Raw genomic sequence first — 115343 nt, 5'->3', positions numbered from 1 at the left:
TAACTGGATCAGGCACTTGACCACCGTGAATTGCGAGTGTTTCTTTATTCCAATTTTCTTGTGTCATAAATAAAAACCTCCTTAAGTTATATATGCCATTATAGTCAGACAATTTTTAAAATTCAATCTAATCCGAGTAAAAAGATAAGAAAATTTTGTGAAAAGCGAGAATATAGGATTTTAAATCAAAACCGACTTTACTTATATGAATAGTTGTGATAAATTCAACTTAATATTTTGTTCGGGAGTGAATGGGTTGATTAATGTTGAAGGATTGCATCATAGGTTCGATACTAATGAGATTTTGAAAGGTATTAGTTTTGAACAAGAAACGGGGACCGTTACAACGATTATAGGGCCGAGCGGTTCAGGGAAAACCACTTTATTAAGAAGTTTGAATATGCTTGAAACACCTTATAAAGGTGTCATTGAGTTAGGAAATAGGCTGTTTAATATTGAGAATTTTAATAAACAAGATATCACGCGTTTAAGAAGTCAATCAGCAATGGTATTTCAACATTATAATCTTTTTAAAAATCGTACCATTTTAGAAAATATCACTGAAGGTTTGATATATGGGCAAGGTATGAATAAAAAAGAAGCGAATGCGAAAGCTATGAAATATTTAGAGAAAGTTTCACTGGAAGATAAAGCAGATGCTTATCCAGTACAATTGTCTGGCGGTCAGCAACAACGTGTAGGTATCGTTAGAGCATTAAGTATCGAACCGGAAGTGCTTTTATTAGATGAGCCGACTTCAGCATTAGATCCTGAATCAGTTCAAGGTGTGTTAAATATTATTCAAGAGATTGCCAGTGAAGGTAGAACGATGGTCATTGTGACACATGAAATTCAGTTTGCTAAAGAAGTATCTGACCAAGTCTTATTTATGGATAATGGAGAAATTATTGAAAGAGGCACACCTGAATCTGTAATAGATAATCCTTCATCTGAACGTACAAGAAGATTTTTAAGTCGTTTAACATCAACTGTTGGGTCGTAGGAGGTAAGAAATGAGGTATATTAAATTCTTAATTGTAAGTTTGTTAATCATTTCATTATCTGGTTGCGGACCCATTACGAAAGAAAATGATCATAAAAAAGTAATTAAAGTGGCATTGTCAGCGGAAGTTAATCCGCCATTTTTATATACAGATAGCGATAATAATCCTATTGGATACGATATGGATTATATGAAAATGCTTGAAAAGAAGTTACCACAATATGATTTTCAATATGAATTTGGTGAGGAAGAGTCTAACGTGGTAGGTATCGGTGTAGGCAAATTTGATATGGGTATCAATTGGTTCTTCAAAACACCAGAACGAGAACAGAAGTTTTTATATCAAAAAGAACCTTATGTATATTCTTTAACGACGCTTATCGTACATAACGACACTCATGATATTGAATCATTAGATGATTTACATAACAAAAGGCTGACACCAATGGCGCCGAGTGGTGGATTGTATTCAATTCTTACTGGATATAATAAGTCGCATAAACAACCGATAGATATTGATGAAATTCATAAAGTATCTAATGGTGAAAACTTTAAAATGATTGAATCAAAACGTAGAGACGCGATGTTCTTGAATTTAACAACTTATCAAGCGATTCAAAAAGAATTAAATGCGGATGTTAAAGTAGGTGGCGTTGTTTCAAAAGAGTCCATTCACGTTCTATATAACAAGAAAAATACGCGATTACAAAAAGATATTGATAAAGCAACAAAAGAATTAAAAGAAGATGGCTCGCTTGAGCAGTTATCGAAAAAATGGTTTAGCTTTAATGTGTTTGATGACAAAGATTCATTGAATGATATTAAAGATCGCTTATAAGGAGGAGAAATATGGGGACGACAACATGGCCAGATTTGTTTATGCAAATTTTAGATAAACTACCTATTACATTATTTATCACGATTATTTCCCTTCTATTAGCTTTAGTACTAGGACTTATTTTGGCGGTTATAAGAATAAAAGAAGTACCGATATTAAGTCAATTTGTGAAATTGTATGTTTCGTTTGTAAGAAGTACACCGCTTATTTTGCAATTGTTTTTAGTGTATTTTGCATTGCCTATTGTCTTGCAATGGATTTATATTGATATCAATCATTTTAGTCGTTTATTTTTCGTCATACTGACCTTTACACTGCACACTGGTTCATACTTATCTGAAGTAATGAGAGCAGGATATAATTCAGTTGATAAAGGACAAATAGAAGCGGGTAAAACAGTTGGTTTAAGTGATAGAGTCATTTTAACGCGCATTATCATTCCACAAGGATTTAGAAATAGTTTGCCAAACATTGGTAATCAAGTGATTGAATTAATTAAAGATACGTCACTCGCATTTACTATTGGACTAATAGACATGATGGGACAAGTTAATTTAATTATAGGAAATAATTACGGGTTAGGCATGTTTCCAGTATATGTGGCGATATGTATGATTTATTGGATTATTTGTATCATCGTAGAATTTACCGTTATGCTTTTAGAGAAAAAGTATAATATACCCTATCAAACTGAACAAACGAGGTGAGCAATGTGGCTATAGATTTTCCTTTTATGTATGAACACGTTGGGGATATTTTAAAAGGTGTTCCAACAACATTATTAATCGCGGTAATCAGTATGGTCTTCGGATTAGTTATAGGAACCATATTTGCTCTAATTCGAAAAAGAAAACTACCTGTTATCAATCAACTTATCGTCGTATTTGTTTCATTCTTTAGATCAACACCGCTCATTGTTCAGTTATTCGCTTTTTATTATGGGACGCCGATCATCATAGAATGGCTTAATAACGTTTTGCAGACGAATTTAGATCCTGATGGTGCTCATCCATTAATGATTGTACTCTTCGTATTTACTTTGCATTCAGCAGCGTACTTAACAGAAGTCATGCGCAGTGGATTGAAAAGTGTAGACGAATCACAAATAGAAGCGGCTGTTACCGTTGGACTAAAAAGACGACATATCTTGACGAGAATTGTGATCCCACAAGCTATAGGATACGCTATACCAAATTTAGGTAATCAATTTATAGCTTTAATAAAAGGTACAGCAATCGCATTTGTTGTACAAGTAACTGAAATATTAGCAATTAGTCAAATTATAGCAAATGATGGTTACAGATTTGTAGAAGTGTACATCATCGCTAGCGCAATTTACTGGATGATGGCTCTTGTATTCGAATGGATCTTCGGGAAAATGGAATCAAGAGTTGGGAAATACTTATATCAAACATAAAAATCGAGGTATTTATTATAATTAAGTTGAAATTATAATAAATGCCTTTTTTTATAGGTTTTTTCTCTGGATGTGTATACTAAGATTATAAATATTAATCGGGGGTGCACCATGATTGAAATTCGACCAGTCAAAATACAAGATGCAAACGAACTTTTAGATTTGGATATTAGAAATAGAACGCTATTTGAAACCTATTCAGCAGCAGATCGTAAAAATGCAGACTACCAACTATATAATTATAGAAAAAATATAGATAAACAATTACAAGATATGAAAAACGATGACGGGTACCATTACGTTATTGTTCAAATTGAAGAAAATAAAATAATCGGTACAATCGATTTGTTCGCAGTCGTAAGACATAATATCCAAAGTTGCATGATGGGGTATGCATTAGACCAAGCATATAATGGCAAAGGTATTACCACATACGCAGCAAAAGAAGTTATCAAAATTGCATTTAATGAGTTAGGATTTCATAGAGTTGAAGCAGGCGTGCAACCAACAAACATAGGGTCGGTTAAAGTATTAGAAAAAGCAGGTATGATAAGAGAAGGCTTAAACAGAGCAAATGTAAGAATCAATGGAGAATGGAAAGATCATTACTTATATGCAATTGTGAATGAAAACTTTTAAGGAGCTAGAGCGTTATGGAGATTGTGTTGTTAGGACTAATTATTTATATAGGGTTAATGATATTTTCAAAGCAACTCATTTTAAATAAGAAATTTATACTTATTCACTTTATGTTTGTATTAATTTTTATTTGTTTTAGCCAGGTACCAATTATTTATTTCGAAAAGTTACATGGATATTTGAATGTATTTGCACTGGTAATAGGTTTGTTATTTATTTTAATAATGTGCTTATCTATGTTTCTACAAGTAATTTGTGATATTTTATATGCCACACAATTATTAAATGATGAAATAGTGGATAAAATATTTAAAATTGTATCAGGTCCATTAGAAATAATGAGTAATATAATGAAATCAATTTGGTTATTGAGCTTAGGATTATTGTTCGTTCAAAATCAAAATTATATCATGGGAACAATTACTTTATTATGGGGATTATTAGTTATTTATTATATGAACATTTTAATATATTATGTAAGCAAACAAAGAAAAGGCATCAAGCCCAATGTTATATTTATTAATATAGAAACATTTGTACTCTTTGTGATTCTTTTTATAGGAATATTAGTGTTATAAAATGATCGGTCTGAAATACATAGTGTCTTCGTTTGATTTACCCAGAATTTATCAAGTCAGTGCCCACATGATAAATAGAGCCATTGAATTTATCAAGTCAGGTTCTACATGATAAATAGAGCTGTTGAATTTATCAAGTCAGGCTCCACATGATAAATAGAGCCGTTGAATTTATCAAGTCATGGCTCACATGATAAATAGAGCTGTGGAATTTATCAAGTCAGTGTCCACATGATAAATAGAGCCATTGAATTTATCAAGTCGCGGTCCACATGATAAATAGCAAAAAGATGACTGGGACATTAACATACTAGATTAACGTGAAAGAGCGTAAATCCTTAAATAAATAGGAATTTACGCTCTTTTTCTTATACTGGTAGCCATTAAAGCTAAAACAATTTATGTATTTTAGAATTTACCGGAGTCGCACGATATCTTCTGAGTCTTGGTGCGCTTTATCAGAAGAGCTCATTGAACACTGTAACCCTAATTTCGCTTGGATTATCCTCCACGATTTTGTAAAGTGCTGACGCCCGGGGGAATAGTATGAGTGAGAGACTACAGGCTCGAACCATACCCCCAGGCAAGCATGCACTTTCAAAATCGTAAGATTTTTTTGGCTATAAAGCCTGAAATACTACCTTGTATCGGGTTGATCTATTTTTCGATGATGGTCTATATACAGTCCTAATGGTGTGAGTATGAATGAAATTATAATATAAGCCCAATTGAATATATGAATTTTAGGTCCTAGTTGTAAATAGAATCCTGGTAAATAAAAGGCTAATATCGTTAGTACGAGCACTCCACATATTAAAATGTTTGTTATGAGTGTCGTCCAATTAGATTCGCTGTATATCCTTATTTGTACTACTTTGAATATCATCCATATAAAAATAAATATCATCGTAAAGCCTGTTATAAATGTTATGAGAAATGTATATAGATAGGTGTATTCTATTTGGGTAAAGAATCCTGTAAATCCTCTTATAAATGAAAATATGCCTAACAATATTAATATATGTAATCCTATAAATTTAAAGATATTTTGGAATGTGCGGTTAGGCATGTTTTTGATTAAGTTATCTGCATGTTGTTTTGGGTTATGATCAAAGAACTCCATTGCATGCATGCCATCTTTTTCTGCGCTTAGTAAATGGTTCAAAATGTTTAGTAACATTTTTTCTGAATCATATTCGTTAATACTTAAGTTGGCGCGTACGTATGTTATGTAATTTTCGTAGACTTCTCTGTCGTGACTATTCAGTCTTAAACGTTTTACATTGTTCTCAATTATAAGGTCGCGTGTTGATTTTTTCATCAGCGTTATCCTTTCTTTGTTCATTAAATTCATTTTAACAAGTATTTTATAATAAAACATTACTAATTTGAGGTTCATCCTTTTTACAGATGATTAATTTTCCGATATTATTAAATATGACAGGTGGTGAACTCTTGGAGATCATGACATTATTTATTGTATTTTTAGTAGGTATTTTTGCTGGAACGATTAACATTGTTTCGGCTGGTGGATCTTTAATTGTGCTACCATTACTCATATTTTTTGGATTACCTACTACAGTTGCGAACGCTTCGAATAGGGTTGCCATATTAGTTCAAAACGTAATAGGGTTATATGTATTTTACATAAAAGGAATGCGCAATGTGAAGTTAAGTCTTATGTTGAGTATACCTGCTATTATTGGATCTTTTATTGGTGTGCATTATGCAATTAATCTCCCAGATGCTATTTTCAACCGCATGTTAGGTATTATTATGCTTCTCGTTTTAATCGTTATGATTGTTCCAACAAGATGGAAAGATGCTAGTAAACAAACTGAAAAACTATCTACTTTTAGAATAGTTCTTCTAATAATTGTATTTCTAGCGCTAGGTATATACGGTGGTGTAGTTCAAGCTGCTGTAGGTTTTTTATTTATTATCGCTTTAAATTTAATTATACCTAAATTAAATTATGCCGAAGTTCAGTGCATGAAGACTTTGGTAATAACGATTTACTTATCTTTATCCACTTTTGTATTTATTTTTCAAGGTTATGTTAATTGGCCATTTGCAATTAGTTTGGCACTAGGTTCAGGTTTAGGTGGTTTTATTGGCGGTCGTTTGACGGTTTCGTTACCTGAAAAGAAATTAAAAATCATTATGTTTATCATTATATTTATTTTGGCAATTAAATTATTAATCGATAATAATTAGGTGGGTAGAATAATGTTTGAAACGAAATGTATAAAAGATGATGCGAATATTTATAAAGTAAGCCAAATGGCTGCTGAATCTTTTAAAGATGAAAAACAAAGTATGAAACTGGCTATAACGCTAGAATATGAGGCTATCAAGCGTTCACTTGAACATGAGAAAAGTGTATTAATTGGTGCTTTTATGCAAGGTGATTGTGTTGGTTTTATATGGGCTAAATTTGATGATAAGGATAAAGAAGTTAAAATTTATAATCTTCTTGTCATTGAAAGTAATAGAAAGAAAGGTATCGCTAAAAAATTAAAGCAAGAGATAGAAATGTGGGCACAACAAATGGGTGCATATACCATAGTTTCAACTGTCCATGCTCACAATAAAAATATGATTCATATTAATGAATCGATGGACTATGAAGTTGAAAAAATTATTATGCGTAAAAAGTTATTTTAAATAGAAGAGAGGAATTCTATGGCCATATTTGAAGGGTTCTTATGGTTCATTATGGGAATTATCCTAAGTTCAATTATCCACCATTACATTTCTAAAATTCCTTTAAGTTTTGTTCAGATTATTATCGGGTTTGTTATTTTCTTATCTCCGATACCGGTTGAATTAAACTTTGAATCTGAAGTGTTTATGGTTGGTATTATTGCACCACTATTATTTTTAGAAGGTATTTCAGTTTCACGTGTCCATTTGGCTAGGTATTTAAAGCCAGTTATGTCTATGGCGCTTGTACTTGTATTTACAACAGTTCTCGGAGTTGGATTCTTATTACATTTAGTTTGGCCTGAACTACCACTAGCGGCATGTTTTGCTATTGGTGCAATTGTTTCTCCAACTGATGCAGTAGCAGTTCAAGCGATTGCAAAAGGAAAATTATTACCAAAAGGTTCCATGACAATTCTAGGAGGAGAGTCTTTATTAAATGATGCTGCAGGTATCTTATCATTTAAGATTGCATTAGCAGCATTAGTAGGCGGATCTTTCTCATTATCTGGAGCGGTTGGTCAATTTCTTATCACTGCAGTCGGAGGCGCAATTGTTGGGCTCATATTCGGTTATGGAGTAGTTCAACTACGCGTTTATCTAACTAAAAATGGTGTTAATAATGGAAATATGTTGACGTTTATACAGGTGATCACGCCGTTCTTAGTATATATCGTCGCAGAAACTTTCCATTCATCAGGTATTATTGCTGCTGTTATCGCTGGATTAATTCATGGTGTTGAAAAGGATAGAATTGCCCAAGCAACTACAAAAGAACAAGTTACTTATAATCATACTTGGGATTTATTAAGTTACTTATTAAATGGATTTGTATTTATTTTATTAGGTTTCTTAATACCAGAAGTTATGTTTAATATATTAAAAGAACCACAACATGAAGTCGTTCACGTTATTGGCATGACGCTTTTTGTAGCCGCATTAGTTTATATATTTAGGTATATTTGGGTGCTTATTTCATACCCATATTTCTACTTACCTGAGAGTAGATTTTCAAAAATGTTAAATAGCGGTAAAGACATAGCGCCTCAATCTCAAATTGATAAACCGAATCGCTTTAAATATGCATTTATTATGACCATATGTGGCGTTCACGGTACGATTTCATTGGCTATCGCTTTAATGTTACCGTTTAAATTATCAGAGCATACAAATTTTCTTTATAGAGATCATTTGCTCTTTATTGCTACTGGTGTAATTTTAATCAGTTTAGTATTGGCTCAAATTGTATTACCGTTTGTAACGCCTAAAGCTAAGCCTAAAGATCAAAGCTTATTAACATTTAATGCAGCTAAAATATTGCTCATAGAAGGTGCATTAGAGTATTTACAAGAATTTTATAGTAAAGAAACAAGCTATATTTATGGGAAAATTACGCGTAGCTATCATATGCAACTGTCATTTTTAAGAGAAAGTGACGAAAAAGATGAAGATATTAAAGAACTAGAACGCATGCAAAGAATCGCGATCGATACAGAATTCAAAACGTTAGATAAGTTAATTAGCGACAATAAAATTTCACAAAGTACATTTGATAATTACAGACAAATTACAGAACGTTCAACAACCTTTAAGAATGCATCATTGTATACGAAAGGGAAACTTATGTTGAAGTTGTTTGTTCGACGTAGAAGAATTAAAACATTCGTCAATGCGACAAGTTCACTTACTATTGAAGCAAACTTAAAAGAAATGAGATTTATTACTAAAGAAGTGCATTTCCAAGTTGTGAAGAGATTAACTGAAGAAATGAATGATGATAATGCATTTGAAATGAGCATTGTATGTGATTCTTATTTAAATAAAGTTGAAAGATTAACACCTGACTATTTCAAAGGTAATCATACAGCTGTATATACAGAAATGGAGATTTACGCTTTAAGAATGCAAAGAGAAATGATTAATCAATTAACTGAAGAAGGTAAAATTAGCCGTTCTATGGCTTTAAAATTAAGAGAGTCTGTCAATTATGATGAAATGATTGTGCTAGGAAATAGCATCTAGTTTGTTTTCAATAGATAGCTTACATGTTGTGTGGTAAAATATTTAAGACTATATATGGGAGGCGACACCTATGAAGAAAGTACTTTTACTTATGGTGAGCTCATCAATTATTTTAGCAGCATGTGGCAATGATGATGATGAACAGCAAAATTTAAAACAAGAAATTAAATCTTTAGAACAATCATCTAAAGATTATCAACAAGATAAAAAGTCTTTAGAAAAAGAAAATGAAAAATTAAAAGACAGTATTAAAGATAAAGAAAAAGAACTTAAAAAACTTGAAGATGAAGTAAAAGAAAATCAATCTGATACTGAAACATCAAAAAGTGAAAAAGAAGAAACTAAAAATAAAAAAGAAACTTCAAGTTCTGAAAGTAACGTGCAATCAGCAAAAAAGCCTTTTCCTAATACAATTCGAACATCAACAAATGGTGATGTAGAACTTGTAAATGACATTGATAACAAACATTTTCAATTTGAAGATAGTGGTATAAAAGTTACAATCGATCATTTACAAATTTTCCAAGTGAATAATATGCCAGAAGGTCAAGTGCTGCTTTTCAATGGTGCTAAAGATGGCTATGTTGTCATGTATGAAGTGATGACTGAAAATACAACAAAAGAAAAGTTGTATTATGACAATGCTGCATCGATTCAAGAAGGAGAGCATAAACAACGTTCTGACTATGCTTCATTTATACCAGATTCACACAATGAAAAATATATGAAAAAATCTAAAGAGAATACGGATGAGTACCAACCAGGTGAAAAAACGAAAAGTTTAAAATCTATTCCGATATCTCAAAAAGCTTATAAAGCAATTAAAGATCATACCGCAACATTTAACATTCATGGTGGCGTGAGTAAGACATCTACATATGATGGCGCTACTGATAAAGTTAAATCTTTTAAATTGAATATATAGTCGCGTTTAGATTGAATTGTATTAGGGAATAAACTATAAAGGATTAATTGAAAAGAGGGATGTCATCGTGCATGAAAAAGATTTTGTTTTGATTGAAGGAAAAAAATTAACATTATTAGAACTAGGGCATGAAATCGAAACGATCACTGGTCGTACATTACAGTCAACAACAGGTGAAGTGAGAAGTTGGCCATCTGAAGCTGTTGTTTTCAATCGCAAATCAAACATCAATCAAGTAACATATCGTTTTAATGATGTTAATGATTTAATTGATGCAACGATTGAAGTTCCTAGAGGATTTAAAAACTATGATACAGATCCTGTAACAATTAAATTGCTGACATATATTAGAAGAACGTAAAATATCAATAAAACCTCTAACATGACGTGTTGTTAGAGGTTTATTTTATACATAAGGAGATTATCATGAAATCGAAACTTATCTTGATTAGTTTAATAGGACTATTAGCGTTTGTAATAGTTGGGTGCTCGAATAATGCGAGTGAAAAAGAAGGGAAAGATGGAAAAGTCGTGTTATCACCAAACAGTGATGAAATAAAAGGGAAAGTACTTTTTGATAGTAGTCATGGTCAAACGGCTGGCAGTGCAGACTGGGTCGTTAACGGTGGCTTTTCTGACTTTGCAGAAGCATTGACGAAAGAAAATTATGAAGTAACAGATTTAGGATTTCATCAATTGTTAGAATACGATACGATGAAAAAATATGACCTTGTTGTCATACCTGAATCCAATAACCCACTTAAAGCAAGTGAACAACAAGCGATTGAGAAATATGTAAAATCAGGTGGTAGTACGTTGATGATTAGTGATCATTATAATGCTGACCGCAACTTTAATCGATGGGATTCATCTGAAGTTATGAATGGTTATAGAAGAGGGGCTTATGATAATCCTACAAAAGGTATGACATCTGAAGAAAGTAATTCTGAAAAAATGCAAGATGTCGAAAGTAGAGACTTTTTAAATGATGTCTTTGGTTTAAGATTTAGATATAATGCACTTGGAAATATTAAAGTAGACGATTTAGCCAATGATAAAGATAGCTTTGGCATTACTCAAGGTGTCAATGCAGTGTCGATGCATGCAGGATCTACGATGGCAATTACAGATCCTAATAAAGCAAAAGGTATAGCATTTGTTCCAAAATTATCGAAAGATGATGAGTGGAATCATGCCGTCGACCAAGGTATATATAATGGTGGCGGAAAAAGTGAAGGTCCTTATATCGCGATTAGTAAAGTAGATGAAGGTAAAGGTGCATTTATAGGAGATTCCTCAATGGTAGAAGATAAATCTCCAAAATATAAACGAGAAGACAACGGTGAAACGAAGAAAACATATGACGGATTTAAAGAAGAAGATAACCAAAAAATGAACATGCAAATTGTTGAATGGTTGAATAAGAAAGAAAGCGATAAAGATTTTTCTTCAATGGGCATACAACTTGATGAACAGACCCCTTTATTAAATTTTGAAGAACCAAAAAACAGTAGTGAAGTTGAAAAAGAACCTTGGGGTACACCAAAGCAAGGTTATAAATGGTATGATGCTTCCACATATGCCTCAGGAAGTTATGGTGCTACTGATACTGAGACGAGCAATGAATCCGAAACGGAATCGAGCAAAGATAATGAAGGTAGTGAAGGTTCGACAGGAAGTAGTAGCAATAAACAAAGTAACCAAAGTGAATTCGATATGCCAACTTCTGTACAAAGACAACAGAAATTTGAAATAACTGTCCACGTAGACGAATCACAATTAGTAAATCAAAAATTCCAGTTATCAATTAAGAATAAAGACGGACAAGAAGTCGGCATGTTTAACGGTCAAGCACCAGGTGTGTCTGAATCCGTTAATCCAAAAATTAATAATGGCGTAACAGATTGGTATTTCAAAACTAAAATAGCCAATGAAGCCGATAATAATGTAGATGTAGAAGTATTATCAGGCGGAAATGTAATTGCTAAAACAACGATGAATGTAGAATAAATAGTGCCCGTGAATTTATCAAGTCGAGGGCCACATGATAAATAGAGCCGTTGAATTTATCAAGTGAAGGTCCACATGATAAATAGAGGCCGTGAAATTATCAAGTGAAGGTCCACATGATAAATAGAGGCCGTGAAATTATCAAGTCAGGCCCCACATGATAAATAGGACCGTTGAATTTATCAAGTCAGGCTCCACATGATAAATAGACCCGTTGATATTATCAAGTGAAGGTCCACATGATAAATAGAGGCCGTGAAATTATCAAGTGAAGGTCCACATGATAAATAGAGGCCGTGAAATTATCAAGTCAGGCCCCACATGATAAATAGGACCGTTGAATTTATCAAGTCAGGCTCCACATGATAAATAGACCCGTTGATATTATCAAGTCAGGCTTCACATGATAAATAGAGCCTATGAATTTATCAAGTCAGGCTTCACATGATAAATAGAGTCGTTGAAATTATCAAGTCAAGCTCCACATGATAAATAGCAAAAAGATGACTAGGACATTAATATCCTAGATTAATGAGAAAGAGCGTAAATTCTTAAATAAATATGAATTTACGCTCTTTTTCTTATATTGGTAGCCATTAAAGCTAAACCAATTTATGTATTTTAGATTTTACCAGAATCGCACGATATCTTCTGAGTCTTGGTGCGATTTATCCAGATTTTACCAGAATCGCACGATATCTTCTGAGTCTTGGTGCGATTTATCCAGATTTTACCAGAATCGCACGATATCTTCTGAGTCTTGGTGCGATTTATCCAGATTTTACCAGAATCGCACGATATCTTCTGAGTCTTGGTGCGATTTATCCAGATTTTACCAGAATCGCACGATATCTTCTGAGTCTTGGTGCGATTTATCCAGATTTTACCAGAATCGCACGATATCTTCTGAGTCTTGGTGCGTTTTCCCCATATTTTACCAAAATCGCACGATATCTTTTGAGTCTTCGTGCGTTTCACCCATATTTTACCAGAATCGCACGATATCTCTTAGGTCTTCGTGCGCTTTATCCATAGCGCTTATTGAACACTGTAACCCTAATATCGCTTGGACTATTCTCCACGATTTTGCAAAGTGCTGACGCCCGGGGGAATAGTATGCCGCGCGCGACTACAGGCTCGAGCCATACCCCCAGGCAAGCATGCACTTTCAAAATCGTAAGATTTTAAAATATAAAATTATTAAACTAGATGCACCAATTGTATAATATTATTTGTAACTTTTTCTGTAACTTTATATCATTATTATAAAATGCTTTTTAGTTGATGAAAGCGCTCCCCTAGATTAAAATTAATATGTAATCAATTTAAGGGAGGCGTTTTAAAATGGCTTTTGAATATCCAACTGCAACAAATGCAAAATACAAAGTAAAAGATAAGTATCAAAACTTTATTGGTGGTAAATGGGTTGATCCTAAAAATGGTGAGTATTTTGATAATGGATCACCAGTTACTGGTGAAGTTTATGCTAAAATTCCGCGTTCAACTAAAGAAGATGTAGATGAAGCGGTAAAAGCTGCGCATAAAGCACAAGTTGAGTGGGCTAAAAAATCTCCAGCTGAACATTCGCAATTACTCTTAGATATAGCAGACCGTGTAGAAGCGCATTTAGAAGAATTAGCTGTTATTGAAACATTTGATAATGGGAAACCTATTAGAGAATGTTTAGCAGCAGATTTACCATTAGTAGTAGATCACTTTAGATATTTTGCTGGTGTCGTAAGAGCTGAGGAAGGATCTATTTCACAAATTGATAATGATACAGTGGCTTATCATTTTAAAGAACCTATCGGCGTGGTAGGTCAAATTATTCCGTGGAACTTCCCATTATTAATGGCAACATGGAAATTGGCACCTGCAATCGTAACAGGTAATGCTGTTGTGCTTAAACCAGCTGAACAAACTCCAGTATCTATTCTGCATTTTATTGAATTAATTGCAGATTTATTACCAGAAGGATTAATTAACGTCGTAAATGGTTTTGGTGCAGAAGCTGGACAAGCTTTAGCTACTCATGAAGATATTAACAAAGTAGCATTTACTGGTGAAACAACGACTGGTCGTATCATCATGCAAAATGCGAGTCAAAACTTAATTCCAGTAACGTTAGAATTAGGTGGGAAATCACCAAATATCTTCTTCAAAGACATTATGGATGAAGACGATGACTTCTTAGACAAAGCTGTCGAAGGGTTAGTCATGTTCGCACTGAACCAAGGTGAAGTTTGTACATGTCCATCTAGAGCGTTAGTTCATGAAGATATTTTCGATAAATTTATTGAAAAATGTATAGAGCGTGTTAAACAAATCAAAACAGGTAACCCACTAGATCCTGAAACAATGCTTGGTGCACAAACTTCTCAAGAACAAGCTGAGAAAATTAAAAGTTATCTAGATATTGGTAAACAAGAAGGCGCTGAAGTATTAGTTGGTGGTAATGTGCGCAAAGAATCTGGAGAATTAGAAAATGGATTCTATATTGAACCAACAATCTTTAAAGGTACTCAAGATATGAGGATTTTCCAAGAAGAAATATTTGGACCTGTCTTATCATTAGCGACATTTAAAGATGATGATGAAGCTTTAGAAATGGCAAATGATACTTTATATGGATTAGGTGCAGGTATTTGGACGAGAAACCAAAATAAAGCTTATCGTTTTGGTAGAGGTATCCAAGCAGGTCGTGTATGGGTAAATAACTACCATACTTATCCAGCACACGCGGCATTCGGAGGATACAAAATGAGTGGTATTGGCCGTGAAAATCATAAAATGATGTTAGACCATTATCAACAAACTAAAAACTTACTCGTGAGTTATGACGAGAAGCCTGCAGGACTGTTCTAAATGACTGAGCAAGTCACTGCTACTGAAAAAGCCAGATCACTCATTAGAGATTTAAAAAAGACACATGGTGAAAATCTCATTTTTCATCAATCAGGTGGATGTTGTGATGGTAGCTCTCCGATGTTATTCGTTGAAGGAACATTGATTATTGGAGATGTAGATGTGAAACTAGGTGAAATTGAAGGTGTACCATTCTATATGAACAAGAAGCAATATGAATATTGGAAACATACTAATTTAGAGTTAGATGTTGTAGATGGAAAAGGCGGAATGTTTAGTATAGAAGGCCCAACTGGTAAAAGATTTCACATTAGAAGTTCAGTAAGATCATAATTTTTGAAAGGATGTGCTAAAATAATAGTACATCCTTTTTTAATATGATAAAGGTTGGGTGAAGTAAATGACTGAGTACATTGAAACAAAACGTTTAATACTAAGAAATTGGAAAGACGAGGATGTTGCTAAATTTCAAAGTATGAATGCAAATCCTGAAGTAAGAAGGTACTTTCCAGATATATTAAGTTACAGCGCAACAAAAAATATTATTGATCAAATGAAAGCAATTATTAACCAACATGAAATTGGTTTATTTGCTGTGGAGTTAAAAGAAACTAAGAGCTTTATTGGCATGGTAGGACTTAACTACATTCCTGAAGATAGTGAATTAACCTTCCCAGAGTTACCGTTTTATGAAATTGGGTGGCGTATAGATAAGGATGTTTGGGGTAATGGCTTAGCTACCGAAGCGGCAGAAGCTGTATTAACGTATGCAAAAGAAAAGGGCATCAATGAAGTTTATAGCTTTACGTCAGAAATTAATAAACCATCTAGAAGAGTTATGGAAAAATTAGAAATGGAACACATTAGAAATTTTTTGCATCCTAAAGTTATACATGACGAACATTTAGCAGCACATGTTTTATATCATAAAGTTTTATAAGGAGTCGATTATATGATTGTTATCAGTGCATGTTTAGTAGGCGAGCAAGTAAGGTATGACGGTAATCATAAATTAGATTTGTTTTATAAAAATTTAATTGATAACAAAAAAGCGATAAGCGTTTGTCCTGAGATATTAGGTGGACTTCAAGTACCGAGAGAACCAGCAGAAATTATTGGTGGAGACGGTTATGATGTTTGGAATGAACAAGCAAAAGTTGTCACAGTATCTGGTCAAGATGTTACACATCAGTTTAAAGAAGGTGCGAAAAGGGCACTTTCTATTATAAAAGATTTAGATGCGCAAACAGTGATTTTGAAAAGTGATAGCCCATCTTGTGGCTCTACAGTTATTTATGATGGAACATTTACGGGCAATAAAAAAGAAGGCGTCGGTGTAACGACAGCCCTCTTTAAATTAAATAACGTTGATGTATATGATGAAAAATCATTTCATGCTACTTTTGATAATCTCGAAGTTTAACAGGTTGAGCTTTTTTCATTGAATGGAATAATGTATCAATATCGTCTTCAATAATCGCTAAATTTTTATAATCTTTACTTACAAATTCAGTTGAAATTAAATGATCAATCATTGAACTTAAAGGATTGAAAAATTGTTTAATGTTTAAAGCGGCAATAGGTTTATGATGTAAACCTATTTGAGCCCATGTATATATTTCAAAAAACTCTTCTAATGAACCGGCTCCGCCCGGCAACATAATAAAAGCATCTGATATGTCAGATATCATTTGTTTTCTTTCATGCATCGTTTCAACAACGTGATATTCTGTTAAGCTATCATGTGCGATTTCACGATCCCCTAAAAATTTTGGCATAATACCTATGGCAATGCCGTCATGGTCTATTACACCATTCGCTAAAGCCCCCATCATTCCAGTTGAACCAGCACCATAAATTAATTCATAATGATTTTCTGCTAAATACTTACCTAAAGCATAAGCTTGCTCGGTATAGATAGGGTCGTTACCTTTGCTTGCACCACAAAATACAGCGATTCTTTTCATGTATATTACTCCTTTCGAATATGTAGTATAATAATAATGAGAGAATTCTAAATTCCATTCATAAAGATAGGAGGGGTTACCTGTGAATGTATTTCTAATGGTTGTACTTATCGTACTCATTTCAACTGCGGCTGGCCTTGTCAAAAACCATCAATCTAAAACAGTTAAAATTGAAAAAATTAAAGCACAAAGTGTTAAAGATGAGTTAGAGCTTGAAAAAATTAAACATGAAAATTATTTGCTAGAAACAGATAAAATGCGTCTAGAACTTGAACAAATGAAAGAAACTGATAAAGTCAATTTAGAAAAATCTAAAAATCAACTTATAGAATAAGACAATGTCACTTGCTGACATTGTCTTTTTTTATAAGCTGTAATAGAAATTCCGAAAAAACTTTATGGTCTTCTTGTGTCAGCTTTTTAGGACCTTTAGTTCTACCGCCTTGTTGTCTTACTTGTGCTGAGATATGCCTTTGCGTTAATAACTGTTCGATATTATTTGTTGTGTATGCATAACCTTTATGGTGTATGACATGCTGTGCTTTATTTAATAAAAGGCTCGCAAGTCCATAATCTTGTGTGACAACAATATCATCAGGTTTTGTAAGTTTAACAATTCTAAAGTCAGCGCTATCCGCACCGTGATCAACATAAATGGTTGAAACGTAATCTGGATATTCAGTTAATGAAAAATGATTAACACTTCTTATAATAAGAACGGAGATGCTTGTATGTTGAGTGATACGAATGACATCATCCGTAACTGGACAAGCATCTCCATCTATAATGATTCGATTAATCATTTATTACGACGAGATCTTTTTTCAGATGTTGTATGTTCTGTTGTATGTTCATCATATGGGAATTGATTGATATGTTGAGACATAGACGCTTTATGTTGATTATACAATTTATGTTTGGCTGGTTCTTTTTTCTCATTTCTAACGCGTTCGTTTACTAATGCTTGAATGTTCGGCTTAGCTTGTTTTGAACTTACATCTTCTAAAGATTTCGTTTGTGTTGATTGCTGCTTGTTTTCTTTTTCTTTAAACTCATTGATTTCTTTAATACGCTTTTCTTTATTTTCAGCTTCTAATTTTTGTTCTTCTTGTTCGCGTGCTTCAATATTTTCTTGAAGTTTTTTATCTAATTTAGATACATCTTTTTCATTTTCTTTTTGAAGTTTTTCACCTTTTTTAGCTTGTTTTTCTTCAAGTTTTAGATAATGATTAAGTTCTTTAAGACGATCTTTTTGATTTTCTTTGCGTGCTTTTTCTTCTTCTTTTTGTCGTTCACTTATATTTTTTTGAAGTTTTTTATCTAAATGATCAATTTCTTTTTGTAATTGTTTTGCTTCTTTTTTCTCTTCTTTAAAAGGTTGTTTCATTTGTTTGTTATAGTCGTATAAGCGTTTCTTTTGTCCGACATAAGATATGACTGGTTGAGATTTTTCGGAAACTTTTTCTTTTGTTTCTATAGATTTATCTTTAACTTTATGAGAAAAATCAACTGTCGTTTCAGTAACGTGTTTAACATCTGGGTGTTCTTTAATTTTTTTACGTTCTTTAATTAATGGTACAAGTATTAATGGTAATGTATTGACGATTAGTTTAACTTTATCATTCATGAGTTATTCCTCCATATTAATTTCTATTGATATATCTTATTTTAATACCCTTTAACATCAACTTCAAACTGTCGGTTACAAGTATTAGCCGATGTTCTGACCGATACCGAATCCGAAGTAAGCAATTGCTATAACAATGACTAAGATGATTCGATAAATAGCAAATGGTATCAATTTAACGCGATTAATAAGTTTTAAGAATAATTTGATAGAAATAAGACCAAATATAAATGATGCAATGAATCCTACAATATAAAATGGAATTTGATCTAAAGTAATGAATTGTAAATTTCCTAATAATGCTTTTGCACTGGCAGCAAACATGATAGGAACAGCCATTATAAACGTAAAGTCAGATGCTGCTTTATGGTCTAATTTAAGAAATACACCTGTTGAAATAGTTGACCCTGAACGACTAAATCCTGGCCATAGTGCTATCGCTTGTGATAAACCAATTACAAATGCTTTTGGATAGTTCATAGCATCTACTTTATGTGGATTTGTAACACGTTTTGAGTAAATATCTGCACATATCATATATACAGCACCTAGTAGTAAACCAATTAACACGGTTGGAACACTAAATAAATGTTCTTCAATAAAGTCATCAAACAATAAGCCAAGTATACCTGCTGGGACTAAACCAACGATGATGTGTGATAATTTTAATCGATTTTTTTTCTGTTCATTTTCTTTAATATGTAACATTTCTATATATCGACTTCTAAATATCCATGCCGCTGCAAGAATAGATCCTAATTGCACGACAACTTTAAATGTAAATGCAGATTCGCTTCCGAGGAAGGCTTTAGATTTCAACCACATATCATCTACTAATATTTGATGGCCAGTAGATGAAACTGGTGCAAACTCTGTCAAGCCTTCTACAATACCTAATATAATCGCTTTAATTAATTCTAATATAAACATAATTTAGCTCCTCTAATTTTAAGAAAGTCTGTGGTTATCTATAGACAATCACTGTATCATTATTGTACCAAATATTACATAATAATATATAAATAAATGATAATACATTTTAGTTTATTTTTTTATTAAAGGCGTTATAATAGAAAAAGGTGGTGAGATTGTGAAAGAATTAACAAAGTATAGTATGGAGTATAAACTGTTACAAATATTCATGTTTTTAGCCTCTTTATTACTCAGTTTAACTGTCATATTTCAAAATATATATTTAGGAAAAATTATAAATCAAATGCTCGTCGTTAAATCAGGATATGAACAGCTTTATTTATGGCTAGGTATATTATTAGCCGTGCTGTTATTAAGAGCATGCTTTAACTATCTTAACCAATTGTCCGGTCAACAGCTTTCTTTTAAAGTGAAAAGAGATGTAAGACACAATTTGATAAATAAAGATACTGAACGATCAAAAGTTACAATTTTAACCGAAGTGGTTGAAGGTATACATCCTTTTTATGAATCATATTTGCCTCAAGTCTTCAAATCAACCATTATCCCAATCGCGATTATCATTACTTTATTTTTCATTCATTGGCCAGCAGCGCTTATTATGATGATAACTGCGCCATTTATTCCATTATTTTATATTGTGTTTGGATTAAGAACACGCGATAAAGCGAAAGATCAAATGCAGTCTTTAGATCGTTTTGCGAGCGAGTTTATAGATTTAACGAAAGGTCTTGTGTCACTGAAATTGTTTAATCGTACAGATGAAACAACTGCGAAAATACACAAATCCAGTACATCATTTAGAGATTTAACGATGGAAATTTTAAAAAGTGCATTTTTATCTGGATTAATGTTGGAATTTATTTCGATGCTCGGAATCGGTATTGTGGCGTTAGAAGTAGGTTTGCGACTTATCGTATTTAACGATGTATCATTTGTTGTAGCAATCATTACATTATTGCTTGCGCCTGAATTTTATAATGCGATTAAAGATTTAGGACAAGCTTTTCATACAGGTAAGCAAAGTGAAGGTTATATTGAAATGATTGAAGAGATGAATAACGAAGAACAAGCTAAAAAGACAGCTATTCAAATCGATTCAAATATGAATCAACAGGATATGATTCAATTTAATGATGTATCTTTCGCATATCCTAATCGTCAAGATTTTTCATTTAATAAAATTAATTTAAATATAAAAGAAAAGAGTCATACCGCTATCATTGGGCCAAGTGGTGCAGGTAAATCAACATTGATTCAATTAATGTTAAATGAGCTAAGTCCCAATAATGGTGAAATTAAGTATAAAAAATCATTAAAAATTGGTTATCTATCCCAAAGACCATACATTTTTAGCGCTACTTTACTAGAAAATGTCACGATGTTCCAAAACTATGATGAAAATCATGTATTTGATGTATTAAAAGAAGTAGGACTCATGGAAAAAGTCACACAGCTATCAAAAGGTATCAATACGATGATAGGTGATGGGTATGAAATGTTATCTGGTGGAGAAATGAGAAGAGTTGAACTTGCCAGATTGTTATTGCTCAATCCTGATGTCGTTATTTTTGATGAACCGACAACAGGGTTAGATATTAAGACTGAACAGCTCATTGTTCATACGGTCAATCAATTTGCGAATGAAAAAACTGTTATCACAATTGCGCATAGAAAAGAAGTTCTGAAATATGCCACTCACTACATTGAAATTCAAAATGGTGAAGTTCGTGAAATCGATGTGCCGCATAAAGGTGGTGTCATGCAATGAAAAAATTAACGATTAAATTTGATAAAGATTTCTATCTTTCAATCATAATAGGTGTTTTTGGCATGCTGACCGCATTAGGTATGTTTGCATTGAGTGGATATATGATTTCTAAAAGTGCGCTTGGCACACCTCTTTATGCTTTAATGATTCTAATCGTCACGATTAAATTATTTGGTTTTGTTAGAGCGATCACAAGATATTTCGAAAGGTTATATTCACATCGTTCTACATTTACGATGTTAAGAGACATTCGGGTGGAATTGTTTAATCACTTAATTCCAATAGTTCCTAACGTATTTAGAAGATATCGTTCAAGCGATTTACTCACTCAAATGGTGAATAATGTCGAACGATTACAAAACATATTATTAAGAGTGTATTATCCACCAATTGTTATTATATTAACGACTTTCATAACGATTTTAGTCATGATTAATTTTAATATATATGCAGGTATCGTAATTGGTATATCGATGTTTATTTCCGTTATATTAATTCCATATTTATCTAGTAAACGTGCTAATCTTCTAGCAATGCAAGTTCAACAAAGTGAAGAAGATTATGTAGCAGAGTATTTTGATTTTGAAAACGGACGTTCAGAATTAAAGAGATTTCAGCAATTTGTACATTTTAAAGAGAAAGTTTTTAAGAAACAAAATCAATATGAACAGAAAAAATATAAAGAACAGAAATTTTTAAGTACGTATGATTTCATGTTGAACTTATCATCAATGGTCAGCATATGGTGTATGACAATCTTATGTATATGGCAAATTCAAGATGGCGTATTAAATGCTGTATTTTTTGCAAGTATCTTAATGATCACCATCACATTGTTTGAACAAGCGATACCTATGACAAACGTCGCATTTTATAAAGCAGATACAGAAAGAAGTCTTCAAAATATAGAAGAAGTTATCAATCAATCTTTTGATGAAATCAATGGAAGTTCAGTGCACAGTGATGCGTTGTATAATGCGAAAAACTTAACTTTCAAGTATGATTTTCAAGAAAGACCAACTTTGAAAAGCATCAATTTTGAAATTGAAAAAGGACAACATGTTGCAATAATTGGGCCATCAGGTTCGGGTAAAACAACATTGCTCAATTTACTCATGGGATTATACAGTGTGAACGAAGGCGTATTATCTTATAATAAAGAACTGCTCGCTCAAATAGACAAAGAAAATTATGTAGACGAAATCAACACAATGTTGCAACATAATCACTATTTTGAGGGTACTGTAAGAGAGAACTTGTTAATTGAAGCGAAAGACGAAGAAATGAAGCAAGTCCTTTCAACAGTGAACTTAAGTTATTTAGATTTAGACCAACAATTAACTAAAAACGCTGAAAATATATCCGGTGGAGAAAGACAACGTTTATCTATGGCAAGATTACTGTTAAGAAGTGCTCAAATATGGATGTTAGATGAACCAACTGCATCTTTAGATGAACAGAACGAAGAAAATATCATGCATCATTTATTAAATAAAGACGACACAATCATCATTGTTACACATAACTTGAAATATTTACAAAGCTTCGATCATATTATTGTCATGAACGAAGGAGAAATTTTAGAACAAGGTAGTTATGCTCAACTGATGAAAGATAAAGGTTACTTATCTGAAGTCATTTATTATAATGAGCAACTCGTGTGAAAATAGTAATGTATAAAAAATAAGCATCTCACTTTGATGATTAAAAAATTAAAGTGAGATGCTTATTTATTTTGAATTAAACATGATTTCTATTTCTCTTGATTAATTTTGTCGACGTTATTAATCAGTTTTTGTAATAAATTGTTAAGCTGTTGTGATTCTTCGTCGCTTAATTCTGATACATCTTGAATGAGATGAGATGCATGATGCAAATGTTCTCTCATTTGTTCACTTTTCTCAGTTAAATGAACAAATACTTCTCTTTGGTCTAATTCAGAACGTTCGCGCTTAATGAGTTCCAAATTCTCCATTCTTTTTAATAGAGGGGATACGGTACCTGTATCTAGAGCTAACTCTGTTACAAGCTTTTTAACATTGACCGGTGCGGTTTCCCATAAAACAGTAAGAACTAAATATTGTGGATAAGTAATCTGGTACTCTTTAAAAATTTTGTTTGAATAATAACGATTGACTTGTCTTTGCGCATTATACAAATTAAAACACAACTGGTTTTGGATATTTAAATTATCCGGCATGATCTTTCCCCCAAACTACAAATGCAATGGTTCATATTTTTTTTACAAACTTCTTATTCATTATATAATGAATAAATTTAGTTTGTAAATATTTTTAATAATAGCAAGGATTCATTGTAGAAATTATATGATGGGTCAATATTTAAAACGTAAGTCTTTGTAGTTTGTATGGTTATATCATATAATTGCAGAAAGGTGGTTTAAACATGGTTCAAAGTAATGAAAATAAAAATAAAATGTCTGTTACAGTTTTGACAGGATTTTTAGGAAGCGGTAAAACAACTTTGCTTCAAAGGCTGATTTTAAATGCTAAAGAAGCTGGTCAAAAAGTCGCGATTATTATGAATGAATTTGGTTCTTTTGATGTTGACAGCAAACTATTAGGTGACGATGTTTCAAGTCAAAGTTTATTAAATGGTTGTATCTGTTGTTCATTGAAAGATGACATTGAAGTCGTCTTACATAATTTATATCATAAAGAAAATCCGGATTTAGTGTTAATTGAAGCTACTGGAATTGCGCATCCAGTTGAAGTGGTAGATGCGTGTCAAAATCCAACATTAATAGATAAAGTTGAAATGCCTTCAATAATCGGTGTAATGGATGGTAAAAGATACTTAGAACGAACACGATATACAATACAGACGAAACAACTTATGGAAGAACAGATGTTGTATTCGCATCTGATCGTTATTAATAAATCTGATGAATTATCAGCAGAAGAAAAAGCATTATTAAAAGAATCTTTACAATCTATTAAGCATCAACCTCAACTTCACTTCACGAATTATTCGAATATAGATGATATCGAAATGCCAGTGAATGAAATATTAGCTATTGAAGGTAAACATAGTCATCATCACGGTATACAATCAATGAATTACACATTTAGTGGACCGGTAGACATGGAACTGCTCTTTCAATTTTTGAGACAGTTACCTGATTCAATACTAAGAATTAAAGGGTTTCTTAAATTCAAAGAAGAACCAGAACAAACTTATTTATTTCAATACGCGTTTGGGGTACCTCAATATGAACCAGAAATCATGAATATGCCCTTAACGATTGTCATAATAGGAGAAACGATAGATAAAGCTTATTTACGAAACAAGTTAGATATGTTGAATTTTTCATAGGAGATGATGGGATGGAACGTATTCGTATAAATAAAAATGTTAGTTATTCAAGGATTGTACATGGATTTTGGAGATTAAATAAATGGGGATATAGCAATCAGCAAGCGAACAATTTTTTACATGAAATTGTAGATCGTGGTATTACGACGATGGATCATGCTGATATTTATGGTGATTATACGTGTGAATCTTTATTTGGAGACGCATTAGCATTAACACCGAATTTAAGAGAAAAAATCGAAATTGTCACTAAATGTGGCATTATTTTGCCGAATGAAAATAAACCTAAAAATACAGGTCACCGATATGATCAAAGCTATGAGCACATTATAGAGTCGGTCGATCAATCATTATTAAATCTTAAAACAGACTACATCGATACGTTACTTATACATCGTCCATCTCCACTGATGGATCCAGATGAAATGACAAGAGCTGTCATGCATTTAGTGGAACAAGGAAAAATAAAAGCATTCGGTATTTCTAATTTTAAATGTAATCAATATGAGTTGTTGAACGAAAGTTTAAAAAAAGAAATGTCACATATTTCGGTCAACCAAGTGGAAGTATCACCGTATCAGTTAGAAAATATTGAAGACTGCACATTAAATAGAATGCTCCAACATGATGTTAAAGTTATGGCGTGGAGTCCATTAGCAGGCGGTAAAATATTTGATGAGAACGATAAAAAATCAAGACGCATACTTGAAGTGATTCAACCACTCGCATCCAAATATAACGTCAGCATTAGCACTGTGATATATAGTTGGTTATTAAAATTACCTTCTAAAGTAATGCCAATTGTCGGTTCAAGTAAAATTGAAAGAGTCGATGAAGCGGTTAAAGCGACTAAGCTACAATTAACAGATCAAGAATGGTTTAACATATATGTCGCTTCGCGTGGTGAAGATATATTATAGTTGCTTCAATAAAACAGAAATTCTTCTCAAAATAAAGAGTTTAGGACATAAATGTTCTAAACTAAAATGATTTTGTAAAGTGCATGCTTGCCTGGGGGTATGGCTCGAGCCTGTAGTCTCTCACACATACTATTCCCCCGGGCGTCAGCACTTTACAAAATCAGAAATATAAAATCACCCAATCCGAAAATGATGCCAACGGATTGGGTGATTTATTTTAAGTTGGGATTTATGTCCCAATCTCTTTTATATGTCAGTTTTGAAAAATAGACATTTTTTAAGCTATGTTTTTATTTTTCTAATCTTTTAAGTGTGATTTCAGCTAGTGATTTAGCTGCTACGAGCATACAATCTTCATTTACATCAAATTTAGGATGATGGTTCATATATGGCTCTGATACGCCGTTAGGTTTACTACCTACTATATAGAAAGAACCAGGAATTTTTTGTAAATAATATGCAAAGTCTTCTGACCCTGTTACTTGAGGAATCTCAACTAGTTGATGGAAATAATCTCCGACACTTTCAGATAAAATTTCAGCTACTTTATCTGTTTGTTCAGGATGATTATAAAGTACTGGATAACCATATTGGTAATCTAGATCATATTTAACATCAAATCCTACTGCAACACTATCTGCAATTTTTTTGATTTCTTGATACATTGTTTCTTCTAATGCTGGATTTAAATATCGAGCTGTACCTTTAATAGTGACACTGTCTTGAATAACATTATAACCACCCGGCGCTTCAAATGCACCGATTGTAACAACACCCATATCTAACGGATCGATACGTCTTGAAACAATTGTTTGAATAGCATTTACAAAGTTTGTTCCAGCTACTAAAGCATCGTGTGTTTTGTGTGGACTTGCGGCGTGACCACCTAATCCATTTATCGTTAATTTGAATGTAGAACTACCAGAGAATGAAGGACCTTTATTATATCCAATGAATTCTGGACCAGCTGCAGGTACGATATGAATACCATATACTTCATCTAAATCGTCTAGAACACCTGATTCTACAATTGCTTTAGCACCGCCAGGAGGTTTTTCTTCAGCATGTTGGTGGATGATTTTGACAGTACCTGGTAATTCTTCTTTCATTTCTATTAAGGCATCTGCAAGTCCCATTAAGTAAGCTGTATGTACGTCGTGTCCACAAGCGTGCATAACGCCTTCATTTTGTGATTTGAAAGGTACGTCTGTTTCTTCTGTAATCGGTAAAGCGTCGAAATCAGCTCTTAAACCAATTGTTCTACCTTCACGTCCACCTTTAATTTCAACGACAATAGCATGCTCGCCGTCAATAGGTTTGATAATATTAACATCTTTGTCTTTATAAAATGATTGGATATAGTCTGCAGTATTCACTTCTTCAAATGATAATTCAGGGTTTTGATGTAAATGCCTTCTAATATCAATCATGTTACTTTCATTATTTTCAATCAGTTTAAATAGCTTTTCTTTTGAATTATTCATGTTCTGCCTCCTAAAAATATACTAAATAAGTATAACAGTAATCTTTTTCTACATAAAACATTTAAACTTATAAAATCATAAAAAAATTTTGATTGATTTTGAATGAATGTGATTGAATGTGATTGACATTTTAATGAAAACGTTTTATTATATACAATTGAACAGGGGAGATTGTATGTTAACGACTGAAAGACATCAATTAATCATAGAAGAGATTAACCAACGGGAAACGGTATCTTTACAAGAACTCATCAACTTGACGAATTCAAGTACTTCTACAATTAGAAGAGATTTATCACAACTAGAACAAAGAGGCTTACTTAAACGCGTTCACGGTGGTGCTACTCAAATTGCGAAACGTCATGAAGAAAGAAATATGACGGATAAGGAATTACGTCACCAAGATGAGAAACAAGAAATAGCGAGACTTGCAGCTAGTCTTATTTCGGATGGAGATACCATTTATTTAGATGCTGGGACAACTACTTTAGAAATGATTCCGTTTATTACACAACAAGACATTATCGTAGTTACTAACGGTTTAACACATGTGAGACCGTTATTAGAAAAAGGTATTCCTGTTTATATGACTGGTGGAGAAGTTAAATCAACTACATTCGCAAATATAGGTGTAAATGCAGTTAAATCACTTGAAAGATATCGATTTGATAAAGCTTTTATCGGTATGAATGGAATTGATTTAAACTACGGTCTAACTACACCTGATCCTAGTGAATCAGAAATGAAAGAAACAGCTATCAACTTATCATCACAAGTGTACGTCTTGTTAGATCATTCTAAATTTAATGAAGTGTCATTTGCAGAAGTAGAATATGAGAAATCAATTGAAATTTTAACTTCTGAAAAAGCAGTTCAAACTATACGTAATTTCGATCAATTTAAAGAAAAATATAATATTAACGGAGGACTACAATGATATACACAGTTACATTTAATCCATCAATTGACTATGTGATGTTTACAAATCAATTTGAAGTTGGTGAATTAAATAGAGCGCATGAGACAAATAAATTTGCTGGTGGTAAAGGCATTAATGTATCACGAGTTCTTAAAACGTTAAACGTGAAGAGCACAGCTACCGGATTTGTTGGAGGTTTTCCAGGAGAATTTATTAAAGATGCTCTTGCTAAATCAGATATTCTAACTGATTTTGTAGAAGTTCAAGACGATACGAGAATAAACGTGAAGTTAAAATCAGGTCTAGAAACTGAAATAAACGGACCAGGACCAAATATAGAGCCCGATCATTATGAACAGTTTTTATCAAAAATGAAAAAGACAACTTCAGAAGATACGGTCATTATTGCAGGAAGTGTACCAAGTACGCTTAAAAAACCAGTTTATCAAGAAGTTGCAGAAATATTAAAAGAAACAGGCGCAAATTTAATTGTAGATGCTGAAAAGGATTTAATGAAATCGATTCTTTCTTACAAACCTAAATTTGTTAAACCGAACAAAACTGAATTAGAAGAGATATTTGATAAACAGATAGAAACTGACCAAGAAGTCATTGAATGTGCAGAATCATTATTACAAGAAGGCGCACAAGCAGTAATTGTATCACTTGGTGGAGAAGGCGCTATCTATGTGGATCAAACGACAAAACTAAAAGCTATTGTGCCTAACGGTCAAGTAGTAAATACGGTTGGATCTGGTGATAGTACTGTGGCAGGCATGGTAGCTGGATTAGAGACAGGTCAAGATATAGAATCAGCTTTCAAATTAGCTGTAAGTTGTGGGACGGCAACTGCGTTTAATGCAGACTTAGCAGAATCTCAAGACATCGAAAAAATAATTTCTGAAGTGGTTATTAAACATATTTAAAACAGGGAGGTCATTAAAATGAGAATTACTGAACTTTTAACTAAAGAAACGATCGCAATGGATTTATCAGCTACTCATAAAGATCAAGTAATAGATGAACTTGTATCTCAATTAAATCAAGCGGGGAAATTGAGTGATGAAGTTACGTTTAAAGAAGCGATTCATGCAAGAGAATCACAAAGTACAACTGGTATCGGGGAAGGCATAGCCATTCCTCATGCTAAAACAGATGCTGTACAATCAGCAGCAATTGCATTTGGTAAATCGATTGATGGTGTTGATTATCAATCGTTAGATATGCAACCAGCACATTTATTCTTTATGATTGCAGCACCTGCTGGAGGGGCTCAAACGCATTTAGATGCACTAGCAAAACTTTCTGGGATTTTAATGGATGAAAATGTAAGAGCAGAGTTACTACAAGCTAAAAGTGAAGAAGAAGTATTAAATATCATTAACAAGCATGATGATGAAGCGACAGACGAAGAAACAGAAGAATCTGTAGTTGCATCAAATGAAGCAGCGGTTTCTGAAGAAGGGCTTGTATTAGCTGTAACTGCATGTCCAACAGGAATTGCACATACTTATATGGCAGCAGATGCTTTGAAAAATCAAGCTAAAAAAATGGGCGTTCCGATTAAAGTTGAAACAAATGGTTCAGGTGGTATTAAGAACCATTTAACAGAAGAAGAAATCGAAAAGGCTTCAGGTATAATCGTAGCTGCAGATGTACATGTTGAAACAAATCGTTTCGATGGCAAAAACGTTATACAAGTGCCAGTAGCTGATGGTATTAAACGACCAGAAGAACTAATCAATATGGCACAAGATACGTCACGTAAGCCATTTGTCGCTAAAGGTGGCAAACAAAGCAGCTCTACAAGCAATGAAAAACAAAGTGTATCTAAAACTATTTATAAACACTTAATGAACGGTGTTTCTAATATGTTACCACTTGTAATCTCTGGTGGTATCTTAATGGCAATTGTATTCTTATTCGGTGAGAATTCATTCGACCCTAAGAGTGATCAATACAATGAATTCGCTGCAAACTTATGGTCAATTGGTAGCGACAGTGCTTTCCAATTAATTGTACCAATCTTAGCAGGTTTCATTGCTCGAAGCATAGCAGATAAACCAGGGTTTGCATCTGGTCTTGTCGGTGGTATGTTAGCAGTAGCAGGTGGTTCAGGATTCTTAGGTGGTATTATTGCAGGTTTCCTTGCAGGTTACTTAACTGAAGGTGTTAAATATATATTTAAAAAATTACCTCAAATGTTTGAAGGTTTAAAACCAACATTAATATACCCAGTATTATCTGTGTCACTTACTGGACTATTAATGGTATACGTTATTAACCCACCAACATCTTGGTTAAACAATTTATTATTAAGTGGATTAGATAGTTTATCAGGTTCTAACATCATGTTACTTGGATTAGTATTAGGTGCTATGATGGCAATTGATATGGGTGGTCCATTTAACAAAGCCGCTTATGTCTTTGCTACAGCCGCTTTAACAGAAGGTAATGCAGCAGCAATTACAGCTGCTATGGTTGGTGGTATGATTCCTCCAATCGCAATCGCAACAGCGATGTTAATATTCAGAAGTAAATTTACAAAAGCACAAAAAGGTTCAGTGATTCCAAACTATGTAATGGGATTATCCTTCATAACAGAAGGTGCAATTCCATTTGCAGCAGCAGATCCGTTACGTGTCATTCCATCCATGATGGTTGGTTCAGGAATCGGTGGTGCAATTGCATTAGGATTAGGTTCTAACATTCAAGCACCACACGGCGGTATATTCGTAATACTTGCAACAGACTTTGGACACGTTCTACAAACGTTATTAGCGGTTGTAATCGGTGCATTAGTAGCAGCAATCATATATGGATTAATCAAACCAAAATTAACAAAAGAACAATTAGAAATTGCTGAAGAAGCATAATAAGTAGAAAAATTTAATATTAATCGTTACAAGCTGTCGACAAAGTAGTCACTTTGTGGCAGCTTTTTTTAGTGATAAGCGAGTTGATATTGAGTTATTGATAAACGTGGATACGTAGATTATATTTTCTCAGTCAAAAGTATGACGTGGAAATCTATGTTTAAAATTGAAATATCAGGGAATTTTTTATATGATTAAACTAGAATATTCACATTATGTTGAATAAGGTAAACGTGGGGAAAGATGTAAACTATGTTATATTACAAGACAATTATAAAATCAAATGATTCTGAATGGGTTACGCTACTACATGGTGCTGGTGGGAGCTCTTCAATTTGGTTTAAACAAATGAGGTATTATAGAAAACACTTTAATATTTTATTAGTTGATTTACGAGGTCATGGTAAATCTGCAAATAAAGAATGGAAGAAAAATGATTCATTTGAACATTTGGCTAAAGAAGTCGTAGATGTATTGGATTATTTAAAAATCGACAAGACTCATATAATAGGGATGAGCTTAGGTACTATCGTTGGTCAAACGATGGCTGAATCCTATCCTGAAAGAATTTCAACTTTAGTATTAGGTGGCGCGATTATAAACGTTAATTTAAGAACGAAATTTTTACTCGCTATTGGCCGTACAATTATGAATTTTGTACCTTACATGCTGCTTTATAAACTTTTCGCATACATTATTATGCCTAGAAAAGCGCACGAAGAATCACGGTTAAGATTTGTTAATGAAGCTAAAAAAGTGTCTCAAAAACAATTTATTAAATGGGTTAAGCTGACTAAACTTGTTAATCCTTATTTAGCGCATTTACAAGTAGCTACGAAAGATATTCCGACGCTTTTTATAATGGGTGAGGAAGATTACTTGTTTATGCAGCCAGTTGAAAGATTAGTAAAAGAAAACGGGAATTTTTCTTTGGAAATCATAGAACAAGCTGGCCATGTATGTAATATCGATCAGCCTGAAGCTTTTAATCAAATAAGTTCAAAATTTATTATGAAACATGTAAAATCTGTAACGATGTAAAGAATGAGACTGGGACATAATGTAATGTCTCAGTCTCTTTTAGCATCTTGGCAGTAGCTGACTGAATTGAAAATGCGCTTGTATCAAGCTTTTTCCAACTCTAGTCAGCCTTGCCGGGGCGGGACTACGAAATCTTTTCATACAAATTAGATTTCTGTCCCGCTCCCATTCTTTCTTATATCATTTAAATAAATAGTGAAATGTGATACACTAAAAGTAATATGCTAATATTGGGGGAGGTGACGCTAAATGGGAAGGATTTAGTTTTAAATTCATATTTTATTATAAAATATATAGAAAAAAGTAATAAAAAGGTGACCATAGCGTCACCGCAAAATATTTGGAGGTGAATCCCTAGAAATAGGGAACTAATTGGAAATTTCGACCATAATAAACTTTATTGTATTCTTTGTATTAATTGCATTTACAATGGTATTTGTAGGATCTGAATTCGCGCTTGTTAAAGTACGTATGACTAGAATTGAACAATTGATATCTGAAGGTAGTAAATCAGCTAAAATTGTACATAAGATGGTTAAGGAACTAGACTATTATTTATCTGCATGTCAACTCGGTATTACAGTTACATCACTTGGATTAGGTTGGATTGGTGAACCGACATTTGAAGTATTAATTCATCCGGCATTAGATTTCTTTAATTTACCTGATGCACTCACAAAAACTTTTTCCATCGTAATCAGTTTCTTAATTGTTACATTCATACATGTTGTAGTTGGTGAATTAGCGCCAAAAACGGTAGCTATTCAACAAGCAGAGCGACTAAGTTTAATCTTCGGCAGACCGTTATATTATTTCGGTATTGTTATGAAACCACTTATTTGGTCTATGAATGGAACAGCACGTATTTTAGTAAGAGCAATAGGTATTCAACCTACGAACGAAGAACAAGCAATGTCAGAAGAAGAATTAAAGCTTATCATGACTCAAAGCTATCAAAGTGGTGAAATAAACCATACAGAATTAGCTTATATGAAAAATATTTTCTCATTCGATGAAAGATTAGCAAAAGATATCATGGTACCTAGAACACAAATGGTTACATTAACAGAACCATTTAATATTGAGGAACTGTTAGTAATCATTAATGAACATCATTATACACGTTACCCAATAACAGAAGATGGAGATAAAGATCACGTTAAAGGCTTTATTAACGTCAAAGAATTCTTAACAGAATATGCATCAGGTGCAAATATTAAAATCAATAATTATATACATGATTTACCACTTATTCACGAAGTTACGAGAATCAGTGATGCGTTAGTGAAAATGCAAAAAGATCATGTCCATATGGCATTAGTGATTGATGAGTACGGTGGCACAGCTGGTGTTATTACAATGGAAGATATTCTTGAAGAAATTGTTGGAGAAATCCGTGACGAATTTGATGATGATGAGGTAAATGACATCATTAAAACAGGTGAAGATACTTACCAAATTAATGGTCGTGTCACTTTATCAGAACTCGAAGAAAAGTTTGGAATAGACTTTGCAGATTCTGATGACATAGATACTATTGGTGGTTGGTTACAAGCACATAATCCAGAAATTGAGAAAGATGATTATGTAGACACAGATTACGACAAATGGGTTATAATTGATGTTGAGAACCATCAAATTAAAACTGTTGCATTGCACAAAGAATTTATTAAAGAACGTAGAAGTATTTTTGATGATGACAAAGAAGATGAGGAATGAAAAGTGAGCAAAACTACATTAACATCATTATTTAGATTTACAGGATATTTAGAAGGTGGATCATTACTATTATTAGTATTTATAGCAATGCCTATCAAATATATATTGAGTAATCCAAATGTAGTTGCAGTATTAGGCATGGTACACGGGGGATTATTTACAATTTATCTTATTATGATACTCGTAATGGCTATTATTGTAAGAACCCATATTAAATGGTCTGTTATTGCTTTTGTATCAGCATTTATACCATTTGGTACATTTATATTTGATCGTTTCTTTATTAATAGCAAGTCGTATCAAAATATTACACAATAATCATAAAAATAAGCATATCACGCTACTGATTTAACTCAGTAACGAGTGATATGCTTTTTTATTTTGAGTTGGGATTTATGTACCAGCCCTTTTACAATTGAATGAGGTTGGTGTGTGGAGGGAGTGGGGTCGGAGTCTCTATGTTGCTTGTTTGGTGAGTCTTGCAACTTAGAGTCGTTCTATGTTGCTTGTTTAGTAAGTCTTGCAACATACAGAGCTTCTATGTTGCTTGTTTGGTGAGTCTTGCAACATACAGAGCTTCTATGTTGCTTGTTTGGTGAGTCTTGCAACATACAGACGTTCTATGTTGCTTGTTTGATGAGTCTTGCAACATACAGGCTTTCTATGTTGCTTGTTTAGTGAGTCTTGCAACATACAGGCTTTCTATGTTGCTTGTTTGATGAGTCTTGCAACATACAGAGCTTCTATGTTGCTTGTTTAGTGAGTCTTGCAACATACAGCATGCACAAGCAAAACCGTAACTCTATATGGATATTCCAAGAAAAACAATAATACAAATGTCAGCATATTAGATTGGTTTAAAAAATAAAAAATCCCGTGAATTTATCAAGTCAAGCTTCACATGATAAATAGCAAAAATTCTTTATAATATTCCTAACGATTTTGTGAAGTGCTGACGCCCGGGGGAATGGTATGAGTGAGAGACTACAGGCTCGAGCCATACCCCTAGGCAAGCATGCACAAGCAAAATCGTAACTCTATATAAGACAACTATTGATTAGTAATGATAGTAAACGATGCGATAGAAACGTGATGGATCTTTTTTGTCTTAATGAATCGCATCATGTAAAATAGAAGTCATAGTAGATTGATTGAGAGAGGAACACATATGTATGAGAATTAATAAATTTCTAAGTGAAGCTGGAGTATGTTCAAGAAGAGGCGCAGATAAATGGATCAGCGCTAATCGAGTTAAAATAAATGATGAATTGGCAACATTAGGATCAAAAGTAGAAGATGCAGATGTTGTTAAAGTTGATAATGAAGTGATAACAATTGATAAAGGTTATGTATATATAGCTCTAAACAAACCTCGTGGTATTACTTCTACAACTGAACGTCATATTAAAGGTAATGTTGTTGACTATGTGAATCATCAAGAAAGAATATTTCATATTGGGAGACTAGATAAAGACTCTGAAGGACTTCTATTACTGACAAGTGATGGAGATATAGTGAATGAAATATTACGTGCAGAGAATAATCATGAAAAAGAATACATTGTTTCTGTAGATAAACCTATTACGAAAGATTTCGTTAAACAAATGTCTGAAGGTGTAGAAATTTTAAATCAAAAGACGCTTCCAGCCAAAATAGAACAACTCAATGATAGAACGTTTAAAATTGTTTTGACTCAAGGTTTAAATCGTCAAATTAGACGTATGTGTGAAACTTTAGGATATGATGTTAAAAAATTAAAAAGAATACGTATTATGAATATTAAACTAGAAGGTATTAAATATGGTGAGTGGAGAGATTTAACAAAAGAAGAATTTGAAGAACTGACAAATTCACTTTCATACACACCAAAAAGAGAGCGCATGATATCTAAATAAAGGGGTAATGAATATGGTTAAATTAAATAATAATGTAGATATACCAGAATTAGGTTTAGGCGTATATAAAATTAATGAAGAAGATGTTGAAAGAGTCGTAAATACTGCGATTGAAGCTGGTTATAGAGCGATTGATACTGCTTGGTTTTATAAAAATGAAAAAGCATTAGGTCACGCTTTAAATAAAATTGATATAGATCGTGAAGAACTTTTCATTACAACTAAATTATGGAATGATTTTCAAGGGTACGATGAAACAATTAAAGCATTTAATGACTCCTTAGAGTCTTTACAATTAAAGTATATAGATATGTATTTAATTCATTGGCCATGTCCAGAAGATAATCTTTTCGTGGAAACATACCAAGCTTTAGAAAAATTATATAAAGAAGGTAAAATTAAAGCGATAGGCGTATGTAATTTTAAAGAGCATCACTTAGAAAAATTATTAGCTGAAACAGAAGTTGTCCCAGCGGTTAACCAAGTAGAATTTCATCCGAAATTTAACCAAAAAGAACTGCAAACATATTGTGAAAGTAAAGGCATTAAAGTTATGGCTTGGAGTCCTTTAATGAGAGGCGGAGAATGGCTAGATAACCCGGTTTTGAAAAATATAGCTGAAAAATATAATAAAACTGTCGCGCAAGTGATTATTAAATGGCACATACAACAAGATAGACTTGTTATACCAAAATCTCAAAATGACAACAGAATTAGAGAGAACTTTGATGTGTTTAACTTTGAATTAAGCGATGAAGATATAATAGAAATTGATAATCTTCATACAAATGAGAGACAATTTAGAGATCCAGATGATGTGAAAATAGGAGATATGAAATAATGTTAAAACCTTCACATATTTGTTTGAATTAAGATGTATTTTATATATATCTTTTAGTAAAATAAATATGTGGAGGTGTTTTTTTGTTTAAATTTAAAAAACCAAATCAACATGGTGTTTGGTCGATGATCGTCGTACCTATCGCATTTGGTATCGCAGCAAGCGGTTTTACATTTTTGCATATATTATTATATATAGGTGTACTAGCAGCTTATTTCATGAGTGATCAAGTATTTTTCTATTTAAAGAAAAGGAAAAAAGACATAGGCTACATATACACAGCTAGCATATTCGCACTAATAGTCCTTATATCATTTATACCCATAGTGTTATATAGAAATGATACATTTTGGATCTTTTTATTGATGTTGCCTCTATCATTTATCAACGCATATTTCGCTAAAAAGAAAAATGAAAGGGCATTTACAAATGACTTAATAGCTGTCATTATATTTTGCTTATTTGGTATAATTAGCACATTATTAAACACAGCTATATCAAATATTCAAACATGGTTACCGGTTTTTATAATAAGCTTTATGTATTTCTTTGGAACGATATTATATGTAAAAACGATGATTAGAGAGAAAAAATCAACAAAATATAAATGGAGTTCATGGATATATCATTTATGTATTGTCATTGTAGGATTCGTGATTAGTCCTTTAGTTATGGTCATGTATATACCAAGTTTAATACGCTCAATCGTTTTATATGCGAAGAAAATTAAAATTATGCATGTTGGACTAATAGAAATAGCCAATTCTGTCTTCGTGTTAGTAGTCGGATCGATGTACTTACATTAAGATGCAAAATAATGACATACAAAAAGACTGCTAACAAGTTCACTTTAAGTGACTTTGTCGACAGTCTGAAGCAACCATTTACAGGATGGTTGCTTTTTATTTATATCTTTTATTAAAACATAAATATTATTTTTTGATCATTTTTAAGATGAATGATAGTACGAGTATCAATATAATTGAACCAATAAGTGCTGGTATAATTGCTACTCCGCCCCATACTGGACCTAAATCGCCTAGTAAAGAACCACCAATAGCTGACCCGATTAAACCGGCAATGATGTTACCAATAATGCCGCCAGGTATATCTTTACCTAATATAACGCCTGCTAGCCAACCTATAAGTCCGCCTACGATTAACATTAATATAAAGCCCATAGAGTGTACCTCCTCTTGATATTTCTGATTTACTTATATATGTACCCTGTTACTTTGTATGTGAAACATAATAAGAAGTTTTGAATAACTTTTGCCATAAAATAAACAAAATATAAAAAAGGAAGACGGGTACTAATAAAAACCAGTGGGGAGTAAGTACAATCATACATATTAGAGATACGATTGATAATATTTCTCCTACTAATCTTGGATGAATAAAGTATCTATATATACCTTTTTGGTAAATTTTTGCAAGTCTTTTACCATTTGATTCAACTGCTTGTGTAAACAATGAAAGGTAAGCGATAATCTGGCCGAATATAAATAAACTGACACCAAAGTATGGCACAGATTGGTAAATGGAAAGTTTACTATCTAAATAAACGATGTTTAATGTCATGCTAAATATAATAGTAACAATATAAAGTACAAAAAATTGGTTTTCAATATAGTTTGGAGCGTATTTAATTTGAATCCATGTATGAAAAAATGCCCATATAAGTAACATAATTGTTACAGCTATCGTGATGAAGTTGATTTCTTTGATGATTATAAAGGAAACTAAACCATTCAAAGCAATTGTGATAGAAATGACGTAATGGTTTATACGCTTTTTCTTATTCATTACTACGAAGTTATATGACATTAAGACGATACACAGAATGATATTAATTGAAACGAGAAATGCCATATCAGTCTCCTGCCTTAAACTAGTCTCATCTAAGAATTATAACAATTTCTTAACATTTAATCACTAAATATATATTTAAGAAGTAAATTTGGATAAGCGTTTGACATTTTGAATGTGTTTTACTAGTATTGTGTTAAGCTATCTTGTAATACAAAGTAGCAGTGAAAATTGGAAGAGGTTATGAATATGTCGTCCATAAAGACACAAATGAGAAAAGGTTTATTAGATGCTTGTATATTGTCTATTATACAATCTCAACCTGTATATGGTTATGAGTTATCACGTAAATTAAATGAGCATCAATTTACTGATGTGAGCGAAGGTACAATTTATCCGATTTTATTGAGGCTATTGAATAAAGAATTTATTTATAGCGAGTTCAAGCATAGTGAACAAGGACCAAAGAGAAAGTATTATTACATAACTGAGAAAGGCCGCGAAGAATTAGAAATCGTAAGTAATGAATGGCTTAAAATGAAAGAACCAATTACTAAATTGTTAAAAGGGAGCACTGACGATGGCGAGAACAACTAAACAATTGATAGATGAAAACAATGAGAAGAGAAAGCAATTAAATGAAGAAGATTTAGAAGTGTACGAAGATTTCTTGTTATATGTGAGAACGGATTTAAGAGTAAGTGAACACGAAACTGAAGTTATTTTGATGGATGTATTAGATCATTTATTAGAAGCTGTTTCACACGGTTCATCAGCTATAGAATTTTTTGGACATGATGTAAAAGGGCATGCTGATGAAATCTTAGAAGAGCTACCTAATGAATCTAACAAAGCTGTGATGAAAATGGTAATGATGGGTGTTGCTTATTTTTACAGTATTTATTTTATTGTTTCTGGTATTGTTGGAATATTTGCAGACTATAAGACGCCACTAATATCAACACTTTCATTATTAATTTTAGTACCAATAGGTGGATTCTTCATTATAAAAATGCTGTTTAATATTATTCAAAGGTATATATTTGATAAATCACAATACAAAAAATTTAAAGAAACTGTTTATGCAGGTCTAGTTGTAGGTGTCATTCCAGCAATATTAATATTAGTACCAAATATTATATTTAAAGATATGATGAGAGTTTATATTCCGTGGTGGATATTCCTTGTAATAGGTATCGCGATTTATAGTATTTATAAAATATCAAAGAAAAATGGACAAAATTAGAAAATTTAAAAATCACCCAATCCGAAAATGAATTTAACGGATTGGGTGATTTATTTCCTAGGAAATATTAAACGCCTTTTTTATTACTCCACAATAAAGTGTGTAATTGAGGTAAGACATAAATATCATTTAATGTGTCGTTCATGACTTTATCAATAAGTTGTTCATATTTTTCTAATAGTTTTTCTGTATGGTTTGAAACACTATCGTCTAAGTAAGGATTTCCAACTTGCAAGTAGAATGGAATGGAAGGGTATCTGTTGTGGATATCTTTGGCGAATTGATAATCTTTTTCATCGAATATAACGACTTTTAGTGAAAGGCTATCTTGAACACATTGTGCAATGACTTCATCCAAAATTGGTAAGTTTGGTTTCATACCAGAACTTGGAGGTTTAGGACTAATTGTTAAGTCATCGATAAGTGTCATCCAGCTTTGGAATTTTGAACCTTGCGTCTCGAGCGCAGTCTCGATGTTCCTTTCGTTCAGCGCTTCTACTAAAGGACCAATATTTTTTATGAGTGCTGGATTACCGCCGGATATTGTAACGTGTTGATATTTATTAGGTGCAATGGCATCTAATTCAGATATGATGTCTTCTGGTTCGAGTAAGCGAATATCATCTTTAGCAGAACCATCCCAAGTGAAACTTGAGTCACACCAACTACATCGGTAATCACACCCGCTTGTTCTCACAAACATCGTTTTTCGACCGATGACAGATCCTTCACCTTGAATGGTAGGACCGAAAATTTCTAATACGGGTATTTTAGGCATTATTGTCACCTTGTTTAATAGGACGATAAACAACATAACTTGTTGGTGTCTCTCTAACAAAGACTTGTATACATTTAGGTTTGTTTGCTCGTCTATCTAAAGCTTCTTGTACGATATTGTATATTGTTTGGGCAACTTGTTCAGTTGAAGGACTGTTATCTTTAAATTCATCAAAGTCATTTAACAGTTTATGGTCATATCTTTTGTGAATTAAAGATTTAAGTTCGCTAAAATTCACTAAAAATCCCATTTTATCTAATTCGTTACCTGCAATTGTTAAGTTTATAAAATAAGTATGGCCATGAATATTTTTACATTTACCTGCCTCTTCATAAGGAATGTAATGCGCACTAGAAAAGTTGAAATCTTTATTCAGTTCGAAGGCATAAGGATGTTGAACACTTGGATAAATTTGTTGTAGCATTATAAACTTCCTTTCGTTTCTAGATATTGGTCTAAGCCTTGTTTTCTCAATTTACAAGCAGGACACTCGCCACAACCATCACTCATTACACCGTTATAACATGTTAATGTTTTTTCTCTAACATAGTCCAGTGCACCTAATTGATCGCTTAAAGCCCATGTTTCTTTTTTGTTCAACCACATAAGTGGTGTATGAATCACAAAGTCTTTATCCATTGATAAGTTAAGTGATAAGTTCATAGATTTGACGAAACTATCTCTACAATCTGGATAGCCGCTAAAGTCTGTTTCACAAACACCTGTAATAATATGTTTAGCGCCAATTTGGTAAGCTAATGCACCAGCAAATGATAAAAATAATAAATTTCTAGCTGGTACAAATGTATTTGGAATTCCATTTTCATCATTTTCTATTTTCATATTATGATCAGTTAATGCGTTTGGAGAAAGTTGTGAAAGTAATGACATATCGAGAACGTGGTGTTTTAAACCTTGTTCGCTCGCAATATCTTCTGCAACTTTAATTTCTAAATCGTGCCTTTGACCATATTGAAATGTAACTAATTCTACTTCTTTAAATTGTTTCTTAGCGTAAAACAAGCATGTTGTACTATCTTGTCCACCACTGAACACGACAAGTGCTTTTTCATTTTTTAATGTTTCTGACATAAAACTTCTCCTTTATAAAGGCATAAAAAAAGCCTGCCTTCTATAAAAAGGTAGACGTAGGTGTCTAGTTTTTTATAGAGGGTATAAGCTAGTAACCTCTTAGTTTATTGAATATACAAATGATAATATAATCATATTGTAAAAGCAAGTTTGTGATATGGTATGATTGATTTGAAATTAAGGAAAGAAGAGCGTGTAAACTTATGATTATGATGATAGATAACCACGATTCATTTACATATAATATTATTGAATATATAAAAATACTAACTAAAAATAATGAAATTAAAATTTTGAAATCTGAAGATGTGACTGTAGAAATCGTTCAATCTCTTAATCCCGACGTGATCATCATTTCGCCAGGACCGGGCCATCCTGATGATTATGCAGCGTTGAAATCGTTTATTTACAATATTTATAAAGATGTACCTATATTAGGCGTATGTTTAGGTTTCCAATTATTAATTGCTACTTTCGGTGGAAGTGTGATAAAAGGTGAACGACCTGTTCATGGTCACACTGCGAGACTAGAACATGATGGAAAGGGATTGTTTGAACATTTACCTCAAGATTTCCAAGTTACGCGATACCATTCTTTAATAGCTGATAAAAAGTACATTCCTCAAGATTTTATTGTTACTGCGAGAACAAGTGATGATATCCCGATGGCCATTCGACATAAATCATTACCAATTGAAGCTGTTCAATATCATCCCGAATCAATTATCAGTGAATATGGTTTAGAGCAGTTAGCGAATTTCTTGATGAAAGCAGGTGTTGAAATTGAAGACGCATATAAAGTTTAAATATATTAATGATCAGCAAAATGAAGAAAAACTAGACTTAAAGTTTCAGAACTCAATTGCTTCTATGACTGCTCATAGCATCGATGAAGTTCAAACATTAGTTGATAAAGCAACATATTACCATCAACAAGGATATTATGTCGTCATGACATTACCTTACGAAAGTGCACCAGCATTTGACGAAACTTTAGAAGTGCACAAAGCAGACGGTCATTACGGTTCGATGCAAGTGTACGACCAACCAGTTGCTCAATTCGATTATGATGTGAAAAATGATGATACAGATGAAAATATGGATTGGCAGACAACAAATTCAGATGCTGAATTAGCGCATCATATTCATACAATACAAGATGAAATAAGGTTAGGTAATACATACCAAGTAAACTATACGACGCGATTAACAGCTCAATCCATTCAAGATGGCTATGCATATTTCCAATCGTTAACAGCAGAGTCTCATGGTGATTACGAGGCTTATATTGAGCACGATGATGAAACGATTATTTCTATATCGCCAGAGCTTTTCTTTCAATTCGGACGACATCAACATCTTGAACATACATTGTTAACTAAACCGATGAAAGGTACGATTGCAAGAGGTGGTAGCTTAACTGAAGATGAAGAAAATCTTACGACATTAAAGCATTCTAAAAAAGATAGAGCTGAGAATGTGATGATAGTCGATTTATTAAGAAATGATTTAAGCAAGATTTCTAAAGTTGGGACAGTAGAAACGATAGACTTGTTCAAAATTGAAAAATATAAAACCGTTTATCAAATGACAAGTACTGTGCGAAGCCAATTAAAAGATAGACTTTCATTATTTAATGTTCTTCAAGCGCTTTTCCCATGTGGATCTATAACTGGCGCACCTAAAGAATCCACTATGCGAATTATTAAAAATTTAGAAAAAACAGCTAGAGGCATTTATTGTGGTGCAATTGGTTTGTTATTACCAGATGGAAGAATGATTTTCAATGTGCCTATAAGAACGATACATAATAATGAAAAAAGGGCTATTTACGGTGTAGGGTCAGGTATAACAATAGATTCAAATGCTGAAGCGGAAATCGAGGAATTTAACATGAAGACTAAAATACTTGAAAAACGTAAAGTGAATTTAATTGAAACGATGCGAATTCAAGATGGTCGTGTTCAAAGACGTCGTGAGCATACAGAAAGAATTTCAAAAAGCGCTGAAGCGTTACAAATACCTATTGAACTTGAAAAATGGGATAACATACTTGATGAAACAGAAAAAAGTCATATAGACAGACCATATAAATTAAGAATAGAATTGACTCATGAAGGTGAATTCAATGTGGATACAACAGCATTAGTCGATTCGACAAAACCACTAACAGCAAAATTGAAACAGGCTCAACCAGTTTCTTCTATATATATTAAAAACAAAACAACTGAGCGTCATCATTTTAAGCACGAACATGAGACAGATGTGGTATTGTACTATAATGACAAAAATGAAATTACTGAATTTGATATTGGTAACGTTGTGATTAAAGATGGTGAATCTTTTATAACACCACCTTATAACGAACAAATTTTAAATGGTTGTATGAGGCAACAACTGCTAGCATCTGGCGTCATTAAAGAACAAGCAATTGATAAAGAAACATTGTTAAATAACACTATTAATCATAAATATGAAGTATTTATGATTAATAGTTTGAGAGAATGGACTAAAATAGATTTAAAATTTTGATGGTAATCTATAAGTACAAATAGTAAAATAGTAAACATCATATAAGGACGGGTGAAAATATATGTTCTTAACATTATTATATTTAGTAATAGTGATTGTAGTAGCATTTTGCTTAAAGCGTGTTGTTTTAAGTGAGCTAAGAAAAGAAAAAAATAAGCAAAGTTTTGCGTATTTATATATTGGATTTGCCATTGCAATCGTTTTTGTGGGCTTATTTGTTAATCAATTAACGCATGTTTTTATTGATTTGACAGATGTATTTTATCGTAAACAGTGATGCTTTATACAGCAAAATAGAATGAGGTGTCTTTAATGCGCATATATCCTAAAGGGGATTCTGCTCTAACAGTAATAAGTGATCGTGAACCTTCAAGACAGTTAACGCATGAAATAAATGAATTTAGATTAGAAATATTAAATCAAGATATGCCTTTTATTGATGAGGTTATTCCAAGTGAAAGTAGTTTAATGGTCGTTTATCATCCATATAGTATGATGATGAATCATAATATAAATGAACCATATAAATTTATGACAGAATTTGTTGAACGTATTATTTATCAGAAGAAGAAAGACTTGAATCATAGAGAAGTTATAAAAAAATCAATATTAATAGATGTTGTAATTGGCGGTAAATATGGTCCTGATTTTAATCATTTAACGAACTTATCAGAAGAAGAACAAAGACAAGTGCTTGAATCGAGAACTTATTTTGTTTCAATGATAGGACACACTCCGGGATGCCCTTATTTATCTGGATTAAGCCACCGTTTATATTCAGACAACTGCAACTATAAACAATTTATTCCTAAAGGCTCTTTATGCATAGAAAAAGATAAATTATTTATTACAACTACGGATACGAGCGGGTACTGGCCGGTAATTGGTTGGACGAATGTTGACATATTTGATAGAAAAAGTAGTGAGTGCAAACTTAAATTTGGTGATGATGTCATTTTAAATGTAGTTGATGATTTACCAAGTAAGGATGGAGGGTATAAGCCATGTCAGTAATTATAAGAGAGTCTGGACTATACACTTCAATACAAGACTTAGGTAGACAAAAATATCAACATATAGGCATTGTAAAAAATGGTTCTATCGATCAACTCAATCATAGATTAGCCAATATGCTAGTTGGAAATGATGAGGAAGAAGCATTAATAGAAATGACAATTAAGTTGCCGAGCATTCAATTTACTGAACCAACATTGATCGCTTTTACAGGTGCGAATTTTCCAGCATATAAAGATCATAAAAAAATAACGCCATACAAAATCCATTTAATGAATAAAGGTGAGGTACTCAGCTTTGGTGAAACTTCAAAAGGTACTAGAGGATACTTAGCTATTGCTGGTGGCATTGTTGCAGAAGAATGGTTAGGATCTAAGTCGACGAGTATTCGATTGGAAATGGGTGGCTTTAAAGGCCGCACACTCCAAGAAGGCGACGAAATAGAATTGTGTAGAAATTACACAGCGATTCAAAAGAAACTGTTTGAGAACTTAGAAGTCACTGAAACGACTGCTTGGGGCATTGATCAATATACGTTAGCTTTAAATTACTATACAGATATTTTTCATGTTATTTCCGGAGAAGGTATGACACATTTTAATGCAGAAGAAATAAAACATCTTGAAAACCAAGTTTATAAAGTATCAAATCGTTTTAATCGAACAGGATTAACATTAGAAGGTAAGTCGGTTATTAATCGAAAAATTGTTGATCAGTCATTTTTAAGTGTTAAAAAAGGCACTGTGTTACTAAACCAAGAGAACCAACCAGTTGTGATGCTGAATGATCATCAATCATTATCGAGTTATCCTCAAATTGGAACGATTGCTTCGTATCATATCGATAAACTAGCACAAAAAAAGCAAGGCTCTAAAATGATTTTTAAGAAGTTAACGATTCAAGAAGCGGAATTAAATATGAAAAAACATGCTCAGTTTGTTAAACAAATTAAAACAGGTATAAGATATAAATTGAATGAAGAATTAAATAAATAATTCACATGTGTAAATTGTGTCTGCATCATGCACTTTTTACACATTTTTTGCTTTTATTTATGGTTTTTAGTTGAAATTTATTGTAAAGTAGTATAAATTATAATACTGAGCATAAAATATTACGAGAATATTACAACCTTCAATAATATGTAACGATATAATAATGAAAATTGATTTGAGTTGAGATACGGAGGAAAGGTATGAAAACGAAAAATAGGAAGATAGGCGTCTTTACATTCTTCTTGCTTACTATTTTAGCAATCGCTTTAAAGACATATTTTGCCTATTATGTAGATTTGTCACTCGGGGTAAAGGGTCTCGTACAAAATTTGATTTTATTAATGAACCCATATAGCTTAATCGCTTTAATTTTAAGTGTGTTCTTATTCTTTAAAGGGAAAAAGTCATTTTGGTTTATTTTTATCATGGGATTTGTATTAACGTTCTTACTTTATGCGAACGTTGTATACTTCAGATTCTTTTCAGATTTCTTAACATTCAGTACTTTGAATCAAGTAAGTAATGTTGAATCGATGTCTGGTGCTGTATATAGTTCGTTCTCTTGGTACGATTTTATATATTTCATAGATACTATTGTATTCTTATTTGTCCTTATTTTTAAAAGTAAATGGTTTACGACAAAAGCATTTCCGAAAAAATTTGTGCCCGTTGTTATGGGTGTAGCAGTTGCATTATTTTTCTTAAACTTAGCTTTTGCAGAGTCAGATAGACCAGAATTATTAACAAGAACATTTGACCATAAATATTTAGTTAAATATTTAGGACCATATAACTTCACTGTATATGATGGTGTCAAAACGATTCAAAATAATTCACAAAAAGCTTTAGCAAGTGAAGATGATTTAACTGAAGTTAAAAACTATACGAAACAAAAATATCAAGAACCTAACAAAGAAACATTTGGTATTGCTAAAGATAAGAATGTCATTAAGATTCATTTAGAAAGTTTCCAATCCTTCTTAATCGATTTCAAAGTGAACGGTGAAGAAGTAACACCTTATTTAAACTCGTTAGCTAAAGGTAATAAAGATTATAAATATTATCCAAACTTCTTCCATCAAACTGGTCAAGGTAAAACAGCCGATTCCGAATTAACGATGGATAATAGTATTTATGGTCTGCCACAAGGTTCGGCGTTCTCACTGAAAGGTGACAACACTTATCAATCATTACCAGCTATATTAAACCAGCGAGGTGGTTATGAAACTTCTGTCATGCATGGGGATTACAAAACATTCTGGAATAGAGATCAAGTGTACAAACATTTTGGTGTAGATAAGTTCTACGATGCAACTTATTATGATATGCAACAAAAAAATCTTGAAAACTTAGGTTTAAAAGATGAAGTATTCTTTGATGAATCTATTGCGCACTTAAAAGAACAAAAACAACCTTTCTATTCTCATTTAATTACGTTAACGAATCATTACCCATTTACGGTGAGTCCGGAAGACGCAACAATCGAGAAACCAGATACGGGTAGTGCAACATTAGATGGTTATATCCAAACTGCACGTTATTTAGATGAGTCACTAGAGAAATTTATGACACAACTTAAAAAAGAAGGCTTATACGATGATTCAGTTATCATCATATATGGTGACCATTATGGTATTTCAGAGAACCATAATAAAGCGATGGCTAACTTATTAGGTGAAGATGAAATCACACCAGCTAAATTTATGGACTTAAACAGAACACCATTCTTCATGAAAGTTCCAGGTTTAGAAGGTGGCGTTGATGAAAGATATGGTGGTCAAGTTGACGTTATGCCTACTTTATTAGATGTATTAGGTATAAAATCAAATAACTATCTGATGTTCGGAACAGATTTATTATCTAAAGGACATGATGAAACAGTCGCATTTAGAAATGGTGACTTTATCACGCCGAAATATAAATCGATAGGTAGTGCAGTTTATGACAACAAGACGAACCAACCTATGAAGACGAAACCTAAAGATTTAGAGAAAAATAAAAATAATGTAGAAAAAGAACTGGAATTATCCGATCAGTTATTACACGGAGACTTATTCCGATTCTACGACAATCCAGACTTCAAGAAAATTAAGCCATCAGACTATGAGTATAAACCAGGTAATGGCTATCAAGAAGAATAAAAAAAGAAACAAGAGCGTGGGACATAAATACCTATTCTCAAATAAAGAGAGCTAATCCATAATTTTCGGATTAGCTCTCTTTCCTTTATTTATAAAATCTACGATTTTGTGCGTGCATGCTTGCCTGGGGGTATGGCTCGAGCCTGTAGTCTCTCACGCATACTATTCCCCCGGGCGTCAGCACTTTACAAAATCGTGACAAAATATCCATTCTTATACAAAAAAATAAAGCACTTTCGTATAATTTAATTAATCACAACAAAAACTAAATTAACGAGGTGCTCTATGTATAAAAATTATAACATGTCTCAATTAACTCTACCACTAGATATTGAAGTTTTAATTCCAGAAAATGATATTGCTCATTTTGTAAATCAAATCGTAGAAACCATACCTAATGAAGAATTCTACGAATTTACTCACGTTCGTGGTGCATCCTCATATCACCCTAAATTAATGTTAAAGATTATACTTTATTCATATACACAATCTGTTTTTTCTGGAAGAAGAATTGAAAGTCTTCTTAAAGACAGTGTTCGTATGATGTGGTTGTCACAGAATCAAACACCTTCTTATCGAACGATAAATCGTTTCAGAGTTAATCCTATAATTGATCGATTATTACAATCACTATTTATAAATTTTAGAACACAACTCATAGAACAAAACCTTATTGATGAGGAAAGTATTTATATAGACGGTACTAAGATTGAAGCAAATGCCAATAAATACACTTTTGTTTGGAGAAAAAACACAGAAAGATTTAATAAAAAAGTGGTTGAACAATCGAAAGAAATCTATCGTGAAGCCATTGTAAATGAAGTAATACCTGAGTTAAAAGGTGAGACCCAAGATATTACACTTGAAACACTTTATGAATTCAAAAACAGATTAGAAGAAAAAATCGAAGATTTAAACAATGATATTAGCAACTCTAAAGATGTAGCAGAACGAAAAACGATGCGTTCAGAAAGAACGGAAATAAAAAAGACTAAAAAATTGTTAAGTGAAAATATCGATAGACAAATAAAGTATAAAAAACAATTGGATATATTAGGTGAAAGAAATAGCTATTCTAAAACAGATCATGATGCAACTTTTATGAGAATGAAAGATGACCACATGATGAACGGACAATTAAAACCAGGATACAATTTACAAATCGCAACAAATTCACAATTTGTTTTATCTTATGACCTATTTCCTAATCCAACTGATACTAGAACACTTACACCATTTTTAAATAATATTAGAAATAACTATTTTAATCTACCAAACTATATTGTCGCAGATGCTGGCTACGGCAGTGAGGAAAATTATAAAACGATTCTAGATGAATTTAACAGAACACCATTGATAACTTATAGTATGTACTTAAAAGAACAAACCAAGAAATATAAAGAAAACATATATAACACACAAAATTGGAAGTATGATGAACTTAGAGATGAAATCATATGTCCAAGCAATCGCAGATTGCCATTCAAACGATACACTTATCGAATCGATAAGTATAAATATAAACGAGATTTCAAGTTATATGAAAGTGATAATTGTAATAACTGCGAACTATTTGATTTATGTAGAAAAAATGCATACCAGAGTACAAATAAAAAAATAATGAAAAACAATGTGTGGGAATACTTTAAACATATGACACAAAAGTTGCTTTCAAAACCTGAAACTGAAAAAATCTACAAACAAAGAAAGATTGATGTAGAGCCAGTTTTTGGATATTTGAAGGCTATTTTGGGTTTCACTCGAGTTTCTCTTAGAGGGAAAACAAAAGTGAAACGTGAATTAGGGATTGCCTTAATGGCAACAAACATAAGAAAAATGGTAGCTCTAAGAGCTACCAAAATTAAAAATTATAGTAAAAAGAGCGTAAATTCTTATTTTTTAAAGAATTTACGCTCTTTTAAGTTAATCTGGGATGTTAATGTCCCAGACTCTTGTTTTTGTATAGAGACTTGATTAACCTAATGCAACGTCTAGTATCATCATGATCGTAAAACCGCCCATGAGTCCTAACGTTGCTAAGTCTGTATTATTGCCAGATTGTGATTCAGGTATTAATTCTTCTACAACTACGAATATCATTGCGCCGGCTGCAAATGCGAGTGCATATGGTAATACAGGTGCAGCGATGACGACAAGTAATGCGCCTAACATCGCGAATACTGGCTCAACTAATGCTGAAGCTTGACCATAGTTGAATGACTTCCATCTTGTTAATCCTGAAGCGCGTATTGGCATTGAAAGTGCTGCACCTTCTGGAATGTTTTGAATACCAATACCTATTGCTAAGCCGAGCGCACCTAATAATGTGGCACCATTATTACCAGTTGCGACCCCACCAAAAGCTACACCTATTGCCATACCTTCTGGAATATTATGTAGTGTAATGGCTAAAAATAGTAATGTGTTCTTTCCTAATTGAGTATCAGGACCTTCTACTTTTTGACTTTTATCGACTGCGTTTTGATGTGCATGCGGTATGACGAAGTCTAATAGTCTAATGAACAATCCACCTAATAAAAAGCCGATTGCTGCTGGCAACCATGGCATGGCGGAGTTAGAACTTTGCTCTATCGAAGGTTGTAATAATGACCAAAAACTAGCTGCAATCATGACACCTGCTGCAAATCCTTGCATAGTATTGATTACTTTTGTATCTATATCTTTAAACAAATAAACGAACGATGCACCGAATGCAGTTAACAGCCATGTGATGATACCTGCAAATAATGCATGTAAATATGGTGGTAGTTCTATAAAAAAGTCTTGCATAGTTTTTGCTCCTTCATATCTTTTGTGTGAAAAAAAGTGTATAATATATTAATTGAAAACTGAGAAAATTAAAGGGTGTTAATTCATGGAAGCATATAAAATTGAAAAACTTAATAAGCAATACGGTGACAAGGTTATTTTTGATGATTTAGATTTATCCGTTTCATACAAAGAGCGCATTGGACTCGTTGGTATAAATGGAACAGGTAAGAGTACTTTGCTTAAAGTGATAGCAAATATTGATGACGATTATGATGCGAAAATATCTTATCCTAATCAATATGAAATAGCATATGCGAGCCAGAAACCCGAACTCGATGCGACTTTAACTGTAATAGATGAAGTGTTGAATAATGAAACTGAAATGACAAAAGTCATTGCCCAATACGAAAACGCTTTAAATCAATATCAACAGACTGCCGATCCTAAAGATTTAGATCTTATGATGAAATACCAATCGGATATGGATCGATTAAATGCATGGGATTACAGTGCAGACGTTAAAACTATTCTATCAAAACTAGGCATAAATGACTATCTTAAAAAAATATCGACATTAAGCGGTGGTCAACAAAAAAGAGTTGCACTAGCAAAAGAATTGATACGTAAACCAGATTTATTATTATTAGATGAACCAACAAACCATTTAGATATTGAAGGAATTGAATGGCTCGTTAATTATGTAAAACAATATCCTCATACAATCATGTTTGTTACACATGATCGTCACTTTTTAAATCAAGTTTCTACTAGAATTGTAGAACTTTCAAATGGTAAATTGACAAGCTATCCAGGTAACTATGAGTCTTATATTGAAGCAAGAGCTGAGAAAGAAGAGATAGAAGCTCAACAAAATGTTAAGAAAAAAGCACTTTATAAACAAGAATTACACTGGATGAGACAAGGCGCTAAAGCTCGTTCAACTAAACAACAAGCAAGAATCAACAGATTTAATGATTTAGAAGATGATTTGTCTAATAAAAAGACACAAGGAGAGGCAAGTTTAAATTTAGCGCACTCACGTTTAGGTAAACAAGTCTTTGAATTAGAGGATGTCTCTAAATCAATAGGTGACAGAACTTTATTTGATCCATTTACAACAATTATACAAAAGGGCGATAGAATTGGAATTGTTGGGGGAAATGGAGCAGGTAAAACAACATTGCTTAACATTATAAGTGGCTTAGATCAAACATTTGACGGTAACTTGATTACAGGTCAAACGGTTAAAATAGCATACTTTAAACAGCAAGACGAAAGTTTAACTTCTGACGAAAGAATGATTGATTACTTGAGAGAAGAAAGTGAAGTAGCGAAAGAGAAAGATGGGACAGTTGTATCAGTTACCCAGTTGCTTGAAAGATTTCTATTTCCTAGTCAAACGCATGGCACTCGAATTAATAAGCTGTCAGGTGGCGAACAGAAGAGACTATATCTACTTAAATTGTTAGTACATGAGCCTAATGTATTAATTTTAGATGAACCAACAAATGATCTAGACACTGAAACATTAACGATACTTGAAGCTTATATTAATGAATTTGGTGGAACAGTTATAACTGTAAGCCATGATAGATACTTTTTAAATAAAGTGGCTAATAAATATTGGTATATTCATGACAAACAAATCGAACCAATGTTAGGTACTTTTGAAGATTATTTAGCGTACAAAAGAACGGTTGATAAAAAATCTTCACAACAACATAAAGAAGCACAAAAAGCTGAATCGAAATCTAAACCAACTGGTAGATTATCATTTAAAGAAAAACGAGAACTTGAACAACTAGAAGAGAATATTGAATATATTGAAACAAGATTAGAAAAGATTGAACAAGAAATGGTTGAACATGCGACAAATTATGAAAAGTTAAACGAACTGACAAATGAAAAAACATCAATTGAAGCGCAATACGAAGAAGATTATAAGCGTTGGTCATCCTTATCAGACAGATTATAAGCGTATAGAGGTGTAAATATAGATGCAAAATATTTTAAAAGAGTATTTCGGATATCAGCAATTTAGAGATGGACAGAAAGAAATTATAGATAAAGTCATTAATCATCGTCCTACTTTAGGCGTTATGCCTACTGGTGGCGGTAAATCAATTTGTTATCAAGTGCCAGGTCTATATTTAGATGGACTCACAATTGTCATTAGTCCACTGATTTCTTTAATGAAAGACCAAGTTGATAGCTTAAAATCAATGGGGATTAAAGCTGAATTTTTAAATAGTACTTTAACGAGTAAGGAAAAGAAGAGAGTAGAGCATGAACTCGTTTCAGGGCAGTTAGATTTTCTATATATTGCACCAGAACGATTTAACCAACCGCAGTTTATTCAAATGATTAACAAGTGTAATGTTCAACTTATAGCGTTTGATGAGGCACATTGTATTTCTAAATGGGGACATGATTTTAGACCGAGTTACCAAGAGGTCATAAAACATGTTATGAGTTTACCTCATCACTTTAGGCTCGTGGCTTTAACTGCAACAGCGACTAAAGAAGTACAAGCAGATATCTCTCAAAAGTTGGGCATAGCTGAAAATGATGTTGTTGAAACATCTATTAAACGTGAAAACTTAACATTTAAAGTGAATAATACGTATCAAAGACTCAATTTTGTTAAAGATTATGTGAAAAGTAATATTAAACATTCAGGTATTATTTATTGTTCTACTAGAAAACAAGTAGAGCAGTTGAGTGAAACATTAGATGATTTGGATATACAGAATGTTATGTACCATGCAGGCTTGCCTAAAGACGAAAGAGAGCGTGCACAACGTAAATTTATTGAAGATGATATCAAACTAGCTATCGCTACGAATGCGTTTGGTATGGGTATTGATAAATCTAACGTCAGGTTTGTCATTCACTATAATATGCCACAAGATATTGAATCTTATTATCAAGAAGCGGGTAGAGCAGGCCGAGATCAATTAGAGAGTGAATGTATTTTACTGTTTTCAGACAGAGATATTGATCTTCAAAAATTCTTTATATCATCAAGCCCAGCTGATGATGAATATAAAGAAAAACAAGGCGAAAAACTTAGACAAATGATTCAATATACGAAGACAACTAAATGTTTAGAAGCTATGATGATTCATTACTTCAATCCAGATGAAAAATTAGAAGAATGTGGCAGATGTTCAAGCTGTATTCAATCTGAAAAGTCATATAATATGACAACGGAAGCACAAAAAATATTAAGTTGTGTCGCAAGGTTAAAACAAAAAGAAAAACGAAATATGATCATACAAGTATTGAGGGGAGAACAAACACCTCAAATTTCCTCATTAGGATACAATGAACTAAGTACGTACGGTATCTTAAAAGACTATACAACCAATGAATGTCACCATTTATTAGATGAGTTACGTTACAAAGGTTATTTAAATGAGCATAAAGAGATATTAAGTGTAGACCAAGACGCTATGGAAGTACTTAGAGGGAATGTTGAAATTATGACAACGCCATTCAAATCTAAGCCGAAAGAAATAGTTGATATTCAAACAATTGCAGATGTCGATCGTGCTTTATTTGAACGATTAATTGAAGTAAGGAAAGATTTAAGTAAAGAATTAGAAGTATCACCTTTGTCTATCTTCTCAGATCAAATTCTAGAACAGTTTGCGAAAAGGTTACCAGAATCTAAAAAAGAAATGATTTTAATAGATGGAATAGGTAGCTATAAGTTGAAACATTATTGTCCGATATTTATCGACACAATCAAAAGTTACAAGCAACCAATTTAAATGATGATAGGTATTTTATTGTGAAATTAGGGTAAATAATGAAAGAGTAAAATGCGTTACAGACAATAAATAGAAATGTGGTGTCTATGAATGATCAAATTTGAAGCTGTTTCAAAGATATACGGGGATAAAAAAGCAGTAGATAATGTGAGTTTCAACATTAACGAAGGTGAATTTTTTGTTCTAATTGGACCTTCAGGTTGCGGGAAAACGACTACACTTAAAATGATTAACAGACTTATACCATTATCGGAAGGGTATATATATTTTAACGATAAACAAATTAGCGATTATGACGTTTCAGAAATGAGATGGGATATAGGCTATGTACTTCAGCAAATCGCGCTGTTTCCGCACATGACGATTAAAGAAAATATCGCGCAAGTTCCAGAAATGAAAAAATGGAAAAAGAAAGATATCGCTAATCGAGTAGATGAATTATTAAACATGGTAGGTTTAGAACCCGATACATTTAGAGATCGATATCCTAGAGAACTATCTGGTGGACAACAGCAACGTATAGGTGTGATACGTGCGCTTGCTGCAGATCCGCCTGTTATATTAATGGATGAACCATTTAGTGCATTGGATCCGTTAAGCAGAAAGAATTTACAAGATGATTTGTTAAAGCTACAATCAAAAATTAAAAAAACAATCGTCTTTGTAACGCATGATATTGAGGAAGCAATGAAAATGGGAGACCGCATTTGTTTGTTAAATCAAGGTCATATAGAACAAATTGGAACGACAGAAGACTTTATACACCGACCTAAAAATGATTTCGTAAAATCATTTATTGGTAATGTAGATACACATGTATTGAAACAAGTTAAACTCGGTGATATTGCACAACCTATATCAGAAGTACATATAGAATCCATTGAACAGTATCCAAAAGTAGAACCATCTCACACGATTGATGACGTATATGGATTATTAGCTGAACATGAAGCAATCATCATGGATAAAGGGGACAATGTTCCTAGCCATATTGTGACAAGACAATATGTATTTAGCTATTTGGCTGAAAAGAATAGAGGTGTTTCATAATGAATGCATTATTCGAAACGCTTGCAAGCAGAAAAGGTCAATTATTAGAGACATTATTAGAACATATACAGCTGTCATTTATTGCGTTGTTGATAGCTGTTGTGATCGCAGTGCCACTCGGTATATTACTTACTAAAACTAAAAAATTAGCAGAAGTTATTATTAATATAGCCGCTGTGTTACAAACAATTCCATCACTAGCATTGCTAGGTTTAATGATTCCATTGTTTGGAATCGGACGTCTTCCTGCAATTATTGCACTTGTTATATATGCATTATTGCCAATTTTAAGGAATACATATACCGGTATTAAAGAAGTCGACCCATCACTTATTGAAGCGGCACGAGGCATTGGTATGAAAACAGGACGAAGGTTGTCTAAAGTTGAATTACCGCTTGCTATGCCTGTTATGATGGCTGGTATTAGAACTGCTATGGTACTCATCATTGGTACTGCGACTTTAGCAGCGTTAATTGGCGCTGGTGGACTCGGAGATTTAATTCTTTTAGGTATTGATAGAAATAATACCTCATTAATATTGTTAGGTGCGATTCCAGCTGCAATATTAGCAATTTTCTTTGATGTCTTTTTAAGAATATTAGAGAAAATTTCATACAAAAAATCGTTAATTATTTTAGGGACGATATTAATCATTTTCTTACTGTCTGTTACAATACCTCTATTTGCCCAAAAAAGTGACAAAATTACTTTAGCTGGCAAACTAGGGTCTGAACCAGAAGTGATTACGAATATGTACAAAATATTAATAGAAGAAGAAACTGATAATACGGTAGAAGTAAAAGCAGGGATGGGTAAAACATCATTCTTGTTTAATGCATTAAAGTCTGATGAAATAGACGGTTATTTAGAATTCACAGGAACAGTTTTAGGAGAATTGACTAAAGAAACGCCGAAATCAACGACTGAAGAAGATGTCTATAACCAAGCTAACAATAGTTTAGACAAAAAATTCGATATGCAGTTGCTTGAACCGATGAAATATAACAATACTTATGCTTTAGCTGTTAAAAAAGAGTATGCAGAAAAGCATAATATTAAAACGATTTCTGATTTGGATAAAGTTAAAGATGATATTAGACCTGGTTTCACATTAGAATTTAATGATCGTGAAGATGGATACAAAGGTGTTCAGAAAAAATACGACTTGAACTTTAAAGATGTCAAAACAATGGAACCTAAGTTAAGATATCAAGCACTTGAAAGTAACGACATTGATTTAATTGATGCATATTCAACAGATGCTGAACTTAAAGAATATGGAATGGTCGTCTTAGAAGATGATAAAAAGCTATTCCCACCATATCAAGGTGCACCTTTAATGAAGAAAGAAACTGTGAAAGAGCATCCAGATGTCGTTAAAGCTATGAATAAACTAAAAGGTAAAATTTCGGATGAAGAGATGCAAGAAATGAATTATAGAGTAACGATTAAAGATGAAGTCGCTTATCAAGTTGCAAAAGAATATTTAGAGAAGAATGACTTGATTAGCTAAATACCATTGATTTATGAAAATGATTAGGTCTATAATACTAATAAATTACAAAACGGTAAATTTCGATTTACCGTTTTTTATATTTCAATTTGGAGGTCTTAGATTATGAAGCAACAGTTAAGTGAATTACAGGCATATCAACCGGGTTTATCACCGAGACAATTAAAAGAAAAGTATGGCATAGATGGAGAAATGGTCAAGCTTGCTTCAAATGAAAATTTATATGGTCCTTCACCAAAAGTAAAAGAAGCCATTAAAAATAATTTAGACGAATTATTCTATTATCCAGAAGTGAAACAGTTTGAAGTGAAAGAAACATTAAGCACATTCCTTAATGTAAAAAAAGAACAAATCTTTTTTGGTTCAGGTTTAGACGAAGTTATTATGATTATTTCAAGAACTGTCTTAGAGCCTGGCGATGAAATATTAACAAGTGATATGACGTTTGGACAGTACAAACATCATGCCATTATTGAAAGTGCACAAGTTAAAACAACACCACTTAAAGATGGTTATTTTGATTTAGATGCTATGTATGAACAAATCACAGACAAAACTAAATTAATATGGATATGTAATCCTAATAATCCTACTGGCACATATCTTTCACATGATGCCATCGAATCTTTTATTAAAAAAGTGCCTGATGACATTATTGTGTTAATTGATGAAGCGTATATAGAGTTTGCAGTTGCTGACGATATCCCAAACAGTTTAGAACTGTTATCAAAATATAACCAAGTAGTTGTGTTAAGAACGTTATCTAAAGCGTATGGACTAGCTTCACAGCGTATAGGGTATGCGATAGCGAATGAGTCTTTATTAGATCAATTAGATATCGTGAGACTGCCTTTCAACGTAACATCTTTATCTGCAGTTGCAGCAGATGCAGCGATAAAAGACCAAACTTATTTAAAAGAAATGACACAAAAAAATCGTCAAGAAATAGAGAAGTTTTTAAATGCTTCTTTCAAAGAACATATTTATGATAGCCAAACGAATTTTATATATGTAAATACTGAAGAGCCTCAAGTATTATATGATTATTTAATCAAAGAAGGATTTATTACACGACCATTTCCAAATGGCGTTCGAATTACGATGGGTTTCAGTGAACATAATGATAAAATGTTAAAAGTATTAGAAACATTTTTTGAAACGCATAATTCATAAAAAAGGAAAGTCATTAATTTCTTTGATATACTAGTAGACATTGATAGATATAAAGGAGTAGGTATAATGACGAAGCAAACAATCGGTATTGATATGGATGAAGTTCTAGCTGACACAATTAAAAAATTATTAAGACGTTACAATGAAGAAACTGCTTCAAATGTAACAATGGAAGAACTTAAAGGTACAAAAATACGTAATATGATGCCAGAGCACCAAGGTGTTCTTACGAGTATTTTAAGAGAGGATGGCTTCTTCAGAGATTTAGAAGTATTTCCGAATGCGATTGAAGTCGTTCAAAAATTAAATGAATATTATGACGTATATATTGTCACTGCGGCAATGGACGTACCAACTTCATTTGCTGACAAATATGATTGGCTAAGAGAACATATGCCATTTTTATCACCACAACATTTTGTGTTCTGCGGTGATAAAGGCATCGTCAATACAGACTACCTAATTGATGACAACCCTAAACAATTAGAAAGCTTTAATAACCACGCTCTTATGTATGCTGCCGATCACAATGCTGAGTATGATAAATGGCCAAAAGTTCAAAACTGGCTAGAAGTAGAAGAATATTTCTTAGGTGAGTACGGCGAGTACGCTAAACATCATGAAACTGTATCAGAATCATCAAAATAAATAAAAAATACGACATCAAGCTCAATGAGCTGATGTCGTATTTTTATGTTGTACTAGTGTATACCTTGCATAAGTTTTTTGATCTTTGGTGTCATGGCTAATACAATCAATGCCACGACAATTGCAATTGCACCAATTAGTCCGAAGTAATTTTGTTGTCCTAATGGTTCTATAAGTTTAACGAGTTGACCGTTAATACCTTGTGCTGTTGCGTTTGTTAAGAACCAAAGACTTAACATTTGTGCTGAAAATGCTTTTGGTGCAAGTTTAACAGACACACTTGATCCAGTAGGTGATAAACACAGTTCTCCGATTACACATAAGAAGAAGCTAAATATTAACCATATTGGATTCATCAGTTCTGCTTGTTGCATGGACATTGCAATCATCATAGCAATAAATGAAATACCTGCAAATGTTAAACCAATTACAAATTTAAGTGGTGTAGATGGATTGTATTTTCCTAACTTTTGCCACAAGAATGAAATAACTGGCGCAAATATAACGATGAAGAAAGGATTTATAGATTGGAACCAACCTGCTGGTATAACAAAGTTAATACCATATGCATTTAAATCTAATTGAGTGTGTTCTTGAGCAAATACCCCAAGTACGTTCGAACCTTGTTCTTGAATGCTCCAGAATAATACTGAAGCTAAGAAAAGCGGTATATATGCTATCAGTCTTGATTTTTCAGTGGCATCGATATCTGGACTGCGATACATAATTGCCCAATATATAAAGGGTACAACGATACCGACTATTAATACGATTAAACTAATTGAATTAAATGTAAGTTGTCCAATTGAATATAATATACCTAAAAGGATAACAATACCTATCGCACTATATGTAAATATTTTAGAATATTTCAGCTTTTCTTTATGATTTAAAGGGTTAGAAGGGTGATTTTCAACTTCTCCAAGACTTTTTCTTTGGAATAGTACATAAGCTATTAAAGCTAATAACATACCAAATGCTGCGATAGAGAAACCTTGATGAAATCCTATACTAACACGCACTTTGTCAATAATAAGTGGTGATATTAAGGCACCCATGTTAACTGACATGTAGAATATAACGAACCCTGCATCCAGTCTATTATCGCTCTTGTGGTACAAACCTCCAACAACGTTTGAAATATTCGGTTTCATTAATCCTGAACCTACGATAATAAGAATCATAGATATTAAAAATGCACCTAAACCAAATGGTAAAGATAATACTACGTGGCCTAACATAATAAGTACGGCTCCGTACATCAATGATCGACGTGAACCAAGTAATCTATCGGCAACCCATCCACCTAATATACCAGTCATAAATATGAGTGAACCATACATTGACATAACTTGTTGCGCTGTGATTTTATCTAATCCAAGCCCACCTTGACTAACAGAAAAGTATAAATAATACAGTAAAATCGCACGCATCCCGTAATAACTAAAACGTTCCCAGAATTCTACAAAGAATAATATGCCTAATCCACGTGGATGACCAAAAAACCCATGTTGAGGAACAGTTTCTACCATTTCCTCTCGCGTCATTTTGCTCATAAAAAATCGCTTCCTTTCTAAACTCCACCCAATTAGGTAAGTTTAAAGAACATTTTAACTCTATAAATTATAAAATTCAATAAAATTTTAATAAGTTCTAAAATTTTGAATAATCAAAAAAAATTATATTAAAAAGGAAAGTAACATACAGAATCACTTTTTATAATGCGTATGTTTTCTTGTGAAACATTTTCAGTCTTCTGAGTCTTCGTGCGTTTTACCCGTGAATTTATCAGAAACGCACAATATCTTCTGAGTCTTCGTGCGTTTTACCCGTGAATTTATCAGAAACGCACAATATCTTCTGAGTCTTCGTGCGTTTTATCCAAAATTTACCAAAAACGCACAATATTGTTTGAGTCTTGGTGCGATTTATCCGTGAATTTATCAAGTCAGGATCCACATGATAAATAGCAAAAAGATGACTGGGACATTAACATCCTAGATTAACAAGAAAGAGCGTAAATTCTTGAATAAATAGGAATTTACGCTCTTTTTCTTATATTGGTAGCCATTAAAGCTAAACCAATTTATGTACTTTAGATTTTAACTAATTTCACTATAATATTCTCCACGATTTTGCAAAGTGCTGACGCCCGGGGGAATAGTATGAGTGAGAGACTACAGGCTCGAGCCATACCCCCAGGCAAGCATGCACTTTCAAAATCGTAAGATTTTAAAACATACGGGCGTTCTATGTTGCTTGTTTGGTAAGTCTTGCAACATACAGCATGCACTTTCAAAATCGTAAGATATTAAAATATAAAAAATCTCTTCACTAGGCTTACCTAATGAAGAGATTTTCTATTTTGAGAATGGATATTTATGTCCCAGTCTCTTGATAAATTCTATTTTATGCCGCCCATCAATGTTTTGATTTTTGGACTAGCTACTAGAAGTAAGATAGCTATAATAATTGCTAAAATACCTGAGTATAAGAAGTAATCATTTGAACTTATACTCGTGTAAACTTTAACCATTTGAGCATTTAACCCTTGTGCCATAGCATTTGATAAGAACCAAACACTCATCATTTGAGCTGTAAATGCTTTTGGTGCTAATTTTGTTGTTGTTGATAAAGCGATTGGTGAGATACAAAGTTCACCAAGTGTTACTAGTAAGAAACTTGCGAATAACCATACTGGGTTGATTAATGATGAATCACTTGATAAAGGTACAACCATAATGATATATGAAAGACCTGCTAAGAATACACCTATAGAGAACTTATAAACAGTAGGTGGATTGAACTTACCTAGTTTAACCCATAAGATTGAGAATATTGGTGCGAATAGAATGATGAAGAACGGGTTAAGTGACTGGAACCAAGCTGCTGGTATGTTGAAATCAATTGCACCACCAGTTAGTTTAGCCATACTTAATTGTGTTTTAGTATCTGCAAATTGTGCTAATACTGTAGAACCTTGTTCTTGAATCATCCAAAACGCTACTGCAGCTATAAATAATGGTATGTACGCATACACACGTGTACGTTCGTAATCTTCCGTCTTTTTACTTACAGTAATTTTTATAAAGTAATAAATTGGTAATAGAACACCTAGAACTGAAATGAAGTTCGCAAAGTTCGGTAATGTTAATTGACCAAATATACTTAGAATAACGCAGACAATTGCGATGACTGCAACGACAATTGCAACGATTTTTGTAATTTTTTTCTTTTCTTCTGAATTTAACGGATCCGGTACTTCTATACCAGCTAGACCTAAATATTTCTTGTTTGTTAAGAAATAAATGATTAAACCGAGAAACATACCTACTGCCGCTACTGCGAAACCAGCATGGAAACCAACGTTAACTTGTAACCAACCGATTAATAGTGGTGATAGTAATGCACCTAAGTTGATTGACATGTAGAAAATTGTAAATGCTGAGTCCAATCTTGGATCATTTTTCTCATATAATAAACCAACAGTTGATGAAATGTTAGGTTTCAATAGTCCTGTACCAATGATTAAGAATAAAAGTGCGACTAATAATAAAGTGAAATTGCTCGGTAGTGATAATAGAACATGACCGATCATGATGAGTATTCCACCATAGAATAATGCATGTCGTGTACCTGTAATTCTATCAGCAATCCATCCACCAATGACACCACTCATATAAACAAGTGCACCGTAGATAGATACAATTTGAAGTGCTAAACCTTGATCAATGCCAAATCCGCCTTTTGCTACTGAATAGTAAATGTAGTAGGCAAGAATAGCCTTCATCCCATAATAACTAAATCTTTCCCAAAATTCAGTTAGGAACAATGTTGATAAGCCTTTAGGATGGCCAAAGAAACCAGTACGCGGTGTACTCTGGATAATTTCCTCTTTAGTATAATGTTTGTTACCCATTTTTTACTTCCCCTCATAATAAACTGTATTCATTTTTTAGATGTACTTAAAATTAGCACATGTTAAATTGTAATCGTTTCGTAAAATAAACACAAGTTAAAGATTAACAATATTCATACAATAGTGATTATTTAAAATAATTAAATACAGTAGCGTCAAGGGTTACACGTAATTTTAAAAAAAATTAATTTTGTAAGCGTTTTCTTTTATAGGTGGTTAATATGTCTATATATGTGAAAAATGTAAATGTTATATAGTGAAAAAACCACATCCGCAATAAAGGGATGTGGTATATGAATTATCTGTTATCTATATTTTCAGGATATAAGTCGTGATTCATCATGCGATATTCTGCCATTTTTTCATACTTTGAATCTGGTCTACCGTAGTTCGTATATGGATCAATTGAAATGCCACCTCGTGGCGTAAATTTACCTAAAACTTCTATATAATGGGGGTCCATTAATTCTATTAAGTCATTCATAATGACATTCATACAATCTTCGTGAAAATCTCCGTGGTTTCTAAAGCTAAACAGATATAATTTTAAAGATTTAGATTCTACCATTTTTACATTTGGAATGTAAGAAATATAAATAGTAGCAAAATCCGGTTGTCCAGTGATTGGGCATAATGATGTGAATTCTGGACAATTAAATTTAACGAAGTAATCTCTACCTTGGTGTTTGTTGTCAAACACTTCTAATACCTCTGGCGTATATTGATCGTGATATTGATTGTTTTGATTCCCTAATAATGTGATATCTTTTAATTCTTCTTTATTTCTTCCCTCTGACATTATGATTCTCCTTTTGAAATGGATTGTTTCGGTTTTGGATTTCTTTGAGCTTTTCTGAACATATAATATCCTGCAAGGAATATAATGATATATCCTAGATAGCTTAATAAATCGGGTACCTCTTTAAATATGATGAAACCGAGTAAAGCACTAAATATTACAGAAGCATATACAAATATTGAAATATCTTTAGCAGCAGCAAAACTATATGCGATTGTTATGCCAAACTGACCAATTGTTGCGAACACACCCGACATTAACAATATGATAACTTGTGATGTCGTCATCGGTTCAAATGTAAATATGACAAATGGGATTAATGCGACTGTTGAAAAGAATGAAAAATAAAAAACTGTTGTATAAGATTTTTCGCGTTGTCCTAATGGTCTTAAAGCTGTGTATGCGCCAGCAGCAAAAATACCTGATAGTAATCCGATAATTGCAGGGGTTGTATCTGAATCAAATGTAGGTTTAATGATGAAAAGTGCACCTGCAATTGCAACAACCATTGCAATAATTTGATATTTCCGGGCTTTTTCATTTAAAAACAATGCACAAAGTAGTATAGTCCAGAATGGATTTAATTTCATTAACATGTCTGCATCACTTAAAACCATATGATCGATTGCATAAATATTGAGCAACACACCAATTAAACCAAGTGTGGAACGTAATATAAGCAATGGTTGGTTTTCTAATTTACCGAAAAAGGGTGCTTTAAATTTGATAACGAAGTAAATGGGTACAATCATCGCAATAAGGTTTCTAAAGAGTGATTTTTGAAAAACCGGTAAGTCACCAGAAAGTCTGAAGAATACAGCCATTAAACTAAATCCTATTGATGAAATGAGTATGGCTATTATACCTTTAACTGTAGAGTTCATTTATACACCTTCCAATTTTTATCAATGAACATATATTATCATAATTCACTTTAAAAAGTATATGTCTTGTTAACGCATTTGGATTCTAAATATAAATTTTAAATGAAAGATATTTTTAAATGTTGATATAGCAATGTTTATTAGAAGATGTAGGAAAGTCAAGCCTATTTTTTTATAAAAATTAAGGTATTATAAGTGTTATGAATCATTTATAGTGTTATAATAAAACACACAATATAGTATGTGCATAAGAAATTGAACACTATATCTTGTGTTTTGCACATTTAGTACAAAAATGAATAAAGTGTTAAAATTTTTGTATTTTTAATTTTATAAATACAATTTGTTAAGTATATATATGTGGTAGGTGAAAGTTTATGAAGATAATTTATTACTCTTTAACAGGTAATGTAAGACGGTTCATTCAGAGGGCTGGATTGTCTGATACAATGGCTCTCACTGAGGCTAACAAAACAAATGTAATAAACGAACCATTTATAATGGTTACAGGTACAATTGGATTCGGCCAAGTACCTGACACTGTGCAAGATTTCTTGAATGTAAATCATCAACATCTTAGAGCGGTAGCAGGTAGTGGAAATAGAAATTGGGGACAGAATTTCGCGAAAGCAAGTGAAGAAATCGCGAATAAATATCATGTCCCTTTATTGATGAAATTTGAATTACACGGTAACCAAGAAATAGCAGATGAATTTAAAGAAAAGGTGGTTAATCTCTATGAAAATGATCAACAAACAACAGAAAAATCATATTGAATTAAACAATAAAGTAACTAAAAGAAGAGAAGACGGCTTTTTCGATATTGAAAAAGATCAAGAAGCTTTAGAAGTATATTTAGAAGAAATAGCAGAAAAAACAATCCAATTTAATGATCCAATGGAACGCTTGCACTTTTTAGTTGATCAAGACTTCTATTATGATTTATTTAAAGAATACAGTGAAGAATCACTTAAAGAGATCAACCAGTTTGCAGATTCAATTCCTTTTCAATTTGCAAGTTATATGTCAGCAAGTAAATTTTTCAAAGATTATGCATTAAAGACTAATGATAAATCCGAATATCTAGAAACATATAAAGAACACGTTATTATTGTGGCGCTATATTTAGCTAAAGGTAATGTTAAACAAGCTAAGCAATTTGTTGAAGGTATGATTGAACAACGTATTCAACCTGCAACACCAACATTCTTAAATGCTGGTAGAGCAAGACGTGGTGAGTTAGTCAGTTGTTTCTTACTAGAAGCAGATGATAGTTTAAATTCAATTAACTTTATCGATTCAACTGCTAAACAATTGAGTAAAATTGGTGGCGGTGTAGCTATTAATTTATCTAAATTACGTGCTCGTGGTGAAGCAATCAAAGGCATTAAAGGGGTAGCTAAAGGCGTACTTCCAGTTGCGAAATCATTAGAAGGTGGATTTAGTTATGCTGATCAGCTTGGTCAAAGACCTGGTGCAGGTGCAGTTTATTTAAACATCTTCCACTATGACGTACTAGAATTTTTAGATACTAAAAAAGTTAACGCTGATGAAGATATTAGACTTTCAACAATATCTACAGGCTTAATCGTTCCTTCAAAATTCTTTGATCTTGCTAAAGAAGGTAAAGATTTCTATATGTTTGCACCTCACACTGTTGAACGTGAATACGGTGTAACGCTAGACGATATTAACCTAGATGAATATTATGATGAGCTTGTTGCAAATCCTAATGTTATTAAAAAAGCTAAAGACGCTCGTGATATGCTCAATACAATTGCGCAAACACAATTACAATCAGGTTATCCTTATTTGATGTTCAAAGACAATGCGAATAAAGTACATCCGAACGCAAATATTGGTCAAATTAAAATGAGTAACTTATGTACGGAAATTTTCCAATTACAAGAGACATCTATTATTAATGATTACGGCACAGAAGATGAAATTAAACGTGATATTTCATGTAACTTAGGGTCATTAAATATCGTGAATGTAATGGAATCTAAGAAATTTAAAGATTCAGTTCATATCGGAATGGACGCATTAACAGTTGTTTCTGATGATACAGAAATTAAAAATGCTCCAGGTGTGAGAAAAGCGAACAGTGAATTACATTCAGTTGGCTTAGGCGTTATGAATTTACATGGTTATTTAGCTAAAAACAAAATTGGCTATGAGTCTGAGCAAGCAAAAGACTTTGCTAATGTATTCTTTATGACTATGAATTACTATTCTATTCAACGTTCAATGGAAATTGCGAAAGAAAGACAAGAAACGTATGTTGATTTCGATAAATCTGATTATGCTTCAGGTAAATATTTTGAAAAATATATTCAAAATGATATTAAACCACAATTTGATAATGTTACAGCATTATTTGAAGGCATTGACGTTCCAACAGCTGAAGATTGGAAAGCATTAGCAGAAGCGGTTAAAGAGAATGGATTATATCACGCGTACAGACTTGCTATTGCACCAACTCAAAGTATTTCATATGTGCAAAATGCTACAAGTTCAGTAATGCCTATCGTAGACCAAATTGAAAGAAGAACATATGGTAATGCAGAAACATTCTATCCAATGCCATTCTTATCACCAGAAACGATGTGGTATTACAAATCAGCATTTAATACAGATCAAATGAAATTAATTGATTTAATTGCAACAATTCAAGAGCACGTAGACCAAGGTATTTCTACAATCTTATATGTTAATTCAGAAATTTCTACACGTGAACTTTCAAGATTATATGTATATGCTCACCATAAAGGTTTGAAATCACTTTACTATACACGTAATAAATTATTAAGTGTTGAAGAATGTACAAGTTGCTCAATTTAATCATTTTAATAAGATAGGAGATCTAACATGAAGGCAGTAAATTGGAATACACAAGAAGATATGACAAATATGTTCTGGCGTCAAAACATCTCACAAATGTGGGTTGAATCAGAATTTAAAGTATCTAAAGATATAGCAAGTTGGGAAACACTTACAGAACCTGAAAAAAATGCATTTAAAAAAGCATTGGCAGGACTTACAGGTTTAGATACACATCAAGCAGATGATGGAATGCCACTAATAATGATGCACACGAGCGATTTACGTAAAAAAGCTGTGTATTCATTTATGGGTATGATGGAACAAGTACATGCGAAAAGTTATTCTCATATATTCACAACATTGTTACCATCTAGCGAAACAAACGAACTATTAGATACATGGGTTGTAGAAGAACCACATCTAAAATACAAATCAGATATAATTGTAGGAAACTACCATAAACTGTGGACTAAAGAGGCTTCTGTATATGATCAATATATGGCTAGAGTATCAAGTGTGTTCTTAGAAACATTCTTATTCTACTCAGGCTTCTATTATCCTTTATATTTAGCTGGACAAGGTCGTATGACAACTTCAGGTGAAATTATTCGTAAAATATTATTAGATGAATCGATTCATGGTGTATTTACAGGATTAGATGCACAAAGTCTGAAAAATGAACTTTCACAAGACGAACAAATTAAAGCTGATAGAGAAATGTATCGTATGCTTGATTTACTATATAAAAACGAATACGAATATACTAAAATGTTGTACGATGAAATAGGATTAACGAATGACGTAATGAACTATGTAACATATAATGCTAACAAAGCATTAGCAAACTTAGGATTCGAACCTTACTATGAAGAAAAAGCATTCAACCCGATTATAGAGAATGCTTTAAATACAAGCACTAAGAACCATGACTTCTTCAGTGTTAAAGGTGACGGTTACGTAATAGCATTAAATGTAGAATCACTTACAGATGACGACTTCGTCTTTGATGAAAAATAAAAGTTTAGGACATTAACATCCTAAATTAATATAAAAGAGCGTAAATTCTTCGAAAATAAGAGTTTACGCTCTTTTTACTATATTGTTTGCACACTTCGTCTTAAATGATCTTTTATAATTGATAGGCATTAAAAAGTTAACATATTTTTCATTATTTATTGAATTTAAAATGGATTTATTGTTTATAATGAGTGTAATAGCATGAAAGGTGGATTTTACTCATGAAAAGAATTGTGATAAGTATTTTAACGGTATTAATGATTTCTATGCTTGCAGCATGTGGAAATGATAAGAAGGAAGATGAGCATAATCATTCAGAACATAAGTCTTCTGATAAACCTCAAGCTTTAGAAGTAGCTTTAAATGTACCTAAAGAAGCTAAGAGTGGGGAAGAAGTTGAATTATCAGCGGAAGTTAAACTTGGGGATGAAAAGGTTAAAGATGCAGATGAAGTAATGTTTGAAATTGTTAAAGATGGGGACAAGGCTTCTTCTGAAATGAAGAAAGTTAAAGAAAATAAAGATGGCGTATATACTTTGAAATATAAGTTTAAAGAAGCTGGTAAATACAATGTAACGAGCCATGTTACAGCTAGGGATCAACATACAATGCCTAATCAAAATATTAATATTAAATAATTATTAAAGAGTAGTGGAATATAATTCCATTGCTCTTTTTTAAAATAGCATTGCATTTAATTTTATTCTTCATTACAATAGAGATAATGATAATCGTTATCAACTAATGAGAAGTAGGGTGTGACATGGGAAAGTTTTTAATGCGTTTAGATGTTTTAGCTATATTATTAGTAATCGCAACATTCTTCTCGATTTTTATAGGTGTCTCTGAGGTAAAACCTTTACATATATTTAATCTATCTGATGAACAAAAAAATATATTAGTATCGAGTAGGATTCCAAGAACAGTAAGTATTATTATTTCGGGTAGCTCTTTAGCAATTTGTGGGCTTATTATGCAACAGCTCACGCGTAATAAATTTGTTTCGCCAACAACGGCTGGAACAATGGACTGGGCTAGATTAGGTATTTTAATTTCTTTAATTGCTTTTCCAGAGGCAAATATATTAGTTAAATTACTATTTGCTACATTGTTGAGTTTGTTAGGAACAATGTTATTCATGCAAATTCTACAAAGAATTCAATTCAAAGATGTCATATTCATTCCACTAGTTGGTATTATGCTCGGAAATATCGTTTCTAGTTTTTCATCTTTTGTTGCTTTAAGAACGAATGCTGTGCAAAGTATAGGGAATTTCATGCAAGGTAATTTTTCGATTATTACAAGCGGTAGATATGAAATTTTATATATAAGTATTCCGTTATTGATTCTTGCATTTATATTTGCAAATCAATTTACGATTGCTGGAATGGGTAAAGATTTTAGTGTGAACTTAGGACTTAATTATCAAAAAGTCGTCAATATCGGGCTGATTATCGCATCAATTATTACCGCGCTCGTTGTTGTAACAGTTGGGATGATGCCTTTCTTAGGATTGATTATTCCAAACTTAATATCAATGTTTAGAGGTGATCATTTAAAAAATGCACTTCCACATACAGCTATTTTCGGCGCATTGTTTGTTATGATTTGTGATGTATTAGGTAGACTCATCATTTTCCCTTATGAAATTACAATTGGATTAACGATTGGTGTAATTGGTAGTTTTATTTTTATAGTAATGCTGATGAAAGGACGATCAAGAAATGCTCAATAGATTATCACCTGTACATAAATTAATCCTTTTATCTGTTTTAACACTACTGATTGCAGCATTGTATTTGTTTTATAATATTAATCCAAATATTCTAGAGTATCAATTAACGGGGCGTGTAAGAAAAGTAATTGCTATGTTATTAGTAGGTGGAAGTATTGCGGTGTCTACAGTAGTTTTCCAAACGATTACGAATAACAGGATTTTAACACCATCTATTATAGGTTTAGATGCTGTATATATGTTTATTAAGACTTCTTTAATATTTGTATTTGGTTCAACTTCGACAATTGTATTAAACTATCAATTGAATTTTATAATTACGCTTGTCGGAATGATTTTATTTAGTTTGTTTTTATTCCAAATATTATTTAGATCTAAAGATCAGAATGTATTCTTCATATTATTATTAGGTATTGTGTTTGGTACATTCTTCTCTAGTTTATCTAGCTTTATTGAAATGATGATTGATCCTGAAGAATTTTTATCTATACAAAGTGCAATGTTTGCAAGTTTTAGTGCTATTAATGAAAAGTTGCTCGTAATATCAGGTACAGCACTTTTAATCATGATTGTAATAGCATTTAAGATTAAGCCATATTTAGATGTATTGTCATTAGGAAGAGATCATGCCATCAATCTTGGCGTTAATTATATGAATGTGACAAGATGGCTCATGGTTATGGTTGCATTGCTTGTTACAATTTCAACTGCGCTTGTAGGTCCTATTACATTTTTAGGTCTACTCGTCGTTAATTTAGCACATGAATTTATGAAAGAATTTGAACACAAATATATACTGCCAGCTTCTATACTCATAAGTTGGATCAGTTTGTTTTTAGGTCAATGGGTAGTCGAACACATATTTGAAGGAAACACAGAAATTAGTATCATGATTAACTTTATAGGCGGTATTTACTTTATATTCTTAATTTTAAAGGAGCGTAATGTAGCATGATTAAAGTTCAAGGTTTAACAAAAGCTTATCATCAGAGCAAAGTCGTTGATGACGTTGATATAGAAATTGAAAAAGGTAAAATCACTTCTTTTATTGGACCGAATGGTGCTGGGAAAAGTACGGTTTTAGCTATGGTTAGCCGATTGATTGAAACAGATGAAGGTAATATTAAAATAGATAACCAAGATATCTCTTCAATGAAAAGTAATGAACTTGCTAAAAAGCTCTCTATTTTAAAACAAACGAACCATACAGAACTTAAGATTTCTGTAAGACAACTCGTGAGTTTTGGTAGATTTCCTTATTCAAAAGGTAAATTAAAAAAAGAAGACCATATCATGATTGATAAAGCATTAGAATATTTAGGATTAACGAACATTCAAAATAAATATTTAGGTGAGTTATCTGGTGGGCAAAAACAAAGAGCATATATTGCGATGACAATCGCTCAAGATACAGATTATATATTATTAGACGAACCATTAAATAATTTAGACATGAAACATTCTGTACAAATTATGAAAATTTTAAGAAGACTTGTTAAAGAAATGAACAAAACGATTGTGATTGTGATACACGATATTAATTTTGCATCTTGTTACTCGGATAAAATTATTGCGATTAAAGAAGGTAAAGTAGAAATAGCAGGCCTTAAAAATGAGGTTATCAATGAACCAGTATTGAGTGATATTTATGATTTAGATATTAAAATAGAAGAAATTAATGGTCAACGTATATGCGTTTATTTTGATAATGAATACATTGAAGCAGATGAAATAAAAACGTTAGCGATGTAATGGATTAAGTTTCATACATTGAAGGGAGTGATGCTTGATATTAGATGGGCAGATAGGTTTTTGGACACATTTTACATCATTCAATCAGAAGGAGAATCATAGTCAATGAAAAAAGTATTCAGTTTTATATTAATTGCAGTATTATCAGTAGTACTTGTGGCATGTGGAAGTAACTCAAGCAGCAAAGAGGAAAAATCATCAAAAGATGATACTAAAAGTGAGTCAAAAACAATAGAAATTCAATCGAAATATCAAGTTCGCGGTGAGAAGAAAGATGGCAGTGATTCTAAAAATATCGAAGAAAAAGTTAAAGTACCAGTTAATCCTAAAAAAGTAGTTGTATTAGATTATGGTGCTTTAGATACAGTTGAAGCTTTAGGTGCAAAAGATACAGTTAAAGGTGCTCCCAAAGGGGAAGGTGGCGCATCATTACCTGACTTCTTAAATACATTTAAAGGTGACGACGTTGTTAACACTGGTTCAGTAAAAGAAGTAAACTATGATAAAATAGCTGAAATCCAACCAGACTTAATCTTGTTCTCTGGCCGTACAGCTGGTACAGAAGTACAAGATGAATTGAAAAAAGCAGCTCCAGATGCAGCGAGATTATATGTTGGTGCAGATGATAAAGATTTATTAAATTCAGTTGAAGAAAATACGACGAATTTAGGTAAAATCTTTGATAAAGAAGATAAAGCAAAAGAATTAAATGCAGATTTAGATAAAAAAGTGAAAACAGCTAAAGCAAAAGCTAAAAAAGTAGACGACAAAGCAATGTTCTTATTAGTTAACGAAGGTGAATTATCTACATATGGTCCAGGTGCTCGATTTGGTAGCTTAATTTATGACGTATTAGATATTAAACCTGTCGATAAAAATATTAAAGCAAGCGGCCACGGACAACCAATCAGTTATGAATATGTTACTGAGAAAAATCCAGGTATCATTTATGCAATGGATAGAGGTAAAGCTATTGGTGGTAAAGAAAGTTCAAACAAAGCATTATCAAATGATGTCATTAAAGATGTAGATGCTATTAAAAATGATAAAGTCATTAATGTTGATCCAGAATTATGGTACTTAGCTTCAGGTGGCGTAAGAACAACTGAAAAACAAGTAGACGAAGTCATTAAAGGTTTAGAATAAAAGTAAAAAAGACAAGCGATATTAATTAATCGCTTGTCTTTTTTAATCTTTTAATCTTTCTCCGATGATTCTTACTTCTCTTTTTAATTCTACGTCAAATTTTTCTTTAACTACGCTTTGGACATGTTTAATGATGTTTTCATAGTCTGTGGCTGTACCATTATCTACATTCACGATAAATCCGGCATGCTTAGTAGATACTTCTACGCCACCAATTCTATGACCTTGTAGTCCTGCATCTTGAATAAGTTTACCAGCAAAATGATTAGGTGGTCTTTGGAAGACACTTCCACATGAAGGATATTCTAATGGTTGTTTATCTTCACGACGTTGTGTTAAGTCATCCATAGTTGCTTGAATTGAATTAATGTCACCGTCTTTTAATTTGAATGTTGCTTCTAATACGACTAAATGTTTTCGTTGAACAATGCTTGTACGATAGTCTAATTCTAAATCTTCACCTTTAATGACGTGTAATTGACCTGTATCATCTACCGCCTTAATGTAATCTATACAATCTTTCACTTCGCCGCCATATGCACCAGCATTCATGTATACTGCTCCACCAACAGAACCTGGTATCCCACAGGCAAATTCTAAACCTGTTAAATGATGATTTCTAGCACGTCTAGATACATCAATAATAGCTGCGCCGCTTCCGCAAGTAATGGATTGATTATTAACGGTTATTTGATTGAATTGTAATAAGCTTATAACAATGCCTCTTATACCACCATCTCGAATGATGATATTTGAACCATTTCCTAAAAATGTTAATGGAATTTGATTATTATATGCAAATTCTATAATCTTTTGTACTTCTATATGTGAAGTGGGTGATAAATAAAAGTCCGCTTTGCCACCAGTTTTAGTGAATGTATATCTTTTTAGTGGCTCGTCTACCTTTATAAGTGATTTAGGGAGGAAAGTAGTTAACGCCTCCAAAATAGTATGATTATCCAACGTACGACGTCCTTTCTTTATTGTGCGCTTAATACTATTATATCAAGATTTATAATCTTAAGCTAATAGGTTATTTTTTATGTTTATTTATGAGTTGTTGAAACCATTTTTGTTTTTGGTTTTCGTAGTCTTTAATACTTCTAGAATTATGTAAAGCCTCTATCTTAAATGATTCGAAAGTCTTTATAATATTTGTATCATTTGTTAAAAGTGCCTCTACAGTTAAATAATCATATAACATTTGGTTGTTTTGTTCAACAATATGTAAACGTGCAATTTGATTTAACGCAACCATGTCTTGAAATTGAGCCATTATAATTTTTTTGTGATAGCCATTATGCAATCGATATATTTGATGATAGTTTAGTCTTTTTTCGTCTAAGCTCGTAATGTCATGTAACGACTTTACTGTTACAAGAACATCAATAATTGGCTCAGTAGAATAATGTGTTTGCTTAGTGCCACCTATGTGATAGACTGCTATCACTGGCGAATCTAACAGTTCCAATAATAATTGTTGAATCATTTTAAATTTTGGTTTAAAATCATCTGATGATTGTAATTGAATAAAGGGCTGTGGAAGTTTTAACATAAGTACTCCTTTCTATAACACATACATGAATATATAATATAACATTTTCATTATCCATGAAATTATGTATAATACAAGGGAAGCAGAGGTGCAATGATGAAAATTAAATTACTTTATTTAATGATGTTTGTTCTTGTCTTAATTATTGCAGCTTGTAGTAATGAATTACATTCAGATCTTCAAAAGTATAAAAGGGATATGAAACCTATTTATAAAAAAGAAAATTCAATTCTTAAAGATATAGATGAATTAAGATTAAACCAGTTAGATCAACTTATAGGTACAGAAGTAACAGTTGAGAAACGTAAAGAGTTGAATGAACTTCAAGATAAGCTTGAAAAGCGGATTATACCTGAAGTTAAAGATCTTAGAAAACAAGCTGAAAATATAAATGTAAGCACAAATGAAGTTAAAGATGCTCATAATATTTACATGAGTAACATGAAAAAGAAAGAAGAAACAATAACAGAGTTAAATGAATACATTTCATTATTTAAGCAATCTATTAAATCTAATGAAAAAATATTAGAATATACAAATATTTTTGAGCAAAATAAATCTGACGCTGAAAAAAATGCGAAGCTAGCTAAAAATAATCCTGAAGACAAAGAAGATTATGAAGCGCTCGTATCAGTAATTGATAAAAATAGTGAAGAGTTAAGTACCAAAGCTAAATATTTAAACGAAACTCAAAATGTTCAAGATAGAGCAGATTATATTGAAAAAGAGATTATTCCACTATTTTCAAAAAATGTGAAATCATTGAATCAAACGAATATATCATCTAAAAGAGTTAACCAAATGAGACAAGCTCAAATAGAAGTGTATTATACGCTTATTAATTACTATAAAGAACGCAAAAAAGGTATTATAATTGAAGAAAAACTTCAAAAAGTACAAGTAGCAAATGGTGTAAGTTCTCAGTTTAGTTATCTAGGCAAAGATGAAAAATACGACAAAGCGATTGAAAGATTAAACAAATAAACACACCAAATACATTGTTTTGTGTAATCGGTGTGTTTTTTATTTATTTTTTATTTATTGTTTCTTTATCGTTACGGTTCTTTGATAGATAGATGTTTTTACCAACAAGTGATATGAACCAAATAGTAAATGCGATGATAAGAATGTACGATAATGCAGGTTGATTTTTAAAATCAAATAAAAACAGGATAGAAATAATAAGTAAACATGCATTAATAGTATCAATCATGCCCCATCTTTTAATAAGGATGGGTGTCGTATTTTTGGACAAATCTTGCACCTCCTTAATATATAACTAGTATACCAAAGTTGTGTTGTGGTTAATATTGTAGATTACGGGTAGAGATAATTAATAAAATAGAATTTGCCATATAAATGGATAAATGATATAGTGTTCAATTGTATTGGTTAAATTATGATAGAGGTGAATTAAAATGGTCGTGAAATTAACTTCCATCGATCAATTTGAAAAAGTACTCAATGATAATCCAAACGTATTTGTTATGAAACACAGCAGTACTTGTCCTATTTCAGCAAGTGCATATGATCAATTTAACAAATTCTTATATGAAAGAGACATGGACGGTTATTACGTAATTGTTCAAGAAGAAAGAGAATTGTCTGATTATATAGCTGACAAAACTGGAGTCAAACATGAATCGCCGCAAGCATTTTATTTTGTAAACGGGAATGCTGAATGGGATGCGAGTCATGAAAATATCACAGTAGCAAGTTTATCGAAAGCAGAAGAGTAATACTAATAATAAGCAAACAGTCAAAAGACTGTTTGTTTTTTGTTAATTGCGCAAAAAAACAGTATAATGAATTAAGATAAAAAGCATGAGGTGAAAATTATGAGAGTATTAGTTGCGATGGATGAGTTTGATAGTATTTTATCTAGTTACCATGCAAATCGATTTGTCGAAGAAGCAATAAAGTCTCAATTTAATGAAGCGGATATTGTCCAAGTTCCATTATTTAATGGACAAAGAGAAGTTATAGATTCAGTATTATTATGGCAATCTGGCACGAAATATTCAGTGAATCATCATGATGCGGATATGAGACCAAAATCATCTGTTTACGTCGTGACAGAGAAAAATATAACGGTAGTAGAGGCAGGGAATATCCTAACTTCGAGTGAAGAAGTCAAGAACCCGCTTAATACATCTTCATATGGATTAGGGGAAGTCATCTTAGAAGCACTAAATGAAGATAGTGAAGAAATGTTGATATCTGTAGGTAATGTGGCGAGTTACGATGGCGGACTTGGTATGTTACAAGCATTAGGTGCTAAATTCTACGATGCTGAAGGAAGCTTAGTAGATATTAGTAAAGGTGCTAAATGGATTAAATATATTAGAACAATTGATTTATATGATTTAGATAAAAGATTAAATAATAAAAACATTAAAGTGATTACAGACTTTGAGTCTAAATACTACGGTAAAAATAGCCGTGTTATGAAAGAACTAGAATTGAATCAAATCACTTCAGAAGATGCGACTTCAATCGATAATGCTTTATGGTATATAAGTGAATTATTTAAAAGTCAGCATAAAATATTACTAGGTAAAGAAGAACGTGGCGGATCAGGAAGTGGTTTAGCAGCTTTATTTAATAGTTTATGGAACGCTCAACTTGTAACAGGTGGGGATGTTGTAAATGAACTGACATATTTAGATCAATTAATAGAGCAAGCAGATTTAGTTGTATTTGGTGAAGGCTTGAAACCGAATCAACAACTGTTGGAAACAACGTCAGTGAGAATAGCTGAAATCTGTAAAAAATACAACAAAATAAATATTGCGATATGTGCCACAGATGAAAAGTTCAATCAATATATAGAGCAAGATGTGACAGCAATGTTTAAAGTATTTAACAAAGACCAATATACAATGAGTGATTTAGAAATGGGTATCGCGTTAAGACACTTAACAACACAATCACTTAGACTAGTAAAGACTTCATTATAAATAACGAACAGATATTAAAAAGAGCAGAAATTCATTTGTACAAATGAATTTCTGCTCTTTTTTAATTTCTAAGACATTGATGTCTCGGATTATTTTTATGATTGTTTTTCAAATTCGGATACTATACCAACAATCGTGTGGACTGCTTTTTCCATGACATCTATTGATGCATATTCAAATGGTCCGTGGAAGTTTGCGCCACCTGTAAATAAGTTTGGTGTTGGCAATCCCATATATGAAAGTTGTGAACCGTCTGTCCCGCCTCGTATTGGTTCTATGATAGGGGACATGCCTAATGATTGGATAACTTTCTCTGGTATGTTAATAAGCTCAGGAAGCGGCTTGATTTTTTCACCCATATTATAATACTGATCATTGATTGTAACGGAAATGAGTTCATTATTATATTTATGGTTTAAATTCTTAGCTATATCTAGTAAATGATTTTTTCTACGCTCAAATTGAGCTTTATCATGATCTCGTATTATATATTGAAGTGTTGCTTTTTCAACTGTGCCTGACATATCTGACAAATGGTAAAAACCTTCATAGCCTTCAGTGTGTTCTGGTGCTTCATCACTAGGTAATTGGTCATTGAATGCCATTGCTAATGTATTGGCGTTTACCATTACGTCTTTTGCAGAACCAGGATGTACATTGACGCCATTTACTTCTACTACTGCAGATGCAGCATTAAAGCTTTCGTATTGTAATTCGCCTTCAAGGCTACCATCTAATGTGTAAGCAAAATCTGCATTAAAACGTTCTACATCAAAGTGATGTGGCCCTCTACCAATTTCTTCATCTGGTGTAAAACTAAATCTAATATCACCGTGTTTAATTTCTGGATGTTCCATTAAATAAATAATAGCTTCCATAATTTCGGTAACCCCAGCTTTATCATCTGCACCGAGCAGTGAAGTGCCATCTGTTGTCATCAAAGTATGTCCGATTACTTTTTTTAATTGTGGAAATGTTTTTGGACTCAGTACTTTTTCTGAATCACCTAAACGAATTTCCTCACCGTCATATTTTTCGACTATTAAAGGTTTGACGTTTGATGCATTATAGTCTGGAGATGTATCGATATGTGCTAATAAGCCTATAGTAGGTACTTTTTTATCTGTATTTGACGGCAAAGTTGCCATTAAATAGCCTTTGTCATCTACTTCTACTTCAAGGTTTAAATCTTTGATTTCGTCTTGAAGTAAGTTGATTAAGTCCCACTGTTTCTTTGTAGATGGTGTAGTTTGACTATGTGGATCAGCTTGTGTATCTATTTTTACATATCTTTCTAATCGCTCAATTAGACGTTGTTTCAAATTGCTCGCTCCCTTTTTACATCTATTTACGCTATTTATTATACGCTCTTTTGTTTACGAGAAGCAAAAGAACGCTTTGAACGAATGTAGATTTGGAAGATAATTTCTGAACATAATATTCCAAATGCGATTGCACCTGATATCAATGTAGCTTGTAATGTAGTATTGATTGCGACATCATAATTGTTTATGACTAAATTTTTAGTAGCGTCATAAGCTAATCCACCAGGTACTAGGGGAATGATGCCCGCAACTATAAATATAATCATAGGTCGTTTATAATAACGGCTCATAATATGGCTCATTAAAGCTAATGCGAAACTACCATAGAATGAAGCTTGAACTTTATCTATACCGAAGTCTAATGAAATTGAGTAAATCATCCAGCCCATTGCACCAACGATACCGCAAGCTACTAAAAGTCTTTTAGGTGCGTTGAAAATGACAGAGAAAAATAACGTTGCTGTAAAACTTAATAAAATTTGATATATATAATCTAACATTTAAAGCACCTCCTTAACTTAGTAATAACACAATGGCAACACCAGCACCGATAGCGAAAGCTGTTAGCGCCGCTTCAACACCTTTAGAAATACCAGCAAGTAATTGGCCAGCCATTAAGTCTCTAATAGCATTTGTAATGAGTACACCTGGTACGAGTGGCATTACTGAAGCGATTGTTATTAAGCTTAAATTAACACCAATAAAGAAATTAACGCTAATGGTTGCAATTGTAGCGATAATTAATGAACTAATAAACTCGGTAAAGAATTTGATTCTAATTGTATTATGTACAATAGACATTGTTAAATATCCGGTACCACCTGCTATAAATGATGGTATTACTTCTGCTTGTTTACCACCAAACATAGGTAAAAAACAGGCTGATGCAATAGCAGCAGCTAATACTTTTAACCAAAATGGAAATTGCAATGCTGCATGATGCAAATGTATAAGTTCAGACTTAGCTTCGTCTATCGATAATTCGTTATTTGCGATTTTACGAGAAATTTGATTTGTTAATGAAATCTTTTCTAAGTCTGTTGTGCGTTCGTCTATTCTTATAAGACGTGTATTTGTTCTGTCATTTAACGAGAAAATAATAGCAGTGGAAGTTACAAAGCTATGGGTATTTTCTAAGCCGTAGCTCGTCGCAATTCGTGCCATCGTATCTTCAACTCTATACGTTTCAGCACCACTCTCTAAAAGTATTCGGCCAGCTGTCATGACAACATCAATTATTTTATTCTCATCTATAATAGTGAAGTCTTGTATCTCTTCCATATTAACCTCCAGTTTCACATTGAATTTATGTAAATCGACAAAATAAAAACTATTCAACAAAAAACATAGAATTGCTATAGGCAATTCTATGTTCATTTTATAACTTAATAATTGGATTGAACATTACTTTGTTTTGACCTTGTAATTTTGCTTCGTGTAACATATCATCAGCATCTTTAAACACACGACGCTTAGATTTATTATCTTCTTCGCTCAAGTAACCTACACCAATAGAAACAGATAATTTAATTGTTTCTTTATTAGGTAAATGGAAAGTAGATCGTTGCACACTGTCACGAATACTTTCAGCTAGTTTGATTGCGCTATCTAGCGTTTCACCGACAAGAATAATTGAAAATTCTTCTCCACCGTTACGAAAAGCTTTCACATCTTTCGGTAAATAATTAATCAATAATTGTGACATTTGTTTGAGAACAGCATCTCCAGCTTTATGTGAATGTGCATCGTTCACATCTTTAAAGCCGTCAATATCAATTAATAATAAGGCCATAGATTGATTTTCTTCAGTAATTTGTTCAGTTGTCTTATTTAAATAACGATCAAATTCTTTAACATTTCCTAAACCTGTTAAGTAATCAACTGATTCTTCATTTTCATATCTTGAAATTAAATTTTTCAAGATCCAAATGTCTCGATAAACACTTGCACTTATAATACTTAGGATAAAGGAAACGGGTACAAGAAACAACCACTCATTTAACCATGAATCTGGATTTAAAAATATAAGTGTAATTGCAATAATAATGATGCTGATTAAATATAATAATTGAATACTAACGAAATCACTTTGTTTAAGAAATGGACCTATGAAACCAACTACAATTGCGATAATAAGCAAATGCAAATTATCTAAAAAGGGTGTTCCAAATACGAACATATCAACAAGTAATACTATACCTGCACTCACAACGGAATAAAATAAATTAGTAAATCTTCCTAAGAAAAGTATCGGTATAAAACTTAATGTAATAACGTGTTCATGATATTGTATGGGATTGGTTATTAATAATATGGCAACACCTGTCATTAAGAGGGTGATATAATTTTGAGAAAAAGTCACAGTTCTCGTTTCGTTATATTGTATTCGATGGTATAGATAAAATGCTGCAATAGTTACTGATATATTAAATATAATTGCTTGTATCATTTAACACCATCCTTCTTTTAGTAAGCCATATGATATTGTAATCTATTAGGTGACGTTTGTCACGGTATAACAGGTTATTTTGTTAAAAAAGTTTCTTTTTTCACATAAACGATTTCTTGTTCAGATTAGATGTAGAATTCTTTGACTTTAAATATGTGGTATACTATTGTTTTTATGGCATGTACAGAAAAATTTTGATATTCTAAAAGTAATGTTTAAATTAAAATAATGCTTCAAATACAAAATGAAGGTGAATCCATGTTTACTTTGCAACTAATATTACTATCCATGATTGTAAGTTTAATACTAACACCTTTAGTTATCGTTCTTTCTAAAAAAATTGGTGCTGTAGATATGCCAAATGTTAGGAAAGTTCATACTAAACCCGTATCAGTATTAGGCGGCTCAGTCATTTTATTATCTTTTCTTATCGGATTATGGTGGGGTAAACCAGTTGAACATGAAATCATTCCTATTATATTAGGTGCGATTGTTATATATTTAATTGGTTTAGTTGATGATCTATATGATATGAAACCACTCATTAAACTTGCAGGACAAATAGCTGTTTCTTTAATTGTAGTCTTAAACGGTGTCACACTTGATTTTATTACGTTACCTTTTGGCATTGTAATAGAATTTGGGATATTTAGTATTCCAATGACAATTTTTTGGGTAGTTGCAGTTATGAATGCAATAAACTTAATAGATGGGTTAGACGGATTAGCTTCAGGTATATCTTGTATCGCTTTAATCACGATAGGGTTTATCGCAATTCTACAACAAAACATTTTTATTATGATGATTTGTAGTGTATTAATCGGTTCTTTATTAGGATTCCTAGTGTTTAATTCACATCCCGCAAAAATATTCTTAGGAGACAGCGGTGCATTACTTCTAGGTTATATCATTGGTGTGTTATCGTTATTAGGTTTTAAAAACATCACCTTAATATCGTTATTCTTCCCAATGGTTATCCTTGCTGTTCCATTTATAGATATGTTATTTGCAGTCATTCGTAGGTTACATAATCGTCAATCAATCGTACAAGCGGATAAATCGCATTTACATCACAAGTTGCTCGATTTAGGTTATACACATAGGCAAACGGTCATATTAATATATATGATAGCCATTCTATTTAGTATATCAAGTGTAATACTTTATTTATCACCACCATATGGCGTCTTAATGATGTTTGTTATGATATTGATTACAATAGAACTAATCGTAGAATTTACAGGACTTATCAATGCAAACTATAGACCTATCCTTAACTTGTTAACAAGAACAAGATACAAGAAAGAACGCTAATTTTTTGATTAGCGTTCTTCTTCTTTGTTATATGGAAATGGCAAAGCGATCATGTCTTGTTTGTTTAAATCGTATTTGCCTTGGTTTATTTCATTCAAGAATGATATGAAATGATCTTCTTCAGATGCAATCACGTGAATTGTATATGTTACTTTGTCTGTATAAGATGTATCCACAAGCTGATAATCTGTTTGTTGTAATTCATGTTCGAAGCGGCCAGTTTGATCATAATCGAGTGTGACTTCGAACGGAATGGCATCTAATAATATGATACGTCCGATTTCTTTAATAACTTGGCTGACTGCACTTCCATATGCTCTTATAAGTCCGCCAGCTCCTAATTTAATACCACCAAAATATCTTGTAACAACAACGACGACATTATGGAGTTGTTGTTTTTTTAATACTTCTAACATGGGTACGCCAGCAGTTCCTGATGGTTCACCGTCATCGTTAGCTTTTTGTATGAGCATGGTTGGACCTATAATATAGCTTGAACAATTATGTGTGGCATCATGATGTTCTTTTTTCTTAAGTTGTATAAATGCTTTAGCTTCTTCTTCTGTTTCAGCTGGATGTATACTTGCAATAAACCTTGATTTATTGATAACAATTTCAGTTTCATGTGCTGATTTTATTGTAATAAGTCCTTCTGCCATGTTTATACTTCTCCCTTTACATCATAATCTGTTACGATTATTATATACTATTGAAATTAGTCGGGAAAGGATTGTATGAATTGAAAAATAAATTATTACTTTTATGTTTAGTATTGTCTCTAGTGTTAGTGGCTTGTGGGTCGAAAGAGGAGCCGAAACAAACGACTGACGATGCAGATGACAGCCAAGGTTTACTGTTAGATGACAAAGGAAATCCTAAAGATACAATTCAAGTTGATGAAAAAACTGAGAAGGCAGTTAAAGATACTATAGAAAAGAACAGAAAATCTTTAAATGATGGCAATGTTGATGAATATATAAAAACGATAGATACAGACTCTAAACAACTTGATGTTAAAGAAGAAGAAAAAGTTTTGAAAGATACGCTTGAAAATTATAAGTTTGATAAAAAGATATCCAATATTAAATTCTTAGAGAAGAAAAAAGATCAAATTGTTGTATTTTATAATGTTGAAACAACAGCACATCCAAAGAATGGTAGTGAAGATGAAAAGAAATCTTTTAATGAAGTTGTAACACTTGTTAAAAAGGATGGCACTTATAAATTTTCTAAAATGGCACAAGCAGCTATTTAGTGAATAAACTTCTTTTCAAATAAGTGAGAATTAGATATGATTGTTATGGAAGAGAATCAAGGAGGATAACTTTATGAAGATTGCTGTTCTAACAGATTCAACAGCATATTTAGATCAAGCTTATTTAGAAAAATATCAAATTAAAACAATCGCTTTAAATGTTATTTTTAAAGACAAAACATATAAAGAATTATCAGAACTCAACACAGATGATTTTTATAAAAGAATGAGAAATGAGACACAATTACCGACAACTTCTCAACCAGCAATGGGAGAGTATGTACAGTTACTCGAAAGTTTAAAAGAAGAAGGTTATACAGATGTAATTGCTGTTCACTTATCTAGTGGTATAAGTGGTACATTCCAAAGTGCGGTGACAGCAAATGCTATGGTCGAAGATATTCAAGTCCACCCATTCGATTCAGAAATTTCATGTGCTGTTCAAGGTTTCTATGCTATAAAAGCTGCTCAACTTGTACAACAAGGTATGACAGTTGTGGATAATATTCTTGAACAATTAGAAAGCATGAAACAAACGACTAACGCATATTTCATAGTGGATGATTTAAATAACTTGAAAAAAGGTGGACGCTTAAATAGTGCTCAAGCTTTTGTAGGTACTATGTTACAAGTTAAACCTTTGCTCCACTTTGTAGATACTAAAATTGTTCCTTATGATAAAGTCAGAACTAAAAAGAGAGCTATGAAACGAATCGAAGAGCAATTAGCTAAAGAGGTCGATGGTTATAAAAACTTATCTATCGTCATTATTGAAGGTAATGATAAAGAAAATGCACTTTTGTGGAAAACTCAAATTGAAGAGAAGTTTCCTGGAGCCCATGTAATATTAAGTTATTTTGGACCAGTAATTGGTACGCATTTAGGTGAAGGTGCATTAGGATTAGGATTTACTACGACAGAATTAGATTTATCTAAATAAAATGACTACAGCGCAAAAAGCAAAAGCTTTTTGTGTTTTTTTATTGGAGGTAAAGATGAAATTATACGGACGTATATGTCATGATTTAAACAATATAACAACAGAAAAATTAAAAGCTTCAAAACCTGGTGTTTCAAATGTACAAGGTAAATATATATGCCATCAATGTGGTAACACCGATCAAACATTGTTTTTTCAATATTATTGCCATCATTGTAATAAAGAAACAACTTATTGTAGATATTGTGTTAACTTTGGTAAAGCTCAAAGTTGCAAAGACATTTATATCATTGAAAGTAAACGACATCAAACAGATGGTAAATACCGATTGGATTTTGAACTGAGTGAACAACAACGTATAGCTTCAGAGAACATTCAGAGAGCTGTATTAAAGTATGAACATTTATTGCTTCATGCCGTAACCGGTGCAGGAAAAACAGAAATGATATTTGCTGGCATATCTGCGGCTAGACAAAAAGGTGACAACATCGCTGTTGTTTCTCCTCGAGTCGATGTCGTTAAAGAAGTGTATTTAAGATTAACAAACGCTTTTAAAGACGAACAGATTGATCTAATGTATGAAGGTCAGTTTGCGCAATATAATAGTACATTTGTTGTAGCGACTGTTCATCAATTAATGCGCTATGATGGTCACTTTAATGTTGTCATTGTAGACGAGGTGGATGCATTCCCTTTAGAGATGGATCAGCAACTCATGCATACAATTCAAAAAGCTTCCGCCACTTCTGCCAGTCATATTTATTTAACGGCAACTCCTAATAAACGACTACTATCGCAATTTAACCATTCTCAAATCATTAAACTCCCAGCAAGATACCACGGACATCCACTACCTATTCCAGAATTTCAGTTCAATACAATAAAAGAAACAAAGTTAAATCCAAAATTATTAAAATTCTTAAAGCAGCAAATTGAAAATGAAAGAAAAACCTTTGTGTTTTTTCATGATATTCGTTTCATGGAAAAAGTCTTTAATATTTATAGACATTATTTTTCAAAAATTGAATATGTTTCAAGCATTGATTCTAAGCGCCATGAAAAAGTAATGCGTTTAAGAAATAATGAAATCGACATTATGTTTACAACAACAATACTTGAAAGAGGTATTACACTTGAAAAATTAGATGTCGTCATCGTGAACACAGAAAAATTCAATAGTAGCGCAATTATTCAAATCGCAGGACGTGTTGATCGTAAGATAGCATATCCAAATGGAAAAGTTCTGTGCTACCACGAAGGTTTAACTAAACATATGATGCATGCGAAAAATGAAATTGTAAAAATGAACCGTCTTGCATTTCAGAAAGGATGGATAACATGAAGCGCTGTATGATATGTCAAAATCCAATCATTGAAGTGGTAGACTTATTAAACTTTTTTTCGCCTATATCTGATGTATGTAAAGATTGTGAATTAAAATTAACATTTAATCATGCTGCGAGAAGGTGTCCACGCTGTTTAAAAATTCTTTCAGATGAAGAACAAGAATGCCTAGATTGTGTTTGGTTATCGAAGAACTATACATTGATTAATCAACTTTATACAATCTATGATTATCAAGGACTAGCTAAAGATTTAATTCAGCAATATAAACTCGTAGGAGATGTTGCAATTGCTCAAATATTTCAATTACCTAGAAGTATAATGAAACAGTATGACTATGTTATTCCTGCACCAATACATCCAAATAAATTAGCGAAAAGAACGTTTGATCACGTTACATTCGTTTTAGATAGTCAAAATATAAAATACACGCAAATTTTTGAGACTGAAGAAAGATTAAAACAGTCTGATTTGTCTAAAAGAGCGCGCGCCTTACAACATAATCCATTCAAAATTAAAAGGGACTTAGAATTAGAAAACAAGAAAATTCTGCTCGTTGATGATATTTATACAACAGGGTTAACAATACATCGATTAGCTGAACTTTTAATAGTTAGAAAAATCAGAAAAATAGACGCCTTAACATTTGCAAGAGGGTGAAAAAATGGTAAAATATAAGTAGGAAGAAACACAAGAGAAATAGAGCGTTAAAGGAGTCGGTGCTTTATGATCAGATTTGAAATTCATGGTGAAAACATCACAGTGACTGATCCGATAAGAAATTATATTGAGGATAAAGTAAGTAAACTTGAAAGATACTTTACTAATATCCCAGAGGCGATAGCTCATGTCAAAATTAAAACTTATCAGGATTCTAGAAGTAAAATTGAAGTAACTATTCCGTTGAAAGATGTTACTTTAAGAGCTGAGGAAAGACATGAAGATTTATATGCTGGAATCGACTTAATAACAAGTAAACTAGAGAGACAAGTACGTAAGTACAAAACAAAAGTTAACAGAAAATACCGCGATAAAGGGCGAGAAAAAGATATCTTTGCAGCAGGTGGGGATTCAACATCTGATGAAAGCGAAGATAACGACAGTGACAATGAAATTGAAATCATCCGTTCTAAACAATTTGCATTAAAACCAATGGATTCTGAAGAAGCAGTATTACAAATGAATTTATTAGGTCATGATTTTTACATTTTTACAGATGCAGAAACAGATGAAACAAGCATTGTTTATAAACGTAAAGATGGTAAATATGGATTAATTGAAACTTCAATACAATAAATGTTAACAAGGTGGACTGGTGCAGAATTTCTGCACCAGTTTCTTTGGCTATTAATAGCTTTTCATTTACAGAGGTGGTAATCTTAAATAGTATAAAAAGAGAGATAAAAGTGTTATGATATATTGTTGTAAGATTACTAGTTTCCTAGTTGAAGGAGAGAACAAAATGGGTTTTTTATCAAAAATAGCTGATGGTAACAAACGAGTTGTAAAATCACTCGGAAAGTTAGCAGATCAAGTCATTAATTTAGAGGACGAAATTGCTAAATTAACAGATGAACAATTAAGAGAAAAGACAGAACAATTTAAAAAAGAATTAGCTGAAATAGAAGATTATAAAAAGCAAGAAAAATACTTAGAGAAAATATTGCCAGAAGCCTATGCAATCGTTAGAGAGGCTTCAACACGAGTATTCAAAATGACACCTTTTAGAGTGCAAATTATGGGTGGTATTGCTATTCATCGTGGAGATATTTCTGAAATGAAGACTGGTGAAGGTAAAACATTAACAGCAACGATGCCTGTATATTTAAATGCATTAACAGGTAGAGGCGTTCACGTTGTTACAGTCAACGAATATTTATCAAGTTCACAAAGTGAAGAAATGGCTCAATTGTATAATTTCTTAGGATTATCAGTAGGTCTAAATTTAAACTCAATGGATACGGATCAAAAACGTGAAGCATACGCTTCAGATATTACGTATAGTACAAATAATGAGCTTGGATTTGATTATTTGAGAGATAACATGGTTACTTATAAAAAAGACCGTGTTATGAGACCTTTAAACTTTGCAATTATTGATGAGGTCGATTCAATTTTAATTGATGAAGCGCGAACACCATTAATCATTTCTGGTGAAGCTGAAAAATCAACAACTTTATACACTCAAGCAAACGTGTTTGTAAAAATGCTTAAAGGTGAAGATGACTACAGTTATGACGAGAAGACTAAAGCCATTACATTAACGGAACAAGGTATTGATAAAGCTGAACGCATGTTCAAAATAGAAAATTTATTCGATGTTAAAAATGTAAACTTAATGCATCACATTAATATAGCTTTAAAAGCAAACAAAACAATGTTTAAAGATAAAGATTATGTTGTTGAAGATGGCGAAATTATGATTGTTGACCAATTTACTGGTCGTACAATGCCTGGACGTCGATTCTCAGACGGTTTACACCAAGCAATAGAAGCTAAAGAAGGTTTAGAAATTCAAAATGAATCAAAAACAATGGCTTCTATTACATTCCAAAACTTCTTTAGAATGTACAATAAATTATCTGGTATGACTGGTACAGCTAAGACAGAAGAAGAAGAATTTAGAAATATTTATAATATGACTGTTACTCAAATACCAACAAATAGACCGATACAACGTCTAGATGAAGCAGATTTAATTTTCTCATCTCAAAAAGGTAAATTCGATGCTGTTGTAAAAGACGTTATTGAATTTCACAAAAAAGGACAGCCAGTATTATTAGGTACTGTAGCTGTAGAAACAAGTGAATACATTTCACAATTATTAAAGAAAAAAGGCGTTAGACATAATGTCTTAAATGCTAAAAACCATGAACGTGAAGCGGACATCATTTTAAATGCAGGTCAAAAAGGCGCGGTAACGATCGCAACAAACATGGCTGGTCGTGGTACAGACATCAAGCTAGGCGATGGTGTTGTTGAAGTAGGCGGACTAGCTGTAATCGGTACTGAGCGACATGAATCTAGACGTATCGATGACCAACTTAGAGGTCGTTCTGGTCGTCAAGGTGACGTAGGTCGCAGTAGATTCTACCTATCATTAGAAGATGAGTTAATGGTAAGATTCGGCTCTGAACGCATGCAATCATTGATGGGTAAATTAGGAATGGACGACGATACACCGATAGAATCTAAAATGGTATCTAGAGCGGTTGAATCAGCTCAAAAACGTGTTGAAGGTAACAACTTCGATGCGCGTAAACGTCTGTTAGAATATGATGATGTATTAAGAAAACAACGTGAAATCATTTACGGAGAGCGTAATGATATTATCGAAAAAGAAGATGTGCAAGATATTGTTAAAGATATGATTAAGTCTTCTCTTGAACGTGGCATTAATTATCACTTAGCGACTAATGAAGAAGAAATTGATTATGAAGCACTTGTACAATTTGTTGAAGATTCTTATTTACACCAAGATGTCATTAAAGCAGATGATATTCGTGGTAGAGACTATGAAGACATCGTAGAAATTGTATTGGAAAAAATTAAAGAACAATATAATGCGCAACAAGAAGACTTTGGAGATCAAATGTCTGAATTTGAACGCATGATTGTCTTAAGAACGATTGATCGTAAGTGGACAGATCATATCGATACAATGGATCAATTACGTACAGGTATTCATTTAAGATCTTATGGTCAAATCAATCCACTTCGTGAATATCAAAATGAAGGTTTAGATTTATTTGAAACGATGTTGAATGAAATAGAAGATGAAGTTAGTAAATATATTCTTAAATCAACAATTGATCGTGGCGAACAAGTTGAACGTGAACAAGTTGAAATAGGTGAAGCTAAACACGTTGGTGCAAACGATGGTAAAGAAAAAGTTAAACCTAAACCAATCGTTAAAGATGAACAAATAGGTCGTAATGACCCATGTCCGTGTGGAAGTGGAAAAAAATATAAAAACTGTCACGGCCAATCATAAAGGAGTAAAGTTATGGAATTAACTGAAATTAGACAAACATTAAATAAAAATAATGAGAAATTAATGAATATCAGGGGGTCTCTTTGACTTAGAAAACAAAGAGACTAACATTCAAGAATATGAAGAGATGATGGTTGATCCAAGCTTTTGGGATGACCAAAATAAAGCGCAAGATATTATTAATAAAAATAACGCTTTAAAATCAGTAGTGGGAGATTTTCATAAATTAGCGCATCAAACTGACGATTTACTAACTACTGTTGAACTTCTTCAAGAAGAGTATGATGAAGATATGCATGAAAGTTTGGAGCAAGATTTAAAAACACTCCAAAGCGATATTGATCAATTTGAGTTGAAGTTATTGCTTAATGGAGAACACGATGAAAACAATGCTATTTTAGAGTTACATCCAGGAGCAGGTGGAACTGAATCACAAGATTGGGGATCTATGTTACTTCGAATGTATCAACGTTTCGCTGAACAAAAAGGATTCAAAGTTGAAACGTTAGATTATCAATCTGGTGATGAAGCTGGAATTAAGAGTGTTACGATTCTAGTTAAAGGACATAATGCTTATGGTTATCTAAAAGCTGAAAAAGGTGTTCATAGATTAGTGCGCATATCTCCATTTGATTCATCTGGCAGAAGGCATACTTCTTTCGTTTCATGTGATGTTACACCTGAATTTGATAATGATAAAATTGAAATCGAAGTTAATTCTGAAGATATTACAGTTGATACGTATAGAGCTTCAGGAGCAGGTGGACAGCACGTTAACACGACTGATTCAGCTGTACGTATTACACATCAACCAACAGGAATTGTCGTAACTTGTCAAAATGAAAGATCTCAAATTAAAAACAGAGAACAAGCGATGAAAATGTTGAAAGCTAAACTATATCAAAAAGAGCTTGAAGAACAAGCAGCAGCGCTTGATGAAATTAGAGGCGAGCAAAAAGAAATTGGATGGGGAAGCCAAATACGTTCTTATGTATTTCACCCATATGCTATGGTTAAAGACCATAGAACCAATGAAGAAACAGGTAACACGAATGCAGTGATGGATGGGCATATCGAACCATTTATAGATGCATACTTAAGAAGTCAGATAGATGAAAAATAATAAAAAAATGGAGTCTGCGACATAAAGAACCATTCTCAAAATAAAAGATTTCTTCATTAGTTAAGCCTAGTGAAGAAATCTTTTTTATTTTAAAATCTCACGATTTTGTTCGTGCATGCTTGCCTGGGGGTATGGTTCGAGCCTGTAGTCTCTCACGCATACTATTCCCCCGGGCGTCAGCACTTTACAAAATCGTGGAGGATATTCATTTCTATAATATTTTTTCATTTGTTCTTTTAAGAACATGATAAATGTTGCAAGACTGACTAAACAAGCAACATAGAACGTCTGTATATTTTAAGTTGGAATTTATGTCCCAAACCTTTTTCTTTATATATAAATAGACACAATTTATTTTGTGAATTTTCGCACAAAAGGATGTCGAAATTCTGAATATCATGATAAAATATACTTGATAATATAATGAATGGGGTGTTACATATGAAAATCAAAATGGGCATGATTTCTGTATTAGCATTATCGGCGTTAATTTTTGCTGGTTGTGGTCAGTCGAACGATGATAACAAAACAGAAGAACATAGTTCAAAAGGGGAAGAAATTTTTAAAAACAATTCTTGTGTTGGTTGTCACGGTAAAGATCTTGAGGGTGCTTCAGGACCGTCTTTGAAAAAAGTTGGTTCTAAAATGTCTGAAGCAGATATCGAAAAGACCATAAATGAAGGTAAAGGTAATATGCCAAGCAAAGTTGTAGATGAAAAAGAAGCTAAAGAAGTCGCGAAGTGGTTAGCTGAACAAAAATAATCCTATGAATTTCCATATTAATATACATGAATTATATTTAATGAGTATATGAATTGGGAATTAGATGTGGGATAAAAGACACTTTGTAAATTGAATATGATAGTAAAAAAGAGCACTATTAATTGTAAAAATACAAATAATAGTGCTCTTTTAAATACTTCTATGACAGTCTTGAGTAACATTTTTGTCGAAAAAATTATAGGTTCTTAACGTTTATATTACGAATTTGTAACAAACAAATATGAGGTATTTGTTTGTGATATATTATTTCCAGTATTAGTTGGGGAGTACCCTATAAAATAAAAATATAAATAAAAACATATAAACCTTGGGAGGATATGTCATCATGAAGAAGACATTCATTACTTTAGCATCTGTCACAGCTTTAACTACATTATCAAGCACTTCTGCATTCGCAGCAGATATTAAAGTTAAAGACGGACAAACTTTGGAAACAATCGCACAAGAATACGGGACTTCAATTTCAGAACTTAAATCATTAAACAACATCGACAACGTTACAGTTGGACAAAATTTAAAAGTATTAAAAGACGATATATATACAATTCAAGAAGGCGACACGCTTTACAAAATAGCAGAAAAATTTGATATAACAGTTTCAGAATTAAAAGAATGGAATAACTTATCTTCTGATTTAATTATTGTAGGAGACAAATTAACTGTAGCTGAAGAACCATCAGAAATAACGGCTGAGCCGACAAGCTTAACAGTTAATGCACCAGCATCACCAGCACAAGAAGATTTAAAGAGAACTGCATATGCACAAACTTCAAATGGTTATGCATATAATAATGAAAATACACAAGCATATGATGTGCCAAGTTTTAATTCAAATAGCGAATCTCAATATTCAGCACCTGTTTCATATAGCAGACCATCTTCAGGTGGTGGCAATAATTTATATACTTCAGGTCAATGTACTTATTATGCATTTAGCAAACGTCCAGATATCGGAAATACTTGGGGGAATGCTAATAACTGGGCTAATGCAGCAGCTCAATCAGGTTACACAGTAAATAATAGCCCATCTGCAGGTGCTATTTTACAATCAACTGCTGGCGGATATGGTCATGTAGCATATGTTGATAGAGTAAACTCTGATGGATCAATTCAAGTTTCTGAAATGAATTATCAAGGTGTTGGTGTTGTTTCATCACGTACGATTTCAGCATCAGCAGCAGGAGCATATAATTATATTCACTAGTTTTTAATAAACAAACAAGTAAGCAAGTAGTTAATTCTAAGTAAGAATTTTAACTATTTGCTTTTTTTTATTTCTATAGTTGATATAATAAACGTAAATGAGTGTATAGAGGTTTGAAAACATGAAAAAAGGGTTAAAAATCATATTAGTACTATTTTTAATAAGCATAGTTGGTTTTAGTGTATATAAAGTAATAGATATTAATAAGTTTCAAACTAAAGATCAATTTAAAGAACAACAAGGAAAGCAATCATTTCAAAATAGTCATCCTGCTACAGGATTAAATGTAAATGATGAAACCGTTAAGACGTTTGCGACCGAAGAATCTACAAATTTACAAGAAGTTACGTCTAAAAATGATATAACAGTTATTAATTTGTTCGCTTCTTGGTGTGATCCTTGCAAACGAGAAATGCCTGAACTTGTAAAATATGCAAAAAACAAAGAAAATGGTGTCGAGTTAGTTGGTTTAAACGTTAAAGATAAACGTAAACCAGCTGAACAATTAATTCATGACGTTAATGTGAATTATAGCATTTACGTTGCACAAGATGATTTTCTTAAAAAGTTTAAAACTTACAATATTCCTACAACATTATTTGTAGACAAAAATGGCGAAATAAAAAAAGTGTATTTAGGTGAATTATCTGAAAAGACACTGAACAACTTAGTTACACAAGTTAAGGAGGAGAATTAATGGGGGTACATCAATATTTTAAAAGTTTATCTGATTTAGAAAAATTAGTAAGATGTCCAGGAAAATTTAAATATCAAGATCATAACGTTGCAGCGCACTCTTTTAAAGTAACAAAAATTGCGCAATATTTAGCAACAGTTGAAGAACAAAATGGTCAAGAAATAGACTGGAAACTTGTTTACGAAAAAGCGTTGAATCATGACTATCCTGAAATATTCACTGGAGATATTAAAACACCTGTTAAATATGCCTCTTATGAAATCAAAAAACTATTCTCTCAAGTTGAAGAAGAAATGATAGATAAATTTATAACAGAAGAATTTCCAGAGCAGTATCAAGACATATATAGACATAGACTGCAAGAAGGCAAAGATGATAGTATAGAAGGACAAATACTTAGTGTTGCAGACAAAATTGATCTGCTTTATGAATCTTTTGGTGAAATACAAAAAAGAAATCCAGAACCTTTATTCTTTGAAATATATGAAAGTTCATTAGAAACGATTATGCAATTTGATCATTTGTCATCTGTACAAGATTTTATACAGCATATTATTCCTGATATGTTGCAAGAAAAATTTATTCCACGTTCGGAATTAAGAGAAATAACAATGACGATTCTTGAGAAACGTGAAACAAAAAGGAGTTAGTGAGTTGAATGATTTGGCCGATTCTTGCTTTGTTTCTCCCTTGTTTAATGGTTATTATTTTCACGCAAATTGCTCAAAACAAATGGGTAGGCTTACTCGTATCCAGTATTATAATTGGCGTTTCAGTATATAAAGGCTTTTTTAATAATGAAGTTATCATTATGCTAGATGTTGTCAGTTTAGTGGTCGGATATTATATAGTGGACACCCTTAAAGTAGATAAAATTGAATCAAGATAGATAAGAGGATAAATCATTATGATTTTTCCTCTTATTTGTATTTAAAAAGTCATAAAACGAACAAATGTTTGGTCATTTTTACGATTTTTTGATAAAATATATTTATATATTACAGAATTTAAGGAGGTTTCTATGCAACATTTTCCTTTTAAAATACATTCAGACTATTCACCTCAAGGAGATCAGCCCGAAGCTATTAAATCTCTCGTTAAAGGTATAAAGGATGGTAAGAGACACCAAACGCTACTTGGTGCAACAGGAACAGGTAAAACGTTCACAATGAGTAATGTTATTAAACAAGTAGGAAAGCCTACCCTTATCATTGCGCATAATAAAACATTAGCAGGTCAATTGTATAGTGAGTTTAAAGAGTATTTTCCTGAAAACAGAGTTGAATATTTTGTAAGTTATTATGATTATTATCAACCAGAAGCATATGTTCCTCAAACAGATACATTTATTGAAAAAGATGCATCCATTAATGATGAAATAGATAAACTGCGACATTCTGCTACGAGTGCATTGTTTGAACGAGATGATGTTATTGTAATCGCAAGTGTCAGTTGTATATATGGTTTAGGTAATCCGGAAGAATATAAAGACTTAGTCGTAAGCACGCGTGTAGGTATGGAAATGGAACGTAACGAACTATTAAGAAAGCTTGTCGACAACCAATATTCGAGAAATGATATTGATTTTAGACGTGGTACTTTCAGAGTAAGAGGCGATGTAGTTGAAATTTTCCCAGCATCACGAGATGAATTGTGTGTGAGAGTTGAATTTTTCGGAGACGAAATTGACCGAATTAGAGAAGTGAACTATTTAACGGGTGAAGTGATAGCTGAAAGAGAACATTTTCTATTTTATCCAGCTTCTCACTTCGTAACACGTGAAGAAAAGATGAAAGAAGCTATTGAACGTATTGAGAAAGAGCTTAAAGAACGTTTAGAAGAACTTAGAAAAGATAATAAGTTATTAGAAGCTCAAAGATTAGAACAAAGAACAAATTATGACTTAGAAATGATGCGAGAAATGGGATTCTGTTCGGGAATTGAGAACTATTCAGTTCATTTAACGTTACGTCCTAAAGGCTCCACACCATATACGTTATTAGATTATTTTGGTGATGATTGGCTCGTAATGATTGATGAATCACATGTTACGATTCCTCAAATAAGAGGTATGTATAATGGTGACCAAGCTAGAAAAAATGTTTTGGTTGAACATGGATTTAGATTACCAAGTGCTTTAGACAATAGACCACTTAAATTTGAAGAATTTGATAAGAAGACTAAACAACTTGTTTATGTGTCTGCCACACCAGGTCCGTATGAAATTGAACATACTGATGAAATGGTGGAACAAATTATACGACCAACTGGATTATTAGATCCTGTAATAGAAGTTAGACCGAGTGAAAATCAAATCGATGATTTAATGGCTCAAATTAACGAAAGAGTAGAAAGTAATGAGCGTGTGTTAATCACTACATTAACGAAGAAAATGAGTGAAGATTTAACGACTTATTTAAAAGAAGCGGGCATTAAAGTAAATTACTTACATTCTGAAATTAAAACGTTAGAACGTATAGAAATTATAAGGGATTTAAGAATGGGCGTTTACGATGTATTAGTTGGTATTAATTTACTACGTGAAGGTTTAGATATACCAGAAGTATCGCTTGTCACAATTTTAGATGCTGATAAAGAAGGATTCTTAAGGTCAGAGCGTGCGCTTATCCAAACGATTGGACGTGCAGCACGTAATGATAAAGGTAAAGTTATTATGTATGCAGATAGAATTACAGATTCTATGAGAACGGCAATAGATGAAACAAGTAGAAGACGTGTAACCCAAAAAGCTTATAACGAAGAAAATAATATTACACCACAAACAATTAATAAAAAAATTAGAGATGTCATATCAGCTACTGTAGAAACAGATGAAGTAAACGATAAAGATAAGAAAAAAGCGCCGAAGAAGCTTACGAAAAAAGAAAGAGAAAAGACAATCGAGCGGATAGAAAAAGAAATGAAAGGTGCTGCGAAAGATTTAGATTTCGAGCGTGCATCTGAATTAAGAGATATATTATTTGAACTAAAAGCAGAAAGGTGACTGAGATGAAAAACAAATCCATCATCGTAAAAGGTGCAAGAGCACATAATTTAAAAGATATAGATATAGAAATACCAAAAGATCAACTTGTTGTGATGACAGGTTTATCAGGATCAGGGAAATCATCATTAGCGTTTGATACAATTTATGCTGAAGGTCAAAGACGATATGTTGAATCATTAAGTGCATATGCTAGACAATTTTTAGGTCAAATGGATAAACCAGATGTAGATTTAATTGAAGGCCTTTCTCCAGCGATATCAATAGATCAAAAGACAACAAGTAAAAATCCTAGATCAACTGTAGCGACGGTTACAGAAATTTATGATTATTTGAGATTATTATATGCAAGAGTAGGTAGACCAATTTGTCCAAACCATGGTATTGAAATTAAATCACAAACTGTGCAACAAATGGTCGATCAAGTTATGGAATTAGAAGATAGAACAAAATTACAAATTCTGTCTCCAATTATTTCTGGACGTAAAGGCACGCATAAAAAATTAATCGAAGATATCGCTAAAAAAGGTTATGCAAGATTAAAAGTTGATGGCGATATTTTAGATGTGGATGATGTACCAGATTTAAATAAAAATCAAAACCACTCAATCGATGTTGTAATAGATAGACTTGTGATTAAACCTGGAATAGAAGCGAGATTAGCAGATTCGTTACAAACAGCTTTGGAATTAGCTGAAGGTAATGCTGTAGCGGATATTATTGATGGTGATGAAATTAAATTTTCTGAACATCATGCTTGTCCTATTTGTGGGTTTTCAGTTGATCAATTAGAACCTAGAATGTTTTCATTTAATAGCCCATTTGGCGCATGTCCATCTTGTGATGGTCTCGGCATGAAATTAACTGTTGATGTTGATTTAGTTGTACCAGATAAAACATTAAGTTTAAATGATGGTGCTATTTTACCTTGGCAACCAATCAGTTCAAATTATTATCCAACTTTATTAAAACAAGCTTGTGAACATTTTAAAATTGATATGGATAAACCATTTAATAAATTAACAAAAAAAGAAAAGAATATTGTATTACGTGGACATGAAGATGAAATTGAGTTTGAATTTAATCAAGATTATGGCGTTAAAACGAAACGTAAAAGAACGATGGCGTTTGAAGGTGTATTAAATAACATTGAACGACGTTATCATGATTCACCATCTGAGTACGTTAGAGAAGTTATGCAAAAATACATGGTCGAAAAAACATGTGAAACGTGTGATGGATACCGTTTAAATGAAAAAGTGTTGTCAGTTAAAATTGATGGACAGCACATTGGTGAAGTTGTGAGATACTCAATTTATAATGCGATTGAACACTTCGATCATTTAAATTTAGATGAAACTGAAAGAAAAATTGCTAAACTTATTTTAAAAGAAATACACGAGAGACTTTCATTCTTAAACAATGTTGGTTTAGAATATTTAACGCTGAATCGAGCTTCAGGAACTTTATCTGGTGGTGAAGCGCAACGTATTAGATTGGCGACACAAATTGGTTCGAGATTATCAGGTGTTCTATATGTATTAGATGAACCTTCTATCGGTCTTCATCAAAGAGATAATGAACGATTAATCAACACTTTGAAATCTATGAGAGATATGGGAAATACTTTAATAGTTGTTGAACACGATGAAGATACAATGAAAGCTGCAGACTACTTAGTGGATATCGGACCAAAAGCGGGTGTTCATGGAGGAGAGGTTGTAGCTAGTGGTACACCTGAAGAAGTTATGCAAAATGAAAACTCATTAACGGGTCGATATTTAAGCGGCAAAGAAAAAGTATACGTACCATCAAAGCGCAGAAAAATAACGAAACGAAAAATATCTGTTAAAGGCGCAACGAGTAATAACTTGAAAGATGTTGATGTAGACTTTCCATTGTCAGTTATGACATGTGTAACGGGCGTTTCGGGTTCAGGTAAAAGTTCTTTAGTTAATGAAGTGTTATATAAAGGATTACAAAAGCAATTGTACAATACGAAAACTAAACCAGGTGCTCATAAATCTATTAAAGGTGTTAATGAAATAGAGAAAATTATAGATATTGACCAATCTCCAATTGGTAGAACACCACGATCTAACCCAGCAACATATACAGGTGTGTTTGACGATATAAGAGATGTATTTAGTCAAACTAATGAAGCCAAAGTAAGAGGTTATCAAAAAGGTAGATTTAGTTTTAATGTTAAAGGTGGCCGTTGTGAAGCATGTAAAGGAGACGGAATCATTAAAATTGAAATGCATTTTCTACCTGATGTATACGTTCCGTGTGAAGTTTGCGATGGAAAAAGGTATAATAGAGAAACATTAGAAGTAACTTACAAAGGTAAAAGTATTTCTGATGTGTTAGAAATGACTGTAGAAGATGCTTATCACTTTTTTGAAAGTTTGCCGAAGATAAATAGAAAATTAAAAACAATCGTTGATGTTGGACTAGGTTATGTAAAACTAGGACAACCAGCTACAACTTTATCAGGTGGTGAAGCACAACGTGTCAAACTTGCATCAGAGCTTCATAGACGCTCTAACGGTAAGTCGTTATACATTCTAGATGAACCAACAACTGGATTGCATGTAGATGATATTAAACGCTTGTTAAGTGTATTGAATAGACTTGTTGAAAATGGTGACTCTGTCATTATTATAGAACATAATTTAGATGTCATTAAAACAGCTGACTATATCATAGACTTAGGTCCTGAAGGTGGAGACGGTGGTGGAGAAATTATTGCAACCGGTACTCCAGAAGATATAGTGAAAGTAGACGCATCTTATACTGGTAAATATTTAAAACCGATCTTGGAAAGAGATCGAACATAATCCGGGAGGGAACAATATGAACGAAGTACAATTAAAGATATTAGAACTTATCGAAAGCGGTAAAATCACAGTAGAAGAAGCTGTAAAATTACTTGAAGCAACTTCAAATAATCCAAAATCAACGTCAGCATTCACAAATAAGTCAAAAGAAAATGTAGAACAATTATTTGAAGACTTATTAGGTAAAGTTAAAACAACTGCTAAATCAGGTAAATCTGAATTTGAGAAACAGTTTAATGATAGAGAAAGATCAGAGCATGACCCAATTCAACAATTAGATGAATCTTTAAGAAATATCATTAGATCTTTTAACAAAAATAACGACCAAAATAAAGGTATATAATTAATTGAGGTTGGGACATAAATGTCCTGAAAACTTAAAAAGAGCAGAAATTCATTTTTAAAATTGAATTTCTGCTCTTTTTTATATGAAATTAGATATTTGTAACGATTTTGTAATTGGATAAGGTTGGTGAGAGAGGTCGGGGTCTGAATGTAGCTTGTTTAGTAAGTCTTGCAACATACAGACGTTCTATGTCGCTAGTTTGGTCAGTCTTGCAACATTCGGACGTTCTATGTTGCTTGTTTAGGTAGTCTTGCAACATTCGGACGTTCTATGTCGCTAGTTTGATCAGTCTTGCAACATAGAGGCGTTCTATGTTGCTTGTTTGGTTAGTCTTGCAACATAGAGGCGTTCTATGTTGCTTGTTTAGTCAGTCTTGCAACATACAGACGTTCTATGTTGCTTGTTTAGGTAGTCTTGCAACATTCGGACGTTCTATGTTGCTTGTTTGGTTAGTCTTGCAACATTTATCATGTTCTTAAAAGAACAAATGAAAAAAATATAAGTAAAATGAATATTCCTCACGATTTTGTGAAGTGCTGACGCCCGGGGGAAAAGTATGCCGCGCGCGACTACAGGCTCGAATCATACCCTAGGCAAGCATGCACGAACAAAATCGCATGGTTTTATAAAAAATCCCAACTTCTTTTATATTTTAAAGATATCGATCTAATATTTATAATGATTGCAGTTATGGTTAAAGTTCATTAGAATTAACATATATTAACCTAGAGGTGAACCCTATGATATCAAGTAGTAAATTAATAGAGCAATTTAATATGGAAGTCATTGCTGGAAAAGCAGGACTACATCGTAAAATAACTGAGACTGATTTATCACGCCCTGGTTTGGAAATGGCAGGGTATTTTTCGCATTACTCTTCAGACCGCATTCAAGTATTAGGTACGACTGAATTATCATTTTATAATTTATTGCCGGACGAAGAAAAGAAAGGCAGAATGGCGAAATTATGTAGACCTGAAACGCCAGCAATTATTATTACACGTGGTTTAGATGCACCAGTAGAACTGATTGAGAGTTGTAACAAAGAGAATACACCACTTTTAAAAAGTGAGTCTTCTACCACGAAATTAATGGGACAAGTAACAGGATATCTTGAAAGAGAATTAGCACCTGAAACTTCATTACATGGTGTACTAGTAGATGTGTATGGTGTTGGTGTTCTGATTACAGGTGATAGTGGTGTAGGTAAAAGTGAAACGGCACTTGAACTTGTAAAACGTGGACATAGACTTGTAGCAGACGACAATGTTGAAATCAAAGAAATTAATAAAAATGAATTAATCGGGAAAGCACCAAAAATAATAGAACATTTACTTGAAATTCGAGGATTAGGCATTATAAATGTTATGGCTTTATTTGGTGCAGGTTCAATATTGATGGAAAAAAGAATTAAGCTGAACATAAATTTAGAAACATGGAATAGAGAAAAAATTTATGACAGAGTCGGATTAAATGAAGAAACTTTAAAAATATTAGATTCTAAAATCACTAAGAAAACGATACCTGTTAGACCTGGTAGAAACTTAGCTGTTATTATCGAAGTTGCTGCGATGAATTATCGATTAAATAACATGGGTATTAATACTGCAGAAGAATTTAATAATAGACTTAATGCAGAAATTTTGAAGAATGCACGTAAGGAGAATGAATAATGGGTGTGTTAGGTATTGACCCAGTAGCGATACAATTAGGACCTTTAGCAATACGATGGTATGGCATCATCATTGCTTCAGGTATCTTAATAGGATATTTAGTCGCACAAAGAACAGCTAAAAAAATTGGCATAAAAGAAGATACGCTCATTGATCTCATTATTTGGTGTGTCGTCATGGCAATTATATGCGCGCGAATTTATTATGTAGCATTTGAGTGGCAATATTATAGTCAACATTTAGTAGAGATACCCCTTATTATGAACGGTGGCATTGCGATTCATGGTGGATTAATTGGGGCGTTCTTAACTGGATTTATTATATGTAGAAAGAAAAACTTATCATTTTTCCAAATGGTTGATATTGTAGCGCCAAGTATCATATTGGCACAAGCTATCGGAAGATGGGGAAACTTCATGAATCAAGAAGCGCATGGAGGTCCTGTATCAAGAAGCTTCCTAGAGAATTTACATATACCAGAATTTATTATTAATCATATGCAAATTGACGGTATTTATTATCACCCAACATTTTTATATGAATCACTATGGAACATTATTGGATTTATTTTGTTATTATTGATACGTCCACAATTGAAAATTGGTGAGACTTTCTTTGCTTATTTAATTTATTACTCAATTGGTAGATTCTATATCGAAGGTTTAAGAACGGATAGTTTGATGCTTACTGAAAACTTAAGAATCGCTCAAGTGATTTCAATTGTTATCATCGTTGTTTCAATAGCTTGTATTATTTATAGAAGAATACGCTATAATCCGGAAAAATTCAGAGATGTTACAGGTTATTATCATAACTAAAGTTGAAAGAAGTGTTTATGTGAGGGCATTAAAAACTAAAAAAGTATCTGGGGCAAACCCATTATGGAAAATGTATGAAACAATACATTTTATAAAAGTGTTTAAAAATGTTATTATCATTGAAATTAGTAGATATATGCCGAGTGTTAAATGGAAACATTTCATATATAGAAAAGGATTAAATATGAAAATCGGTAACGAAACAGCTTTTGCATTTAAGGCTACGCCGGATATCATGTTTCCAGAGCTTATATCAATCGGTAAAAATTGTGTTATAGGATATAATGCAACCATTCTATGTCATGAATATTTAGTAGATGAATATAGAATTGGGCATGTAAATATTGGAGATAATGTATTAATTGGTGCTAATGCAACTATATTAGCAGGCGTTAATATAGGGAGTAATGCCACTGTCGCTAGCGGGACAATTGTTACGAAAGATGTTCCAGATGGTTTGATGGCATTCGGTAATCCAATGCAACTTAAAAAAAGGCGGTGAGTTAGTCGTTGGGAGACAATTCAAATATAATACACGTAAAGTTTGATAAAGACTTCTACTATCATAAAGCGATGGAGAAAATGAGACAACAAGATTTTGTGTATGCCGAGTCTTTATTTAAAAAAGCACTTGAACTATCACCTGATGATTTTGTTATTATACCGCCTTATGCTGAATGCCTTGTGGAGCTTAACCAAACTACAAAAGCAGAAGAAATGATGTATGATCAAATTGCGAAAGATAATTTTGTTACGGATTATTATTTTTATTTAAGTCAAATGTTTATGAAGACAAATGAGCCTAATAAGGCATTTTTATTCGGGTTACGTTATGTAACAGAAGAAGACGATCAAGATTATTTTGAAGAAATGATTCAAATGTTCGAAGTGAAGTATGATAACCAAACTGCCGTTGAAGAAGAAGCAGAGCGCTTTGTCATACAGCATATTTTTCAATATTTATTCTCCAAAGGTAAATTACAAGAAGCGAACGATTTTATAGAGAGACAACGTGCGACGATGCAAGAAGATCAGCATATTATGAATTTAAAAGCGATGTCGATGCTATACAATAACCAATATGAAGAGGCAGAGGCTTTGCTTCAAACTATATTGGAAGACAATCCGTCAGACATATATGCTTTATGCCATATGACTTTGTTATTATACAACACAGAACAGATGGAACGTTTTAAGCTATATTTAGATCAATTAAGTAAATTACATCCGATTAACGATGAAGAATCTTTTAAGTTAGGTGTCGTTTTAAGCTATTTAGGAAAACATAAACCTTCTAATCAACTACTAGTGCCACTTTTGAAAAAAGCACAAGCTTCTATGCCACAACTTCATCATGCGTTAAGTTATAATTATTATCATTTAGGTTATGAAGAAGAAGCGAAAAGACATTGGCAGAGATTTGAGGATAGTGTACAATATCATAGTCAATTACCACCATGGAAAATTGATGAACTTAAAGATATGTTAGATAGTCATGTGTTACCGTTATTAAAAGATGAAGACTACAGATATAGATTGTATGGCATATTTTTATTAGGTCATATGAAACATCGTGAACTCGTGATGTCTCATGAAGTATGGGAAGTTCTAGAAAATTTACCTGATTACGAAAGGTTATATATAACGTATACTTTTCAAAAACTTCATCTTAATAAGATAGGCTTTATTGATAAAGGTATGAAACTCATTGAACAATCAGAATATCAACATTATGGAAAAGAATTATTCGTATCATGGATTGAACATGCTGAGATGTTAATTGCAGATAATGAATCAATTGAAACAGTTGATCATTACGTAGCAGCCTCAGTATATATTTATTTAAAAATGTTAAATATAAAAATAACCAAAAAAGAAATTAAAAATTCATTCAATATTACGACGTATCGCTTGAATAAAGCAATTAATGCTATAGTGAGCATATAGTTATACTTAATAAATATATTGATGTACAATTCTACTGAATTAATAAGAGGAGGCAGTTTATAAATGACTACACAAGTAGATTATGATGTAATTATAGTTGGAGCAGGCCCGGCAGGTATGACTGCTGCTGTTTACGCTTCAAGAGCAAATTTATCAACTGTAATGATAGAACGTGGTATGCCAGGTGGACAAATGGCAAATACTGAGGATGTAGAAAACTTCCCAGGATTTGATTTAATTACAGGTCCAGACTTATCAACTAAAATGTTTACACATGCCCAAAAATTTGGTGCTAAATATGAATATGGTGACATTAAAAATATAGAAGATAAAGGTTCTTACAAAGTTGTTAATATGGGAGATAGAACATTAACAGCGCACGCTATTATCATTGCGACAGGTGCAGAATACAAGAAAATTGGTGTACCAGGTGAACAAGAATTAGGTGGACGCGGCGTAAGTTATTGTGCAGTATGTGATGGCGCATTCTTTAAAGGTAAGAACTTATATGTAATTGGTGGCGGCGACTCAGCAGTAGAAGAAGGTATTTTCTTAACTAAATTCGCTGACAAAGTTACAATCGTTCATAGAAGAGATGAATTAAGAGCTCAAAAAATCATTCAAGATCGTGCATTTAAAAACGACAAAATTGATTTTATTTGGAACACAACTTTAAAAACAATTAACGATAAAGATGGAAAAGTAGGGTCAGTAACATTAGTTTCTACAGAAGATGGTTCAGAGACTGAACATCAAGCTGATGGTGTGTTTATCTACATTGGTATGAAACCATTAACTAAACCATTTGAATCTTTAGGTATATTAAATGAAAATGGTTATATTGAAACAAATGACGAAATGGAAACAAACGTACCTGGTGTTTATGCAGCAGGCGATGTTCGTGAAAAAACGTTACGTCAAATCGTAACAGCAACTGGTGATGGAAGTATCGCAGCACAAAATGCTCAAGCATATATCGAATCACTAGAAGACGAAGAACAATTAATATAATTCAACAAAACTGTCGATAAAGTCGACAGTTTTTTTATGTGCATTTTTTGATTACAAATACTCGTTGTTACTGATGATTACACAGTTGAACAGCCATTTAATTAATGTTTTTTATCGTATTATCATGTAAGATAAAGGTATATATGATCGTTAAAGGAGAAGTGTTATGCAACCTATCGATAAAAGTAATGTAAAAAATGAATTGCTCGTTGTAACTGGTATGTCTGGTGCGGGAAAATCAGTCGCATTACAAGCGTTAGAAGATTTAGGATATTTTTGCGTTGATAATTTACCACCAATTTTATTGCAAAAGTTTGTAGACTTAATGGATCAAGGTAATCCGTCTTTATCCAAAGTTGCAATAGGTATTGATTTAAGAGGTAAAGATTTCTTTGGTGACTTAAGAGAAGAACTAGATTATATACAAAGTGAAAAAAGAGTTATTGTAGATATTTTATTTTTAGAAGCAAATGATAAAAAATTGATTTCGCGATATAAAGAAACAAGAAGAACACATCCTCTAAGTGAGAAAGGTAGCTTATTATCAGCTATTGAACAAGAGAGAGAATTATTAGGTGATATAAAAGGTATCAGCAACTTTGTAATAGATACTACTGAAAAGAAACCTAAAGCATTAAAACAAGAATTGATTGCAACGTTTGAAAAAGATCCTTCTACAACATTCCAAGTTCGAGTGTTAAGTTTTGGTTTCAAACATGGAATGCCCATCGATGCAGATATCGTATTTGATGTAAGGTTTTTACCTAACCCATACTATGTAGATGAATTAAGACCGTTGACTGGTCTAGATGATGAAGTTTACCAATATGTTATGAAATGGAAAGAAACAAATACATTTTATAAAAAATTTAGTGAATTATTAATGTTTATGTTGCCAGGTTACAAAAAAGAAGGTAAATCCCAATTAACAATTGCTATAGGATGTACAGGTGGTCAACATAGATCAGTTGCACTTGCAAAACGTTTAGGAGAAGATATTAAAGAGAACTTTGACTATGTTGTGTATACGTCACATCGCGATGCACATATTGAAAGTAAAAAGAAAAAATGAAAAAATTAAAAGTCGTCTTAATTGGAGGCGGAACAGGACTTTCAGTATTAGCGAGAGGACTGAAAGAGTATCAAATAGATATTACAGCTATCGTAACAGTTGCAGACGATGGCGGCAGTACAGGTAAAATTCGTGATGTGATGGATATACCTGCTCCTGGAGATATTAGAAACGTGCTAGCAGCTTTAAGTGATACTGAACCTATGCTTGAACAACTGTTTCAATACCGTTTTGAAGAAGAAAAGATAGGCGGACACTCTATAGGAAATTTACTATTAGCAGCTATGACGAATATAACGAATGATTTTGGTCATGCAGTTAAAGAATTAAGTAAAATTTTAAATATTAAAGGCCAAGTCATTCCATCTACGACTAAAAGTGTTGTATTAAATGCTGTGATGTCAGACGGTGAGATTATAGTTGGAGAGTCTAATATTCCTAAAACGTCAAAGAAAATTGAAAAAGTATTTTTAACGCCTGAAGATATTGAACCAATGAAAGAGGCCATTGATGCAATTGAAGAAGCAGATTTAATTGTGATGGGACCTGGTTCGTTATATACGAGTATAATGCCTAATTTGATTTTAAATAAAGTTAAAGATGCTATTATAAATACTGAAGCTGAAAGATTATATGTATGTAATCTTATGACTCAAAAGGGCGAAACAACAGGTTATTCAGTTAGTGACCATGTGAAAGCTATTCATGATCATGTTGGCGAAGAATTTATTGATTTTGTAATCTGTCAAAATAAACGTTTTAATGAAGAAATTTTATTGAGATACGAACAAGAAGATGCAAAGCAAGTTGAATTTGATGGTGACAAATTAACAGAAATGGGTGTGCAATGCATCCATGATAATAATTTAGTAAGTATTACACCTCATCAATATATAAGACATAACAACAAAGTGTTAGCACAACTTATATATGAAATTGCGTTACGAGAAATTAGTACAATTCAATATAAAAAAGATAAATAAATTAACGATATAGTTACAACGATTAGATGAGTTGTAACTATATTTTTTTATGGAAATCAAGTAATATTAGTGTAAGGGCTTTCAAGATGAGGTGATGATTGATGAAGAACGTTCAAATCATAATGGTATTAGTAGGATGCATATTTCTACTTATTGGTTTAATGACTAATCAGCAAATAGGCATAAGTTTCTTAGTAATTGGTTTAGCAATGTTGTTATTTGGCATCATAAAAGAAACAAAAAGAAAATAATAAATTGTTTAAGTTGAAAAACTTGATACGCCCGGCTATTCCATGTAATATAAAATAGATACAAAACGTATGATATGTCTTTAGGCATATCATTATTTTTATGTGCATATAAATTAAGAAAGGGTGGTCTGCTGTGAGCTTTGCTTCAGAAATGAAAAATGAACTAACAAGAATTGAAGTAGATGATTGTTGCGCAAAGGCAGAACTTTCAGCTTTGATTAGAATGAATGGTAATTTAAGTATTTCTAATCAACAATTTGTCATAAATGTACAAACTGAAAATGCAGCGATAGCACGTCGTATTTTTTCTCTCATAAAAAAATGCTTCGGAGTAGAAGTTGAGTTATTGGTGAGAAAGAAAATGAAACTTAAGAAAAATAATATATATATCAGTAGAATAAAAGTAAAAGCTAAAGAAATATTAGATGAGCTAGGTATTTTACAAGAAGGTGTATTTAAACAAGTAATCGACAAAGATATTTTGAAAAATGATTGTTGTAAAAGAAGTTATTTAAGAGGTGCTTTTCTAGCAGGAGGATCAGTCAATAATCCAGAAACATCTTCTTATCATCTAGAAATATTTTCTTTATATGAAGAGCACTCAGCAGATCTGACAGCGCTTATGAATCAATACGATTTAAATGCTAAACAATTAGAACGCAAAAAAGGATATATAAGTTATTTAAAAGAGGCAGAAAAAATCTCTGACTTTCTAAGTTTAATCGGAGGCTATCAAGCATTACTGAAATTTGAAGATGTTAGAATTATTCGTGATATGAGAAACTCTGTAAATAGACTCGTCAATTGTGAAACTGCCAATTTAAATAAAACAGTAAGTGCCGCAATGAAACAAGTAGAAAGTATTCAACTGATCGACAAAGAAATTGGAATTGATAATTTACCAGATCGACTGCGAGAAGTAGCGAAATTAAGAATAGATAACCAAGATGTATCTATCAAAGAATTAGGAGAAATGGTGAGTACAGGGAAAATTTCTAAATCAGGTATAAACCATAGACTACGTAAACTAAACGAAATGGCAGAGAAAATTAGAAGCGGCGAAACAATACAATAAGGTATAAATGAAAGTCTGATTATTATTGTATAGTACGTTGAACACATATATTTTTTTATGCCATGCTTTCCGCGGGCATGTTCTCAGCCTGTAGTCTTCGAATCATGCTGTTCCCGCAGGAGTCAGCGCTAAAAAAATACCGAATATTACCAAAATATTTTTTAATATAGATGAAAATTTATTAAGAAAAGTTGATAAAGTATTGGATTTAAACTTCGTTTATGAACTTAAAAAAGCATCCGAGACTATTATAGTCCCGGATGCTTTTTTTATATTAATTTGATTTGATATCTTCTGGATGCATAACATCATCGATTAAACCATATTCTTTAGCTTCTTCAGCTGTTAAGAAGTTATCACGATCTGTGTCTTTTTCAATTTTTTCAATTGGTTGTCCAGTTCTTTCAGATAAAATTTTATTTAATTTTTCACGTGTGCGTAAAATATGACGAGCTGCAATTTCGATTTCTGTAGCTTGTCCTTGTGCGCCACCTAATGGTTGGTGAATCATTACTTCACTGTTAGGTAGTGCGAAACGTTTACCTTTTGCACCAGCTGATAATAGGAATGAACCCATTGATGCAGCCATACCGATACAAATTGTTTGTACGTCTGGTTTGATGTGTTGAATTGTATCATAAATAGCGAAACCAGCTGTTACGCTTCCGCCTGGTGAGTTGATATATAAGTATATATCTTTCTCAGAGTCTTGTGCTTGTAAGAATAATAATTGCGATACGATTGAGTTCGCTACGTTGTCATCAATAGCTGAACCTAACATAATAATGCGGTCTTTCAGTAAACGTGAGTAAATATCATAAGCGCGTTCTCCGCGATTTGTTGTTTCGATAACTGTTGGTATTAAATTCATCAGTTAATCCTCCTTTGAATATCTTAATGACCATATCATACACTACAAAGTCAAACATGGTCAAAATATATGACCTACTGATGAATATTATAACTTAAATAGCTGATTTATACACTGGAAATTTGCGACATGAGTTGTCAATGTTCGCATAAATGATATAATAGTTTCCGTAATCAACGAGCTGAGTGCAATGGATTTGAGTGACTTATATATTAAAGTGTTCACATCTTTTTCTAATGATGTTTTCTGCTTGATTAATCGTCATAAATCTTCTCACTCCTTATAGTTGATAGTTCTATTATATGTGTAAGATGTTAAGTGAATATAAATTAATAATTAAGATTTAACTCTCCGTAGTGTAAAGGATAACACGCAAGATTCCGGTTCTTGAGATGGGCGTTCAATTCGTCTCGGGGAGGCTTATTATAATGAAGGATGATTTTATGACTATCAAATTTTATGTTGGATTAAATTGTGGGTTGTGTGAAGATGCGAAAATACAAATAGATTTTTTTAAAGAATCATATAATCATGATATTAAGGTTGATACTATTAATATAGAAGAAGACGATACATTACATGAAAAATTTATGCTAAGAGTGCCAGTTGTTGAGTATAAAGGTGTTGTGTTGCAAGAAGGGCATATTGATTTTGTCACTTTGATTGAAGCGTATGATGACTTGAACTAATGTGAGACGCTTTTAACTTGCAATCTCTATATGGGGGGTGTATTATAAAACTGTAAACAGATATTATTTTTTTGACCCGCATGGGACGAAAAACGTCTAACCTAGGTTAGATTTTGCCCATCTGTTAATCTATAAGGAGGCGACTTGTTTATGGAAGATTTATTGAAGATACAACATAGACTAGTTCCTGACTTGATTGACAAGATGTATCGACGTTTTAATATTTTATCGACGATTGAGAAGAAGCAACCTATTGGTCGAAGAACGTTAAGTGATGTTATGAATGTTACTGAGCGGGTATTGAGAACTGAAATAGAAATTTTAAAACAACAAGATTTAGTCAGCGTTCAGTCAACAGGTATGAAATTGACCGAAACAGGGGAGCGCATTCTCGCTTCGTTATCACATTACTTAACGCTATATTCAAGCTTTAATCATATTGAGGAAGAAATATTTAATCGATATGGTGTGAAAGCACATATAGTAAGAGGTAATTCAGATTCAGATGAGACGGTTAAAGCAGAAATGGGTACAGTGACAGCTGAATTACTCGAACAGTCATTATATGATAATGCTTCTGTTTCAGTAACTGGTGGTTCTACAATGGCCAGGGTTAGTGAGTCGTTGCACCCATTAGATAAAGACATTTTGTTCACGCCAGCGCGTGGTGGTTTGGGAGAAAACGTAGTATTCCAAGCAAATACAATTTGTGCAAGTATGGCAAATCGAACAGGCGGGTCATATAAGGTTTTGTATGTTCCAGATCAAGTAAGCGAAAGTTCGTATGAAACTTTGTTGAAAGAACCTGCAGTTATTGAGGTGCTTGATGCAATACGTCATTCAGATTTTATCATTCACGGTATTGGTGATGCGCTGAAGATGGCACAAAGAAGAAAGACTTCTGAAGAAGTATTAAGCCAATTGAAACATCATCATGCAGTCGGAGAAGCTTTTGGATATTATTTTGATTCCAAAGGTGAAGTCGTACATCGTGTTAAAACAATCGGTTTGCAACTAGAAGATTTGGCAACGAAGACAAACATTTTTGCAGTAGCGGGAGGTGCTTCTAAAGCAGAAGCAATTAAAGCTTATCTTGAGATAGCACCTAAGAACACCATTCTTATAACAGATGAAGGTGCTGCAAAAGCAATGATTAACTTGGAATAAAAGGTTTCAAACCCTTTTTGAAATAACAAATATAAAGGAGGCCATCATTCATGGCAACTAAAGTAGCAATTAATGGTTTTGGAAGAATAGGTCGTTTAGCATTCAGAAGATTACAAGAGGTAGAAAATATCGAAGTAGTAGCAATCAACGATTTAACAGATGACGCAATGTTAGCTCATTTATTAAAATACGATTCAACACAAGGTCGTTTCAAAGATGAAGTAGAAGTTATCGAAGGCGGATTCCGCGTAAACGGTAAAGAAATCAAAACTTTCGAAAATCCTAACCCTAAAGAATTACCATGGGGCGATTTAGATATCGACGTAGTATTAGAATGTACTGGTTTCTTCGCTGATAAAGAAAAAGCTTCAGCTCACATCGATGCAGGCGCTAAAAAAGTATTAATTTCAGCTCCAGCTTCAGGCGATTTAAAAACAATCGTTTATAACGTTAACCATGACGAATTAGACGGTTCAGAAGAAATCGTTTCAGGTGCGTCTTGTACAACTAACTGTTTAGCTCCAATGGCTCAAGTATTAAATAACCAATTCGGTATCGTTGAAGGTCTAATGATGACTATTCACGCTTACACTGGTGACCAAAATACTTTAGATGCTCCACATTCTAAAGGTGACTTCCGTCGTGCTCGTGCTGCGGCTCAAAACATCGTACCTAACTCAACTGGTGCTGCTAAAGCAATCGGCTTAGTAATCCCAGACTTAAAAGGTAAATTAGATGGATCAGCTCAACGTGTACCAGTAGCAACTGGTTCAGTAACAGAATTAACAGCAGTATTAGACAAAGAAGTTTCAGTAGAAGAAATCAATGAAGCTATGAAAAATGCTACAAATGATTCATTCGGTTACACTGAAGACGAAATCGTTTCTTCTGATATCATTGGTATCACTTACGGTTCATTATTCGATGCAACTCAAACTCGTGTAATGACTGTTGGAGATCGTCAATTAGTTAAAACTGTATCTTGGTATGACAATGAAATGTCTTACACTTCACAATTAGTTCGTACTTTAGAATATTTAGCAGCTCAAGCTAACAAATAATTTAAAAAAATGAACTAAATAGGTTATGCTTATGAGTAAGCGGGGAGCACATCGCTTCACCGCTTATTTTTAATCATATCGCATTTTCTATTATCTAGAGGAGGAAGACAAGTCATGGCAAAGAAGAATGTTAAAGACGTAGATGTAAAAGGTAAAAAAGTACTTGTAAGAGCAGATTTTAACGTACCAATGAAAGATGGTAAAATTACGAACGATAACAGAATCGTTCAGGCGCTTCCTACAATAAAATACATTATCGAGCAAGGCGGTAAAGTTATTTTATTCTCACATTTAGGTAAAGTGAAAACAGAAGAAGATAAAAAAGAATTATCACTTAAACCAGTAGCAGAACGCTTAAGTGAACTATTAAATAAAGAAGTAACATTTGTACCTGAAACTCGTGGTGAAGAATTAGAGAATGCTGTCAATGGTTTATCAGAAGGCAATGTATTAGTAGTTGAAAATACACGTTTCGAAGATGTTGATGGTAAAAAAGAATCTAAAAATGATCCTGAGTTAGGTAAATACTGGGCTTCATTAGGTGACATCTTCATCAATGATGCATTCGGTACAGCTCACCGTGAACATGCTTCAAACGTTGGAATTGCATCTAACGTTGAAACAGCATCAGGTTTCTTAATGGATAAAGAAATTAAATTTATCGGTGGTGTCGTAAGTGAACCAGAACGTCCATTAGTAGCAATTTTAGGTGGAGCGAAAGTTTCAGATAAAATTGGTGTAATTGAAAACTTACTTACTATAGCTGATAAAGTAATTATCGGTGGCGGAATGGCTTATACATTCTTCAAAGCTCAAGGTAAAGAAATAGGACTATCACTTTTAGAAGAAGATAAAGTTGATTTTGCTAAAGAATTACTTGACCGTGCTGGCGATAAAATTATCTTACCAGTAGATTGTAAAGTAGCTAAAGAATTTTCAAATGACGCTGAAATCACGATTGTTTCTGCTGATGAAATTCCAGCTGATCAAGAATCAATGGATATTGGTCCAAAATCAATTGAATTATTTAGTGAAGCATTACAAGGTGCAAACACAGTAGTATGGAATGGTCCTATGGGTGTGTTTGAATTAAGTAACTTTGCAAAAGGTACAATTGGAGTATGTAAAGCAATCGCAAGTTTAGAAAATGCAACGACTATCATCGGTGGTGGAGATTCTGCAGCGGCAGCTATGGACTTAGGATTTGCTGATGACTTTTCACACATTTCAACAGGTGGCGGAGCTTCTCTAGAATATCTAGAAGGTAAAGAATTACCTGGTATCGTAGCTATTTCTGAAAAATAATCATAAAAGGAGTTTATATATCATGAGAAAACCAATTATCGCAGGTAACTGGAAAATGAATAAAACAGTTCAAGAAGCAAAAGACTTTGCTAATGAACTTCCAGCATTACCAGATACTAACGAAGTAGATTCAGTAATTTGTGCACCAACTTTACATTTAGATGCACTTGTTAATTTAACTAAAGAAGGCGTAGCACAAGGATTACAAATTGGTGCTCAAAATGCGTACTTTGAAGATAATGGTGCGTTCACTGGTGAAACTTCTCCAGCAGCACTTGAAGATTTAGGTGTTAAATATGTAGTATTAGGACATTCTGAACGTCGTGAATACTTCGGCGAAACTGATGAAGATGTTAATAAAAAAGCATTAGCAGTATTCTCTCACAACATGACACCAATCATTTGTGTAGGTGAAACATTAGAAGAAAGAGAATCTGGTAAAGCTGAATCAGTAGTAGGCGGACAAGTAGAAGCAGCGCTTAAAGGCTTTTCTGAAGAGCAAGTAAAAGCTTCAGTAATCGCTTATGAACCTATTTGGGCAATTGGCACTGGTAAATCTTCAAATTCAGAAGATGCTAATGAAATGTGTGCTCACGTACGTAAAGTTGTAGCAGGTGCGTTCTCTCAAGAAGCAGCTGATTCATTACGTGTTCAATACGGCGGTAGTGTTAAACCAGAAAACATTAAAGAATATATGGCTCAATCAGATATCGATGGCGCATTAGTTGGCGGCGCTTCATTAAAAGTTGATTCATTCGTTGCACTTTTAGAGGGTGCTAAATAATGGCTAAACAACCAACAGCACTTATCATTCTTGACGGTTTTGCAAATCGTGAAGAAGAACACGGTAATGCGGTAAAACTAGCTAACAAACCGAATTTTGATAGATATTACAACAAATATCCACATAACGAATTATCTGCATGTGGTTTAGATGTTGGTCTACCAGAAGGTCAAATGGGTAATTCTGAAGTAGGTCATTTAAATATTGGTGCTGGAAGAGTCGTATACCAAAGTTTAACAAGAATTAATAAATCTATTAAAGATGGCGATTTCTTTGAAATTGAAGAATTAAAACAAGCGATGAACCATGTCGTTAAAAATGATTCTACATTGCATTTAATGGGTCTATTATCTGACGGCGGTGTGCACAGTCACTATAAACATTTATTTGCACTTTTAGAATTAGCTAAACAACAAGGTGTTGAAAAAGTCTATGTTCATGGTTTCCTTGATGGACGTGACGTTGATCAAAAATCTGCTCTTAAATATATTGAAGAAACTGAAAATAAATTTAAAGAATTAGGTATTGGTCAATTTGCTTCTATTTCTGGACG

Annotated in this window: 113 protein-coding genes and 1 pseudogene (2 of these 114 running past the window's edge); 87 read left to right on the top strand and 27 right to left on the bottom strand. The window is 32.6% G+C overall.

Annotation, left to right across the window (positions count from 1 at the left end; genetic code table 11):
- Positions 1-67 carry the start of a homocysteine synthase gene (locus PYW35_RS10985; protein ID WP_103323049.1) on the bottom strand. 1217 nt of this gene lie to the left of the window's left edge, so 67 of the gene's 1284 nt are visible here — the first part of the coding sequence; it begins with the start codon at positions 65-67; the stop codon falls past the left edge of the window.
- Between the two features lie 189 nt (positions 68-256).
- Here PYW35_RS10985 and PYW35_RS10980 point away from each other — a divergent pair, with 189 nt between their 5' ends.
- From PYW35_RS10980 to PYW35_RS10955, 6 genes are all read left to right on the top strand, one after another.
- Positions 257-1003 (top strand): amino acid ABC transporter ATP-binding protein, encoded by a 747-nt coding sequence (locus tag PYW35_RS10980; protein ID WP_103323048.1) that lies wholly within the window; start codon positions 257-259, stop codon positions 1001-1003.
- Positions 1004-1013: 10 nt separating this feature from the next.
- On the top strand, positions 1014-1841 hold the full coding sequence (locus PYW35_RS10975; protein ID WP_103323047.1) for a transporter substrate-binding domain-containing protein: 828 nt from the start codon (positions 1014-1016) through the stop codon (positions 1839-1841).
- An 11-nt stretch (positions 1842-1852) separates the two neighbouring features.
- On the top strand, positions 1853-2548 hold the full coding sequence (locus PYW35_RS10970) for an amino acid ABC transporter permease (protein ID WP_103323046.1): 696 nt from the start codon (positions 1853-1855) through the stop codon (positions 2546-2548).
- Positions 2549-2553: 5 nt separating this feature from the next.
- The gene (locus PYW35_RS10965) at positions 2554-3258 is read left to right on the top strand and encodes an amino acid ABC transporter permease (protein ID WP_239102435.1); all 705 of its coding nucleotides are present in this window, start codon (positions 2554-2556) and stop codon (positions 3256-3258) included.
- Between the two features lie 111 nt (positions 3259-3369).
- Positions 3370-3897 carry a GNAT family N-acetyltransferase gene (locus PYW35_RS10960; protein WP_016912963.1) on the top strand — a complete coding sequence of 176 codons (528 nt, stop codon included), beginning with the start codon at positions 3370-3372 and terminating at the stop codon, positions 3895-3897.
- Between the two features lie 236 nt (positions 3898-4133).
- Positions 4134-4475: a hypothetical protein gene (locus tag PYW35_RS10955; protein ID WP_142381067.1), complete on the top strand. Its 342-nt coding sequence runs from the start codon at positions 4134-4136 to the stop codon at positions 4473-4475.
- A gap of 637 nt (positions 4476-5112) precedes the next feature.
- Here the strand turns inward: PYW35_RS10955 and PYW35_RS10950 are convergent.
- Positions 5113-5796, bottom strand: coding sequence for a DUF1129 family protein (locus PYW35_RS10950; RefSeq protein ID WP_103323064.1), 684 nt, complete (start codon positions 5794-5796; stop codon positions 5113-5115).
- Positions 5797-5939: 143 nt separating this feature from the next.
- Here PYW35_RS10950 and PYW35_RS10945 point away from each other — a divergent pair, with 143 nt between their 5' ends.
- The 10 genes from PYW35_RS10945 to PYW35_RS10900 all read left to right on the top strand — a co-directional run bounded on the left by PYW35_RS10945 (position 5940) and on the right by PYW35_RS10900 (position 16426).
- Positions 5940-6692, top strand: a complete 753-nt coding sequence (locus PYW35_RS10945; RefSeq protein WP_050997840.1) for a sulfite exporter TauE/SafE family protein — start codon at positions 5940-5942, stop codon at positions 6690-6692.
- A gap of 12 nt (positions 6693-6704) precedes the next feature.
- The gene (locus PYW35_RS10940; RefSeq protein WP_103323014.1) at positions 6705-7142 is read left to right on the top strand and encodes a GNAT family N-acetyltransferase; all 438 of its coding nucleotides are present in this window, start codon (positions 6705-6707) and stop codon (positions 7140-7142) included.
- An 18-nt stretch (positions 7143-7160) separates the two neighbouring features.
- Complete coding sequence (locus tag PYW35_RS10935; RefSeq protein WP_103323013.1) at positions 7161-9203, top strand: cation:proton antiporter; 2043 nt, start codon at positions 7161-7163, stop codon at positions 9201-9203.
- Positions 9204-9273: 70 nt separating this feature from the next.
- The gene (locus tag PYW35_RS10930) at positions 9274-10128 is read left to right on the top strand and encodes an SA0632 family lipoprotein (RefSeq protein WP_103323012.1); all 855 of its coding nucleotides are present in this window, start codon (positions 9274-9276) and stop codon (positions 10126-10128) included.
- 67 nt (positions 10129-10195) lie between these two features.
- A complete protein-coding gene (locus PYW35_RS10925; protein ID WP_016912826.1) occupies positions 10196-10489 on the top strand; it encodes a hypothetical protein in 294 nt (97 codons plus the stop codon).
- Positions 10490-10554: 65 nt separating this feature from the next.
- The gene (locus PYW35_RS10920) at positions 10555-12138 is read left to right on the top strand and encodes a DNA-binding protein (protein WP_103323011.1); all 1584 of its coding nucleotides are present in this window, start codon (positions 10555-10557) and stop codon (positions 12136-12138) included.
- Between the two features lie 1344 nt (positions 12139-13482).
- On the top strand, positions 13483-15003 hold the full coding sequence (gene exaC, locus PYW35_RS10915) for an acetaldehyde dehydrogenase ExaC (RefSeq protein ID WP_016912922.1): 1521 nt from the start codon (positions 13483-13485) through the stop codon (positions 15001-15003).
- The gene (locus PYW35_RS10910) at positions 15004-15336 is read left to right on the top strand and encodes a DUF779 domain-containing protein (protein ID WP_016912921.1); all 333 of its coding nucleotides are present in this window, start codon (positions 15004-15006) and stop codon (positions 15334-15336) included.
- Between the two features lie 67 nt (positions 15337-15403).
- Positions 15404-15943 (top strand): GNAT family N-acetyltransferase, encoded by a 540-nt coding sequence (locus tag PYW35_RS10905; protein WP_103322628.1) that lies wholly within the window; start codon positions 15404-15406, stop codon positions 15941-15943.
- A 12-nt stretch (positions 15944-15955) separates the two neighbouring features.
- The gene (locus PYW35_RS10900; protein WP_016912919.1) at positions 15956-16426 is read left to right on the top strand and encodes a 2-thiouracil desulfurase family protein; all 471 of its coding nucleotides are present in this window, start codon (positions 15956-15958) and stop codon (positions 16424-16426) included.
- On the opposite strand, the gene PYW35_RS10895 is transcribed toward PYW35_RS10900, so the two are convergent.
- Positions 16401-16970, bottom strand: coding sequence for an LOG family protein (locus PYW35_RS10895; RefSeq protein WP_103322627.1), 570 nt, complete (start codon positions 16968-16970; stop codon positions 16401-16403). The two genes, PYW35_RS10900 and PYW35_RS10895, sit on opposite strands and share 26 nt — an antisense overlap.
- Before the next feature lie 82 nt (positions 16971-17052).
- Between PYW35_RS10895 and PYW35_RS10890 the strand changes: the two genes are divergently transcribed.
- A complete protein-coding gene (locus PYW35_RS10890) occupies positions 17053-17304 on the top strand; it encodes a hypothetical protein (protein ID WP_016912917.1) in 252 nt (83 codons plus the stop codon).
- A 7-nt stretch (positions 17305-17311) separates the two neighbouring features.
- Here the strand turns inward: PYW35_RS10890 and PYW35_RS10885 are convergent, their stop codons facing one another.
- The 3 genes and pseudogenes from PYW35_RS10885 to PYW35_RS10875 all read right to left on the bottom strand — a co-directional run bounded on the left by PYW35_RS10885 (position 17312) and on the right by PYW35_RS10875 (position 19527).
- Positions 17312-17770, bottom strand: coding sequence for a YaiI/YqxD family protein (locus tag PYW35_RS10885; RefSeq protein ID WP_236590388.1), 459 nt, complete (start codon positions 17768-17770; stop codon positions 17312-17314).
- Positions 17771-18003: 233 nt separating this feature from the next.
- Positions 18004-18597 (bottom strand): annotated as a pseudogene (locus PYW35_RS10880) (hypothetical protein); the annotation flags it as partial.
- Positions 18598-18681: 84 nt separating this feature from the next.
- The gene (locus PYW35_RS10875) at positions 18682-19527 is read right to left on the bottom strand and encodes an undecaprenyl-diphosphate phosphatase (RefSeq protein WP_016912914.1); all 846 of its coding nucleotides are present in this window, start codon (positions 19525-19527) and stop codon (positions 18682-18684) included.
- Positions 19528-19687: 160 nt separating this feature from the next.
- On the opposite strand from PYW35_RS10875, the gene PYW35_RS10870 reads away from it, so the two are divergent.
- On the top strand, positions 19688-21301 hold the full coding sequence (locus PYW35_RS10870; protein ID WP_103322625.1) for an ABC transporter ATP-binding protein/permease: 1614 nt from the start codon (positions 19688-19690) through the stop codon (positions 21299-21301).
- Complete coding sequence (locus tag PYW35_RS10865) at positions 21298-22965, top strand: amino acid ABC transporter ATP-binding/permease protein (protein WP_103322624.1); 1668 nt, start codon at positions 21298-21300, stop codon at positions 22963-22965. Before PYW35_RS10870 ends, PYW35_RS10865 begins: the two co-directional genes overlap by 4 nt.
- An 89-nt stretch (positions 22966-23054) precedes the next feature.
- On the opposite strand, the gene PYW35_RS10860 is transcribed toward PYW35_RS10865, so the two are convergent.
- Positions 23055-23501, bottom strand: coding sequence for a MarR family winged helix-turn-helix transcriptional regulator (locus PYW35_RS10860; protein ID WP_016912955.1), 447 nt, complete (start codon positions 23499-23501; stop codon positions 23055-23057).
- A gap of 206 nt (positions 23502-23707) precedes the next feature.
- On the opposite strand from PYW35_RS10860, the gene PYW35_RS10855 reads away from it, so the two are divergent.
- Together PYW35_RS10855 and PYW35_RS10850 are read left to right on the top strand one after the other, a co-directional pair.
- Positions 23708-24637 (top strand): CobW family GTP-binding protein, encoded by a 930-nt coding sequence (locus tag PYW35_RS10855; protein WP_103322623.1) that lies wholly within the window; start codon positions 23708-23710, stop codon positions 24635-24637.
- An 11-nt stretch (positions 24638-24648) separates the two neighbouring features.
- The gene (locus PYW35_RS10850) at positions 24649-25557 is read left to right on the top strand and encodes an aldo/keto reductase (protein WP_103322622.1); all 909 of its coding nucleotides are present in this window, start codon (positions 24649-24651) and stop codon (positions 25555-25557) included.
- 290 nt (positions 25558-25847) lie between these two features.
- Here the strand turns inward: PYW35_RS10850 and PYW35_RS10845 are convergent, their stop codons facing one another.
- On the bottom strand, positions 25848-27041 hold the full coding sequence (locus PYW35_RS10845) for a M20 metallopeptidase family protein (RefSeq protein ID WP_103322621.1): 1194 nt from the start codon (positions 27039-27041) through the stop codon (positions 25848-25850).
- 175 nt (positions 27042-27216) lie between these two features.
- On the opposite strand from PYW35_RS10845, the gene PYW35_RS10840 reads away from it, so the two are divergent.
- From PYW35_RS10840 to PYW35_RS10800, 9 genes are all read left to right on the top strand, one after another.
- On the top strand, positions 27217-27978 hold the full coding sequence (locus tag PYW35_RS10840; RefSeq protein ID WP_016912716.1) for a DeoR/GlpR family DNA-binding transcription regulator: 762 nt from the start codon (positions 27217-27219) through the stop codon (positions 27976-27978).
- The gene (pfkB, locus tag PYW35_RS10835; protein WP_016912717.1) at positions 27975-28886 is read left to right on the top strand and encodes a 1-phosphofructokinase; all 912 of its coding nucleotides are present in this window, start codon (positions 27975-27977) and stop codon (positions 28884-28886) included. The genes PYW35_RS10840 and pfkB overlap by 4 nt, the downstream gene beginning before the upstream one ends.
- An 18-nt stretch (positions 28887-28904) precedes the next feature.
- On the top strand, positions 28905-30836 hold the full coding sequence (locus PYW35_RS10830) for a PTS fructose transporter subunit IIABC (RefSeq protein WP_016912718.1): 1932 nt from the start codon (positions 28905-28907) through the stop codon (positions 30834-30836).
- A gap of 252 nt (positions 30837-31088) precedes the next feature.
- On the top strand, positions 31089-31877 hold the full coding sequence (locus tag PYW35_RS10825) for an alpha/beta fold hydrolase (RefSeq protein ID WP_103322620.1): 789 nt from the start codon (positions 31089-31091) through the stop codon (positions 31875-31877).
- Positions 31878-32249: 372 nt separating this feature from the next.
- The gene (locus PYW35_RS10820) at positions 32250-33596 is read left to right on the top strand and encodes a hemolysin family protein (RefSeq protein WP_016912720.1); all 1347 of its coding nucleotides are present in this window, start codon (positions 32250-32252) and stop codon (positions 33594-33596) included.
- 3 nt (positions 33597-33599) lie between these two features.
- Positions 33600-33914, top strand: coding sequence for a DUF3817 domain-containing protein (locus PYW35_RS10815; RefSeq protein ID WP_016912721.1), 315 nt, complete (start codon positions 33600-33602; stop codon positions 33912-33914).
- An 854-nt stretch (positions 33915-34768) separates the two neighbouring features.
- Positions 34769-35491, top strand: coding sequence for a pseudouridine synthase (locus PYW35_RS10810; RefSeq protein WP_016913224.1), 723 nt, complete (start codon positions 34769-34771; stop codon positions 35489-35491).
- A gap of 13 nt (positions 35492-35504) precedes the next feature.
- Positions 35505-36332 (top strand): aldo/keto reductase, encoded by an 828-nt coding sequence (locus PYW35_RS10805; RefSeq protein WP_103322619.1) that lies wholly within the window; start codon positions 35505-35507, stop codon positions 36330-36332.
- An 83-nt stretch (positions 36333-36415) separates the two neighbouring features.
- Entirely contained in the window at positions 36416-37138 is a 723-nt protein-coding gene (locus PYW35_RS10800; RefSeq protein ID WP_103322618.1) for a YwiC-like family protein, read from the top strand.
- Positions 37139-37264: 126 nt separating this feature from the next.
- Here PYW35_RS10800 and PYW35_RS10795 read toward each other — a convergent pair whose 3' ends face one another.
- Positions 37265-37513, bottom strand: coding sequence for a GlsB/YeaQ/YmgE family stress response membrane protein (locus PYW35_RS10795; RefSeq protein ID WP_103322617.1), 249 nt, complete (start codon positions 37511-37513; stop codon positions 37265-37267).
- A gap of 49 nt (positions 37514-37562) precedes the next feature.
- Positions 37563-38204 (bottom strand): hypothetical protein, encoded by a 642-nt coding sequence (locus PYW35_RS10790; protein ID WP_103322616.1) that lies wholly within the window; start codon positions 38202-38204, stop codon positions 37563-37565.
- Between the two features lie 186 nt (positions 38205-38390).
- On the opposite strand from PYW35_RS10790, the gene PYW35_RS10785 reads away from it, so the two are divergent.
- The gene (locus PYW35_RS10785) at positions 38391-38738 is read left to right on the top strand and encodes a PadR family transcriptional regulator (RefSeq protein WP_103322615.1); all 348 of its coding nucleotides are present in this window, start codon (positions 38391-38393) and stop codon (positions 38736-38738) included.
- Positions 38722-39387, top strand: coding sequence for a DUF1129 family protein (locus tag PYW35_RS10780; protein ID WP_103322614.1), 666 nt, complete (start codon positions 38722-38724; stop codon positions 39385-39387). Before PYW35_RS10785 ends, PYW35_RS10780 begins: the two co-directional genes overlap by 17 nt.
- Before the next feature lie 67 nt (positions 39388-39454).
- Here PYW35_RS10780 and queE read toward each other — a convergent pair whose 3' ends face one another.
- From queE to queC, 3 genes are read right to left on the bottom strand one after another with little or no spacing between them, the layout of a single operon-like run.
- The gene (queE, locus tag PYW35_RS10775; RefSeq protein ID WP_103322613.1) at positions 39455-40165 is read right to left on the bottom strand and encodes a 7-carboxy-7-deazaguanine synthase QueE; all 711 of its coding nucleotides are present in this window, start codon (positions 40163-40165) and stop codon (positions 39455-39457) included.
- Positions 40158-40589 carry a 6-carboxytetrahydropterin synthase QueD gene (gene queD / locus PYW35_RS10770; RefSeq protein WP_103322612.1) on the bottom strand — a complete coding sequence of 144 codons (432 nt, stop codon included), beginning with the start codon at positions 40587-40589 and terminating at the stop codon, positions 40158-40160. The genes queE and queD overlap by 8 nt, the downstream gene beginning before the upstream one ends.
- A complete protein-coding gene (gene queC, locus PYW35_RS10765) occupies positions 40589-41257 on the bottom strand; it encodes a 7-cyano-7-deazaguanine synthase QueC (RefSeq protein WP_016911784.1) in 669 nt (222 codons plus the stop codon). The genes queD and queC overlap by 1 nt, the downstream gene beginning before the upstream one ends.
- A gap of 203 nt (positions 41258-41460) precedes the next feature.
- On the opposite strand from queC, the gene PYW35_RS10760 reads away from it, so the two are divergent.
- From PYW35_RS10760 to PYW35_RS10730, 7 genes are all read left to right on the top strand, one after another.
- Entirely contained in the window at positions 41461-42063 is a 603-nt protein-coding gene (locus tag PYW35_RS10760) for an anthranilate synthase component II (RefSeq protein WP_016911783.1), read from the top strand.
- Positions 42041-43789, top strand: a complete 1749-nt coding sequence (gene pabB, locus PYW35_RS10755; protein ID WP_103322611.1) for an aminodeoxychorismate synthase component I — start codon at positions 42041-42043, stop codon at positions 43787-43789. Before PYW35_RS10760 ends, pabB begins: the two co-directional genes overlap by 23 nt.
- A 61-nt stretch (positions 43790-43850) precedes the next feature.
- Positions 43851-44066, top strand: coding sequence for a hypothetical protein (locus PYW35_RS10750; RefSeq protein ID WP_016911781.1), 216 nt, complete (start codon positions 43851-43853; stop codon positions 44064-44066).
- 35 nt (positions 44067-44101) lie between these two features.
- The gene (locus PYW35_RS10745; RefSeq protein ID WP_103322610.1) at positions 44102-44803 is read left to right on the top strand and encodes a carboxyltransferase domain-containing protein; all 702 of its coding nucleotides are present in this window, start codon (positions 44102-44104) and stop codon (positions 44801-44803) included.
- The gene (locus PYW35_RS10740) at positions 44794-45798 is read left to right on the top strand and encodes a 5-oxoprolinase subunit C family protein (RefSeq protein WP_016911779.1); all 1005 of its coding nucleotides are present in this window, start codon (positions 44794-44796) and stop codon (positions 45796-45798) included. Before PYW35_RS10745 ends, PYW35_RS10740 begins: the two co-directional genes overlap by 10 nt.
- A gap of 200 nt (positions 45799-45998) precedes the next feature.
- Positions 45999-47939 carry a polyglycerol-phosphate lipoteichoic acid synthase LtaS gene (ltaS, locus tag PYW35_RS10735; RefSeq protein ID WP_103322609.1) on the top strand — a complete coding sequence of 647 codons (1941 nt, stop codon included), beginning with the start codon at positions 45999-46001 and terminating at the stop codon, positions 47937-47939.
- 285 nt (positions 47940-48224) lie between these two features.
- The gene (locus PYW35_RS10730; RefSeq protein ID WP_204107850.1) at positions 48225-49913 is read left to right on the top strand and encodes an IS1182 family transposase; all 1689 of its coding nucleotides are present in this window, start codon (positions 48225-48227) and stop codon (positions 49911-49913) included.
- Here PYW35_RS10730 and PYW35_RS10725 read toward each other — a convergent pair whose 3' ends face one another.
- Positions 49914-50729, bottom strand: a complete 816-nt coding sequence (locus tag PYW35_RS10725; RefSeq protein ID WP_103323519.1) for a ZIP family metal transporter — start codon at positions 50727-50729, stop codon at positions 49914-49916.
- An 85-nt stretch (positions 50730-50814) separates the two neighbouring features.
- Between PYW35_RS10725 and PYW35_RS10720 the strand changes: the two genes are divergently transcribed.
- The 6 genes from PYW35_RS10720 (at position 50815) to PYW35_RS10695 (ending at position 58872) form a co-directional block, all read left to right on the top strand.
- The gene (locus tag PYW35_RS10720; protein WP_103323518.1) at positions 50815-52686 is read left to right on the top strand and encodes an ABC-F family ATP-binding cassette domain-containing protein; all 1872 of its coding nucleotides are present in this window, start codon (positions 50815-50817) and stop codon (positions 52684-52686) included.
- Between the two features lie 22 nt (positions 52687-52708).
- Positions 52709-54487: a DNA helicase RecQ gene (recQ, locus tag PYW35_RS10715; RefSeq protein ID WP_016911775.1), complete on the top strand. Its 1779-nt coding sequence runs from the start codon at positions 52709-52711 to the stop codon at positions 54485-54487.
- Positions 54488-54577: 90 nt separating this feature from the next.
- Positions 54578-55537 carry an ABC transporter ATP-binding protein gene (locus tag PYW35_RS10710; protein WP_103323517.1) on the top strand — a complete coding sequence of 320 codons (960 nt, stop codon included), beginning with the start codon at positions 54578-54580 and terminating at the stop codon, positions 55535-55537.
- On the top strand, positions 55537-57051 hold the full coding sequence (locus PYW35_RS10705) for an ABC transporter permease/substrate-binding protein (RefSeq protein WP_103323516.1): 1515 nt from the start codon (positions 55537-55539) through the stop codon (positions 57049-57051). The genes PYW35_RS10710 and PYW35_RS10705 overlap by 1 nt, the downstream gene beginning before the upstream one ends.
- A gap of 105 nt (positions 57052-57156) precedes the next feature.
- The gene (gene hisC, locus PYW35_RS10700) at positions 57157-58224 is read left to right on the top strand and encodes a histidinol-phosphate transaminase (protein WP_103323515.1); all 1068 of its coding nucleotides are present in this window, start codon (positions 57157-57159) and stop codon (positions 58222-58224) included.
- Between the two features lie 66 nt (positions 58225-58290).
- The gene (locus tag PYW35_RS10695) at positions 58291-58872 is read left to right on the top strand and encodes a 5' nucleotidase, NT5C type (protein ID WP_103323514.1); all 582 of its coding nucleotides are present in this window, start codon (positions 58291-58293) and stop codon (positions 58870-58872) included.
- 53 nt (positions 58873-58925) lie between these two features.
- Here the strand turns inward: PYW35_RS10695 and PYW35_RS10690 are convergent, their stop codons facing one another.
- The 4 genes from PYW35_RS10690 to PYW35_RS10675 form a co-directional block, all read right to left on the bottom strand.
- Complete coding sequence (locus PYW35_RS10690) at positions 58926-60428, bottom strand: peptide MFS transporter (RefSeq protein ID WP_103323513.1); 1503 nt, start codon at positions 60426-60428, stop codon at positions 58926-58928.
- Between the two features lie 848 nt (positions 60429-61276).
- Positions 61277-62791 (bottom strand): peptide MFS transporter, encoded by a 1515-nt coding sequence (locus PYW35_RS10685; protein WP_103323512.1) that lies wholly within the window; start codon positions 62789-62791, stop codon positions 61277-61279.
- Positions 62792-63089: 298 nt separating this feature from the next.
- Positions 63090-63590, bottom strand: a complete 501-nt coding sequence (queF, locus tag PYW35_RS10680; protein ID WP_016911811.1) for a preQ(1) synthase — start codon at positions 63588-63590, stop codon at positions 63090-63092.
- Entirely contained in the window at positions 63590-64474 is an 885-nt protein-coding gene (locus PYW35_RS10675; protein WP_016911810.1) for a DMT family transporter, read from the bottom strand. Before PYW35_RS10675 ends, queF begins: the two co-directional genes overlap by 1 nt.
- A 377-nt stretch (positions 64475-64851) precedes the next feature.
- Between PYW35_RS10675 and nrdI the strand changes: the two genes are divergently transcribed.
- The 8 genes from nrdI to PYW35_RS10635 all read left to right on the top strand — a co-directional run bounded on the left by nrdI (position 64852) and on the right by PYW35_RS10635 (position 72950).
- The gene (nrdI, locus tag PYW35_RS10670; protein WP_016911809.1) at positions 64852-65250 is read left to right on the top strand and encodes a class Ib ribonucleoside-diphosphate reductase assembly flavoprotein NrdI; all 399 of its coding nucleotides are present in this window, start codon (positions 64852-64854) and stop codon (positions 65248-65250) included.
- Complete coding sequence (gene nrdE, locus PYW35_RS10665) at positions 65213-67318, top strand: class 1b ribonucleoside-diphosphate reductase subunit alpha (protein ID WP_016911808.1); 2106 nt, start codon at positions 65213-65215, stop codon at positions 67316-67318. The genes nrdI and nrdE overlap by 38 nt, the downstream gene beginning before the upstream one ends.
- Before the next feature lie 27 nt (positions 67319-67345).
- Entirely contained in the window at positions 67346-68317 is a 972-nt protein-coding gene (nrdF, locus tag PYW35_RS10660; protein WP_016911807.1) for a class 1b ribonucleoside-diphosphate reductase subunit beta, read from the top strand.
- Between the two features lie 221 nt (positions 68318-68538).
- Entirely contained in the window at positions 68539-68955 is a 417-nt protein-coding gene (locus PYW35_RS10655) for a FixH family protein (RefSeq protein WP_103323460.1), read from the top strand.
- A gap of 125 nt (positions 68956-69080) precedes the next feature.
- Positions 69081-70052, top strand: coding sequence for an ABC transporter permease (locus PYW35_RS10650; protein ID WP_016911805.1), 972 nt, complete (start codon positions 69081-69083; stop codon positions 70050-70052).
- Positions 70042-71007 carry an iron chelate uptake ABC transporter family permease subunit gene (locus PYW35_RS10645; RefSeq protein WP_204107849.1) on the top strand — a complete coding sequence of 322 codons (966 nt, stop codon included), beginning with the start codon at positions 70042-70044 and terminating at the stop codon, positions 71005-71007. Before PYW35_RS10650 ends, PYW35_RS10645 begins: the two co-directional genes overlap by 11 nt.
- On the top strand, positions 71004-71804 hold the full coding sequence (locus PYW35_RS10640) for an iron ABC transporter ATP-binding protein (protein ID WP_016911803.1): 801 nt from the start codon (positions 71004-71006) through the stop codon (positions 71802-71804). The genes PYW35_RS10645 and PYW35_RS10640 overlap by 4 nt, the downstream gene beginning before the upstream one ends.
- Before the next feature lie 105 nt (positions 71805-71909).
- Positions 71910-72950: a ferrated catecholamine ABC transporter substrate-binding lipoprotein SstD gene (locus PYW35_RS10635; RefSeq protein WP_103323461.1), complete on the top strand. Its 1041-nt coding sequence runs from the start codon at positions 71910-71912 to the stop codon at positions 72948-72950.
- 42 nt (positions 72951-72992) lie between these two features.
- Here the strand turns inward: PYW35_RS10635 and murB are convergent, their stop codons facing one another.
- Together murB and PYW35_RS10625 are read right to left on the bottom strand one after the other, a co-directional pair.
- Complete coding sequence (murB, locus tag PYW35_RS10630; RefSeq protein ID WP_016911801.1) at positions 72993-73913, bottom strand: UDP-N-acetylmuramate dehydrogenase; 921 nt, start codon at positions 73911-73913, stop codon at positions 72993-72995.
- 70 nt (positions 73914-73983) lie between these two features.
- A complete protein-coding gene (locus PYW35_RS10625) occupies positions 73984-74505 on the bottom strand; it encodes a GrpB family protein (protein WP_016911800.1) in 522 nt (173 codons plus the stop codon).
- Between the two features lie 93 nt (positions 74506-74598).
- Here PYW35_RS10625 and PYW35_RS10620 point away from each other — a divergent pair, with 93 nt between their 5' ends.
- A complete protein-coding gene (locus tag PYW35_RS10620; RefSeq protein WP_233709585.1) occupies positions 74599-75489 on the top strand; it encodes an EMYY motif lipoprotein in 891 nt (296 codons plus the stop codon).
- 43 nt (positions 75490-75532) lie between these two features.
- On the opposite strand, the gene PYW35_RS10615 is transcribed toward PYW35_RS10620, so the two are convergent.
- A complete protein-coding gene (locus tag PYW35_RS10615) occupies positions 75533-75769 on the bottom strand; it encodes a hypothetical protein (protein WP_371868295.1) in 237 nt (78 codons plus the stop codon).
- Positions 75770-75923: 154 nt separating this feature from the next.
- Here PYW35_RS10615 and ytxJ point away from each other — a divergent pair, with 154 nt between their 5' ends.
- Together ytxJ and PYW35_RS10605 are read left to right on the top strand one after the other, a co-directional pair.
- Positions 75924-76244, top strand: a complete 321-nt coding sequence (gene ytxJ / locus PYW35_RS10610) for a bacillithiol system redox-active protein YtxJ (protein WP_016911797.1) — start codon at positions 75924-75926, stop codon at positions 76242-76244.
- A 99-nt stretch (positions 76245-76343) separates the two neighbouring features.
- Positions 76344-77465, top strand: a complete 1122-nt coding sequence (locus PYW35_RS10605; RefSeq protein ID WP_103323463.1) for a glycerate kinase — start codon at positions 76344-76346, stop codon at positions 77463-77465.
- Between the two features lie 95 nt (positions 77466-77560).
- On the opposite strand, the gene pepT is transcribed toward PYW35_RS10605, so the two are convergent.
- The 4 genes from pepT to gdpS form a co-directional block, all read right to left on the bottom strand.
- Complete coding sequence (gene pepT / locus PYW35_RS10600; protein WP_016911795.1) at positions 77561-78787, bottom strand: peptidase T; 1227 nt, start codon at positions 78785-78787, stop codon at positions 77561-77563.
- Between the two features lie 38 nt (positions 78788-78825).
- A complete protein-coding gene (locus PYW35_RS10595) occupies positions 78826-79290 on the bottom strand; it encodes a threonine/serine exporter family protein (protein ID WP_016911794.1) in 465 nt (154 codons plus the stop codon).
- Positions 79291-79303: 13 nt separating this feature from the next.
- A complete protein-coding gene (locus tag PYW35_RS10590; protein ID WP_016911793.1) occupies positions 79304-80071 on the bottom strand; it encodes a threonine/serine exporter family protein in 768 nt (255 codons plus the stop codon).
- A gap of 97 nt (positions 80072-80168) precedes the next feature.
- Positions 80169-81239: a GGDEF domain-containing protein GdpS gene (gene gdpS, locus PYW35_RS10585; RefSeq protein ID WP_016911792.1), complete on the bottom strand. Its 1071-nt coding sequence runs from the start codon at positions 81237-81239 to the stop codon at positions 80169-80171.
- A gap of 258 nt (positions 81240-81497) precedes the next feature.
- On the opposite strand from gdpS, the gene PYW35_RS10580 reads away from it, so the two are divergent.
- On the top strand, positions 81498-82553 hold the full coding sequence (locus PYW35_RS10580; protein ID WP_016911791.1) for a glycosyltransferase family 4 protein: 1056 nt from the start codon (positions 81498-81500) through the stop codon (positions 82551-82553).
- Positions 82554-82561: 8 nt separating this feature from the next.
- Here PYW35_RS10580 and PYW35_RS10575 read toward each other — a convergent pair whose 3' ends face one another.
- Complete coding sequence (locus tag PYW35_RS10575; protein WP_103323464.1) at positions 82562-83212, bottom strand: YigZ family protein; 651 nt, start codon at positions 83210-83212, stop codon at positions 82562-82564.
- A gap of 80 nt (positions 83213-83292) precedes the next feature.
- Here PYW35_RS10575 and PYW35_RS10570 point away from each other — a divergent pair, with 80 nt between their 5' ends.
- From PYW35_RS10570 to whiA, 24 genes are all read left to right on the top strand, one after another.
- The gene (locus PYW35_RS10570; protein ID WP_103323465.1) at positions 83293-83808 is read left to right on the top strand and encodes a hypothetical protein; all 516 of its coding nucleotides are present in this window, start codon (positions 83293-83295) and stop codon (positions 83806-83808) included.
- Positions 83809-83881: 73 nt separating this feature from the next.
- Positions 83882-84748, top strand: a complete 867-nt coding sequence (gene fakB1, locus PYW35_RS10565; protein WP_103323466.1) for a fatty acid kinase binding subunit FakB1 — start codon at positions 83882-83884, stop codon at positions 84746-84748.
- A gap of 55 nt (positions 84749-84803) precedes the next feature.
- Positions 84804-86090 carry a DEAD/DEAH box helicase family protein gene (locus tag PYW35_RS10560; RefSeq protein WP_158256822.1) on the top strand — a complete coding sequence of 429 codons (1287 nt, stop codon included), beginning with the start codon at positions 84804-84806 and terminating at the stop codon, positions 86088-86090.
- 8 nt (positions 86091-86098) lie between these two features.
- Positions 86099-86752 carry a ComF family protein gene (locus tag PYW35_RS10555; protein ID WP_169925707.1) on the top strand — a complete coding sequence of 218 codons (654 nt, stop codon included), beginning with the start codon at positions 86099-86101 and terminating at the stop codon, positions 86750-86752.
- Between the two features lie 66 nt (positions 86753-86818).
- On the top strand, positions 86819-87388 hold the full coding sequence (hpf, locus tag PYW35_RS10550) for a ribosome hibernation-promoting factor, HPF/YfiA family (RefSeq protein ID WP_103323469.1): 570 nt from the start codon (positions 86819-86821) through the stop codon (positions 87386-87388).
- Positions 87389-87554: 166 nt separating this feature from the next.
- On the top strand, positions 87555-90086 hold the full coding sequence (gene secA / locus PYW35_RS10545) for a preprotein translocase subunit SecA (protein ID WP_016912670.1): 2532 nt from the start codon (positions 87555-87557) through the stop codon (positions 90084-90086).
- Between the two features lie 12 nt (positions 90087-90098).
- Positions 90099-91209 (top strand): peptide chain release factor 2 gene (gene prfB, locus PYW35_RS10540; protein WP_103322537.1). Its coding sequence is split into 2 segments (ribosomal slippage): positions 90099-90170 and positions 90172-91209, totalling 1110 coding nucleotides; the frame shifts between segments, so codons are not numbered across the junction.
- A 441-nt stretch (positions 91210-91650) separates the two neighbouring features.
- Entirely contained in the window at positions 91651-91971 is a 321-nt protein-coding gene (cccB, locus tag PYW35_RS10535; RefSeq protein ID WP_103322538.1) for a cytochrome c551, read from the top strand.
- Positions 91972-92317: 346 nt separating this feature from the next.
- Positions 92318-93196 (top strand): LysM peptidoglycan-binding domain-containing protein, encoded by an 879-nt coding sequence (locus tag PYW35_RS10530; protein ID WP_103322539.1) that lies wholly within the window; start codon positions 92318-92320, stop codon positions 93194-93196.
- 121 nt (positions 93197-93317) lie between these two features.
- Positions 93318-93893, top strand: a complete 576-nt coding sequence (locus tag PYW35_RS10525; protein WP_016912677.1) for a TlpA family protein disulfide reductase — start codon at positions 93318-93320, stop codon at positions 93891-93893.
- A complete protein-coding gene (locus tag PYW35_RS10520) occupies positions 93893-94543 on the top strand; it encodes an HD domain-containing protein (RefSeq protein WP_016912676.1) in 651 nt (216 codons plus the stop codon). The genes PYW35_RS10525 and PYW35_RS10520 overlap by 1 nt, the downstream gene beginning before the upstream one ends.
- Before the next feature lie 8 nt (positions 94544-94551).
- The gene (locus PYW35_RS10515; RefSeq protein ID WP_016912675.1) at positions 94552-94782 is read left to right on the top strand and encodes a DUF2198 family protein; all 231 of its coding nucleotides are present in this window, start codon (positions 94552-94554) and stop codon (positions 94780-94782) included.
- 132 nt (positions 94783-94914) lie between these two features.
- Positions 94915-96897: an excinuclease ABC subunit UvrB gene (gene uvrB, locus PYW35_RS10510; RefSeq protein WP_103322540.1), complete on the top strand. Its 1983-nt coding sequence runs from the start codon at positions 94915-94917 to the stop codon at positions 96895-96897.
- A gap of 5 nt (positions 96898-96902) precedes the next feature.
- A complete protein-coding gene (gene uvrA / locus PYW35_RS10505; RefSeq protein WP_016912673.1) occupies positions 96903-99737 on the top strand; it encodes an excinuclease ABC subunit UvrA in 2835 nt (944 codons plus the stop codon).
- A gap of 16 nt (positions 99738-99753) precedes the next feature.
- Positions 99754-100080: an SHOCT-like domain-containing protein gene (locus tag PYW35_RS10500; protein WP_016912672.1), complete on the top strand. Its 327-nt coding sequence runs from the start codon at positions 99754-99756 to the stop codon at positions 100078-100080.
- A gap of 743 nt (positions 100081-100823) precedes the next feature.
- Positions 100824-101756 carry an HPr(Ser) kinase/phosphatase gene (gene hprK, locus PYW35_RS10495; RefSeq protein ID WP_103322541.1) on the top strand — a complete coding sequence of 311 codons (933 nt, stop codon included), beginning with the start codon at positions 100824-100826 and terminating at the stop codon, positions 101754-101756.
- The gene (gene lgt / locus PYW35_RS10490; RefSeq protein ID WP_016912702.1) at positions 101756-102574 is read left to right on the top strand and encodes a prolipoprotein diacylglyceryl transferase; all 819 of its coding nucleotides are present in this window, start codon (positions 101756-101758) and stop codon (positions 102572-102574) included. Before hprK ends, lgt begins: the two co-directional genes overlap by 1 nt.
- A gap of 19 nt (positions 102575-102593) precedes the next feature.
- Complete coding sequence (locus PYW35_RS10485; RefSeq protein ID WP_026023276.1) at positions 102594-103076, top strand: acyltransferase; 483 nt, start codon at positions 102594-102596, stop codon at positions 103074-103076.
- Between the two features lie 8 nt (positions 103077-103084).
- Positions 103085-104521 (top strand): tetratricopeptide repeat protein, encoded by a 1437-nt coding sequence (locus tag PYW35_RS10480; RefSeq protein WP_103322542.1) that lies wholly within the window; start codon positions 103085-103087, stop codon positions 104519-104521.
- 63 nt (positions 104522-104584) lie between these two features.
- Entirely contained in the window at positions 104585-105532 is a 948-nt protein-coding gene (gene trxB, locus PYW35_RS10475; protein ID WP_016912699.1) for a thioredoxin-disulfide reductase, read from the top strand.
- A 166-nt stretch (positions 105533-105698) separates the two neighbouring features.
- Positions 105699-106604, top strand: coding sequence for an RNase adapter RapZ (gene rapZ, locus PYW35_RS10470; RefSeq protein ID WP_016912698.1), 906 nt, complete (start codon positions 105699-105701; stop codon positions 106602-106604).
- Positions 106601-107587 (top strand): gluconeogenesis factor YvcK family protein, encoded by a 987-nt coding sequence (locus PYW35_RS10465; protein ID WP_016912697.1) that lies wholly within the window; start codon positions 106601-106603, stop codon positions 107585-107587. Before rapZ ends, PYW35_RS10465 begins: the two co-directional genes overlap by 4 nt.
- Positions 107588-107688: 101 nt before the next feature.
- Positions 107689-107838 carry a hypothetical protein gene (locus PYW35_RS10460; protein ID WP_016912696.1) on the top strand — a complete coding sequence of 50 codons (150 nt, stop codon included), beginning with the start codon at positions 107689-107691 and terminating at the stop codon, positions 107836-107838.
- Positions 107839-107971: 133 nt separating this feature from the next.
- On the top strand, positions 107972-108913 hold the full coding sequence (gene whiA / locus PYW35_RS10455) for a DNA-binding protein WhiA (protein ID WP_016912695.1): 942 nt from the start codon (positions 107972-107974) through the stop codon (positions 108911-108913).
- Between the two features lie 274 nt (positions 108914-109187).
- On the opposite strand, the gene clpP is transcribed toward whiA, so the two are convergent.
- Positions 109188-109784, bottom strand: a complete 597-nt coding sequence (gene clpP / locus PYW35_RS10450) for an ATP-dependent Clp endopeptidase proteolytic subunit ClpP (RefSeq protein WP_016911944.1) — start codon at positions 109782-109784, stop codon at positions 109188-109190.
- Between the two features lie 428 nt (positions 109785-110212).
- Between clpP and PYW35_RS10445 the strand changes: the two genes are divergently transcribed.
- From PYW35_RS10445 to gpmI, 6 genes are all read left to right on the top strand, one after another.
- A complete protein-coding gene (locus PYW35_RS10445) occupies positions 110213-110473 on the top strand; it encodes a glutaredoxin family protein (RefSeq protein ID WP_103322543.1) in 261 nt (86 codons plus the stop codon).
- A gap of 150 nt (positions 110474-110623) precedes the next feature.
- Positions 110624-111640 (top strand): sugar-binding transcriptional regulator, encoded by a 1017-nt coding sequence (locus PYW35_RS10440; RefSeq protein WP_016911941.1) that lies wholly within the window; start codon positions 110624-110626, stop codon positions 111638-111640.
- A 50-nt stretch (positions 111641-111690) separates the two neighbouring features.
- On the top strand, positions 111691-112701 hold the full coding sequence (gene gap, locus PYW35_RS10435; RefSeq protein ID WP_016911940.1) for a type I glyceraldehyde-3-phosphate dehydrogenase: 1011 nt from the start codon (positions 111691-111693) through the stop codon (positions 112699-112701).
- Positions 112702-112815: 114 nt separating this feature from the next.
- Positions 112816-114006, top strand: a complete 1191-nt coding sequence (locus PYW35_RS10430) for a phosphoglycerate kinase (RefSeq protein ID WP_103322544.1) — start codon at positions 112816-112818, stop codon at positions 114004-114006.
- Positions 114007-114028: 22 nt separating this feature from the next.
- On the top strand, positions 114029-114790 hold the full coding sequence (gene tpiA / locus PYW35_RS10425) for a triose-phosphate isomerase (protein WP_103322545.1): 762 nt from the start codon (positions 114029-114031) through the stop codon (positions 114788-114790).
- Positions 114790-115343 carry the 5' portion of a 2,3-bisphosphoglycerate-independent phosphoglycerate mutase gene (gpmI, locus tag PYW35_RS10420; RefSeq protein WP_103322546.1) on the top strand. The gene runs 982 nt beyond the window's last position, so only the first 554 of its 1536 coding nucleotides appear in the window; the start codon lies at positions 114790-114792; the stop codon falls past the right edge of the window. The genes tpiA and gpmI overlap by 1 nt, the downstream gene beginning before the upstream one ends.

The sequence above is a fragment of the Mammaliicoccus vitulinus genome (assembly GCF_029024305.1).
Lineage (GTDB): Bacteria > Bacillota > Bacilli > Staphylococcales > Staphylococcaceae > Mammaliicoccus > Mammaliicoccus vitulinus.
This window is presented reverse-complemented; position numbering and strand designations above follow the sequence as displayed.

Excerpts from the sequence above, each read along its gene's own strand:
- pfkB (WP_016912717.1), top strand. The coding sequence starts at position 27,975 with ATGATATACACAGTTACATTTAATCCATCAATTGACTATGTGATGTTT.
- exaC (WP_016912922.1), top strand. The coding sequence starts at position 13,483 with ATGGCTTTTGAATATCCAACTGCAACAAATGCAAAATACAAAGTAAAA.
- PYW35_RS10635 (WP_103323461.1), top strand. The coding sequence starts at position 71,910 with ATGAAAAAAGTATTCAGTTTTATATTAATTGCAGTATTATCAGTAGTA.
- PYW35_RS10825 (WP_103322620.1), top strand. The coding sequence starts at position 31,089 with ATGTTATATTACAAGACAATTATAAAATCAAATGATTCTGAATGGGTT.
- nrdF (WP_016911807.1), top strand. The coding sequence starts at position 67,346 with ATGAAGGCAGTAAATTGGAATACACAAGAAGATATGACAAATATGTTC.
- PYW35_RS10500 (WP_016912672.1), top strand. The coding sequence starts at position 99,754 with ATGAACGAAGTACAATTAAAGATATTAGAACTTATCGAAAGCGGTAAA.
- PYW35_RS10840 (WP_016912716.1), top strand. The coding sequence starts at position 27,217 with ATGTTAACGACTGAAAGACATCAATTAATCATAGAAGAGATTAACCAA.
- PYW35_RS10920 (WP_103323011.1), top strand. The coding sequence starts at position 10,555 with ATGAAATCGAAACTTATCTTGATTAGTTTAATAGGACTATTAGCGTTT.
- PYW35_RS10955 (WP_142381067.1), top strand. The coding sequence starts at position 4,134 with ATGTTTCTACAAGTAATTTGTGATATTTTATATGCCACACAATTATTA.
- PYW35_RS10710 (WP_103323517.1), top strand. The coding sequence starts at position 54,578 with ATGATCAAATTTGAAGCTGTTTCAAAGATATACGGGGATAAAAAAGCA.
- PYW35_RS10850 (WP_103322622.1), top strand. The coding sequence starts at position 24,649 with ATGGAACGTATTCGTATAAATAAAAATGTTAGTTATTCAAGGATTGTA.
- PYW35_RS10745 (WP_103322610.1), top strand. The coding sequence starts at position 44,102 with ATGCGCATATATCCTAAAGGGGATTCTGCTCTAACAGTAATAAGTGAT.
- PYW35_RS10830 (WP_016912718.1), top strand. The coding sequence starts at position 28,905 with ATGAGAATTACTGAACTTTTAACTAAAGAAACGATCGCAATGGATTTA.
- lgt (WP_016912702.1), top strand. The coding sequence starts at position 101,756 with ATGGGTGTGTTAGGTATTGACCCAGTAGCGATACAATTAGGACCTTTA.
- hpf (WP_103323469.1), top strand. The coding sequence starts at position 86,819 with ATGATCAGATTTGAAATTCATGGTGAAAACATCACAGTGACTGATCCG.
- recQ (WP_016911775.1), top strand. The coding sequence starts at position 52,709 with ATGCAAAATATTTTAAAAGAGTATTTCGGATATCAGCAATTTAGAGAT.
- PYW35_RS10780 (WP_103322614.1), top strand. The coding sequence starts at position 38,722 with ATGGCGAGAACAACTAAACAATTGATAGATGAAAACAATGAGAAGAGA.
- PYW35_RS10640 (WP_016911803.1), top strand. The coding sequence starts at position 71,004 with ATGATTAAAGTTCAAGGTTTAACAAAAGCTTATCATCAGAGCAAAGTC.
- gdpS (WP_016911792.1), bottom strand. The coding sequence starts at position 81,239 with ATGATACAAGCAATTATATTTAATATATCAGTAACTATTGCAGCATTT.
- PYW35_RS10740 (WP_016911779.1), top strand. The coding sequence starts at position 44,794 with ATGTCAGTAATTATAAGAGAGTCTGGACTATACACTTCAATACAAGAC.
- PYW35_RS10555 (WP_169925707.1), top strand. The coding sequence starts at position 86,099 with ATGATATGTCAAAATCCAATCATTGAAGTGGTAGACTTATTAAACTTT.
- hisC (WP_103323515.1), top strand. The coding sequence starts at position 57,157 with ATGAAGCAACAGTTAAGTGAATTACAGGCATATCAACCGGGTTTATCA.
- queF (WP_016911811.1), bottom strand. The coding sequence starts at position 63,590 with ATGTCAGAGGGAAGAAATAAAGAAGAATTAAAAGATATCACATTATTA.
- PYW35_RS10935 (WP_103323013.1), top strand. The coding sequence starts at position 7,161 with ATGGCCATATTTGAAGGGTTCTTATGGTTCATTATGGGAATTATCCTA.
- PYW35_RS10460 (WP_016912696.1), top strand. The coding sequence starts at position 107,689 with ATGAAGAACGTTCAAATCATAATGGTATTAGTAGGATGCATATTTCTA.
- uvrB (WP_103322540.1), top strand. The coding sequence starts at position 94,915 with ATGCAACATTTTCCTTTTAAAATACATTCAGACTATTCACCTCAAGGA.
- PYW35_RS10625 (WP_016911800.1), bottom strand. The coding sequence starts at position 74,505 with ATGTTAAAACTTCCACAGCCCTTTATTCAATTACAATCATCAGATGAT.
- PYW35_RS10905 (WP_103322628.1), top strand. The coding sequence starts at position 15,404 with ATGACTGAGTACATTGAAACAAAACGTTTAATACTAAGAAATTGGAAA.
- PYW35_RS10525 (WP_016912677.1), top strand. The coding sequence starts at position 93,318 with ATGAAAAAAGGGTTAAAAATCATATTAGTACTATTTTTAATAAGCATA.
- PYW35_RS10895 (WP_103322627.1), bottom strand. The coding sequence starts at position 16,970 with ATGAAAAGAATCGCTGTATTTTGTGGTGCAAGCAAAGGTAACGACCCT.
- PYW35_RS10650 (WP_016911805.1), top strand. The coding sequence starts at position 69,081 with ATGGGAAAGTTTTTAATGCGTTTAGATGTTTTAGCTATATTATTAGTA.
- PYW35_RS10795 (WP_103322617.1), bottom strand. The coding sequence starts at position 37,513 with ATGGGCTTTATATTAATGTTAATCGTAGGCGGACTTATAGGTTGGCTA.
- PYW35_RS10465 (WP_016912697.1), top strand. The coding sequence starts at position 106,601 with ATGAAAAAATTAAAAGTCGTCTTAATTGGAGGCGGAACAGGACTTTCA.
- PYW35_RS10695 (WP_103323514.1), top strand. The coding sequence starts at position 58,291 with ATGACGAAGCAAACAATCGGTATTGATATGGATGAAGTTCTAGCTGAC.
- PYW35_RS10810 (WP_016913224.1), top strand. The coding sequence starts at position 34,769 with ATGAGAATTAATAAATTTCTAAGTGAAGCTGGAGTATGTTCAAGAAGA.
- PYW35_RS10560 (WP_158256822.1), top strand. The coding sequence starts at position 84,804 with ATGAAATTATACGGACGTATATGTCATGATTTAAACAATATAACAACA.
- PYW35_RS10620 (WP_233709585.1), top strand. The coding sequence starts at position 74,599 with ATGATGAAAATTAAATTACTTTATTTAATGATGTTTGTTCTTGTCTTA.
- PYW35_RS10900 (WP_016912919.1), top strand. The coding sequence starts at position 15,956 with ATGATTGTTATCAGTGCATGTTTAGTAGGCGAGCAAGTAAGGTATGAC.
- clpP (WP_016911944.1), bottom strand. The coding sequence starts at position 109,784 with ATGAATTTAATACCAACAGTTATCGAAACAACAAATCGCGGAGAACGC.
- PYW35_RS10705 (WP_103323516.1), top strand. The coding sequence starts at position 55,537 with ATGAATGCATTATTCGAAACGCTTGCAAGCAGAAAAGGTCAATTATTA.
- nrdE (WP_016911808.1), top strand. The coding sequence starts at position 65,213 with ATGAAAATGATCAACAAACAACAGAAAAATCATATTGAATTAAACAAT.
- PYW35_RS10975 (WP_103323047.1), top strand. The coding sequence starts at position 1,014 with ATGAGGTATATTAAATTCTTAATTGTAAGTTTGTTAATCATTTCATTA.
- PYW35_RS10580 (WP_016911791.1), top strand. The coding sequence starts at position 81,498 with ATGTTTACTTTGCAACTAATATTACTATCCATGATTGTAAGTTTAATA.
- hprK (WP_103322541.1), top strand. The coding sequence starts at position 100,824 with ATGATATCAAGTAGTAAATTAATAGAGCAATTTAATATGGAAGTCATT.
- queD (WP_103322612.1), bottom strand. The coding sequence starts at position 40,589 with ATGCTACAACAAATTTATCCAAGTGTTCAACATCCTTATGCCTTCGAA.
- queC (WP_016911784.1), bottom strand. The coding sequence starts at position 41,257 with ATGTCAGAAACATTAAAAAATGAAAAAGCACTTGTCGTGTTCAGTGGT.
- PYW35_RS10790 (WP_103322616.1), bottom strand. The coding sequence starts at position 38,204 with ATGGCATTTCTCGTTTCAATTAATATCATTCTGTGTATCGTCTTAATG.
- PYW35_RS10530 (WP_103322539.1), top strand. The coding sequence starts at position 92,318 with ATGAAGAAGACATTCATTACTTTAGCATCTGTCACAGCTTTAACTACA.
- PYW35_RS10910 (WP_016912921.1), top strand. The coding sequence starts at position 15,004 with ATGACTGAGCAAGTCACTGCTACTGAAAAAGCCAGATCACTCATTAGA.
- trxB (WP_016912699.1), top strand. The coding sequence starts at position 104,585 with ATGACTACACAAGTAGATTATGATGTAATTATAGTTGGAGCAGGCCCG.
- PYW35_RS10605 (WP_103323463.1), top strand. The coding sequence starts at position 76,344 with ATGAGAGTATTAGTTGCGATGGATGAGTTTGATAGTATTTTATCTAGT.
- PYW35_RS10595 (WP_016911794.1), bottom strand. The coding sequence starts at position 79,290 with ATGTTAGATTATATATATCAAATTTTATTAAGTTTTACAGCAACGTTA.
- PYW35_RS10675 (WP_016911810.1), bottom strand. The coding sequence starts at position 64,474 with ATGAACTCTACAGTTAAAGGTATAATAGCCATACTCATTTCATCAATA.
- PYW35_RS10960 (WP_016912963.1), top strand. The coding sequence starts at position 3,370 with ATGATTGAAATTCGACCAGTCAAAATACAAGATGCAAACGAACTTTTA.
- PYW35_RS10520 (WP_016912676.1), top strand. The coding sequence starts at position 93,893 with ATGGGGGTACATCAATATTTTAAAAGTTTATCTGATTTAGAAAAATTA.
- nrdI (WP_016911809.1), top strand. The coding sequence starts at position 64,852 with ATGAAGATAATTTATTACTCTTTAACAGGTAATGTAAGACGGTTCATT.
- ltaS (WP_103322609.1), top strand. The coding sequence starts at position 45,999 with ATGAAAACGAAAAATAGGAAGATAGGCGTCTTTACATTCTTCTTGCTT.
- PYW35_RS10760 (WP_016911783.1), top strand. The coding sequence starts at position 41,461 with ATGATTATGATGATAGATAACCACGATTCATTTACATATAATATTATT.
- PYW35_RS10940 (WP_103323014.1), top strand. The coding sequence starts at position 6,705 with ATGTTTGAAACGAAATGTATAAAAGATGATGCGAATATTTATAAAGTA.
- PYW35_RS10970 (WP_103323046.1), top strand. The coding sequence starts at position 1,853 with ATGGGGACGACAACATGGCCAGATTTGTTTATGCAAATTTTAGATAAA.
- PYW35_RS10950 (WP_103323064.1), bottom strand. The coding sequence starts at position 5,796 with ATGAAAAAATCAACACGCGACCTTATAATTGAGAACAATGTAAAACGT.
- tpiA (WP_103322545.1), top strand. The coding sequence starts at position 114,029 with ATGAGAAAACCAATTATCGCAGGTAACTGGAAAATGAATAAAACAGTT.
- PYW35_RS10875 (WP_016912914.1), bottom strand. The coding sequence starts at position 19,527 with ATGTTTATATTAGAATTAATTAAAGCGATTATATTAGGTATTGTAGAA.
- PYW35_RS10440 (WP_016911941.1), top strand. The coding sequence starts at position 110,624 with ATGGAAGATTTATTGAAGATACAACATAGACTAGTTCCTGACTTGATT.
- PYW35_RS10430 (WP_103322544.1), top strand. The coding sequence starts at position 112,816 with ATGGCAAAGAAGAATGTTAAAGACGTAGATGTAAAAGGTAAAAAAGTA.
- PYW35_RS10590 (WP_016911793.1), bottom strand. The coding sequence starts at position 80,071 with ATGGAAGAGATACAAGACTTCACTATTATAGATGAGAATAAAATAATT.
- secA (WP_016912670.1), top strand. The coding sequence starts at position 87,555 with ATGGGTTTTTTATCAAAAATAGCTGATGGTAACAAACGAGTTGTAAAA.
- PYW35_RS10785 (WP_103322615.1), top strand. The coding sequence starts at position 38,391 with ATGTCGTCCATAAAGACACAAATGAGAAAAGGTTTATTAGATGCTTGT.
- PYW35_RS10655 (WP_103323460.1), top strand. The coding sequence starts at position 68,539 with ATGAAAAGAATTGTGATAAGTATTTTAACGGTATTAATGATTTCTATG.
- PYW35_RS10445 (WP_103322543.1), top strand. The coding sequence starts at position 110,213 with ATGAAGGATGATTTTATGACTATCAAATTTTATGTTGGATTAAATTGT.
- PYW35_RS10860 (WP_016912955.1), bottom strand. The coding sequence starts at position 23,501 with ATGCCGGATAATTTAAATATCCAAAACCAGTTGTGTTTTAATTTGTAT.
- PYW35_RS10945 (WP_050997840.1), top strand. The coding sequence starts at position 5,940 with ATGACATTATTTATTGTATTTTTAGTAGGTATTTTTGCTGGAACGATT.
- queE (WP_103322613.1), bottom strand. The coding sequence starts at position 40,165 with ATGCCTAAAATACCCGTATTAGAAATTTTCGGTCCTACCATTCAAGGT.
- PYW35_RS10805 (WP_103322619.1), top strand. The coding sequence starts at position 35,505 with ATGGTTAAATTAAATAATAATGTAGATATACCAGAATTAGGTTTAGGC.
- PYW35_RS10865 (WP_103322624.1), top strand. The coding sequence starts at position 21,298 with ATGAAAAAATTAACGATTAAATTTGATAAAGATTTCTATCTTTCAATC.
- rapZ (WP_016912698.1), top strand. The coding sequence starts at position 105,699 with ATGCAACCTATCGATAAAAGTAATGTAAAAAATGAATTGCTCGTTGTA.
- PYW35_RS10930 (WP_103323012.1), top strand. The coding sequence starts at position 9,274 with ATGAAGAAAGTACTTTTACTTATGGTGAGCTCATCAATTATTTTAGCA.
- PYW35_RS10720 (WP_103323518.1), top strand. The coding sequence starts at position 50,815 with ATGGAAGCATATAAAATTGAAAAACTTAATAAGCAATACGGTGACAAG.
- PYW35_RS10645 (WP_204107849.1), top strand. The coding sequence starts at position 70,042 with ATGCTCAATAGATTATCACCTGTACATAAATTAATCCTTTTATCTGTT.
- fakB1 (WP_103323466.1), top strand. The coding sequence starts at position 83,882 with ATGAAGATTGCTGTTCTAACAGATTCAACAGCATATTTAGATCAAGCT.
- PYW35_RS10750 (WP_016911781.1), top strand. The coding sequence starts at position 43,851 with ATGTTCTTAACATTATTATATTTAGTAATAGTGATTGTAGTAGCATTT.
- PYW35_RS10575 (WP_103323464.1), bottom strand. The coding sequence starts at position 83,212 with ATGGCAGAAGGACTTATTACAATAAAATCAGCACATGAAACTGAAATT.
- ytxJ (WP_016911797.1), top strand. The coding sequence starts at position 75,924 with ATGGTCGTGAAATTAACTTCCATCGATCAATTTGAAAAAGTACTCAAT.
- PYW35_RS10855 (WP_103322623.1), top strand. The coding sequence starts at position 23,708 with ATGGTTCAAAGTAATGAAAATAAAAATAAAATGTCTGTTACAGTTTTG.
- PYW35_RS10515 (WP_016912675.1), top strand. The coding sequence starts at position 94,552 with ATGATTTGGCCGATTCTTGCTTTGTTTCTCCCTTGTTTAATGGTTATT.
- cccB (WP_103322538.1), top strand. The coding sequence starts at position 91,651 with ATGAAAATCAAAATGGGCATGATTTCTGTATTAGCATTATCGGCGTTA.
- PYW35_RS10685 (WP_103323512.1), bottom strand. The coding sequence starts at position 62,791 with ATGGGTAACAAACATTATACTAAAGAGGAAATTATCCAGAGTACACCG.
- gap (WP_016911940.1), top strand. The coding sequence starts at position 111,691 with ATGGCAACTAAAGTAGCAATTAATGGTTTTGGAAGAATAGGTCGTTTA.
- PYW35_RS10690 (WP_103323513.1), bottom strand. The coding sequence starts at position 60,428 with ATGAGCAAAATGACGCGAGAGGAAATGGTAGAAACTGTTCCTCAACAT.
- uvrA (WP_016912673.1), top strand. The coding sequence starts at position 96,903 with ATGAAAAACAAATCCATCATCGTAAAAGGTGCAAGAGCACATAATTTA.
- PYW35_RS10845 (WP_103322621.1), bottom strand. The coding sequence starts at position 27,041 with ATGAATAATTCAAAAGAAAAGCTATTTAAACTGATTGAAAATAATGAA.
- PYW35_RS10725 (WP_103323519.1), bottom strand. The coding sequence starts at position 50,729 with ATGCAAGACTTTTTTATAGAACTACCACCATATTTACATGCATTATTT.
- PYW35_RS10730 (WP_204107850.1), top strand. The coding sequence starts at position 48,225 with ATGTATAAAAATTATAACATGTCTCAATTAACTCTACCACTAGATATT.